We start from the raw sequence: 115,343 nt of genomic DNA, 5'->3' as shown, positions 1-115,343 counted from the left end.
CGGCTTTAAAAGCTTCAGCAAGTCTTTCACGATTTATCTCCTGTCGGAGTTCAACCTACGGGGAGTGCAAGCACTCCCCCAATTTATTCCAGCAACAGCGTCTTAGTTCTGTTCTAGCTCGATATTGATGCCCAGCGAGCGGATTTCTTTCAACAGTACGTTGAAGGATTCCGGCATTCCCGCTTCCATCTGCAAGTTGTTGTCGACAATGTTTTTATACATCTTCGTACGACCGTTCACGTCGTCCGACTTCACTGTCAACATTTCTTGCAAGGTATAAGCCGCACCATATGCTTCCAATGCCCAGACTTCCATCTCACCGAAGCGCTGACCACCGAACTGAGCTTTACCACCCAGTGGTTGTTGAGTAACCAAGCTGTACGAGCCAGTTGAACGTGCGTGCATCTTGTCGTCGACCAAGTGGTTCAATTTAAGCATGTACATGTAACCAACGGTTACCTCACGCTCAAATTTATCACCGGTACGACCGTCAAATAACGGAACTTGACCGGATTCAGGTAAGCCTGCCAGCTTTAACAATGCCTTAATTTCCGCTTCGACAGCACCATCAAATACTGGTGTAGCAGTCGGTAGACCGCCTTTCAAGTTACCGGCTAAACGCATCACTTCATCGTCAGAAAACTCACCAATATCGACTTTCTGGCGGCTTTCTCCCAAGTCATAGACTTGTTGCACGAAATCTCGTAGCTCTTTGATAGCTCGTTGCTGCTTCAGCATTTTTTCGATTTTACTACCAATACCGCGAGCAGCCATACCCAAGTGCGTTTCGAGGATCTGACCAATGTTCATCCGCGATGGAACACCCAACGGGTTCAAGACAATATCAACCGGGTTCCCTTCATCATCATGTGGCATATCTTCCACAGGAATGATGGTTGAAATAACACCTTTGTTACCGTGACGGCCGGCCAGTTTATCACCAGGCTGAATGCGCTTACGAACGGCCAGGTAAATTTTGACGATTTTAAGAACGCCAGGCGCTAAGTCATCACCCTGAGTGATTTTACGACGCTTAGTCTCAAACTTAGTATCGAAATCATCACGAATTTGTTGATACTGTTCGGCAATTTGTTCTAACTGAGCCTGCGCATCTTCGTTACCCAGGTCCTGAGTTAACCAGCTTGCGCGATCCAGACTAGCCAGTTTAGCTTCGTCAAAACCATTGCTTAACAATAAGTTACGGGCACGGTTATAAATACCTTCCTCAAGAATCTTAAACTCTTCCGTCAGGTCTTTTTTAACTTTAGCCAGTTGCATCTCTTCAATCGCTACGGCACGCTTATCTTTTTCCACGCCATCGCGAGTGAATACCTGTACGTCAATAACCGTACCGTTTACACCGTTTGGAACACGCAGAGAGCTGTCTTTAACATCAGACGCTTTCTCACCGAAAATAGCTCGCAAGAGTTTCTCTTCAGGGGTTAATTGTGTTTCACCTTTAGGAGTAACTTTACCGACCAGAATGTCGCCGCCGTTTACTTCTGCACCGACATAAACAACACCGGATTCATCCAGTTTGCCTAATGCAGATTCACCAACATTCGGTATATCCGCAGTAATTTCTTCTGCGCCTAACTTGGTATCGCGAGCAACACAGTTTAATTCCTGGATATGAATGGTTGTCATCCGATCTTGTTGCGCTACGCGCTCAGAAATCAGAATCGAATCCTCAAAGTTATAACCGTTCCATGGCATGAAAGCCACGCGCATATTCTGGCCCAATGCCAGTTCGCCTAAATCTGTTGACGGACCATCCGCTAAGACGTCGCCACGTGTCACAGGCTCGCCCGGATTAACGGTTGGTTTCTGATTAATACAGGTGTTCTGGTTGGAACGCGTATATTTAGTCAGGTTATAAATATCGATACCCGCTTCACCCGAAACCATCTCTTCTTCGTTAACCTTAACGACGATACGACTGGCATCTGCGAAATCGACAACACCACCACGCTTAGCCACGACAGTAACCCCAGAGTCAACAGCGATAGTGCGTTCGATACCAGTACCGACTAACGGCTTATCTGCCCGCAAGGTTGGTACGGCCTGACGTTGCATGTTCGAGCCCATCAGTGCCCGGTTAGCATCATCGTGTTCAAGGAACGGAATCATACTCGCTGCAATAGAAACGATTTGCTGGGGCGCAACGTCCATATACTGGACCTGCTCTTTACTCATTAGCGTAAATTCGTTTTTATGACGGCACGGCACTAAGTCTTCTGTTAATTCGCCTTTATCGTTTAGCCCTACGTTTGCCTGTGCAATAACATAGTTGCCTTCTTCGATAGCGGACAAATAATCAACATCGTCTGTAACCGAACCGTTTTCAATACGGCGGTAAGGCGTTTCTAAAAAGCCATATTCGTTGGTACGCGAAAACGTAGACAACGAATTGATCAGACCAATGTTTGGGCCTTCCGGCGTTTCGATTGGACACAGACGGCCATAGTGCGTTGGATGTACGTCGCGAACCTCGAAGCCTGCGCGTTCACGTGTCAAACCGCCCGGACCTAAAGCAGAAATACGACGCTTATGCGTTACTTCTGACAATGGGTTGTTCTGATCCATGAATTGTGACAGCTGGCTTGAACCAAAGAATTCTTTTACCGCTGCACTGATTGGCTTAGCATTAATTAGGTCTTGTGGCATGGTGTTATCTAAATCACCCAGCGACAAGCGTTCTTTAACTGCACGTTCAACACGAACCAGGCCGACACGGAATTGGTTCTCTGCCATCTCGCCAACCGAACGAATACGACGGTTACCCAAGTGATCGATATCATCCACTTCATCCAAGCCGTTACGGATTTCGATGAGTTTTTTCATGACATCAACGATGTCTTCACGGGATAGAGTGGTTTGGCCAGTTAGATCATCATGACCGATACGACGGTTAAACTTCATACGACCGACGGTCGATAAATCATAGCGATCTTCGCTGAAAAACAAATTATCAAATAAGGTTTCAGCAGCTTCACGTGTTGGCGGCTCGCCAGGACGCATCATTCGATAAATTTCGACTAAAGCTTCTAAGCGATTGGTGCTCGAATCAACGCGTAAGGTTTCGCTCATGTATGGGCCATGGTCCAGATCATTGACGAACAACGTTTCAATTTTCTTGATGCCAGCTTCACTTAATTCAGCGATAAGCTCGAGTGTCAGCACCTCGTTCGCATGACCAACCACTTCGCCTGTCTTCTTATTGGCGTAATCTTTCGCTAATACTTTTCCGACCATGTATTCTGCCGGCACTTCCATCTCTTTAATGCCCAGTTTCTCTAACTGGCGGATGTGACGTGCGGTAATACGCCGGCCTTTTTCGACAAGCACTTCGTCTTCGGCACCTTTAATATCAAACTTGGCGGTTTCGCCACGCAGACGTTCAGGCACTAACTGCATCTTAACTTTTGTCTTAAGGATCTCGAAGTACGTGGTGTCGAAGAACATATCAAGAATTTCTTCGGTGCTGTATTCCAGTGCACGAAGAATTATTGACGCCGGCAATTTACGACGCCGGTCGATACGTACAAAAACGTTGTCTTTAGGATCAAATTCAAAATCCAACCAAGAGCCACGGTAAGGAATAACACGCGCGTTATACAGGACTTTACCTGACGAGTGTGATTTACCCTTGTCGTGATCAAAGAATACACCAGGTGAACGGTGGAGCTGAGAAACGATAACTCGCTCTGTACCATTGATAACGAAAGTTCCGTTTTCTGTCATTAACGGAATTTCGCCCATGTACACTTCTTGTTCTTTGATGTCTTTAACTGTACCGGCAGCTGCTTCTTTATCAAACAGTACCAGACGCAGTTTCACACGCAATGGTGCTGAGTAGGTAATGCCGCGAATTTGACATTCTTCAACGTCAAACGCAGGTTCACCCATGTGATAACTGACGTACTGTAGTTCCGCAGTACCAGAATAACTGGCAATAGGAAAGACCGAACGAAAAGCCGCTTCCAGACCATTATTGGCCTCTGGATCGACTTCAATAAATTTCTTAAATGAATCAAGCTGCATAGACAGCAAATAAGGAACTTCTAAGACCTGAGGTCGTTTACCGAAATCCTTACGAATACGTTTTTTTTCTGAGTAGGAGTACGCCATGGGGTTCCTCAGCTAGCTGATTGATGACCCTAACCAACGAGTGGTTCGATGGTTAAAAACAGATGAATCTTTTATCTGTCGATCCCGTTGTTATTTTTTCGCTTATTCGTATCCAACCTCGGGCAAAATGATACAAGCGATACAGCGCAAAAGGGCTGGTGATTAATTAACCACCAGCCCAAGGCCTAAAAGGCCGTATGTCGTACAAAAGTGAAATTACTTAACTTCAACTTCCGCACCAGCTTCTTCAAGCTGCTTTTTCAGCTCTTCTGCTTCGTCTTTGCTTACACCTTCTTTAACTGCTACTGGTGCAGACTCAACCATAGCTTTAGCTTCTTTCAAGCCAAGGCCGGTTGCGCCGCGAACAGCTTTGATAGCGGAAACTTTGTTTGCGCCAGCTGCTTTCAGTACCACGTCAAATTCAGTTTGTTCTTCAGCTGCTGCTTCGCCGCCTGCTGCTGGAGCAGCTACTGCTACTGCTGCAGATGCGTCAACGCCGAATTTTTCTTCAGCTGCTTCGATCAATTCAACCAGTTCCATTACTGGCATTTCAGCGATCGCGTTTAAGATGTCGTCTTTAGTCAGAGCCATTACTCTAAACTCCTGGGTTTATAATTACAAAAAATGGTTAAAAAAACCAACGTATTATTTAGCGTCTTTAATTGCTGCCAACGTTCTAACAAACTTGCTAGGTACTTCGTTAACTGTCTTAACGAATTTGCTAACAGGTTCTTTGAAGGTGGCGAGCAATTTAGCCAATGCTTCGTCACGAGTCGGAAGTGAGGCAACTGCATCCAATTTTTCTGGACCCATCATGCCATTACCGATTGACAGAGCCGTCACTTGCAAGTTCTTGTTTTCTTTAGAGAAGTCTTGGAACAAACGAGCTGATGTGCCCGGTGCGTCCATTGAAAACCCGTAAACAAGAGGTCCTTTAAGTGCATCGCCCATGTCTTCAAACTGAGTACCCTCAAAAGCACGTTTTGCTAGTGTATTTCGCACAACTTTAACGAAAATACCCTGCTCGCGAGCTTTCTTGCGCAGTGCAGTCATATCGGCTACTTCGATGCCTCGATATTCAGCAACGGTGACGGCTAGCGCATTTGAAGCGACGTCGTTAACTTCTTTAACGATGGCTTTCTTTCCGGCTAAACCAATTGCCACTGATATCACCTCGTTTTCAATTTGGGACCGAAGCCCCTCGTTACAATTAGGTGGGATAAAACCCACCGCGTTGTCACGGTGATTCTCTACCCAGAGAGTCTGAGTCGGATATCACCATCTGCGTAGGAAATTAAGTGCCGCTACTCAATATTCTGAGATTTTCGCGGTACACCTACGGTCTTGGACGGGAGCCTTGTTTTGTTACGTTTTCGCAACGCCACGGCAGCTCCAACCCATAAACCATTACATTGTCCGTTCTAACTGTCGCAAATTAACCCGCTGCTACAGTTGCCTGGTCAATGCTAACACCCGCACCCATTGTCGTAGACAGGCTGATGCGTTTTAAATAAACACCTTTAGCCGATGAAGGCTTAGCCTTTTTAATGGCCGCCAACAGCGCTTCAAGGTTTTCTTTCAATTTATCGTTATCGAAATCTACGCGACCGATTGTTGCGTGAACAATACCATTTTTGTCATTACGATAGCGAACCTGACCAGCTTTTGCATTTTTAACGGCAGTTGCTACATCAGGAGTCACAGTACCAGTTTTCGGGTTAGGCATCAGGCCGCGCGGACCTAAGATTTGACCTAGTTGACCAACAACGCGCATTGCGTCGGGTGATGCGACAACGACGTCGAAGTTCATTTCACCTTTCTTAACCTGCTCTGCTAAGTCTTCCATACCAACGATATCCGCGCCCGCTTCCTTGGCTTTTTCTGCATTGTCACCTGAAGTGAATACAGCGACACGAACATCACGGCCGGTACCGTTTGGTAGTACAGTTGCACCACGAACGTTTTGGTCAGATTTACGAGCGTCAATGCCTAAGTTTAAGGCGACATCGACACTTTCGGTGAATTTCGCCGTTGCCAGCTCTTTCAATAGAGTTATAGCTTCATTCACATCGTAATCTCGGGCTTCAACTTTTTCTGCGATCAAACGAGCGCGTTTTGTTAATTTAGCCATTGATTAACCCTCCACGTTCAAGCCCATCGCGCGAGCAGAGCCGGCGATAGTGCGTACAGCTGCGTCCATGCTGGCAGCAGTCAAATCTGGTTCTTTTGTCTTCGCAATTTCTTCTAACTGCTCGCGAGTTACTGTACCAACTTTCTTGGTGTTTGGCTCGCCTGAACCACTTTTAATACCAGCCGCTTTCTTCAACAAGAAAGACGCAGGAGGCGTTTTAGTAATAAACGTGAATGAACGGTCTTCAAACACCGTAATTTCAACTGGAACCGGCGCGCCTTTTTCTAAGCTGTCGGTCTGTGCGTTGAATGCTTTACAGAATTCCATGATATTCACACCGTGCTGACCCAATGCAGGACCAACCGGCGGTGATGGGTTAGCTGAACCAGCAGCTACCTGTAATTTGATAATGGCCGATACTTTCTTCGCCATGATAATTACCTCTGTTGTGGGTTTAGCGCCTTGTAACTTTTCAGAGGAAAGTTACTCCAACGGCTTCCCGTTAAAAAAGGACACGAATTGTAATTGACTTCGCGCCATAGATCAATGATTGTCTTGCTGACTTTTCGATCAGGCTTTTTCTATCTGGCCAAATTCAAGTTCAACCGGGGTTGCGCGGCCGAAGATAGAAACCGATACAGTAACACGGTTCTTTTCGTAATCGACTTCTTCAACGGTACCGTTAAAGTCAGCAAAAGGTCCGTCGTTAACACGAACAACTTCACCAGGCTCAAACAAGGTTTTAGGTCTGGGCTTGTCTACAGAATCTTGTAAACGATCTAAGATAGCGTCAGCTTCTTTCTTCGAGATAGGTGTTGGCCGGTCGCTGCTGCCACCAATAAAGCCAAGTACACGAGGCACACTCTTGATTAAATGCCATGCGTCTTCATCCATGTCCATTTCGACCAGAACATAACCCGGGAAGAATTTGCGTTCGCTTTTGCGACGGACTCCGCCACGCATTTCGACAACTTCTTCTTTTGGCACCAGAATTTCACCGAATCTATCTTCCATGCTATGCATTTTAATATATTCTTTCAAAGATTCGGCAACCCGCGCCTCATAACCGGAAAAAGCTTGTACGACGTACCAACGTTTCTGTTCGCTCATAGTTAAAACTCCAGTCCGGTTAGGAAGCCAACGATGCGCACCAGGATGCCATCAAGGCCCCAAAGAATAAGTGCTACAACAACGGTCGCAATAACAACAATAAGCGTTGTCTGAGTCGCTTCCTGACGCGACGGCCAAACTACCTTTCGAACTTCGGTTCGGCTTTCTTTTGCAAACGACAGGAAAGTTCTTCCCTTAATGGTCGTACTGGCAAAGAAACCTGCTAAGGCAACTAAAATGACGACAGCAATTGCCCGGTATAAAACCGACAATTCTTCTGTGTAATAGTGATTACCGCCAATAGCAACAACTAAAAGGGCGATTGCGATTATCCATTTCAAACTGTTCAACGAACTGCTTTGCGTCTCGTTATTTGCGCTCATTCTTTAATCCTAGTTGCGACCGGTCTTCGCTTTGAATCAATAAAATCTGGCAGGGGCGGAGGGATTCGAACCCCCAACCGTCGGTTTTGGAGACCGCTGCTCTACCAATTGGAACTACGCCCCTAAATTATCCAACCTTGCAATTGGTGCAAGATTGGACGCGGTATTATACCTATTATGTTTTTTGACGCAAGCCTAGCAGGCGGCTATGTCCGCTATACCGCGCATAAAAAAGCCCGGCCGAAGCCAGGCTCTTAAAATCAATTCGACTGCTTTAGTCCATGATTTTTGATACAACGCCTGCACCTACGGTACGGCCACCCTCACGGATAGCGAAACGCAGACCTTCGTCCATTGCGATTGGAGCAATCAAATCTACAACGAATTTCAGGTTGTCGCCAGGCATAACCATTTCTACGCCTTCCGGCAATTCTACTGCGCCCGTTACGTCTGTTGTACGGAAATAGAACTGGGGACGATAGCCTTTAAAGAATGGCGTATGACGGCCACCTTCGTCTTTACCCAGTACGTAAACTTCCGCTTCGAACTTCGTATGCGGCGTGATTGTTTTTGGCTTCGCCAATACCTGTCCACGCTCTACGTCGTCACGCTTCGTGCCACGCAGCAACGCACCGATGTTCTCGCCGGCACGACCTTCGTCAAGCAGCTTACGGAACATCTCAACACCGGTAACGGTGGTCTTCGTCGTATCTTTCATACCAACGATTTCACACTCGTCGCCTGTACGCACGATACCGCGCTCTACACGACCCGTTACCACCGTACCACGACCTGAAATCGAGAATACGTCTTCTATTGGCATGATGAACGGCTTATCGATGTCACGCTCTGGCTCCGGAATGTAAGAATCCAGCGAGTCTGCAAGCTCGACAATTTTCTTCGCCCAGTCTTCGTCGCCTTCCAGCGCTTTCAGTGCTGAGCCCTGAACCACCGGCAGGTCGTCGCCCGGGAAGTCATATTCTGACAACAGCTCACGAACTTCCATTTCTACCAGCTCTAACAGCTCTTCATCGTCTACCATGTCACATTTGTTCATGAATACCACGATGTAAGGAACGCCGACCTGACGTGACAACAAGATGTGCTCACGTGTCTGTGGCATTGGGCCGTCGGTTGCTGCTACGACCAGAATAGCACCGTCCATCTGCGCCGCACCGGTGATCATGTTTTTAACATAGTCAGCGTGTCCCGGGCAGTCTACGTGCGCGTAGTGGCGGGTCGGCGTGTCATATTCAACGTGTGACGTTGAAATGGTGATACCACGCTCTTTCTCTTCCGGCGCGTTATCGATGGCTGCGAAGTCTTTCGCCGCACCACCATAAACTTTTGCCAAAACTGTTGTGATAGCAGCCGTCAGAGTTGTTTTACCGTGGTCAACGTGACCGATGGTGCCGACGTTTAAGTGCGGCTTCGAACGTTCAAATTTTTCTTTAGACATTGCAGCCTCTCTAATAAAATTCTTTCGGTGTGTTACCCAAGCGAAAAAGCATGACCGAGGTTTATTAGAGGCCTAAATTGAAATGGTGCTGATAGGCGGATTTGAACCGCCGACCTCACCCTTACCAAGGGTGCGCTCTACCAACTGAGCTATATCAGCACTGACGGAATTTGGAGCGGGTGGCGGGAATCGAACCCGCGTCATCAGCTTGGAAGGCTGAGGTAATAGCCACTATACGACACCCGCAAATTCACAATTTTGTGAGGCCACCTCAAAACCAGGGAAATTGCGTGGTGGAGGGGGCAGGATTCGAACCTGCGAAGGCTGAGCCGTCAGATTTACAGTCTGATCCCTTTGGCCACTCGGGAACCCCTCCCGCATTTTGCAATTAGAATTGGTGCCGGCACCAAGAGTCGAACTCGGGACCTACTGATTACAAGTCAGTTGCTCTACCAACTGAGCTATGCCGGCACCCCGGTTAGGTGGAGCGCATTCTATGGTACTAAATTTGATAGTGCAATAGGTGCGCGCATTTTTTTTAATTTTTTTGCTCTGACTGGTCAGTTTTTATCTATATCGAATAAAAACTGACCTTATTTTAGTAACATACACTATCGTCGCTTATTTCCCAAACGGGTGCCGCAAGATAATCGTTTCTTTACGATCAGGCCCGGTTGAAATGATATCTACCGGTACACCAGTTAATGCTTCGATACGAGCGATATAAGCCAAAGCTTGAGGTGGTAAATCATTGTGCTTTGATAGACCCACAGTGCTTTGCTGCCAGCCTGGCATCGTTTCGTAAATAGGCTCAACCAGTTGGTAATCTTCCGCTGATAGCGGAGGGTGCTCTATTACATTTCCGTCAGAAAGCTGATAACCGGTACAGATCTTTAATTCTTCAAGCCCGTCTAACACATCCAGTTTCGTTAAACAGAAGCCACTGATAGAATTAATTTGTACTGCTCGTCGCATAGCTACCGCGTCTATCCAGCCAGTGCGACGTTTACGCCCTGTGGTTGCACCAAACTCGTGACCTTTCTCACCTAAGTGCTGACCCACCTCACAATCGAGCTCGGTAGGGAATGGGCCACTGCCTACGCGGGTGGTATAGGCTTTCACAATACCTAATACGTAATCTATATAACGCGGCCCAAAACCGGCTCCGGTTGCAACGCCTCCGGCGGTCGTGTTTGAAGAAGTAACGTAGGGGTATGTGCCATGGTCGATATCCAACAGTGTGCCCTGAGCACCTTCAAACATAATTGAATCGGCATTTTTACGCGCTTTATCCAATAAAGCAGGCACGTCAGTTACCATTGGTTTTAATACTTGAGCAAACTCTTCACACTGTTTTAGTACAGTATCGAAATCTATGGCGTCAGCTTTGTAGTATTCCACTAAAAAGAAATTATGGTAATCAATCAGCTCTTTCAGTTTTTTAGCAAAGCGCTCCATATCAAATAAGTCACCAACGCGCAGACCCCGACGAGCCACTTTATCTTCATACGCAGGGCCAATACCACGCCCCGTTGTACCAATGGCCTCTTTACCGCGTGCACGTTCACGGGCCTGGTCAAGCGCAATATGGAAAGGCAGGATTAATGGGCAGGCTTTGCTAATTCTCAGGCGCTCAGCAACGGGTACATCACGTGCTTCCAGCATCGCCATTTCTTCCATCAGTGCTTCAGGCGATAGCACCACACCATTACCAATGATGCATTGAACATTTTTGCGCAAAATACCTGACGGAATTAAATGCAGAACGGTTTTTTCACCGTCAATAACCAATGTGTGCCCGGCATTATGACCTCCCTGATACCGCACGACCATTGTCGCTTTATCGGTTAACAGGTCAACAATTTTACCTTTGCCTTCATCACCCCATTGGGTGCCTAGAATTACAACGTTCTGACTCATGATTGCCCCGCATAAAAAAAATCGAAGCGATCTTACCTTTTATCGGGAGGTTTGTACATCGGAGGAAAGCGCCTGATGATCACATCAGACGCTCGATCTTAATTATTCTTCAATTTTTCCCATCATGTTTTGCAAGTAACGGAAAAAGTCACTGTTTGCATCCAGCACTAACATATCATTGCCGGTGCCAAAGGAACTGCTATAAGCTTCCATGCTACGAATGAATGCAAAGAATTCTGCGTCTTTTTGATACGCATCAGCGTAAATTTTCGCCGCTTTTGCATTACCTTCACCACGCAGTTCACGTGACTGACGCTTAGCATCAGCAAGCATTACCGTAATACGAGCATCAACATCAGCCCGGATGAACTCAGCTTGCTCGCGACCTTCAGAACGGTGCTCTGTTGCTACTGCGTTACGTTCTGCACGCATACGCTGGTAAATCGACTGACTGACTTCGTCTGGTAAGTTAATTTGCATAACACGAACATCGAGAACCTCAACACCTAAATCAGAGGCACTTTCTGAGCCCTGTATCAGAGCCTCGCGCATTAACTCATCACGCTCACCAGAGACAATATCTGAGATTGTGCGATTACCAAACTCACTGCGTAAGCCACTATTAATACGACGAGTCAGCAGTGCTTCAGCCTGCAGATAATTACCGCCGTTAGTACTTAGATAAAAACTTGAGAAATCGTTAATACGCCACATTACATAGGTATCAACAATCAAATCTTTCTTCTCACTAGTGATAAAACGATCAGGATCGCCGTCCAACGTCTGTAAACGAGCATCCAGTCTTTTCACTTGCTCTATAAAAGGAATCTTCAGGTGCAAGCCAGGTTCAAAGACCATTGCTTCACCGGTTTGTGCGTCCCGCTCTACTTTTCCGAACTGAATCAGGATAGCCCGTTCGCCTTCCTTAACCACATAAACAGAGGAAAGACCCAGAACGACCAGGACCACAACAATAATTGCGATTAGGTTTTTCATTAGTTTCGACCCCCACTGCGGTTACTGCTGCGCGTATTTTGCGACTGTGTTCCACTGTTTAAGGAATTGCCTGAAGCGTTTTCAGGAACACGCGCTGGAGAAAATGTATTCGTACTGCGACCTTGCTTTTCGAGAAGTTTTTCAAGTGGTAGATACATCATGTTATTACCACCGTCCACGTCAACCAGTACCTTAGGTGTTTTCGCATAAAGCTCCTGTAATGTATCCAGATAGATACGTTCACGTGTGACTTTCGGTGCATTTTGATACTGCGGCAGCAGTTCTTCGAAACGAGCAATTTCACCCTGGGCTTCCAGAATGATTTGTTCACGATAAGCTTGCGCTTCCTGCAGCATGCGGCGTACCTGACCGCGGGCCAAAGGCTCTACTTCGCGAGCATAAGCTTCAGCTTCACGAATAAAGCGTTCTTCATCTTCCTGTGCTGAAATAGCATCGTCAAATGCGTCTTTGACTGCTTCCGGAGGACGTGCTGGCAACAAGTTAATATCGACAATTTGCAAACCAACCGTGTAAGGATTCATTGTTTGTTCAAGCACTTCCAAAGTATTTGCTCTGACTTCTTCACGACCACGAGTCAACACTTCGTCCATGGTGGTGTGACCAACAACGTAACGTAAGGCACTGTCGGTCGCCCGCGACAATACGCCATCAGCGTTTTCTACGTTAAACAGATAAGAACGCGGGTCAACAACCCGATATTGAACGTCCAGTTCAACCCGAACCACGTTCTCATCCTGAGTCAGCATATAGCCATCGGTTGTATCCGAGCGAATATTATTGACGTCAACATCTTCTACCGAGTCAATAAACATCGGACGCCAGTGAAGTCCAGACTCAACTAAAGTATGGAACTGGCCAAAACGCAGAACAACGCCACGATCCGCTTCTTTTACTGTGTAGAAACCAGAAATGAACCAAACGATGATAGCAATAATCGCGATAATACCGACGCCTTTAGCCGGTATACCGGAGCTACCGCGAGAGCCGCCACCTTTTTTACCACCAAAACCGAATTTAGAAAGCAGTTTGCGAACTGCTTCATCGAGATCAGGCGGCCCTTGATCTTTGCCACCTTGATTTTTCCATGGGTCACGGTCATTATTATTACCGTTTCCCGGTTGATTCCAAGCCATTGAATGCTCCAAGTCTTTGATAAAACTGTTGCTAAAATATTATTGCTGGACGACCAAATCGTCCAGTTGATTGCCGTAGGCTTTATGTAAACGCTGCCAGTCTACCGATGACATGCGTACTTGCAATGCAAGTTCACCATTTTCATAAACATCTTCTGATGTTACGCAATCCCAGCGATATAATGTACCACGTAATTTACCCATTGAGTGCGGGATTTTCAGAGTCGACTCGACCATTTGAGGGCCAAGTATCTGCCTTAGAGCTTCCATCACTTCTTCTATACCACGACCTTGCTGGGCTGAAACCCAAACTCTTACTGGTGTTTGGTTGTCATCGTAGTCGATTCTCGGTTCAGCACCATCGACTTGATCTATTTTATTACAAATAGTCAATTGTGGTACTTCACCAGCGTCAATTTCTTCTAAAACCTCAGCAACCTGATCTATATTATTCTGCTGTTGGTCATCGCTGACATCAACCACATGCAATAATAAATCCGCTTCCTGGGTTTCTTGTAAGGTTGCCTTGAACGCTGCCACTAAATCGTGCGGTAAGTGACGGATAAAACCTACCGTATCGGCCAGTATAACGTCACCAATGTCTTCTACCGCTAGTTTGCGTAAGGTTGGATCCAGAGTAGCAAACAGCTGGTCTGCCGCATAAACATTGGCTTCAGTCAGAACATTAAATAGTGTTGATTTGCCCGCGTTGGTGTACCCAACCAGAGATACGGTGGGGATATCAGCTTTTTTACGAGCCCGACGTCCCTGCTCACGCTGCTTCCGGACTTTCTCCAGACGCTTTAAAATATTTTTAATTCGTCCGCGAATTAAGCGACGATCTGTCTCGAGCTGAGTTTCACCCGGTCCACGCAGACCAATACCACCTTTCTGTCTTTCCAGATGGGTCCAGCCTCGTACTAAGCGGGTGGATATATGTCGCAGTTGAGCTAATTCCACCTGCAATTTACCCTCATGAGTTCGGGCTCGCTGGGCAAAAATATCGAGAATCAAACCGGTACGGTCTAGCACCCGGCATTTACAAACAGCTTCCAGATTACGCTCTTGAGTTGGCGACAATGCGTGATTAAAAATAACAATGTTAGCGCCCAACAGCTTCACTTGTTCGGCAATTTCTTCTGCTTTACCACTACCCACAAAATATCGTGGAGTTGGGGAGCTGCGACTTGTCGTCATCACTCCCATGGTCTTTACGCCCGAAGAATCAGCTAAGAGTTGTAATTCTGAGAGATCTTCCCGATCAAGTTCTGCGGGCAAATCCACATGAACCAATATTGCGTTATCGCCACCTTCATACCTATCGAACAAGTTGCCCAGACCTCTCTTTAATCATTAATCTTCTAATTCAGCCATATCTTCGCCAGCTTGTTGCGGCAAATAATTTTGCGGGATACGCGCGGGTACAATTGTTGAAATTGCGTGCTTATAAACCATTTGGCTAACTGTGTTTTTTAATAAGACAACAAACTGGTCAAAAGACTCTATTTGTCCCTGCAATTTAATACCGTTAACTAAGTAAATAGATACTGGTATGCGCTCACGACGTAACGCATTTAAGAATGGGTCTTGTAAAGTTTGCCCCTTAGCCATCTTGGATTCCTTTTTATCGTTATTAATATCCAATGTGTAAACAGTAAGCTACAGCACTGCTAATTTTCAGTTACCTGTAAAGACACACTAGACCAGTAAAGAATTTTTGCAACAAAAAAACAGTAATAATTACTTGTTTAATTGACAATTGGATCTGTGGCCTCAATCGAGTAATTTCAATCCTTACTCTCAAATTTCTTTGCGGGCTGCTGTATTACCTCAAACACTTTCGCTTCCATATCTGACTCGCCCGTCGTCAGCCAATGAACATCAGGCCAGCTTCGTAGCCATGTCATCTGGCGTTTTGCTAATTGCCGGGTTGCGATAATGCCGCGCTCCCGCATTTCGTCATAGCTAAACTCTCCCGCCAGATACTGCCACATTTGTCGATAGCCCACACTGCGTATAGACGGAAGGTTGGGATGCAAATCCCGCCGCGCAAACAGTTCTTTGACTTCGTCCTCGAAAGGTTGCGCCAGCATCTGATCGAACCGTTGTTCAATACGCTCGTGTAAAACATGCCGTTCCGCCGGTGCCACCGCAAATTGATAAATGGGCTTATCCAACTGGCCGTGACGTTCTTTGGTAAGTTCCGTCAGACTTTTACCTGAAAGTTCATACACCTCTAAAGCACGTAATATACGTTGTGGATCGTTCGGATGAATACGTTCGGCACTGACCGGGTCAACTTGTTGCAGCTGATTGTGCAGTTTTGTTAACCCCTTTTCGTGCAGCTCGTCCGTCAACTTTTTGCGTACTTCTACATCCGACTCAGGCAAGTGAGAAAGACCTTCCAGCAAGGCTTTAAAATACAGCATGGTACCGCCAACCAACAACGGCACCTTGCCACGTTGCTGAATGTCCTCAATTAATGCCGAGGCATCTTTTTGAAAGTCTGCGGCCGAATAGGTTTCAGAGGGGTCACGAATGTCCAGTAAATGGTGAGGAACCTGAGCCTGCTCTGCTGCACTTGGTTTAGCCGTACCAATGTTCATGCCCCGGTAAATGAGCGCTGAATCGACCGAAATGATTTCGCAGTCCAGTTGTTCACACAGCGCTAACGATAACGCTGTTTTACCCGACGCTGTGGGCCCGTAAATAGCAATGACCGCATCTTTGCTATGCATTCGTTTCTCCCGGTAGCGGCAATTTTTGCAGTACACCCGGTGTTTCAGATAACTGCGAACGCCACTGAACAAGCCAGTGTTCAGCCTGGGTCAAGCTGTATGACTCAAGGCCGGAAAAGTGCGCCAGCCAGCTAGCCAGTTCTTTGCAATCAGCGCCTTCAGTCAGTAACTTCAATAATTCGGTAAAGCCACTCACCACATTACCCTGACGCAGCATTTCCGGCATTTGCTCAATAATGACCTGCCCACGCTGGCATTGATACACCACCCCGCACTGGTTAAGCTCCTGTTGCGGCCACTGGCTCGCCGGACTGGGTAAGTTCTCTAAATTGACAGAAACCGGCACTAACAACGGTTGTCCATTGAGCCCGCCCTCCAGCTGTTGAGTCAGCTTTTGGCTCACGCACTGGGTATGCACCTTAGCGAGGTTCAACCAGGCCAGGCTTTGTTCATTTCGGATGAGCGCATAAATGCCATTAAAAACGGTGAGTACCCGCCAGTTCTGCTCAGTATTTGGCTCTGTATTTTGTACCTGCGCAGCATTTGGCAGCAGCGACCCGGACGCTTTTCTTTCACCTAAAAAACTTGAGTCTGAAGCCCCTGAATATGAGCCTACTGATGAGATCGATGCCGGTGGCTGAGAGCCGTAATGATGCTGATGACTCACCGCCAACTGCGGGCTTTCTGATGAAACCAACTGCGCCAGCGCCTGCTCAATACGCGCCAGAATAAAGTCATGTACTTGCCGCTGGCGATGAAAGCGAACTTCGTGTTTTGCCGGATGCACATTCACATCCACTTGCTCAGCCGGCAATTCAAAATACAGCACAAAGGTTGGCACCCGCTCATTCGGCAAATACTTTTCATAGGCCTGGCGTACAGCATGCGACAAAAGCTTGTCACGCATCATACGGCCATTCACAAAGAAGTGCTGGATGTCACCCTGGTGCCGGCAATGCTCAGGAGGCACCAGCCATCCCTTTAAATGAAACTCGGCATCAACCGCATCGATAGTTGATGCCTGCCCGGCAAAGCCACTACCACAAATTTTAGCCAGTCGTTGCAGCTGCTGTTTTTCATTCAGCGCCGGCGGAAACAGTCGAACCGACTTACCGTTATGATTCAGCTGAAAACCAACCTCAAACCGGCTCAACGCAATGCGTTTTATAACGTCATCAATGTGACTGAATTCCGTTTTTTCTGTGCGTAAAAACTTACGTCTTGCCGGCGTGTTAAAAAACAAGTCCTGAATGTCAATCGTGGTGCCGTCAGGATGAGCCGCCGGTTCAATGTTAACCTGCATATCACGACCTTCAGCCCACGCTTGCCAGGCTTCTTCTTGCTCAGGTGGTTTTGATATTAAACGCAAGCGGGATACCGAACTGATACTGGCAAGGGCTTCACCGCGAAAGCCAAGGCTGCCAATATGCTCTAAATCGTCCAGGCTTTTTATTTTGCTGGTCGCATGGCGACTTAACGCCAGCGTCAGCTCTTGTTTAAAAATACCACTGCCGTTATCGCGGATTCTTATGCGCTTGCTGCCGCCCTGCTCTATATCCAGTACTAACTGGGTTGCGCCAGCATCCAATGCATTTTCGACTAACTCTTTAACCACCGAAGAAGGACGCTCGACCACTTCACCGGCAGCAATTTGATTGGCAAGTTCTATCGGTAACTGGTGAATGGTCATCAGCGACTCGGAATCGTGAGCTTTTGACCAATATTCAGCGTATTACTGGTCAGGCTGTTCTCAGACTTAATCGCTTTAACCGTGGTGTTGTAACGCTGAGCCAGCACTGATAAAGAATCGCCCGACTTCACCGTATAGGTAAAACTGCTTTGGTTCGCCAAATAAGTATTATCTATTGGGTTACTGACGAAATACCGGCGAATACCGTTATAAAGCGCCCGGGCCAATTTTTGCTGGTGGGCATTACTGGTTAGCAATTGTTCTTCCCGGGGGTTAGAAATAAACCCGGTTTCCACCAGCAAAGAAGGCTTATCAGGAGATTTCAATACCGCAAAACTTGCCGCCTGTGGAGTCTTTTTATGCATTTTTGTCACCACCGACATCTCGTCAATAATATGTTTCGCAGCCGCATAAGCACCAGCAATAGAGCTGTCCATTGACATGTCCAACAACGTCTCTGCCAAATAGGGTTCGTGCCCGTTCTTACTAAGAATATCGGTGACACCACCGAGTTGCTCCGACTGCTGTTCACGGTTCTCCAGCCAACGACCCACCTCGGATTCCGCCCGACGTTTTGATAACACCCAAACCGAACCACCGCTGGGCTGGGGAGTGCGAAACGCATCAGCGTGAATCGACACAAAAAAGTCAGCTTTAACATCCCAGGCCTTCTGTGGACGCTCATGAAGGCCTAAATAGTAGTCACCGGTACGAATCAAATAGGCCTGCATACCGGGGTCGTCATTAATCAGCTTAGCCAAGGCACGCGCAATACGAATAACGACATGCTTTTCAAAGGTGCCTCGCGGGCCGATAGAACCCGGATCATCACCGCCATGTCCGGCATCTATAGCCACGGTTATACGTCTGTCTTTCAATTCTGAAACCGATTTTGCCGGGCCGCTGCGTTCTATTGACTTACCGGGTAAATCAATGACTAAACGATCTTTGTACGACTCATTAGCGGGCAGGGTAAACAGGTTAGCGTCGCTTTTAGAATCCAGCTCAATAACAATGCGTGTGCTGCGTGCATTCTTAGGCGAACTGGTCCGTATTTTATCGACCAGCAGCGATTCTTTACCCAAGTTATCCAGGGGCGCTTTAAGTGAGGTATTATTAAAATCAATCACCAAACGATAAGGCTTTTGCTGATAAAGGGTAAAATACGAGTAATCTGGTGTATCAGACAGGTCGAAGACCACCCGCGTTTTCTCCGGAGATGGCCATACCCGTACGCTGTCTACACTGTTATCTGCCCATGCCCACAAAGGAACACAAGCAAACAGAAACACCCAAAATCGCTTCATCATAAGGTTCTAATTATTTTTTTCCCGGCTTCAGTTCGCGCACTGAACGTCATTTTACGTCCATTGCCAGCATACTCGATTTGGACCTCGATGTCCGCCCCGGGCAGCCAGCCAAAGCCTTTGTCGGGCCATTCTATAAAATTTAGCGTATCCTCGGCAAAATAATCCCGAATTCCCATGTATTCAAGTTCTTCCGGGTCGGCCAGCCGGTACAAATCAAAGTGGTGAATGCGCCACCCCTGCAACTGATAAGGCTCTACCAAAGTATAAGTCGGGCTTTTAACCGCACCCTCATGGCCTAAAGACTGAATAACACCGCGGCAAAACGCGGTTTTTCCTGCACCCAGTTCACCTTTCAGGTAGACCACCAACGGCGCTCGTAAAACGCTTGAAAATTTCTTCGCAAGCGCCAGCGTTTGCTCTTCATCGGCTAACTCACATTTATATACCTCAGTCATCGTCCCTTCCATATCCATTGACCAAACGCCGTATATAAGGCAACAAATCCGAGGCTATGGTTCCCCGCTCGCCGTTTTTTCCTGCCGCTTCGCCCGCCATGGCATGCCATAACGTGCCGGCGATTAATGCTTGCGCCGGAGCCATTCTTTGTGCCACTAAACCACTGATAAGCCCAGTCAGGAGATCCCCCATTCCGCCTGACGCCATTGCCGGGGATCCTCTGTCAATCAGGCAGTTACCACTGTCTGTCACCAGCAGTGAACCGGCCCCTTTCAGCAACACCTGAGCACCGTATTTTTCACGCAGCTGTGTTGTTGCCGCGAAACGGTCTGCCGCAATGTCATCGGTGGTGGTTTGCAATAATCTGGCGGCTTCTCCGGGGTGCGGCGTCAGCAATAGTTTTTGCGACTTGGTGGGGTTACTGGCCAGTAAATTCAGTCCATCCGCATCAATGACTTTCAATATGTCGGTTTTCATCACCTTTGAAAAAACATTCTGACTCCAGTCGCTCTGGCCCAACCCCGGCCCCAGCGCAACGACTGAGGCCTGGCTCAACAGAGGCTGCAGCGCCTCTACGTCACCAATGCCATGCACCATTGCTTCTGGCTGCGCTGCTGCAACAGTAGCTTGCACATCGGGGTGGCAGGCCACTGAAACTTTACCGGCGCCTGCGCGCAACGCCGATTGCATAGCCAGTATTACCGCCCCCGACATGCCTGGTTGCCCGCCAACAATCAACACATGCCCTTGCTCACCTTTGTGAGTGCAGCGCTCCCGGGCAGGCAGCCAGTCGCCGGGTGCGCCCGCGTCCAGCCGAAACCAGTCGGCGTCATTTTGCTGCTGAAAGCGCTTGCCAATGCCTAAATCTTCTAACACCAGCTCACCGGTGTGATCTTGCGCTTTACCGGTCAACAAACCGCGTTTTAGTGCCACCAGCGTGACGGTCAGATGAGCACGCACAGCCGCTCCGGGGACATGGCCGTTATCCGCATTCAGCCCCGAGGGTACATCAATTGAAATCACCGGTGTGGTACTGCCATTAACGCGCTGCACCCAGGTAACCGGCTCACCCTCAAGCGCCCGATTCAATCCAACACCGAATAGCGCATCAACCACGACATCAAAGTGCTCCGGCGCGCAGTCAGCTAAGCTTCTTTCGCTTCCACCCTGCGCCCGCCAGGCTGAGCGAGCCCGGTGCGCATCGGATTCTATCGGCTTTAGCAATTCAGTATCTGGCTTTAAGGCAAACACCTGTACCTGATAACCGGCTTCCTGAGCCAGCCGCGCGACAATATAACCGTCACCGCCGTTGTTGCCTTCACCGCAACACACGGCAATGCGTGCGGGAGCCGGAAAATGCTGCTTTAATTGTCGGAAAACAGCTTTGCCGGCAGCCGTCATTAACTGTGTCATGCTTATTGAACAGGCTTCAGCGGCTTTTTTTTCACCTTGCTGCACTTGCTCTACGCGATAGAGGCAATGGCTAAACTGGTTGTTATCGGTATTTGTCATAATGGCTTCCTGAATAGTTGGCTTAGTCTGGTTTAAACACACCAATGACCTGGTCAAACTGACGCTGGCTGCCACCACCTTGCTCTTTGGGCTCACTGAACCGGTGCTTACATTGCACACACTCAACTTGTTCGGTATCGTTTTCGACAAACAGCATGAGCGTATCCATGGCATCGCATTTAGGGCAAACAGCCCCGGCAATAAATCGTTTCTTTTCTCTAGCCACAACAGCTCCTGTGTTAGAATTGTGAGCAGAACAGTTCTATGATACCGCAGCTGAACAGCTGCACAAAATGAAGAGTAGTTTATGATCCGTGCTGAAGCTATCACCTTATTGCGTGGCGGTGATGTTTTATTTGAAGACAGCGACTTACACGTTTTCCCGGGACACCGTGTTGGCCTGGTCGGCCGCAATGGCTGTGGAAAGTCCTCTCTGTTTGCCTTATTAAGAGGCGAGCTCAGTGCTGACGGCGGCAATATTCATCTGCCCGCCAACTGGCACATAGCCAGCGTGGCACAAGACACGCCAGCGTTAGACAAGGCCGCCATTGATTACGTCATGGACGGTGATACCGAGTTTCGTCAGTTAGAAACACAATTGACCCAGGCGGAAGCTGACAATAACGGTGAAGCCATTGCCAATTGCCATGACAAACTTGCAGGCATCGGAGCCTACGACATTCAACCCAGAACCGCCAGTCTCATGGCCGGTCTTGGTTTTACTCAAGAGCAACTGCAACAGCCGGTAAAAGCGTTTTCCGGAGGCTGGCGCATGCGTCTTAACCTGGCACAAGTGTTGATAGCCCGCGCCGATTTAATGCTGTTGGATGAGCCCACCAACCATTTGGACGTTGATGCCATTTTCTGGCTGGAGAGCTGGCTCAAACAATATGACGGAACCCTGCTGCTCATTTCACACGACCGTGATTTTCTCGACTCTGTTACCACCGATATTATTCATATTGAACATAAAAAACTGAACAGCTACCGCGGTAACTATTCCCAGTTTGAGCACCAGCGTGCCGAACACATAGCACAGCAGCAAAGCGAATATGAAAAGTCACAAGTGATGCGCCAGCACTTGCAGGCCTACGTTGACCGCTTCCGTTATAAAGCCAGCAAAGCCAAACAGGCACAAAGCCGCTTAAAAGCTATTGAGAAGTTACCCAGTCAAGCACCGCTTCGGGCTGAAAGTGGTATCGACTTTCATTTTTTAACGCCGGATAAACTGCCCAACCCGCTACTCACTCTGCGCGATGCCAAAGCGGGTTATGGCGACACCACCATTCTGGAGCACATTAAACTGAACCTGGTACCTGGTACCCGACTGGGGCTACTTGGCCGAAACGGCGCCGGTAAATCGACCCTGATTAAACTGCTGGCCGGTGAGCTAGAGCCTATGGCCGGGGAAAGGTTGGTTAACCCGGGGCTGAGCATTGGCTATTTTGCTCAGCATCAGCTGGAAACGCTGGACTTGTCAGCTTCTGCCCTGTTGCATTTACAACGCATGGATAACCAGGCCAGTGAGCAAAAGCTGCGCGACTTTTTGGGCGGCTTTGGTTTTTCCGGTGATCAGGCAACGCGCTCGGTTGAGCCTATGTCCGGTGGTGAAAAAGCAAGGCTGGCATTAGCCCTTATTATTTATCAACGCCCGAATCTGTTGTTACTGGATGAGCCCACCAACCATCTGGATCTTGGCTTACGTGATGCTCTGGTCGCTGCTTTGCAGGAATACGAAGGCGCGTTAATTGTGGTCTCGCACGATCGCCATTTACTGCGCACTACCGTTGATGAATTTTGTCTGGTAGCCAACCGCAAAGCAGAAACTTTCGACGGCGATTTAGATGCTTATCATGACTGGCTGCAACAACAGGCCGCTAACGACAAACGCAGCGAAAAAAGTAGCGAGTCATCGGCCGGGAAGCAACGCGACGATCGCAAACAACAAAAAAGGCTGGAAGCCGAAGCGCGACAAAAAACCAAACCACTGCGTCAGCAAATAGAAAAAGCAGAGAATAGCATTCACACGCTGGAGCTGAAATTAGCTGAGCTTCACCAGCAGCTGAGTGACGGCAGTTTGTACGACGAGGCTAACAAAGCCAGGTTGCAGAAGTTGCTGGACCAACAGACGCAGGCACAAAAAGACCTGCAACATCAGGAAAACCTCTGGATGACGGCAGAAGAGGAACTCGAAGAATTAACGGAAAAGTTACAGCAAACGGAGGACAAATGATTATTCCGTGGCAGGAAGTTGATCAGGAAACGTTGGACAATTTACTGGAGTCCATTGTACTGCGAGAAGGAACCGATTACGGCAGTCAAGAGCTGAACTTCGATACAAAAGTCGAGCAGTTAAAGCAACAGCTGAAATCCGGCGCTGCCGTAATTGTCTACTCTGAATTGCACGAGAGCGTTGATGTTGTCGACAAAGACAGCGTTACCGGAAACGGGGCTGACGGGCAATAAATATCTCGTTCCAGGGAACACTTTGGTCACCCAGAACCAAAAAGTTGGGGTTTAACAAGCTAACGGTAAGGTTGTAGGTAATGGGCTCGAAGTTTTCATTCACAATACGCCCGCCGGCTTCTCCGACAATGACCTGACAAGCCGCCGTATCCCACTCCCCCGTTGGCCCCAGCCGTAAAAAGCAGTCGGCTTTGCCTTCGGCGATAAAACAGGCTTTTAATGAACAACTCCCGGTGGGCAGCGCCTGAATTTCACGTTTTGTCTGTAACCTATTAAACACGGGCTCTCTTGCCTGCTGCCGGCTGATTGCGATGGTGATAGGATCGGTTTGCGGATCATTAAATTTGTGCACCTGAATAGATTGGTGCTCCAGTGCATCCTGCTTGAATGCACCCGCGCCTTTTTCGGCGTAATACAAGGTTTCACCGACCGGCCAGAAAATAACGCCAATAACCGGTTCATTGTTTTCCACATAAGCAATATTGACGGCAAAGTCGCCGGAACGGGCAATAAACTCCTGAGTACCGTCTATCGGGTCAATAATGAAGTAAGCATTCCACTGACGACGCTCGTTATAGTTCTGGTGCTCGCTTTCTTCAGAAATAACTGGAATGCCCGGAAACGATTGCTTCAGACGGTCTTCAATCAGTTCGCTGGCGACAAGGTCAGCAGTGGTTACCGGTGAGTCATCGGTTTTTTCTGAGGTACTGTAGTCGCGCCGTTCATACATCGACAGAACGACACCACCGGCTTCTATCGCAATGTCTTTGAGTCGCTCCAGCATGTTTGCTGCCACTACCGCTCCCCGGCCTGATTGCGTAAAAACATTAACAACGCGGCGACACTCCGGGCTTCGGAAAAGTCCGGCTGAGCCAGCAAGTTATCAATATCGCCGATAGACCAGGTGACTTTTTCCAGCGGCTCGGGCTCATCGCCCGGCAAACTCTCGGGGTATAAATCGCGAGCAACGAACACGCTCATTTTGGCTGAAAAAAACTGAGGCGCTAAGCTCAATTCCATTAAAAACTCAAGTTCGTGACTACCGTACCCAACTTCTTCTTTCAGCTCTCGCTGAGCCGCTTGTTCCGGGGTTTCGCCCTGATCGATAAGCCCTTTGGGAAAGCCCAACTGATAATCGTGCAGACCCGCTGCATACTCGCGAATCAGTAATAAAGTGTCATCATCCATACACGGGACAATCATCACTGCGCCGCGACCACTGCCTTTCATACGCTCAAACTGGCGCTGCTCCCCATTACTGAACTTGAGGTCGACCGCTTCGACACGCATTAGGCGGCTTTGCGCGACAACGCGGCGGGATAAAATTTGCGGGGCTTGTTTTTCTTTACTCATACAACAGATCCAAGTCATTATCTCTCTTTACTATAACGACTCTGCGCACAGAAAACAGTGTCAATTTACGCTTTTCTTATACAGTGCTATTATTTGAAGCCTGTCCCCCCGTAGTGAAGCGAACAATATGACTGCAATACAGCCTGAAACCGAAACTGAATACGATGTGGTTATCATTGGTACTGGTCCCGGCGGCGAAGGCGCTGCCATGCAGTTGGCCAAAAATGGTTATAACGTAGCCATAGTAGAAAAGCACAAAGCCCCGGGCGGCGGTTGCACTCACTGGGGTACCATCCCTTCTAAAGCTTTACGACATTCGGTTAGCCGTTTAATTGAATACAATAATAACCCGTTATTTTCCGGGCCGGGCTGGCAAAGCGGCATTACGTTCAGCCACATACTGCATTACGCCGAGTCGGTTATTCGTAAGCAAGTGAAACTGCGCAGTTCGTTTTATGATCGCAATGGTGTGACGGTGTTATACGGCAGTGCCTCATTTTTAGATAAAAACCGAATTCGGGTGACTAAGCTGGATGGCTCTGTCGATGATTTGATAACAAAGCACGTGGTCCTTGCCACCGGGTCACGGCCTTATAACCCAAAAGATGTCGACTTTTTGCACCCCCGAATTTACGACTCCGACAAAGTTTTGTCGTTGTCTCACGAACCGAAAACTATTTTGATTTATGGTGCCGGTGTCGTTGGCAGCGAATATGCCAGTATATTCCGCGGTATGGGCGTAAAAGTCGACTTGGTTAATCAACGCGAACGGTTGTTGTCGTTCCTTGATGCAGAGATTTCCGATGCGCTGAGTTATCACTTACGCAACAGCGGTGTCGTTATTCGCCATAACGAAGAGTATGAGAGCATTACCGGCTACGAAGACAAAGTGGTTATGAAAACCAAGTCCGGTAAAACCATGACCGCTGACTGTATGCTATTTGCTAACGGTCGCTCGGGCAACGTTGAAGAACTTGACTGCGAAGCTGTCGGACTGGAGCCAAACTACCGCGGACAACTGGAAGTCGATGAAAACTATAAAACCGCAGTCGATAACATATACGCCGTAGGCGACATTATCGGTTACCCCAGTTTAGCCAGTGCCGCTTACGATCAAGGCCGTATATGCGCTACCGCGATTATTAACGGCAGCTGTGACGAAGAGTTAATCAGTGATATCCCCACCGGCATTTATACCATTCCGGAAATTAGCTCAGTCGGTAAAACCGAAGAAGAACTGACCGAAATGAAAGTGCCTTATGAAGTCGGTCGCGCTCAGTTCAAACACCTTGCCCGTGCGCAAATATCAGGCGCTGATGTCGGTTGTCTAAAACTGTTATTTCATCGTGAAACCCGCGAACTGCTGGGCCTTCATTGCTTCGGTGAGCGCGCTTCCGAAATCATACACATTGGTCAGGCCATTATGGAGCAGAAGAACGGTGGTAACACCATCGACTACTTCGTTAATACCACGTTTAACTATCCGACCATGGCCGAAGCCTACCGCGTAGCGGCGCTTAACGGTATTAATCGTTTGCTGCAGTAAGTTAAATTATTGCCGCTGCTGATACAGCGGCAACTCTATTCTGACGCATAAGCCGCCTTGCGGGCGGTTTTGCAGTTTGATGTTGCCATCGTGGCGGTCAACAATACGCTTAATAATCGCTAACCCGAGTCCGGAGCCTACGCCACCACGCGCTTTATCACCCTGAGTAAAAGGCTCAAATAAATTTTCCTGCTGCTTTTCGGGAATACCCGGCCCGTCATCGGCGACCCGGAACCAGACCCGCTTTTGTTTTTTATCGTGCCCTGAACTGATCACAACCCGGTGCTTGCCATAACGCTCGGCATTTTCCAACAAATTAATGAGTACCCGCTTCATTGATAACGGCCGCAACCAAACTCTCGGCAACAAACCTAACTCTAAATCGAACTGCTTCGTCCAGTTATCCGGCACATTCGCTACCGTTTGTTCAATCAACTCATTCAGCGACTCTCTACTACTGTGCTCTTGTTGGTCGAGGCGAACATAATCAATAAACTGATCGATGATATCGTTCATATCATCAATGTCTTCGACAATACCCTGTGCCAGGGATTCATCTTCCTGAGGCATCATTTCAGCGGCCAGACGAATACGGGTCAACGGTGTTCTCAAGTCATGAGAAACCCCGGCCATCAAAAGGTTACGGTCATTTTCCAGTTCTCGGATACCACGCGACATTTGGTTAAACGCTCGGGTTACAGCCATGATTTCACTTGCGCCTTTTTCAGCCAGTTGCTCAGGAAACTCGCCCCGCCCTACCCGACGAGCGGACTCTTCCAGCGCTTTTAATGGACGGTTCAGCCAATTAGCAAATAGCATTCCGCCAAGAACACTCAAAAGCCCAATCAGTACCAGGTACAACACTAATGGCGAAAACTGACCTTGCTGCATACTTTCCAACGGCACCCGTATCCAAAAATTCGGTGCCCGGGGTGTTTTAACCCACAAGTAAAACGCTTGTCCCTGCGCAATTCGTACCTTTGATTCGCCGCCCAGCATGTCGCTCATGTCGTCCGACAAATAACCATAATACGTCGAATTACCCAGCCCTTGCTGCGCCGCTTCAGCATCGTTGAACACCTCAATGCCGGTAGCCTCGGCGTAATGGGACATTAACTCCGGCTCAGTTCCGGCAAGATGCTGACGGGGGATAAACATGGTGCGGATATGTTTAGCCACCAGTTCATTAATTTGCTCAATGGAAGGTTTGACAACGTAATTACTGACCATCACGTAAGAAATCAACTGATTAATAAGCAAAACTAAAGCCAGCAGCGCAACCGTGCGGGCAAATGCTGACTTAGGAAAGAGTTTCATCAGGACTTCAGTTGACCGTCCGGTACAAATACATAACCTAAACCCCAGACCGTTTGTATATAACGGGGCTTGGTGGGATCGACTTCCAGCATACGCCGTAACCGTGACACCTGCACATCAATAGAGCGCTCCAGTGCACTGTAGTCACGGCCACGAGCCAGATGCATTAACTTGTCGCGGGAGAGCGGTTGCCGGGCATTGCTCACTAACGCTTTAAGTACCGCGAACTCGCCACTGGTTAAAGGCATGGGAGTCTCGTCACGAAACATCTCACGGGTTCCCAGGTTTAACCGGAACTCGCCAAAGGTAACCTCCTGATCTTCCTGCGACGGCGCGCCCGGAACCTCGGCTCCCCGGCGCCGCAATACGGCTCTGACCCTGGCTAACAGCTCGCGTGGATTAAAAGGCTTCGCCAAATAATCATCAGCGCCTAATTCCAGACCAATAATACGATCAACTTCGTCGCCTTTGGCGGTCAACATAATAATTGGCAGGTTGTTGCCCTGGCTACGCAAACGCTTGCAAATAGACAGTCCATCTTCGCCCGGCAGCATCAGGTCTAATACCAGCAGATTAAAGTTTTCCCGGTTCAACAAGCGATCCATTTGCTCTGAGTCTTGTGCAACCCGGACCTGAATATTTTGCTCTGTAAGATAGCGTTCCAGCAAGCTGCGTAGTCTTGCGTCGTCATCCACCACCAAAATTTTTAATGTTTCCTGCATCATCAGTTTTGTTTTCCAAGCTGCTACGCCTTAACCATAAAGATACACCGACTGGTGGTTTTATAGAAGTCGGCTTCTGTTAGCAAATGTTTCAGTATTGAGCCAATAGCTGATTAATTCTGGCCGGGCAAAGTAGTATCCCTGATAGCAAAAGCATCCCATTTGCTGAAGCTTGTTTAGGTGTGCTTCGGTTTCCACGCCCTCAGCAATAATGTCTAAATCCAGAATAGCAAAAAGGTTTCGCATGAGGGAAACACCCAAAACAAAGGCCCTTCCATTAAAGGGCCGCGCAACATATAGAAAAGTTGCGTGAAGAAGTGTTTTCGTTTTTTATTTCTATAATTTATTTCTTCCGAAGGTCCTGCAGAGCTTCATTCATTTTAAACAGAACTATCAGTAGTTCACACCAGATTCGGGCACCCACTGCACCAGCTACAGCATAAAATATTCCAATAAGGAAGCTGCTGAAAGTAAAGCCTTCGAACCCGGCAAACATTGTGCCGATTCCACCGATGACCGCAGCCAAAAGTAAAATCCAGTATACGAAGGTAATAATCTTCGGTGTCAGCATATTGTTGAAAAATAGTGCGTCTTTCATTTTTATCTCCTTGTTATATAAACGTAAACAGTTTTTATAGTAAGAAAAGAATAAGCCAACACAGTTTACGCAATGCCTGATATCCTTTTCAGAACAGCAACTATCGTTTTGATATTAATCGACTTAGATGCAGTTCACAATATCCGGCAACTACTGTTTACAAAAGAAAGGGATAAATCTCACAAGATTGACCTTTCATTCACCAATCAGAGTAACCATATAAGGAATATACATATTTTAATAAAAAGGAAACTCTATGAGCACTTATAAAGCCATTAACCTGATTAAACGCCCCCAGCCAGGCCCGGTCTCGGCCGACGTATTTGAAGTCGTGGAAAAGGAACTGCCTGAGGTCAGCTCGGGCGAAATGCTGATTAAACAGACTCAAATGTCGCTCGACCCTGCCATGTTCGGCTGGATGAGCCCGGACACTGAAAGTTACATTCCACCGGTTGAACTTGGCACCGTCATGCGCAGCTCGGGTGTCGGCGAGGTTATTGAAAGTAACCATCCTGACTTTAGCGTGGGTGATCGCGTTATGGGCATGATGGGTTGGCAAGAATATGCGCTGAGTAATGGCCAGGGCACTAACAAGGTGCAGGCCGAGGTGCCTGACGAGACCGTACTGTCGGTATTTGCTCTGCCTGGATTAACCGCTACCCAGGGGCTGTTCAATGTCGGCAAACCGCAGCAAGGCGAAACTCTGGTAGTTACAGGTGCCGCTGGTTCGGTAGGTTCTATCGTCGGACAACTGGCTAAAGCCGAAGGTCTTACCGTTATTGGTGTGGTCGGCAGCGACGAAAAAGCCAACTGGATAGTGAACGAGTTAGGGTTTGATGGTGCCATTAACTATAAAGGCGGCGATTTAGACGACCAGCTAACCAAACTGACCCCTGACGGCATCGACTTGTACTTTGAAAACACCGGCGGCCCCATTCAAAACCGGGTCATTGACCGCATGAACGCGCACGGTCGTGTAGTGGTTTGCGGCATGATAGCCGACTACGACAAGGCCGTGCCGAGTCCGGGGCCAAGCTGGGTACCTGTGATTAAAAAGCGCTTAACCATTCAGGGCTTCACCATGCCGGACCATTTTGACGAGGTTCCAAGCTTACTGGGTAAATTAACACCATATGTTCAAGCCGGAAAAATCCAGTATCGCTCGCATGTATTGGAAGGACTGGAGTCAGCCATTGAGGGATTGAACCTGTTCTTTAGCGGTGACAACAAAGGCAAACTAATAGTTAAGTTATAAACCGGGCTATTATAACCAACCTTTCTGATGGGCAATACGAGCTGCCTCAGTACGATTACTGGCATGCAGCTTATTAATTGCCTCGGAAAGGTAGTTACGCGCGGTACCTTCTGCAATAAAAAGTTGCTTAGCAATAGCTTGCGTACTTAATCCCTGCCCAGCCAAACGCAGTGCCTTACGCTCCTTTTCAGTTAACGGGTCGTGCTGGCCTAAAGCTTGTAATAAAAGCTCATTGCTGATGACTTGTTCGCCCCGGCTAACTCGCTGCAGTGAGGTGATCAATTCATTAATTGGCGCATCTTTGAGTAGAAACCCACGGACGCCCGCATCAATAGCCCGCTTAATATAGCCCGCACGATTAAAAGTAGTGATAATAACTGAGCGCATTTGAGGATTTTCTTGTCGTGCCCACTGTACGAGCTCTAAACCCGACATATAGGGCATTTCAATGTCGCTCAGTAGCACGTCATAATCGTGTTTTTGTAACTTTTCCTGAGCATCAAGGCCATCAACAGCTTCATCAACCTCGTAGTCAGACTCCAGTCGCAGTAAACTGGCTAAGGCCGTCCTTACCATAGCTTGATCTTCGGCTAAGAAAATTCTCATACGGATTGCTCCGTAAATTTGGGGAACTGTAGACCCACCCTACAACCTTTATTGGTTGATATTGCCATTGAACCGCCCAAGTTTTCTATTCTGCGTTCTACACCACTTAAACCATTACCTGCGCTAACAGTCTGGCAATTACCGTTATCTGTTACGTTTATAACGTAAATGTCGGAGCTTTCGTCAAAGTGAATGAGGCACTGCTCGCCATTGCTGTGGCGAATAATATTGGTTACCAATTCGGTTATCGCTAAGACTAATGCGGTTTCGCGCTGTTCATCAATAATAGGAGGTTTGCCGGTGATAAAAGTACGGAAACCTGCGTCTTTTAAGCGTTGCTCAAGCCGCCGTAACTCAAGCGATAACCCGCCATGCCTATAACCCGACACACTTTGCCGTACCTGAGACAGGCTTTCACGGGCGATATCACTGAGTTCGGCAAGCTGTACAGACGCTTCATCGTAACGTTGTTTCGCGAGCTGAGCCTGAGCAAGGTCAGACTTCAAAATAACGCTGGAAAGGGTATGGCCCAGAATATCGTGCAAGTCGCGTGCTATTCGCTCGCGCTCAACACTGGTTGCCAGGCGCTCTATCTCCTGCGCGTCACGTTGTTGTTCCTCAGCATGGCGTTGTCTAAGCCGCTCTACCCGACCAAAAACAGAAACCGTACCGACAATGGCAACGCCATAGGGCAAGAAGAGATCCCAGCGGGTACCCGGACCAAAATGAAAAACCGCTAAAGTTAGAACTAAGCCGCTAAAACCGGCAATAGCGACCTGCCAACTGTAGGCGAAAGCGATAAAAAAGCCGACATAGCTAAAAAGCGCAATAGACCCTGGGTTCATTGGAGTCACTGCACAAGCAATAAAATACATACCAAGAATTGGCCATAGCATTTGCTCGCGTGGCACAAAATAACAACGGTAATAAAAACCGACAAAAACAAACATTGCCACCACCATGATGACAATTTCCCGAACCGGATAAGGGAAAAGCACCATCGGCAAAATATAGAAGCCCAGGTTAAAAAGATAAATCCAGGCGTGCTTTTGTTCTCGCGTCAGTTGGCTGTGCGACATAGTTTCACGTAGTGCGAAATAGCACCGCTAATTGTTATTCAATGCTTTTATTATGGCTGCCCAGTCGGGAACGCACCAGTGACAAATGTCATTGTGAATCGGTGACATAAGCCACTGCCCGTCCGGATGACTGTTGGCTAAACTCGTTTCAACGATGAATCCACAGGAATTTATAATGGGTCAAATCAATCTCGACGTACAATTTTTGAGTAAAACCTACGGCTCTAAAACGGCGCTTACTGACGTCAGCCTTACCGCTTATGCCGGCGAGGTGCTTGCTGTACTCGGAAAAAATGGCGCCGGTAAAACCACCTTAATCAATAGTATTCTTGGTATGCACAATTACACGGCTAAGCATTTAGAAGTTCTGGGCACACCGCTTAGAAACCAACATCGACCACTAAACATACGCCAGCGTATTGGCGTTATGATGCAGCTTGGCACCCTGAACGCTAATTTAACAGTCGCTGAACAGTTGGCTCTGTTTTGCAGTTACTACCCCGCCGGTACTACCGGTGAATTACTACAAGAGCAGTTTGATTTAACCGCTATTGCGAAGCAGCGTTTCGGTAAACTCTCCGGAGGGCAGCGCCAGCAGGTACTCTTCGCTATTGCTGTCGCCGGTAACCCCGACTTACTGTTCCTTGATGAACCAACCGTCGGTATGGACGTTGAAGCGCGCCATGGGCTTTGGCAGCAGATTAAGCAGCGTCGACAACAAGGCTGCGCTTTAGTTTTGACCACGCATTACATTGAAGAAGCAGAACGCCTCGCCGATCGTGTCGCCATTCTGCGGGAAGGACGGATTATTGCACAAGGAACTGTCAGCGAGATTAAAGGCAACTATAGCTCTCTGGAATCTGCTTACTTACAACTTATTCGGGAGCCCGCTCATGCTTAATCGTGCTATTTACTTCAAAGAAAGTCGTTATGATTTGCTCAGCTTATGGCGCACGCCCGCATTCTTTTTGCCGGCCATGTTATTCCCACTCGTGTTTTACGTATTCTTCGGCATTGTTTTTAATTTCAGCGCCGCACAAGGCGAGTACATGTTGGTGTCCTACGCCTGCTTTGGCATGATGGGGCCTGCCTTGTTTAATTACGCCACGGCGGTTGCCAGCGACCGCGCGCATGGCTGGCTCACGCTCAAACGAGTTTCACCGATGCCGCTTTCAGCCTATGTGGTGGCCAAGTTCTTTAGCAGCCTGGTTTTTGCCGCGTGCATCGCGCTGCTGTTGTTTATTACTGCCGCTGTTTTTGCCGGAGTGCAGCTGTGGTTATGGCAATGGACCCTGTTATTCATCGTATTATTGATTGGTACCCTGCCGTTTGCCTTAATTGGCTTATTCATGGGGCTTTGTTTATCTGATAAAGCAGCACCGGCAGTGGTTAACCTGGTTTATTTACCGATGGCATTTCTATCAGGCCTATGGGTACCCATTCAGTTTTTACCTGACACGGTTAGCTACATCGCTTATGCGTTACCCTCATACCATTACGCTCAGCTTGCACACGCTGTTATCGGTACAAGCCTGGGGCAAAGCCTATGGCTACACCTGCTTTACTTAGTTGCGTTTTGTGGTGCGATGCTTGCCGTCATTTATTGGCGTTATCAGCGGCTTTCCCGATAAAAACAGAAAGGCCGACCCACTGGTCGAACTATAAGATTCGTTCGTTAACGGGCAGTGGCTGCGGCCGTGCCGAAACGCTGAATATTGCCCAGCCGGTTAAAAATGTTACTGCCCAGATATTACTGACTTATCTCAATAAATTCAGCCTTCAGCAAAGTCCTTAAATCTTCAGGGTTTAGCTCCATGTCCAGGCCTCTGCGTCCGGCACTGATAAATATCGAAGAATGGTCCCTCGCGGAGGCATCAATGACGGTTCTGAGACGCTTCTTTTGGCCAAGCGGGCTTACGCCGCCAAGAACATAACCCGTAGCGCGTTCCACATCACTTTTAACCGCCATGGTCGCTTTTTTTGCCTTTAACGCTTTAGCCATCAACTTTAAGCTCAACATTAATGAAACCGGAATAATAGCGACCGCCAGCTCTTTACCATCGAGGCTCACAACTAGCGTTTTGAATACTTGTTCCTCGGGAACGCCCAGTTTTTCAGCCGCTTCATGACCATAAGATTCACTCGCCGGTTCATGGCTATATTCATGCACCTTAAAAGAAACCTGGCTTTTTCTTGTAAAATCAATTGCTGGAGTCATTGCACTTTTTAACATCTGTGTTAATACTTGTTATAAGTTTACCTTATTTTCGGGATTAGCTTCTATGACCAAAGCAACGTTAATGATTCGTCAGCAAATCAACCTTGGGTCTGTGATAGTCTTGGTATTGGCTATGGCTGTCATTTTCGCCGTTGTAGAAATGAAGGTGAAACCTGAACTTATTTCTCAACAGAAACAACAGATATCGGTCAATCAAACCGCATTGTCCGACTTACTCACAGCTCGCCTGGGTCAAATCGAGCTACTGACAAGTACATTAGCCTTAGCCGCTGCGGAGCTTCCCAAAGAGGAAAGTTTATTTAAGCGGCTTTTCCCCTCTATTATCGATAACCACGGCGACTCAGCTATCTCCGGCGGCGGTATCTGGCCTGAACCAGGAGCCTTTACTGAAGGTGTCCAACGGCGCAGTTTTTTCTGGGCGCGTACTGACAGTGGCATAGAATATCTGGATGACTATAACGTCGCCGGCGGGTCCGGCTATCACAATGAAAGTTGGTATCAAGCGGGTGAAGGAGCCGCTGTTGATAGCTGCAGTTGGTCAGAAGCTTACATTGACCCCTTTACGAAGACCCCCATGGTTACTTGCACTGTTCCTATTCAGGAGAGCAACCGTTTCGCTGGGGTAGCCACAATAGACATGATGCTTGATGGTATCACTGAAATATTTGAACAATACGGAAAAGACAATGAAGGTTATGTCTTTGCGCTCGACTCAGCGGGCCAAATGATTAGCTTCCCGCAATCTTCCGTTCAGATAGTAAAAGGCGACGATTCCCTCATGACCGCCAGTGAACTGGCGAACAAAGCAACATGGCTAAAAGAGACTCTGAATACGGCAGTTAACCTTCAGGGTACGGAGACAATCGAGCTGGAAGAAGACGCTATTTTAGATGAAGCCGCACACGTTGACCTGATAAAACACCCACAAACGGGTTGGACCATTGGGCTGATTGTACCGAAAAACAAAATGACTGCGGTGGCTCAGGATATGGGGCTTTTCCTGATGCTGGCTATTGGCGCTCTGCTGCTGGCCGTTGGTATTCTTGCGGCGTTCTTTTTCCGTAACCTACTGGCTAAAATACAGCAAACAACCGAGCAAATTTTAGGACTCGCTAGCGGCGGCAATGCGCAAGCTCTGGAAGTTGGCACAATTAATGAGATAGGAGAATTGCGCCAGGCGGTTAATGCCTACGGCAATAAGCTAAAAGCCTTGCTGGACGAAATTCATAATGAATCCAATAGCCTGGTTTACGACGCCGACAAACTCAAAAACTTCAGCGATGAGTTTTTGAATAAAGCCAACAGTCTCAGCGATGAAAACCACACGCTGGCTGCGTCAACCGAAGAGCTGGGCGCCAGTTCTCAGGAGGTTGCTAACTTCGCTGATGAAACCAAAGCCACGGTGGAAAGTATTCATCAGGACGTACTAAATAGTGGTCAGGAAATGGCTCGTGCAACGGCAACCATGCAAACGTTGGCTAAAGCAATTGCCGATGCCCAACAGAACATTCTGAAACTGGATGAAAACAGTAAGCAGGCTAACGGCATGCTGAGCGCTATTCGCGATATTGCCGAGCAAACCAATCTGTTAGCGTTAAATGCCGCAATTGAAGCCGCCAGAGCCGGTGAGAGTGGTCGTGGCTTTGCGGTTGTCGCGGATGAAGTTCGCAACCTGGCCTCTAAAAGTCAAAGTTCTGCCGTAGAAATTGAAGCCATACTCAACCAGTTACAGCTGGGCTCTAAAGAGTCTGTTTCTTCCATGGAGCATGGACAAAGCCAGACTAACAATGCCGTTGAGTTAACTGAATCAACATCAGCACATCTGCAACAAGTGGTTGAAGCCTTCTCGCAAATAACTGAAAAAGCGACTCAGATAGCCGAAGCGTCCCGCGAGCAACAAAAAGTATCGGGCGAATTAAGTCAGTTTGTTAATCGACTGCAAGCGCTTACAGCCAGTAATGCCGATGATTCTAATCAATTGAGTCAAATGAGTGAAAAAATTGATGCCATTGCCAAACGGTTAAATGACATGAATTAGCATAAATGGCTCCTGAATGGTTGTTATCAAGCTGCAGTTAGTCGTCGTCGCATCGCTGGAACAGCATGAAGAGAACGCGTTACAGTTGCGCGATGCGACAGAGCGTTAACGCAACTGCAACAGACGCTTGCGCAACTGTTGATAATCTGCCGGAATACGCTCACTCAAACTGTCCTTTTTCTGGCAAGCCGCTAATACCCCCGGCAACTCAATGGTTTTACCCAGTATTTCTTCAACCGATTGCTTAAACTTGGCCGGATGTGCCGTACCTAAAAAAACACCCACCTCGTTGTCGGCTAAGTCACGCTCTAAGGCTGAGTAAGCAACCGCAGCGTGCGGCTCACTGACATAACCCAGTTTGTCCAGAGCCCGTAAAGCGGTCTCAGTATCGGCTTCTGTGACCGAATACGCATGAATGTCACTTCTGGCAATGAGTCCGCGCGTAAGCATCGCTTCTATTCTGGGCCAGTTATTTGGCTCGCTGATATCCATCGCATTAGATAACGTTGCCTGTGTCGGTTTGCCTTGCCAATACCCTTCATTCCAGTAGCGAGGAACCGTGTCGTTGCTGTTTGTAGCGGCTATTATACGTTTGAAAGGTAACCCCATTGCTTTCGCTATCAGACCCGCGCATAAATTGCCGAAGTTTCCGCTGGGAACCGAAAAGACAATCTGCTCGCGGCTATCCGGCGGACACTGCGCAACCGCTTCAAAGTAGTAACACACCTGCGCCAGCAAGCGACTGATATTGATTGAATTGGCCGAATTCACATGCAAAGCAGAAACCACTTCCTGGTCATCAAAAACCTGCTTAACCAGACTCTGACACTGGTCAAAATCGCCGTCAACGGCCAGTGTCAGGATATTATCACCCAGCGTAGAGAACTGCTTTTCCTGCAAGGCACTGACTTTGCCTTCGGGGTAAAGCACCACCACCTGTATTCCCGGCTGTTTATAAAACGCATCAGCCACAGCCGCTCCGGTATCACCCGAGGTAGCGGTAACAATGGTTGTTTTTTCAAGCTCGCGTGCCTGCTGTATCGCTTGTGCCATAAAGCGCGCGCCAAAGTCTTTGAACGCCAAAGTCGGACCATGAAATAATTCTAAGCAGTAAAGGTTGTTTTTGACTGACTGCAGCGGTGCCGCAAAGGTAAACGCCTGTTCAACCAGTTTGCCAATAACAGCGTCGCTGAGTTCGTCGCCTATCAATGCCTGCATAATACGTTGGCTGCGCTGTTGAAAAGGCATCGCGAGCAAATTGTCGACGGGCAGTTGAGGAAAACTCTGAGGGAAAAATAAGCCCTGCTGCTTACCTAAACCAATTTGCACCGCCTGTAAAAAACTGACACTTTGTTCAGCAACCTTAAGATTCGTTAAACGCATAATGACGACCCCGGTAATGATTCAATTTGACGCGCTCCAAGTTCGCTTACCTGACAAATATGCGTCATCGCATCCTGGTTCTTACTGTAATGCTGAGCCAGATAACTGGCACACAATTGCGCTTGCTGGTCATTGGTGCACACCGCAAACAGGGTTGGTCCGGCGCCTGAAATACCCACATGAGCAATATTATAAACAGCCAGATCTTTACGCAACTGAGGTAGCTCGGGCATTAACGCAATACGTGCGGGTTCTGCAACAACATCCTTTAAAGCAGCCAGAGCATCGGCTTCATCCCCCGTGTATAGTGCACTGATGAACCGGGCCAGTTCACCAGCAAAAGCGACGCTGTCTTTCAGCGTTAGCTGCTTTGGCATCACTTCCCGTGCGGCTTTCGTCGATATTCCTGTGCCAGGATAACTCACCACCAGACGCCAGTGTCTGAACCACGGCAACGCCCGGGTTTTAGCCGCGCTGTCCGGGATAATAAGCTGCAAACCACCGTGCAGCGACGGAACCACGTTGTCATAGTGCAAGCTACCGCTGACCGACCCTTCAACCTCAGCCATGAGCCGTAACAACTGCGTTTGGTTCAACGGGTGTTGAAAATAATCGTTAAACGCATACAAAGCCACCACCACCGAACAGGCGCTTGACCCTAAACCACTGCCAACCGGCAAACGTTTTTCAAGATGCAGCTCCAGTTCGGGCAAATTGAGTTCGGGTTTGACCTCAGCCACTTTGGCTTTAAAAAGACGATAGCCCTGTATAACCAGGTTATCGGTATCCGCTACGGGCAACTGATGCTGGTAGCGCCCACTGCAGGTCAGCGAGGTTTGTTCTGAATGACCTTTAATGTGCAAAATATCACCCAACCACTCACCCGATACCGGCTGCAACGCAACACCGATTAAATCAAAACCGACACTCAGATTGCCCGTAGATGCCGGCGCAAAGTAACTTTTCATCATGCTCTTGAGTTCCTTAGGCACTTTGCTGCCACGATAACGTCCGCATTAAATCGCTGAACACGCCCGCAGACGTGACTTTTGCGCCAGCACCATAACCCCGTAAAATAAAGGGTTTAGGCTGATAGTAATGGGTGTGGAATGACAACGCATTTTCGCCTTCTTTAACCTGAGCCAAGGGATGACTCTGAGGCAATGCTTTTATTTTTACCTGGCACTTTCCATCATTGATCTCTCCGACATAACGTAACACTTTATTGTCATCACGGGCACTTTGAACCCGCTCAGAAAAAGCGCTGTCGGCTGTCGGTAGCTTTTGCATAAACTCATCGACTGAACCTGAGGCATCAAAGTCTGCAGGTAATACCGATTCAATATCAATGTCACTCAGTTCAAGCTGTAAGCCAGCTTCCCGCGCCATGATCAAGAGCTTCCGCGCCACATCCATACCCGATAAATCATCTCTTGGATCAGGCTCTGTAAAGCCTTTTTCTTTGGCTTGCGCGGTAACTTCGGACAAGCTCAGTCCCTGCTCTAACAGACCGAAAATATAAGACAAGGAGCCCGATAAAATACCCTCAAAACCCACCAGCTCGTCACCGGCATTCAACAAGCCCTGTAAAGTATCTATTACCGGAAGCCCGGCGCCAACGGTCGTTTCGTATAAAAAACGTCGATTTTGAGACTGAGCCGCTTTACGCAGTTGTTGGTAATACTGCATGCTGCTGGTATTAGCTTTTTTATTCGGAGTGACCACATGAAAGCCTGCCGACAAAAAGTCGGCGTACTGCTCTGCAATGGCTTGTGAACTGGTGCAATCAATAACAACCGGGTTAATCAAATGCTGCCGTTTGACAAAATCACTGACCGATTGTAAAGAAAACGTATCAGTGGCCTGCGCCAGTTGCTCAGACCATTCGTTCAGCGCTATTCCGTCGCCACTCAACAAAAACCGACGACTGTTAGCAATACCATAAACGTTCAGCTTTACGTTACGTTTTTTTAAGAAGCTCTGCTGCACTTCAATTTGTCGCAACAATTCGCTTCCTACCGTTCCGCAACCCACCAAAAACACATCGATACTGGGAATATGAGTGAAGAAGTTTTCATGGCAAACGTTGACCACGTCCTGACACAGCGATTGTGACACCACCGCTGAAATAGAGCGCTCACTGCTATCCTGAGCAATAGCAGCAATATTCGCCCGAGCCTGAGCTAAAGACGCAAAAAACTTAGCGGCCAGTCCGCGTTGATTACGCATTCCATCACCCACCAGACTGACAATAGCCATATGCGGCGTTATTTCTATTGGCCGCAGCAAATTCGCGTTCAGCTCCAGCTCAAATTCACTCTGCAAGGCGAGCTGAACGGCTATTACATATTCTTCAGCAACACAAAAACTAATACTGAATTCGGACGACGACTGAGTGATTAGGTTTAACGAAATGGACGCCTTTGCCATGCTGGCGAATACCCGACTGGCCATACCAACAACCCCTTTTAAACCAGGGCCGGAAACCGTCACCAAAGCCAACCCCTGCAAACTGGAAATGCCTTTTATCAGTTGCTCCGGGTTACCGGCTCTATCAATGCGGGTTCCGGCTTCATCGGGCTGCAGGGTGTTTTTGATAAAACACGGGATCTGAAATTGCGCCAGCGGCCCTATGGTTTTTGGGTGCAGTACTTTTGCGCCAAAATAAGACAGCTCCATCGCTTCATCGTACGACAATGCGCCAATAAGCTGTGCATGCTTTACTTTTCTGGGGTCAGCACTGTACACGCCATTAACGTCAGTCCAAATTTCGCAGCATTCCGCCCGTAAAACAGCAGCAACAATAGCCGCCGAATAGTCTGACCCGTTGCGACCCAACAGCGTTACACGACCGTCTCTGTCACTGGCAACGAACCCAGCCATTAAATAAATTTGCGCAGATTGTTGCTCAACGAGGTGAGTAATTTGTTCGGCTGAAACCGCAAAATCCAGATCCGCCTGCAGGCAGCCCTTATCGGTACGAAAACATTGCTCAGAAGACAGCGTAGCAACATTCAAATGTTCAACTTGTAAAACCGAATTCAGCAATGCAATGCTAAAGCATTCTCCACAACTCATAATTTGTGCCTGAACAGGCTCAGGGCACTGCTTAATTAACTTCACTCCAGTCAGCAGACGATCAACCCGTTCAGCTTGCTGTTTCACAACGGTTTCTAAAGCGTCTTTGTGCGGCCCGTCCGGAAACGCATTCAGGAAACTCTGATACACCAATTGCCAGCGGGTAAACTCAGGCTGGTAGTTGTCTCCACAAGCCGCAAGTTGGGTCATTTTTACAAGACAATTGGTTACCCCCTGCGGAGCCGACAGAACCACAACCAACTGTGTCGTCTTACTTTTTTCTTTAATAATATGAGTAACTTGCTGCACACGTTGCCAGCTGGCTAACGACGACCCACCAAATTTAACGACCTGCATGTACCTGTCTCCTACTGTTCACTGCGTAAAAAAAAACCCCGGGCTGTTGGCCTCGGGGTTTTTATCCACACCACAACGGCCATCATTCGGGAGGAATAATGGTGGTCATGATTAGAGTCATTTCTTTTCGGTTCATATTCATAGGGGATATTCGTATCCTTTATTTAACCTCAGGTCAAGGTTTATACAAAAATACTTCATCAGTCCGTAAAATATAGCTAAATCTAATAGGTTGGTATAACAGGGTTTTCTATCACTGTCTGGGGATAACCTTTACACACTGACAAGTCTTGCCATGCTCAAACTACCTTGTATAACCACTCTTCCGTCAAATATTTATTTTCCACGAGTGCTTTGGCTGACGATAACTCTTGTGGCAAATAGTCACCAACCTGGGTTTGATAAGCTTGGGAAAATTGGTTCATAAAAGCATCAATAATGGCTGTTCTGGCTAAACCGGTTTGGCTACGCATAGGGTCAACTCGTTTGTTCGCACTGGTTATGCCCTTATCAGAGAGCTTTTCACGGCCAGTGCGTAATACCTGCTGCATCTTGTTGGCATCAATGTCGTAAGCAAGGGTTGCATGATGCACGACAACACCATTAGCAAAACGCTTTTGTGCTGCCCCACCTATTTTTCCTTGCGCAGAAGCTATGTCATTTAGTGGTTTGTAATACGCTTTGATACCAACTTCGGCTAACGCCTCCAACACCCAACCATCTAAAAACTCATAAGACTTTTCAATGCTCATGCCGTCAACTAATGAGGTAGGCACCGTTAATGAATATGTAATGCAATTACCCGGCTCCATAAACATAGCGCCGCCACCTGTCGCTCGCCGCACCACTTGTACGTTAGCCTCTTTGGCAGCAGCCATGTCCACTTCATTTTTTACCGACTGGAAAGAACCGATAACCACCACCGAATCATCCCAGTCCCAGAATCTGAGCGTTGGTCCACGCAAACCGTTAGCAACCGAATTTGCCAGCACTTCGTCTAAAGCGGCATGTTCTGCTGCGGGCAATGTCACTGGCGGAATAAGGGTAAATTGATGGTCCAGCCAGCTACTCGCCTTACCTAAGGCTCGTCGTACTGCAGTAGCAATAGCTTCCGCAGAAAACCCGAACATCATGACATCTTCATTGAGGGCGTCTTTAATTGCAGTAACCAGGGTTTGGTAACTGGAGCTTTCAGGTAGCCCGGTTAAAGCCTCGTTAATACAGGTTAACGCGGAGTCTGGCTCTAAGAAAAAGTCACCGGAAATACTGACTTCACTGAGGCAACCTTGCTGTAACTTAACATCAGCAACCACCAGCTTACCGCCTGGTACTTTATATTCTCCGTGCATTATTACCCCTGGCTAATTTAAACTAAAAGACAAATTCCGCTATATACCATACTCATGGTCAACTAATGGGCGCTGCGCAGTCAACAGTTACGCTCGGTCGCCGAATTCTGAAGCTGAATTCCAGGGTCGAATATTTCTAAGCTCATATTTCAGTTGTTCTTGCGCCACCTCAGTGTCATAAGCGACCTGAGCCCGCAACCAGTAACCATTAGATAAACCAAAAAAACGACACAGTCTAAGATCGGTATCAGCGGTAACAGAACGCTTACCTGCAATAATTTGCCCTATCCTCTGCGCTGGGACACTTATTTCCTTCGCCAAGCGATACTGAGAAATGCCCATCGGCTCGAGAAATTCCTCTTTTAGTAACTCACCGGGCGTTACAGCCGTTACTTTACGCATGAACTCCCCCCCCCCTAATGATAATCGATTATTTCGACGTCTTTCGCACCAGCGTTAGTCCATAGAAAGCACAACCGAAACTGCCGGTTAATACTCATGATAACGCCCCATTAATAACGCAAGGCGTTATTATCTCTATTTGATTAGCTGAGGTGTAATTTTCAAATTTTTTCTTCCAGTATCGCTCGTTGATAAAGCCCAAAACGCTCAACCTAAAAATCGCAGCACACCCATTACCGAACCATATACAAAAGAACCAATGGATTTTGATCGTCTTCGCTCAAGCAATTCAGGAATAACTAAGTGACCATTTTTCTCGAGCTTCGCGCGCCATATAATGAGGGACAAAACTTTGAGTCGGTATGTTTCGTCCGAAATGGTCACTTTTAATGTCAAAAACGGAATAAAAAAGAGCAGCCGACTGTAAATCACCTCATTGTTGGATGTAATGAGAAAGCGGCTTGTAAGGCGATCATAAGAGACCGTTATTTTCTGGCTTTCCAACTGATGAGTCTGTTGCTGCTTTCTTTTAAACATGAGTTACATGCTCACCTATAGTTACTTAATTGCTTCTGAATTTTTTAATTAATCGATACCACACCAAGCGTGGCACACTTTTAATTGCCAACCCCAAGTTTGCGCTTTTGCATATACGAAGCTAAAGCGGCAGCGTCCGCATGACCACTCTCGTTAAGTGCTGAAAAAACACCTTCCTGATCCGCCACTTTACGATGTTGCCCTAACTTTTCTTTGGCCTGAATTTCATCAACTAGTATTTTAAAACCGACAACAGCCTGGCGGAGTTTTGACTGATAGTCCGGCGGCATAACATCCTGGGCATCGAGAAGTTCAGGTTCGTATTTCTCAACCAGCGTATTCATAGCCTGCTCATTCTCCTTATCACTTAAGGAAATCACAGTCTATCCAATAACTTAATTAATTCGCTAACGACTAACTCAGGCTCATCGTCCTGAACAAAATGCCCACTCTTATTTGTCAAAACGGCCTTCCCTTGAGGAAACTGCTCAGCCCACTCGCGCTGATAGTGCCCCCAGAGTCGACGCCCTTCGCGACTCTGGAATACAGTTGGCGCCTCTTCCGGTACTTTAACGCCCGCTATCAAAGTTACCGGTATGTCACCAATTTCCGCAAACCCCGGGATTGTCGATTTATCCCATATGACATCCAGGAAGCACCACTTGCCCTCTCCCGCTGCGTAATCGTTTTGCTTAATTTCGTCAATTTCCTCTTGCCCATTGGCAGGATTCAGCTGAGTAACAATATCGACATCGCGAGGGATTGCCGGTTCAACCATGAGCATGGCTTTGACATCACCGGCATGAGTGGTCGCAAAATTACGCGCCGTTATTCCACCAAGAGAGTGTCCAACATAAACAATAGGCCTTTCGATTTTTAATTTGGCAAGCAGCTGATCAACCTCATCCACATAATCTGAAGCGCTTCGTTGTCCTTGGCAGGCGCCTGAGTTGCCTTCGCCTAAACGAGAGAATCGAACTGCGGTAATCTCCGCAGACAGGTCAGTCCATATTGAGTCCCAACCCGACATTCCGGATAACGCACCAGCATCAAATAACACGACAGTGTCGCCACCGCCTTTCATCTCATATTCGATAGAGCCGCCATTCACTTCCAGCATTTCTGACGCCGCTACGTGAAAAGTGAGTAGACTCAACAAAACAATACCGGCTAGTTTTAACACATTATTTCCTTATTTTAAGATTGCCAAGCCAAGGCTAAAACGGGAATTCAACAAAGGCTTCAAAGCCGAGAATATCACGCATTTCTCTATTATTTGGTATAATTCATTATCTTATAAAACAGTCATTAAACAAGGATGTCAGATGCAACTTCTGTCACGCAAAGCCGTTCCAGTTCTCATCGGAATAATAATTGTCGCTATTAGTGTAACGGCTCTTTTGCCCGAGAAAACAAAGTTTCTCCGTTTTGAAGCTAATGTCGGTAAAACCGAGCAATACCGTTTAGATATGCGTACGCGAATACTAGATATAAACAACCGGGACTGGCAAATATCAGACACAGCATCGCTGCATAGTATATTACATTACCGCGTAGATAAGACGGACTCTGATATTAATGTCCGAGTCGTTCCCCAGGCACTGACATTTTCGTTTAATGAGAGCGTTCAGTTCAGCAGCTCAAACCCTAAACGCAATTTGGAAAAACCGGTTAGAAAACTGATTTCGTCAGGATTCGACCAGACGATGAACCGGAAAACGGGAAGAACAACAGTAAGCGCAAAACAAGAGAACCGTGACCTTCATGAAGAAAGCAGACAACTGGTAGAGCAATTGCAGCAAGTTATCCTGTCTCCGGTTGTTAACTGGGCTCTGCCGATGGTTGAAGGGAAATCGGTGACTCTTAATAGTTTTCAAAATATCCCCTCGTTAGTTCTCAAAGTTGATAGCATTGATGAAAATAGCATTACTGTTGATATTACCAAAGAGACCAAAGCCCCGGCGGATGCCCTGCCAGTGATGGGTCACGACCCCAGCCTGAAGGTAAGGTGGTCAGAAGTTAACGGCCGTATGCGCATTAGCCGCGACGACGGCTGGATTGAAAACTTAGTACTGATTACAACTCAGAAAGCCGTCACAGGAAGCCCCTCCAAAGAAATTGATACGACACTCGTATTAAGGCGAAAAAGCGAACTGGTAGTTGGCTCCACGGATGACTTTCTGGCTCCTTTTGAAATGGCAACTTTCCTCGCTGAGAATAGCGGTTCATATGAGCTCTCTATGAGCTCTACTGGTGAGCCGCCAGATTTTGACTTTGTTGGTGACCCTGTTGCTCATACCGAAACGGCATTCGCCATTAACCCAAAGGACAACAGCTTAGAGCTGGAGCTTGATTTTGTTGGACCCAAGGACAAGGTTATGGGTGGATTAACCGCCATCAACTCCCTGACTCTAATGGACAAACAAGGCAATAAGCTCAATATTCCTATGATGCTTAGATCAATAGAGCCCAATTACTCTGGGGCCAGCGAGATGAACATTTACTTAGTTCCGCTTGGCTGGGAGAAAACTGACCTGAGCAACATATCCAGCATAACGGCAGTTATGGACTACATGCCTGCGGTAGAGCCTATTCCTGTCACGCTTCCGTTAGCCAAAGATGTTACTAGTATTCAACAAAAAAATGCGCAAGCGAGCGCAACCCCAACAGATGAAGGCTGGATTATTGCAACAAGATCCAGCGATCGCTCTTATTATATTCTTGATCAATACGCCGACTACCCGGGATCATCCGGACGCTGGAGTGACAAAGCTTTTCATGACTTAAAACCATCAACAGAGTTACAACTGCGCCGAGTAGACGCTCCCGAGGCCTGGTATCAGCAGTTTGTCATTAAAGGTAATAGCGACAAGTTTCCTTTAACATACTATCAGGAACCACCAGAGGCAGAAGTCAGACAAGTAAAGCTTCATTTTGCGAAAAAGCCGTTTTGATTTAACACGGCTTTACTTTACCTCAACGGACACCTGCAGCCTCGGCTTTATATATTTGAAGAAGCCGAGGCTGGCACAGTTACTCAAAGACGCTCTGCTCGCCTAGATTATTTGCTCACCAGACCAGAAGTTAAAACGGAAATACAATCAGGCTAATGAACATAGGAAATCTATCGCGACTATTTATTCGAGGCCGTATTTACGTTTTAGCGCTAGCAGCCTGTCGGTATCTAAATCTTCAACTTGAGAGTACTCAAGCAAAGTCTCGCCCTCGGGCCCCACGCTCACAGCAATGCTTTCTACAATAAACTCAAATCCCTTATCTGAACTGACATCCAGGGGGTTCCTGAAAATAGAAGACGACGGAGTTATGGCCCATGTAACTCGCTCAACACCGCCAGGTTCAAGCCCATTTGGCATAGGGTAAACAAACACTTGTTCGAAAAAAGGAAAAACGCTCGCTGAACTAAAAACAGTCACTAGCAGCTGCACAGAATATATGGCGCGTTCTGTACTGTTTTTAAAAGTAACATCAAATACTGGTACGCTATCTCCGGCATTATAAAAAATGTAGTCGTAAAACATGACGCCAAAGTTTTCAATCTCGTCATTTCTTTCTTGATTGCGACGAGTAAAGTCATAAGAGGGGGTAAACTCATAAAGCTCATGAGCCATTATTTCTATTTGTTTAAGCTCATTATTAATATCAATTTGAGCTTGCCGGGCCAGATTTTTTCTTTCAAGCCGTAAAAGCTCTTGTAGCTCGCGAACTCTCGTTGCCTCAGCAAATACTTCATCCGCTGTTTTTCCACTAAGCTCGGTGTGCATCTGCTCTGCAATACGTTGGAGTTCAGCATTTTCTAACGACGTGTTTTTTTGCTCCAAAACTTGATTAACCAGAAGCTTTAGGGCTTCATCAAACTCCGTTTTTCTCGACTCAGGAACGGTTTGTCGCACCTGCTGCGAAGATGACCTCAACCGCTCTTCCGTTGAATTATCGAGCTCAGGCTCAGGCTCAGGCTCAGAGCAACCCAGAATAGGTGATATTAACAAGACTATTAATACGAACCGAATCCACATAATGCTATTTTCCTTTTTTACAACGGGTTATGTTCTTTTGCACAGTACAGCGCAATTGAGGCCACGCAAGGCGACGGCTATTTACAGGGTATTTCAAAATCTACGTGGTAGTGCTCGTCATGCCTAACCCAGGAATGCTTTTTTGAAAACTCGACATACTGTGATAGATACTCGGAATATCGAGTTTTAAGCAAATTCGATTGCAACTCCGGGTCAAATATTACTCGCCATTGGCGTTTACAACGGGAACCATAAAGTCTACCGACAGCCCATTTTTATGGGTTTTATGTGGCTTAAACTGCCCCCGCCTTTGTATCCAGTTTCTGCGTGTTTATACACTTTTCCTGGTTGAGTCGTTTCCAGCTCTTTATAGGCTGCTATAATTATCTCTCTTACTTCAGAATGCACATAAGTTCTGCCCGCCAGTCTGGCTATTGTACTGTACCCCTCGAAATTTTCTCCGGACGCGGGAAGAAACGTTCATTTTCTCATTTCCAACCTTGAATCCACTTCTCTTCACTTTTAAGTTCAAGCCAATTGATTGAATATTCATTTCTCGAAAGCACGGATTCGATTATGCACGAAATTACAGAGCCGTCTTCATCATACTCAACCTCTGATACCAAAAAATGCTTCTCCCGATTGAGCGGCTCTACTGCAGTCCATTTACTATTACGCAGTTTGGCTGGATTAATTTGATTCATATTGACTCCGCAATAAACTGGATTTACTTATTTTTACCACTTTGGATTTCCGAGCTTTCACTAAAAAGTTTGCGGGACGACTCTTTTGTGAAGAGCGTTGTCGCTTCTCGTAAAATCTGGTTAGAACCCCAATACAGGTAGTTGCACTAAATGATCCGAGACTAACTTACCTCGTTTCCCCACTCTATTCACCGGTGGGTTTAACCGCTCAATTAGGTAATCTTCTAAGGCAGGGGCAAGATAGCCATAATCTGTTGGAAAGCCAATAGTTGCCAGTCGGTTTACGCCCAGCTCAGCCCATTTGGGTTGGGTAACATACCATTTATCATTACCCGACTTTTCTAATTTTAGTACGTGATTTTTAAGCCGAACACTTTAATTCCATATGTTCCAGTAAGTTTCAAAGAGTCGCCTTTTGTTTCATTAAACCAATCCGAATTTATACGGATATCATCACCTTCAGCGTGCTCAAATGCAGATCTAATGGCGGCGTCACAACCTCAGCTAACCGCTCGACCGTGGCAAATAAATCATCAACCCACTGTACCGCAGCATCCGTGTTGTCTTCTGCAATATACCGACGATATCCTCGACACGCTCCAACGCAAGCGGAGACCAAACTATCTTCATTGGGTCAGCCCGCCAGAACCCTGGCCTTCGCGTCTTCATGCGCAATACCATCGCCTGAGGCTATCTGTTCTTCCGCCTTGTAGACCTCTTCCAGTATTTCCAGACGTTCCTGCATCTTCTCGTACTCGTGAACATCCACCAATACAGCAACTCCACGGCCTCTTTGTGTTAACACCATAGGGCGGCGGGTTTCATGGATCTGCTTTACAAATGTGGCTACCCCTGCCCGAAATTCAGACAGCGGACGGATATCTTCATCTACACGAACCCTTGACATGGAATCACCTTAAGTACGCTTGCGTGTACATCAAGGAGTACAACGCTACCTGGCAGCAAGCAAGGTGTTCGAGGGGAGAAACATAACGCCGCAAGCAGCGTAGCGAATCCGCTGCTTTGTTTTGTTATAAATTTTTCTCATTTTCCTTGCTGTGCCAAACTCTCAAAATATAAATAATACCACTGGTGATTAAATACCGGACGGTGTAATCACCAATATATAGATCTCGGATTTTTTCAGGATCAGGCGCTTTTATAACCGGCAAGCCAATTTCAGGGAATTGCTTTAGTTTGAAAATTCCTTCTTGAAGATCAATTGCGATTCTTCGTGCGGCGTAAGGATTCTTAACCTCAACAAACTCGACAACCCGTTGAAGGTCTCTCATCGACTCCGGGGAATATTCAACCTCTATCATTTCGGTCGCTCTTTGCGCTCACCAGTGCCCCAGCTGTTTAACCAGGCATTCACATCTGCTTCAGCAATAGATTTACCTGCTTTAATAGACTCTAGAGCCTCCAGGGTGTCTGCCCACCGAGACTCCTCTACGGACTGCCTTGCCAAGAACTCTTTAACCGCTTGATTTATAAGGTAATTCTTACTTCTATCTAGCTTGCTAGCTAAAAATTCAAGTGGCTTATCTATGTCATCTGCTAGCCGAATACTTGTAATACTCATTGAAACGCCCTCCTGTACTCGCTTGTAATACATTTTAGTACATACGAGCATTCAAGACTAGAGTGATTTATAACGCCCGCCGTCACCGGTGACGAAACCGGAGTGAAGCAGAGGTTTTTGCATCCGGTGTATGGCCTGGTTACACTTCGCTTTGGTCAGTGGAGCTGACTAAAAATTTCCGGGTGTTGCTCAGCAATGCGCAGAAGTGCAATCGCTGGTCCCTGCGGCTCGCGCCGACCCTGTTCCCAGTCCTGAAGGGTTCGCACACTCACACCCATAAGACCGGCAAATGCTGACTGCGACATGTGCAGTTTCAGCCTGATCACTTTGGGCGGTGAAGGTTCTGAAAGTTCATGCGTCCGCAGGGACAATTTACCCTTCTTGAATTTCTTGATTTCATTGATACCGCCAAGGATCTCTGCCCCAAGGTTTCTGTCACCCATTTTTGATTGCCTCCGCTATTTGCTTGAGCGTGTGACCAGGAATACTAGCGCGCTCTGATACCACCGCTCTTTCCCGAACCCGCTGGTGCCTATCGAACTTTACGAACACCACCCGAACTTTTAATCAGCTCCCCGGCATCTGGCTTTTGCAGAAGGTAGGTTTGAAGCCCACGGTATTCCTCGTCCGTGAGGTAGTTCGGCAATAGCTTGGTGAACGTTGAGGTTTCGATGAATAGCATACACTTAACTATACGGCTCTGCCGTACGGGTATCAAGGGCTAATCAGTGAGGTGTAACGCCTTACTCACCGAAAAATTAGGAGCGCAGCGAGTAATTTTTCCGAGTGCAGCAACTTGTTAGCGACTATTCACACTAGGACTATCGCTTGGTCGGTACGGCTCCTCTTTTGGAAGGTGCGCTACGAACAACTTCAGATAAAATAGCGGCAAAAACCACTCCATACCAATTGGAGACGCAAGTCCGTACAAAGCCAGAAGAACACTCCCAGCGTACATTAACAGCGCAACCGGACGCTGAAGATACAGAGGGGACATGATGATCCCGAAACCTGCAATCAAGAGATATGCACCTGCAGCGGCTAGCCACACAAAGTCAAACCCGAGGAATACCCATGATACAAGTGCTAAATGCCCAAGGTGCAACGTAATGAAGCCGAAGTGCTGCGGAAAGCCTTGCCCATCACGGTGATACCATCGCTTCCCAGAAGAGGTCGCATTGGTGATGATGCCACCCACAATATCGAAAGCTAGTACCGCGCAAAGGACATACTGAGCGCTTGACCAAGTCTCTACTGTGTAAGCCGCATAAGCGACTGCAACCACCGCTGCCCCTAGCGGAAACACAAACTGAAGCACCAATTCCGCTGGCGTCGCACCGGGGCCTACGAACCGATCCAAAATACCCGCCAACCCAGCTCGGGGATTTGGTACCGACTGTTCAGTGCCCATTGATATCTCCTTGTATAGCTAACGCCGCGCTCTGCGGAAATTTGGGAGCGCTAGCGAGTAAATTTTCCGTAGCAGCGCCTTGTTAAACGTGCTTACATTAACACCATAAGACTTGGCTGCTTGTCACCCATTTTACTTGGCTCTACTTGATCAAACATAGTGTTAAAAACTTCAATCAAGCTATCATTCTGAGCTTTCTCATCATCTGAAAGCTGGCTAAAAACATCGTCAAAGTTCCTTTTGCAATCAGAGATATTTTCAGGTATCGGCAACACACCCTCGTCGATCTTTCCTTGTATTATCTCTATTTTCTCTTTCCAGAAATTCACATGATAATCACCGATCTTTTCTTGCTTTTTTAATTTCTCAAGTAACCGAATTGCTTTTTTCCCTTCTCCATTCTTAGTCAGCGCCAGTACAAGCTTGTCTAGAAGAAACATGTCATTATCTGAATCTCCACTCACAGACCCAAGATCAATGATCTCTTTAAGAACTCTTACTCTTATCGATGGTAAAAAGGTTGAAAATAACGTAGCTGTTACTTCTGTCTTTCGAATTCCATTATCTTTCATCAAGCCAATCAGAACAAAATCAAAAAGTGACAGCGATTTTTTGATAACGTTTTCAACAGACTCCGCTTCTATCGTTCGGCCTGATTGATAATGAGATGCCATATCACCAAACTGTTTAATCAGATTAAGAGAGTCAATTAGTCCATTTGAGTAATCTTCTTTTAGGATCTTTATTTTCTCACCCAACGAAAGTCTATTGAACTTTTCAGCACCCACCCTTGATTTTCCTTTTTCACTAAAGAACAGGTCAATCATCATTTCGGCATACCACCTTGCTGTGCTCGCCTTGGTTTCTGCAGATGTATTTTCTGAAGTCAGATCATACAATCGGTGCTGCCCAGCTCTTGGGATTAGATGTTCTTCCATTGATGCTCCATAGACGTTTAACGCCGCCAGCTCGCGCGGCTTTGTAGTGGAGGCGAAGCCGCAACGAAAAAAAGCCGTCGCTGTGCCTGGCATTGTTAAATGCCCAGCGGCTCCGGCACTAAACTTCCCTTCAAGTATAAAGGGTGAGCGGGCTCGCCAGCCCTATTGATTTTTAATGCGCACAGATTTGGAATCAATTCTTTTACCGCGGAAGACCGACCCAAATACGAACCATCGTTTCCCCATGCAGCTACGACAGCACCAGCCGTCTTTGCGATATCTACCAACCATTTGTCATTGTCAGGCCCTACTGGGTCTTTCGCACTCATCATATCCGCAGGGACTGTTGCCCTGAAAGCGAATAAGTTGACCATACAAACACCGCCATAACCCCAAGACTGAGCGAAAGAGATGCAACGGTTGATAGTGGGGTCATTCTGCACTTCATCGGCGGTTGATGGGTTCAAACCAATGATTGCGACATAAAGTTTTGCGTCATCCCATACGCGCCAAAGCACATATCGGTAGCTTCTACAAGCCGAAAACTTAGCATCTGTCTTCAAAGAAAACTCCTGGGCTGGCAATGGCATTTAACGCCGCGCTCTGCGGCAAATTTGTAGCGCAGCGGAAAACTTGTCCGACAGCAGCGCTTTGATACTCATTGAGCCTTCTCCCCAGTCTAGCCGGTTTGGCTAAACTGGAAGGCGACTAAACCCAAAAAAGGAGAAGACCCAATGAGATTTTATACTACACAACATCCGTACTATTGTGGAATTGATTTGCATGCCCGTTCTCTGTACGTATGCATCCTGGATGATGCTGGTGAAACCATCTTACACCGTGAAATCAAGGCATTACCAGAGCCATTGCTGGATTTATTAACACCCTATATCGGCAATATTGTTGTTGGTGTTGAGTGCATGCATTGCTGGTACTGAGTCAGCGACTTTTGTGCTGAACACGGTATCGATTTTATTCTCGGCCATGCGTTATACATGAAAGCGATACATGGCGGCAAAGCGAAGAATGATCGGATCGACTCTTATAAAATTGCTCACCTTATCCGTGGAGGAAATTTCCCAATGGCGTATGTTTATCCGCCAGAAATGCGCGCTGCTCGTGACTTACTACGCCGCCGCACACGGATAGTCCGCCATGGCGCTGATTTAAAAGCGCATGTAAAAAACACCACCAGTCAGTACAACTTACCGCCTAATAACCTGGATTTGAAATACCCGTGCGCTCGAGAAGCCATGCGTAACTGCTTTGAAGATGAGTTTGTGCAGCGCAATATTGATCTGGACTTAAACATCATCGCGTTTTATCGCCATGAACTCAGCGCTATCGAGTGCTTTATCGAAAAGCATGCCAAGCATCATAACGGCAGTGATTATCATATTCTCACCAGCTTCCCGGGCATTGGCCGCATTCTGGCTTTGACTATCCTGTACGAAGTTGGCGACATCAGTCGTTTTAATACCGTGCAGGACTTTGCATCCTACAGTCGGCTGATTAAGTGTAAAGCCGAATCAGCCGGCAAAACTTACGGTACCCAGGGCAACAAAATTGGTAATGCCCATCTGAAGTGGGCCTTCGGCGAGATTGCGGTGCTTTACCTGCGCGGCAATGATAAAGCGAAAGGATACTTGCTCAGACTGCAAAAGCGCATGAGCAAAGCCAAGGCTCTCTCGGCCCTGGCACATAAAGTGGGTCGTTGTGTGTACTACATGCTCAAAAATAAGAAGGTGTTCGATGAAAAACGTTTCTTAGCCGGTTAAGTCGCGGGGCAAGGTGAGCTGAACTTCTAACTGGGACACCATGGCTGATGCCTAATGAAGACTGAGTAACCCGTAGCAATACCCTGAATTCCGGCCTTCTGGCACACTGCCGTAACCAGAGCGCTTTGATTAGACACCTTGTCGCCGCGCATTACTATCAGCAAGATAGTTTGCACCTGTGCCGAGCCTGAAACTAACTGGCATTGAGCCCGTCACCTTGAATAGTGCCGGCAACAGGTTAACCGATGAATGTCTGGTGCCCCTGCTGTCAGCAAGGACGCTGAAATCAGCAGGCACTCATTGAGCATGAGTTAAGAGAGCCCCGATATGTGTTTGTTGCAGACTATTGCCTGGCAACTCTAATGACAGATGAAGCAACCTGTCTTGCTGATGGACAACTGACTGACCGTTCACACGGCCAGAAGGTTTGTTTTATCTATTGACCTCAGGGAGGCTCATATGTGTTATACGGAACTTGAACTAGCCTCACGCTGCCCTCATTCGGCCGAAAGCGGTCATTCACTAAATTTCCCAGAACATCATAATTCTGCGGATCACATTCGTTCCTATTGACTCTTAAGTGCAAAACTCATTATTAAATACGGTTTCAACGGTGACTTTATAACTTGATAATTTCACCTTCTCGCGCTAATTTTTTTCCCATAAGACTTTCCTTTACCTTAGTCACATCGGAAGTATAAATCACATGAGCGAGGCTATTCTTCGCACGAGTAGATGTGACATAAAATAATCGTCGGGTTCGATCCAAACCAGTTTCTTCACCTGCATTCCGTTTTTTTTGGCTTGCTTGAGAAAGCTCCTTCGCGCCAAAATACTGCTCGTAGGAAAATAAGAACCCGCCAGCTTCATCATCATCCATGACAACCATTACACGCTCGAATTCGTTACCCTTCACGCCTTGGTGGGTTTGAAAAATTGAGTTCTCATCGATGTAGTCTTTATAGTTTTTAATCTGGAAGAAACCAGTCTCTAAGGCTTCAGCCCAAGCAGCAATTTCGCTATCATCCCGCTCCCTAGGTTCTGGTTCATCCTCCGGGCCAGCTCCCGTTTGGCCTGACTCTGATTCAGTCTCTGCTTCTTCTAAATCCGCCACAAACGACTGCAATTTTTCTGGGATTCTAAGTAGCTTGTGCTCAGCAATTACTTCTAGAACTTCACGAAAGCTGACCTTATCATTTGAAACCACATCTCTAAATGCATGTTCCCCGGCTCGGGCAAGCGCGAGCGGATCGTCCTTGTTTGCATCAAGCACAATGGCTTCCAACAGCGGAGACTTGTTTTCTCTCAAGATATACATCAATTCGGCTCGTCTTTCCTTCCGGCTCGCCTCAGCCAAAGGAAAAACAATGCTAGAGAAGAATTTAAGTTCGGTATTTGCACCTTCAGCAATCCGATCTTTAATTTTGTCTGATCTTGAAAGCGTGTCCCAAAGCTCACCAAAGCCAAGTCGACGTCCAGCCATTTTATGTTCCAAAAGTAAGATAGCGGTTTCCTTGGATTGAGTATCTTTCCAGTCCGTGTCACCCGTAATTCCCGCCATAGTCTCACGAATTTTCTCTTCGACTTGGTCTTTGTCTGAAACACCGTGCGACAATAAAAAATATCGAACATAACCTTCCGCTGCTCCATCTCGGGCAAACTGGTTACGTTTATCATCCTCACTACGAACTTGATTCCCCAAACCAACGATGCGCCGTGCTGATCGATGATTCATTTTCTTGTCGAAAGTAGTCCAACCGCTGGGCTTAGTCTTACCCAGCTCAGGTTCTCCCCCGCCAAAGATACGCTGCATCGTATCTCCAAACAGGCCGATAACAACTTTATCCAATTTGGCTTTTTGCAGCTCAAAGAATGCACTAACTACGTCTTTATTAGTATCTTGGCTTTCGTCGATGAATATGAACGGGAATTTATTTACTATGACTTCCGCCATCATCGGTTTGGTGGTCAATAAATTAGAGAAAATCTTCAAAACATCCGCGTGCGAAAGGGCTTTTGGGGAGGAGTTCATGCCGTTTGGATCGTAATCGAATGAGCGAGGTTGCGCTAACCATTCCATTTTCTTAGTCAGGCGGGTGATATCCCTTTTTCGGGCATCGGATGCCTTGCCTGCACGGCCTTTATCTTCTTTTTCCTTGAGATCTTCTAAATCGGTGGGAATTTTTTCCAAGTACCACTTGCGAATTTCCTCATTGAAGCCGCCAATTGCATCCCAGCAAAAGCTATGAATCGTGGAAACCGCGAAGATCGGGTTTTGCTCGATTCTGTCCTTGATTTCATCTGCAGCGTTGTTAGTAAAGGTTACAACGGCAATTTGCTTTCCTCGCCGAGAAAAGTCGTCAGAGTGTTGATTTTTCAGGAAATCCAGAGCATTTTTTAGAGAGTAGGTTTTTCCTGATCCCGCCCCAGCGAAGGTAATAAAGCTTTTTCGTGACCCTATGCGCAGGCACGCCTTAATAGCTTCATCAACATCACTGTCATGATCTATGGGTTTGGTTTCCGCCAAGTAGAATTCTTCTGACATAACTTCCCCCCTATTCTTTTGGTGAAAGCTGAACTGCCAGCCATTTAAGGCCATCGCTCATGTATTCAGGGGGATTGAAGCTATTCGACTCTTTATCCGCGAGATGGAATAGGCAATCGAAGGCAAAGTCGCCCTTTTTTAAACCTTGCACATATTCATAAAGTGACTTTGACAACGACTTACTGCCATCTTCATGGGCCGATTTTGCAGTTTCGAGTTTGGGTTTCTTCTGAAAATACTCTTGGTCAAAATTAGCCAGAATCAAAGCATCTTCAAATGTTCGGGATAAAACCTCCTTCTCAGAAATCTGGGCCGGCTTCTGAAAAGCAATGTAAAGCGGCGCACCTTCGCTTGTTGTCATATGTTCCGTTTTCGGCAAATCTACTAACTCATCCAACGTTTCTTTCTGTGGATGCCAGATCTTCAAAGTATCATTGTTGCTCTTTTGATCAGAGTTTCTTTGCGGAAAACAAGACTTCCCGTTGTTATCAACAGAGTCAAGATCCGTCAGCACTAGAGTCGTGACCCCAAGCTTTTCGACTAACGCTCTGTATTTGTGCGTGTGAGCACCGTTCACCTCGAGCATCGAGATGTACCGATTAGATAAATCCGGGAAGCTATTGAAAATGAACTCTGGTACCAAAAGACGCTCTGCTTGCCCCTCGACGAATATAACGCCGTCGGCAAAGAAGATGTCACAATGAGTGAGCCTCAAGTGTTTACTTACAAACAAAAGCTCATCTTTCGCATTCGCAAAAAGCTCTGACATGTTTGCAATTGTTGTATGGTCCATTGCGATGAACGTATTTGCATCGTTCCGCCGGAAGTAACGTAAATTTTTGAAGTCAATATCATTAATAATATGACTGGAGTGGGTGCTAATCACGAGCTGTGTCTGGTATTCAGACTTATCTTTTTTGGTATTCTTGTCGCGCAAATCGGGATGATTCCGCAAAGTATCGTAAGCTTTCGATACAAAAACACGCTGAACTTGCGCGTGAAGATTAACTTCCGGTTCTTCAAGTAAGACCAGGTGAATTGGCTCAATCTGCTCTTCGACATTGTGTCCTGAAGAAGCCGATTTACCAACACGCATCCATTTGTCGCGGAATTCTAGAAGCCTAAAGGTCAGATAGATGAGATTCTGGTAGCCAAGCCCTAGGTAGCTTTCGGGAAGAAACTCTTCATCTTTTTTATCAAAACGGTATCGTACCGATGACGATTTTTGCAACGCATCCGTTCCGCTAATTTGCGCGGAAATTTCAACAGTTGGATTACCACCGATACCAGGATAACCCATACTTTTCAACTCTTCGAAAGGAGCCTCAAACTGATCGTTCAATCTTTTGGTGAAGTCATTTTCTAAATTTTGCTGTTGCCCCAAGACTTTGAGGTCGCCAGCCTCTGGGTAATCTTCTGGGTTCAAAATACGCTCATAATAGTCTCGAAGTAACTTGTTGAGCCGCTGCTTTTCTGAATATGGCCCTTTTTGATCTGCGTTATCTTCAGCACCTAGCCCCCGCTGCTCGGATATAACGTCTACTCGAATTAACTTTTTCAAAGCTTCATATTTTAGCGGCTGTAAAATTTCGTTCGAACTAGGCTCAGCCTCTTTGCTCAAAACGTAGTGCTTTTGCTTTATGAACTTACTGAAATTCCGGCCTTTCTCTAAGAAATCACAGAGATCTTTAGGCCATAGGCTTACCTCACCTTGATGCTTGGATACTACCACTCTCGTATCAACAAACTCACTAAATAGTTTGGAGACATCAATCACTTCATAATTTATGCGAACGGATAGAGCACCACCTTTCCACTCTAGGTCTGGTAGGATGTCACGAACCTTATATGCCTCACTCGCTTCCGCTGTTATCTCGATATCTAAACTAGGCAATAACCTGATAAGAGCATCAGATAGCTCCTGCATTTTCTCGATGGAGGGAAACTCTTCTTCGACTTCTTTACCCAGATTTTGGATGTGCTTCCAATTCTTCTTAGATATATCTCTAACCTTGAGATTTTCCGGACTTTTTAGAAATGTATGTAGAGCACCAATGCAAGACGTTTTCCCACTATTGTTAGCACCTACAAGAACCGCTGTTTTATCATCAAGCACTAAGCTTACATCGGCTAGCCGCCGGTAATTCTTTAAAGCGAAGGAAGTAATTTTCATGTATCAAGACCTTAAAAAACGGACCAAAGACAAGGGGACTTACATTTAATATTATTTTTTTTCTACTTTTCGACCAATGCCCGCTTACGGTGGAACACGCACACTAGAGCGATGCCGTATAACATTTGTATATTGTGCGTGCGCACTTTGGTCGTTCATTAAATTGCTGCTTTTTTTGCAACCCTTTAATAACTCGTTTTATTTTTCAAAAAAACCACCAAAAACAGACAAACCAATTCGAGCATGCTCATTTCTAATCTGGCGAGTGCGCAATATCTAACTTTTTGTTTTTATTATGTAGTTGACATTAAACGAGTTACATACGTAATACAACAATAAACTATGCAATATTGCTGACAAAAGTGAGCCGCAAGTTAGGCTAAAGTTAATGGCTAATTTCAAAGCTCAAGGATGAGAATTTATGCCTAGCCCATTTATTGAACAGCTGCGCGCTGATATGCGTTTACGTGGTTACAGAGCTTAAGAACAGAGAAGTCCTACTTAGGTTGGATTCGTCAGTACATTTATTTTCATAAAAAGCAGCATCCTAAAAAACTGGGTAGTAATGAAGTTCGAGAGTATCTAAGTTGGCTAGCTAACGAACGCCATGTCGCCATAAATACTCAGAAAACGGCGCTTAATGCTTTGGTCTATCTGTATCATAAAGCTCTTGGCAAAAAACTCGGCGATTTAAACTTCAATTTAGCAACCAAGCAGCGACAGTTACCTGTTGTTTTATCGCCCAGCGAAGTTATCGATATTTTGAGCCAATTAAACGGACGTAATCGCTTAGTTATCGAGTTGCTTTACGGTAGCGGTCTTAGAATGAGTGAGGCATTAAAGATACAAGCTGATGATAACAAAAAAGGTGTCGGCTCATCCTTACCTAGTGCGATTGATAATCTACCATTCTCCTCGCTGCCATTTCCTTCAGAGCCATAACCCAGTAAAATCATGGGTTATCTTTAACGCAGGCAATAACAAATCAGCGTATGAAAACCAATTTAATTACCCGTGGCGGTTACGATAAGTTGCAGCAGGAGCTTGAGCACCTTTGGCGGGTTGAACGCCGGGAAACGGTTGAAAAAGTGTCGTGGGCGGCGAGCCTCGGTGACCGGTCTGAGAACGCGGATTATAAATATAATAAGCAGAAGCTGCGTAAAATTGATGGCCGCATTCGCTACTTAACTAAGCGCTTGGAGCAGGTTAAAATCGTTTATTACTCACCGCAGCAGGACGGCAAGGTGTTCTTTGGTGCCTGGGTGGAAATTGAGGACGAGGACGCAAACCTTCGTGCCTTTCAAGTTGTCGGCCCGGATGAAATTTACGACCGTAAAGACGCGGTGTCTATTGACTCCCCTATGGCGCGAGCGTTGCTGAAAAAGCAGGTCGACGACGAGGCTGAGGTAACAACACCGCAGGGCACTAAAACCTGGTTCATTAATAAGATAAGTTACCAGCAGCCCGCGTAGTCAATTCGTGATAGCATTCGTCCCCATTATTTGCCGTAAAGTTTTCAAACTAAGAGATGTACTATGAGCCAGATACCGCAATTACTCGCTAATGAACTAAAGGTGGATGAGCGCCAAATTTCGTCCGTTATTCAATTGCTGGATGAAGGCTCAACGGTGCCTTTTATTGCGCGCTACCGTAAGGAAGTAACCGGTGGCTTAGACGACACGCAGTTGCGTCAGTTGCATCAGCGCCTGAACTATCTGCGCGAGCTGGATGACCGCCGCCAGGTGATACTGAAATCCATTGACGAGCAAGGCAAGCTGACTGACGAGCTGGCAAAGAGCATTAAAACTGCTGACTCGAAAACCGAGCTGGAAGATTTATACCTGCCTTACAAACCCAAGCGCCGCACCAAGGGGCAAATTGCCATTGAAGCAGGCATTGAGCCACTGGCCGATCTAATATGGCAAGACCCGAGTCAAAACCCCGAGCAGGCTGCTGCAGAGTATGTAGATGCCGACAAAGGTTTTGCTGATACCAAAGCGGTTTTAGACGGAGCCCGCGCTATTTTAATGGAACGCTTTGCCGAACAGGCCGAGCTTCTGAAACGTTTGCGTACGCATTTGTGGCAGAACGCGCACTTAACCAGCACCGTGGCGGCCGGTAAAGAAAAAGACGGCGCGAAATTCCGCGACTACTTTGCGTTTTCAGAGCTGTTTAAAACCATTCCGTCGCACCGCACACTGGCGTTGCTACGTGGCCGTAACGAAGGCTTTTTGCAGTTGTCGATGGACGCTGACCCGGGCAGTGAAGACAAAACGGCAGGCTCGCATTGTGAAGTCATTATTGCCGATTACTTAAACTTTGAGCATAAAGCCCGTGCTGCCGATGACTGGCTGCGTCAGGTGATTCAATGGACCTGGCGGGTAAAACTGTCGCTGCACATGGAAACCGAACTAATGGCGCGGGTGCGCGAACGTGCTGAAGAAGCGGCGATTCAAGTATTCGCCAGCAACTTAAAAGACTTGCTGATGGCGGCGCCCGCCGGTGCCAAAGCCACTATGGGCTTAGACCCGGGCGTTCGTACCGGTGTTAAAGTCGCAGTAGTGGATGAAACCGGTAAAGCGGTTGCCACCAACACGGTATTCCCGTTCCAGCCGCAAAACCAGATGGACAAAGCCATGCGCACGCTGGCAACGCTGTGTAAGCAATACAAAGTTGAGCTTATCAGTATTGGCAACGGCACTCACTCACGCGAGACCGACAAAATGGTCGGCGATATGCTGAAGCAACACAGCGAAATAAAAGCGACTAAGGTCATTGTGAGCGAAGCCGGTGCGTCGGTTTACTCAGCGTCTGAACTTGCTGCACAAGAATTTCCGGATATGGATGTATCTTTGCGTGGCGCGGTGTCTATTGCCCGCCGCTTACAGGATCCGCTGGCCGAACTGGTGAAGATCGAACCTAAGTCTATTGGCGTGGGCCAGTATCAGCACGATGTCAGCCAGTCGCAACTGGCGCAGAGCCTAAATGCGGTGGTCGAAGACTGCGTAAACGCGGTGGGTGTGGATGCCAATATGGCCTCTTCGGCGTTGTTGCAGCGTGTTTCGGGTCTATCCAAAACGCTGGCGAAGAACCTGGTTGAACATCGCGATACTAACGGTGCTTTTGCTAACCGTAAACAATTGTTAGATGTAGCTCGCATGGGGCCCAAAGCGTTTGAACAGGCGGCAGGCTTTTTACGCATTAGTAACGGCGAACAACCATTGGATGCTTCTTCGGTTCACCCGGAGGCCTATACCGTGGTTGAGCGTATTGCCAAAGAAAATTCCCTACCGGTACAGGAGCTAATTGGTAACCAGCAATTGATTAAAACCCTGAACGCCAAAGACTACACCGACGAACGTTTTGGTCTGCCCACGGTCACGGACATTTTAGCCGAACTGGAAAAACCGGGCCGTGACCCGCGTCCTGAATTCAAAATGGCAGAGTTTAAAGAAGGCGTGGAAAAGGTCAGTGATTTAAAACCGGGCATGTTGTTAGAGGGTGTAGTGACTAACGTGGCAAACTTTGGTGCCTTCATAGACGTTGGCGTGCATCAGGACGGTTTGGTTCATATTTCAGCACTGGCTGACAAGTTTGTCAGCGACCCGCGTGAAGTCGTCAAAGCCGGTGACATTGTTAAGGTCAAAGTGCTGGAAGTGGATATTGAGCGTAAGCGTATTGGTTTAACCATGCGTTTAAGCGATGAAATGCCAGCCAATACCGACAATAAGACGGCAGGCGATAAGCCAAAAGCAAAAACCAATAACGACTCTAAGAAGAAGCCTTCAGGCAATAATCGCAATGGTGGTCGTGCGCCTCAACCACAAAATTCAGCTATGGGTAGTGCTTTGGCAGATGCTCTCGCAAAAGCGAAAAAAGAGTAGATTGGAATAAAGAGAATTAAGCGGTAGCGCTGAAAGTGTCCACGGAAGGACGAACGCGCTTATCGTAAAACGAAGAAATCATTTCGCTGCGCTCAGCTGACGATAGGGTCTTTCTACCTTCTTCGGCAGGTGCTACAGCGCCTAATGACGCAGACTGGCTATCACCATCACCTTTTTTTTCACCTTCCAGGCTTTTATTAAACGGGGCATTAATACTGATATCGGGGTTTTGATTCTCGCTTTCTTCGCCGCCCTCAGCAGCCCCAACCTGTATTTCAGCCAATTCAGCTCTGGCCTGAGTGGCTTTATTCGTGGCTTCAGCCGCTATAGCACGGTCTGCCGCAGACGGTTGCGCTGGTGCCAGTGCGGCACGACGCACTACCTGCATTTTCTGAATAGTGGCCTGGGGGTCACCATTAACCGGGCTAACGTCAATCTGAACTTCACCACCTACGGCATAAGACTTGCCATCTGGCCCACGTTCGTAATCATAAGAAGGGGAACCGGCATACTGACCGCCAACCGCGGCATGCGCTTGCTCGTGTACACGAACTTCCTGATCACGGCTTTTCAGCTCATCAACTTTTTTAATTTCTTCTTCACTTAACCGCTGCTGATTTTTTTCCGCGTCATCGGTGACGTCTTTACCGGCCTGGTCGGTGGCGTTCTTTTTCTCAGTTTTACCGTCGGCTTTAGTGTCAGATTTACGATCTGCCTGGGTATCGGCTTTATTACTAGACTGATCAGATTTGGCAGGTTCATTCACCAGCGGCCGCTGCACATTATCTCGGCTCATCGACTCCGCAGGTAGTGCCGATGTTACAGGAATAGACGGTAACGCTGGTGAGATATTCATATTAGAACATTAAGCGTTGGTATCTATCATTGTACCCAATATCTCGTCGGCAGTTTCTACCGTCTGGGCATTGGCTTCGAAGTTAGTTTGTCCCTGGTTCAGAGACACCAGCGAATCGGTTGTGTTTGCAGCGGTTACGCTTTGACTGGTTTCTGCTGCCGCTTCCGTTGCAACTTCACCACCATTGATATTCGCGTTGTCTTGCTGCTGAACATCGTTACGACCCGATGTAGAAGCTGAAGCAATTTCCTGACTCGCTTGTGATACTTGCTGGTTTGCACGCTGCATACCCTGCAAGCCTGAGTTCATTGCTGCACCAATTTCCATCGTTTTCCTCCCACACACACAGTGTGTTACTACGAATGTAGAACTTAGTATCGGTCATAATTTAAACATGATCAAGTAATGACTCGTACCATTCGTCGCAATTATTACTTAACGCTAGGCATGTTGTTGAATTTGATTCAACAAGTCTCTCCACGAACGTTTCTGTGCTTCTAAACCAGCTTTCATTTCATCTACCTGCTGTTTAAGCACGTCAATGTCATGATTCACATGATCTTTTAGCGCTTTAGTTTTAATATCCAGCAGTTTTTTACGTGCCTGGTAATACGCTCTTAACTGTTGCCCAAGCTGTTCATAGTGTTCCTGAGCCCGGTTAAATAGCGACTCGGGTACCACTTTGGCTTTGTCTTGCGCCCTTTTTAACTGCATTTGCAGTTTCGCCCGCTCAACTTGGTAAGGCGAGCTGCGTTTCAGGTTTCGGGCCAGCCCCAGCCATTTACCGGCAACAATTAACCATTTGGTTGGATCAAACTGCCACCAGCGAATGCCATTACGATAATCGGCGGCAAAAATATGGTGGTAATTATGATAACCCTCACCAAAGGTCAAAAATGCCAGAACGCCGTTATCGCGCGCGGTGTTTTTGTCGGTATAAGGCTGTTTGCCCCAAATGTGCGCCAGCGAGTTAATAAAGAAAGTAGTATGGTGATTCAGTACCAAACGCAGTACCCCAATCACTAGCAAACCAGCCCAGGCATCACCCAGCATAAAGCCGGCTAAAATTGGCCAGCCGAAGTTCAGCGTCAGTGTCAGTGCGAGATAATGCTTATGCTGCCACATAACGATAGGGTCTTTCTGCAAGTCTTTTACGTTATCGTAGTCGGTATACCGACTTGCCTGATATTCCCGGATCATCCAGCCAATATGCGAGTACCAGAAACCGCGTTTAGCGGAATACGGGTCTTTGTCATTGTCATCCACGTGCTTATGATGCTCACGATGGTCAGAAGACCAGTGCAAGGCACTGTTTTGCAGGGCAACCGCACCACCAATGGCAAAAATAAAGCGAATAACAGGGTGTGCGTCGTAGGTGCGATGCGCCCACAAACGATGATACCCGGCGGTAATTGATAGCCCGGCGAAGCACGCCGTGCCTAACATAACCCACCAGAACGCGGCAGCAATACCCACGCTGTAAGCGTATAAAGGCACGCCAACAACGGCGACAATAAAGGTGATGGCAAAAACTAAGGTGTTTAACCAGATAATAGGGGGTTTTTCAGAGTTTTGTTGCATACATATAACCTAAACCAATCAAATAAAAGCAGGTAACAAGACAGCGTACACCTGTACGCTGAATGTACGTGGTTCGCGTGAAAATTACAAGCGGTAAAAGTGTAAAAAGCTGTGTTATCATTCTTGATACATAAGCAAATATGAATCAACCACTATGGCCGGAATTCGCGCAAAGCAAAAAGAGAAAACCCGACAAGCGTTAATTAACGCGGCAATGAACCAATTAAGCGCCGAAAACGGATTCTCCAGTTTAAGCCTGCGTGAAGTCGCCCGCGAAGCCGGTATTGCCCCCACCTCATTTTACCGACACTTTCGTGATATGGATGAGCTAGGACTCACTTTGGTGGATGAGTGCGGCTTATCTCTGCGTCAACTTTTGCGCCAGGCGCGACAGCGAATCGAGTCCGGGGGGTCTATTATCCGGGTCTCAATAGAAACCTTTATGCAGTTTGTAGCCGACAATACTGCTACTTTCCGGTTGTTGCTGCAGGAGCGTTCCGGTCGTTCACGCAGTTTCCGTTTAGCGGTAGTGCGCGAAATTGATCATTTTAAGGCCGAACTGGAAGACTATTTGGTCAACGAGCAGTCCTTTACCCGCGAGCTGGCCGAGCTACAATCTGACACCATTGCTAAGATTGTATTCAGCGCCGGGGCAGACTGCTTTGACGTTGACGAGGAAGCACGCGAAATAATTACCGAAAAAACCATTCAGCAAGTTCGCTTAGTTGCCAGGGGCGCCGAAGCAACTCGCCGATTACTAAAACGACAACCATAAAAAACAAAAACTGGAGACTACTATGCTTTTACGTGCTGTAAGCGGTATCGCATTAGCGGCATGGGCGGCAGATATAGACGCCCGCGACATGTCATTAATGGACACCGTAACCACCAAAGCCATTCGCTCTGCTCAATTGTCACCGGATGGTCAATTCACTGCGGTTATCCGCTCAATTCCCCGCACGCCTTACGAAGACGAGGATGGCTCTAACGACAGTGAGTTAGTGCTTATTAACGCCAAAGGTGAAGAAACCTCCTACCTGAGTAAGGATAAGAAGTTCAGCCGCGTCAGCTTTGGTCCGCAGAGCGAGTATCTTTACTTTACCGCTAAAGAAGAAGGCGATGACTATCAGGAGCTCTACCGTATACCAGTACGCGGCGGTGGTGTTCAGTCGGTTTTTGAATTTGACGGTAATATTGGTAGTTATGCACTAAGCGACAATGGCGAACAGCTGGTGTTCTTGTCTTCAGGCGCAAAAGACAGCGACAAAGAGAAGCTGGCAAAAAAAGGCTTTAAAGCTGAGGTTTACGAAGAAGACTTAACCTACACACAGGTTTACCACGTTTCTTTAAACAATGAGAATGCAGAAGCCACAGCGGTAACTACTGGCGACCAACACGCACTGTCGGTTGATTTTCACCCTAATAACAAGCAACTGTTAGTACGCACCGCGCCAACCTCGCTTATTGACGACAACTACATGAGCAGTCAGTACCAGTTAATCGGCCTGGATGGTGAAGTGGTCACGTCATTTAAAAGCGAAGGTAAGCTGGGGCGCGCTGAGTTTTCACCAGACGGGCGTTACTTAGCAATGATCCGCGCGGCAGATTACAATGACCCGTCAGCCGGCACCTTATTTGTTTATGACATCCGCGAGCAGGAGCACCGTAATGTTCTGCCCGACTACACCGGTGCTATCAAAGACTTTAGCTGGCGTACCGATGAAGAAATTATCTGGTTGGGTCACCGCGGCACCGAAACAGAAGTTCAGGCGTTAACCTTGAAGTTTTTAGAAAGCCGCAGCCTGTTAAAACTGGGCGAAGCCGTTTTCACCAGCCTGGACGGCGAAGCCGGTAAATCGGAATTTGTACTCACCGGTCACCGCCCAAGCCACCCAAGCGAAGCCTTTAAATACAGCAACGGTCAGCTGGAGCGTTTAACGGATTCAAACCCCTGGCTGGCAGACATTGATATGCCGCGTCAGGAAACCATTACCTACGAAGCCCGCGACGGTCTTAAGCTGGAGGGCATTGTTGTCTACCCAAATAACTATGAAGAAGGCCAAAGCTACCCGACAGTAATGGTGATTCACGGTGGTCCTGAGTCGCACTACAGCAACGGCTGGTTAGATCGCTATGCATCGCCGGTTAAACACGCTGCCGCTAATGGCTATGCGTTGTTCTTCCCAAATTACCGGGGCAGCACCGGTCGTGGTGTTGAGTTCTCTAAACTGGGTCAGAACGACTATGCCGGTAAAGAGTTTGACGACATTGTTGATGCCAAGAAACACTTGGTTGACATTGGCTTAGCCGACGAGTCTCTCGTGGGTATCACCGGTGGTTCCTACGGTGGTTATGCGTCAGCCTGGGGGGCAACCGCACAAACTGAGCATTTTGCGGCCAGCGTTATGTTCGTCGGTATCAGCGACAACTTATCAAAGTTTGGTACCACCGACATTGCTAAAGAAATGCATGCCGTTCACGCCCGCAGCTATCCGTGGGACAAGTGGGAATGGTACTTAGAACGCAGTCCGATTTACCACGCAGAAAAGGCGCGTACGCCTATTTTGATCATGCATGGTAAAGAAGACACTCGTGTTCACCCGTCGCAGTCAATGGAGCTTTATCGCTACCTGAAAACTCACGGCAACGTTCCGGTGCGTTTAGTGTTGTACCCCGGTGAAGGTCACGGTAACCGCAAGGTGGCCGCACAGCTGGATTACAGCATGCGTTTTATGCGCTGGATGAACACTTTCCTGGTAGAAAAAGCCGAGCAAAAACCATCGTTTGAGTTGCCGCACGCAGAACAGCTGAAGTAAGCGAGTCATCTAATATAAAAGGGCCGGAAAGCTATGATGCTGCCGGCCCTTTTTTGTTTTATTCTTTATTATTTGCCGGAAATAGCCTGCCAGATCTCTTTCCACCCCGGTTCTTTACCGTAGTATTGAATACCCATGGCAAATAACCGCCCTGCCACGCTGCGCATCCAGTAAACGAAAGCACCCAGCAAAACCAGACTCAACAACCATTCCCAGACAGCAACATCAGTTTGCAGCAAACGTGCGGGCATCATGGCAAACGAACTGACGGGTATAATGCTCATTACCGTAGCAACCGTTGAGTCCGGTTCTCCAATAACGCTAAAGCTTAAAAACACCGGCAACAACGGTACCAGCATTACGGTACTACGGGACGAATGGTTGGGGTCATCAATGGTTGCCGAAAAACCTGCCAGCATGGCGTTAATTAATACGATACCCAATAAAACAAAAATAAGACTCAGCAACGCCGTTCCAACGCCCCAGTCCAGACCTGAACCGCCGTTTTCTGAAAACGCCGCAATGACCAGGCTCACGCCTAAGATCATTAAACCAATAAACAGCATGGACTTAATGCTGTGTAGAGTAATACCGATAATTTTGCCATCCATCCATTGCGTGGGGCTCACAATGGTCAGCAATTGCTCGGTCACTCGCTGTTGCTTCTCCGCAGTAATGGACATCATCATCAAACCAAAACCGGTGAAAACCCCGACCATAATAACCACCAGTAGCATGCTGGCGGAACTGTCGTTAGCGTCATCAATAGAGGCGTCTTCGCTTTCTTCAATGGCAAAAGTGATCTCCGGTTTTTCGTCAATGACAGAACGCTCTTCAGGGGCTAAAGCCAACTGCTTAATACGCAAATCCTGCAATTGCTCCTGAAGCTTGCTACGCAGCTCCTGTTGCCAGGTTTGAGACTTTTTCACCCACACCCTTGCGGTTAACTCCGGCGTAATAACAATAAGTGTATCTAAGTCTTGCGGTAGCTGCGCTTTCCATTTCTCCACTTCCATGGTGCCGGCGCTGCGAAGGTTTAAATCTTTTGGTGCCTCAAATTCCCATGCCTGCGGCTTGCCTTGTTCGTAAAAAATAGCGCCTTGATATTCGTCGGACAGAACTTGGGTAATGGCACCCCAGCCAGCGCTTACGGCAAAAATCCCCACCAAAAGTGCCAATGACAGAAGCTCCTGTTTCCACTTAAAGAAACGCTTAAACTCCCACCATGAAATCGCTTTTAGCTGCTTTAAATACCCCGGGTTCGTCTGTTTCATGCCTGCGCCTCCCTGCTGGTTGTCTGACTGCTCACTTGCCGACGAATGGTATCCAGATATAAATCATGTAATCCGGGTTGAATCGGCGCAAAAGCTTTAATCGGTACCTGCTGTGCAAGCTGCGGCCACAACTGCTCAATTCTGGTGTCGGCACTAAAGGTTATTTCTACTTGTTGGTCATTTATTTTACGCATAGAGTCTATTTGCTCTGCTTCCTGCCAGTTTTCCAGCGCAAGCTGAGCATTGGTCGTTACCCGATAAACGGCCTTAGGTAAAAGCGTATCGCGTATTTCCTGTAAGCTACCCTGCGCTACCGCACGTCCTTTATCCATCAGCAACATGGTATCGGCTAAACGCTCAACCAGTTCCATTTGATGGGCACTTAATACCACGGTTTTCCCCCGCTCGCGCAGTTCATTCAATACTGATAGCACGTGCTCCTGGTTGACCGGATCTAATCCTGAAAAGGGCTCATCCAGAATCACCAGTTGTGGGTCATGCAGCAGTGTCGCAATTAGCTGCACTTTTTGCTGGTTGCCTTTAGACATTTGGCGCAATGGCTCGTCTTTACGGTCAGTCAGTTCAAACCGCTCCAGCCAGTTGTCAATATCGCCGCGTATGTCACTGAGCTTTAATCCGCGCAGGCTGGCAATATAGTTAAGGTTATCGAGAATGGAGCGATCCTGATACAAACCCCGGTCTTCCGGCAGATAAGCAAAATCGTGGTAGCTTAACTCAATACTGCTGCCGTTATTTTCGACCAGAATTTTGCCTTCATCAGGCTGGGTTAACCCGACCAGCATTCTCACTAATGAAGATTTACCGGCACCGTTAGGACCAAGCAGAGCCTGTATTTTACCGGGTTGAATATCCAGGGAAATGTCGTCAACCGCTGTTACGGTCCGGTAACGCTTAGAAACATTATTAACTGAAAGGCGCATGTTGTTTTTCTGTTATTGCTAAAGATACGCCCATATTAGAAATACAAAGGGCCCGTAACAAGTGTTACGAGCCCTTTAATTTGTTTCAAACTGTGACGTTACAGTTGCGGACCTGCCGCTACCAGCGCCTGACCGTTATCGGTATCGGTAAATTTCTCAAAGTTTGCGACAAAACGTTCGGCTAAGTCTTTCGCCCGAACATCCCATTCACCGGCATTTTCGTAAGTTTTACGTGGATCCAGAATGTTGCTGTCCTCAACACCCGACAGTTCGGTTGGCATTGCCAGATTAAAGTGAGGCAGTTGCACAAACTCAGCGTCTTCAATTGAGCCATCTAAAATAGCGTCGATGATTGCACGGGTCGCTTTAATCGAAATACGTTTACCCGTGCCGTTCCAGCCGGTATTGACCAGGTAAGCTTCTGCGCCAGCCGCTTCCATACGCTTCACTAATACTTCCGCATATTGGGTTGGATGCAAACTTAAAAAGGCCGCACCAAAACAGCTGGAGAAGGTTGGCGTTGGCTCGGTGACACCGCGCTCAGTACCCGCCAATTTAGCAGTAAATCCTGACAGGAAGTGATACTGCGCCTGCTCTTTAGTCAGCTTAGACACCGGAGGTAATACGCCAAAAGCATCCGCGGTTAAGAAAATGACCTTTTTCGCGTGGCCTGCCTTTGATACCGGCTTTACAATGTTTTCAATGTGGTGGATTGGATACGACACACGCGTATTTTCAGTTTTTGAGTTGTCGTCAAAGTCGACCCTGGCATTGTTATCAATTGCCACATTTTCTAACAAGGCATCACGGCGAATGGCGTTGTAAATGTCGGGTTCAGCTTCTTCGGACAGGTTAATGGTTTTTGCGTAGCAACCGCCTTCAAAGTTGAACACACCATCGTCGTCCCAACCATGTTCGTCGTCACCAATTAGGGCGCGTTTAGGGTCGGTAGACAAGGTTGTTTTACCGGTACCTGACAAGCCGAAGAAAATAGCGACGTCGCCTTCTTTGCCGACGTTAGCTGAGCAATGCATGGAAGCAATGCCTTTTAGCGGCAGAAAGTAGTTCATCATTGAGAACATACCCTTTTTCATTTCGCCGCCGTACCAGGTGCCGCCAATTAATTGAATTTTTTCAGTTAAGTTAAACGCCACAAAGTTTTCGGAATTCAGTTGCTGTTCCTGCCAGTCAGGATTGATGCATTTAGCACCATTCATAACCACAAAGTCTGGCTCAAAGGTTTCCAGCTCTTCTTCGCCTGGGCGAATAAACATATTTTTTACGAAATGTGCCTGCCATGCCACTTCGGTAATAAATCGAACGGCAAGGCGCGTGTCTTCGTTAGCACCGCAATAAGTGTCGACCACAAACAAGCGCTTTTTAGAAAGCTGTTCTGTGACTAAGCCTTTCAGTTCGTTCCAGGTTTCAGTCGATAATGGTTTGTTGTCGTTTTTGCCCTGATCAGCCCACCAGACGGTATCGCGGGTTGTGTCATCGCGAACAATGTATTTGTCTTTGGGGGAACGTCCGGTAAAAATTCCGGTATCGACAGCGACTGCGCCAAGGTCCGTTACCGTTCCTTTTTCATAACCTTGCAGGTCATCGCGAGTTTCCTCTTCAAACAGCAGGTCGTAGGACGGATTGTGGACTACTTCTTCGACATCGGTGATGCCGTAGCGGCTCAGATCCAGATTAGGCATGACGTAAGGCTCCTGAAATTACGGTCTTGTTCGTTATCGTTAACAAGTAGCAACACCGCGCGAAACATCCTATTTTACGGTTTGGTTACTGGCTAATTTTCAGGCCGCGAATGTTAGCTTGATTTCGCTAAAAAAGATAGAGCAAAATTTTGTCAGTCCGTTAGAATGCCTGCCTGACTTTTGGCAAGCAGCAGTGAGTATTTGAACAATTATGCGTGATTCCTTTCACAGCCGAATTGGCTTTATATTAGCAGCAGCAGGCTCGGCCGTTGGGCTGGGTAATATTTGGGGCTTTCCCACTCAGGTTGCAAACCACGGTGGCGGTGCTTTCTTGCTGGTGTACCTTTGCGTCATATTTATACTTGCTATTCCTGCGCTTTACAGTGAAATGCTGATTGGTCACAGTGCCCAGGCAAACCCGGTGCGCTCCTTAACGCAGCTGTCTGAAGGTCGTGCCCGCCCTATAGGTCGCTTAATGGGCTACCTGAATGTGCTGGGCTCTTGCTTAATGCTGAGCTTTTACCATGTGGTTGCCGGCTGGATGCTGGTTCACGCTCTGGGCTTTCTGGCCCGGGGCTTTGGCATTGAAACGGCTGCCGAATTCTTGCTTAATAGCTCGCTAACCCGCGATTTAATCTTTACCGTGGTATTTTTACTGGCTACGGCCTATGTCGTTTTTCAGGGAGTAGAGAAAGGGATAGAACGCTGGTCTAAGCGGCTGATGCCAACCTTAGTTGTTTTACTGGTAGCGCTGATTGTTTACATGCTGACCCTGCCCGGCGCCGACGACGGACTTAAAAAGTACTTAATACCCGACTTTAGCTTAATGACCGATACCAGCATTTTAGTCGCGGCAATGGGCCAGGCGTTTTTCTCGCTGTCGATTGGTTTGGGCGGCATGATGATTTACGGTTCCTACCTGAAACCCGGTGCTAATCTGGGGCGTTTGAGTTTATCGGTTGCAGCGCTGGATACCTTTATTGCCTTTTTAGCCGGCCTGCTGATTATTCCTGCTTTATACGCAGGCATTCACCTGGGTGTTAATGTCGGTGAGGGCTCTCAGCTCATTGGCGAGGGCCAGCTCATTTTTGCCGTATTGCCGGAGCTGTTTAACAGCATGGGTGTTACCGGCCCGTTTGTGGCTTTCGCGTTCTTTATACTGCTGAGTATTGCCGCACTCACCTCAACCATTGCTCAGGCAGAAGTGCCGGTATCCTACTGCATAGAGGAACGTAAACTGAATCGCCCGCTAGCAACCGCTTTATCATTGAGCGTTATTGCAACCTTTTCGCTGCTGCTGATTCTTTTCTTTGAGCCTTTGTTTGGCTGGGTGGTCACTGCGGTTACACAGTTCCAGTTGCCGTTATCGGGACTGTTCTATTTGCTGGTAGTTGGCTGGTTATGGCACCGCAGCAACCACTTAAAAGTCATTGCTGCGGGCAGTATCGGACTTACTTTATTACGTTGGCACATTCGCTATTTATGCCCGGTATTAATGAGCATCGTGTTTTATCACGTTGCTTTTAGTTAAGCCTGGGTTAGCTTTTACCCGAACGCTTGCCTAAAATTTTCTGTTCCAGTGCTGACGCCACCCGGGCGTCAGTAAAGCCACTGACGTCACCACTGTGCAGCGCCACTTCTTTCACCAGCGACGATGAAATAAACGAATTTTCTTCCGCTGGTGTCAGAAACACACTTTCTATATTTGGGTCTAATCGACGATTCATATTAGCCAGTTGGAATTCATATTCAAAGTCTGAAACTGCCCGTAGTCCACGAATCAAAACCGTTCCATCGTATTCATGCGCAAAGTCGACCAATAAGCCGGAAAAGCCAACCACAGTAACATTATTGAGCTTTTCAGTGACCTGCTGCGCTAACCGTACGCGCTCTTCCAGACTGAATAATGGTTTTTTGCTGGGACTTTCCGCTATACCCACCACAATTTCATTAAACAGAGTTGAAGCACGCTCAATTAAGTCGGCGTGGCCGTTGGTAATAGGATCAAAAGTTCCCGGATAAATTGCTCGGCGATGCATAGACTCTCCTGGGCCGTTATTCTTGAGCTTTTTATTTCATTAATTTCAATACCGTAAAGAGTACACGCAAGTGCACACCAAACAAAAGCCCGATATTCAAATTAAGGATGCGAGTTACGACTAACATCAGTAAACTAAAGGGTAACTTACGTTTTCAAATAGTGGAGTAAAATATGAGCTCAGCCTTTTATCAGCAAATGGCCGACCAACTGGCCGAAACGAAAGCCGAAGGCCTGTACAAAAAAGAACGTATTATCAGTTCCGACCAAAGCGCTGAAATTACCGTGAACGACCGCAAGGTACTCAACTTCTGCGCCAACAACTACTTAGGGCTGGCAAACCATCCTGATTTAATTAAAGCTGCAAAACAAGGGCTGGACGAACATGGTTTCGGTACCGCATCGGTACGCTTTATTTGTGGCACGCAGGATATTCATAAAACGCTGGAACAAAAGCTCAGCGAGTTTTTAGGCACGGAAGACACCATTTTGTATTCTTCGTGCTTTGACGCCAACGGCGGTTTATTTGAAACCTTAATGGGTCCGGAAGACGCCATTATCAGTGACGAGCTCAACCACGCCAGCATCATAGACGGTATTCGTTTAAGCAAAGCTAAGCGCTACCGTTATAAAAACAACAACTTAGAAGATTTAGAAGCGCAGTTAAAACAAGCTGACGCAGACGGCGCTCGCCACAAGTTAATCGCCACCGACGGCGTATTCTCCATGGACGGCGTTATTGCAGACTTAAAAGGCATTTGCGACTTAGCTGATAAATACAACGCGCTGGTCATGATGGACGACTGCCACGCAACCGGCTTCTTAGGCAAAAGTGGTAAAGGCACACACGAGTATTGTGATGTACTGGGTCGTGTCGACATTATTACCGGTACTTTGGGTAAAGCCCTGGGCGGCGCCTCCGGTGGCTATACTTCCGGCAAAAAAGAAGTTATTGACTGGTTACGCCAGCGTTCACGCCCGTACTTATTCTCTAACTCTGTGGCACCGACCATTGTACAGGCGTCTATCCGCGTACTGGAAATGCTGGCCGAGGGCGATAAATTACGCAACCAACTGTGGGAAAACGCCAGTTATTTCCGTGAGCAAATGACGAACGCAGGCTTTACCTTAAGCGGTGCCGATCATGCTATTATTCCGGTCATGGTTGGCGATGCGAAACTGGCCTCAGAGATGTCGGACCGCCTGTTAGAAGAAGATATTTATGTGATTGGCTTCTCTTTCCCTGTCGTTCCTAAGGGCAAAGCCCGCATCCGCACGCAGATGTCTGCGGCACACACACGCGAACAACTGGACCGCACCATTGAAGCCTTTACCCGCATTGGTAAAGAGCTGGGTGTGATTTAAGGAGTAAAGAATGAAAGCATTGGCTAAATTGCACTCAAAACCCGGCATTTGGATGACCGACGTTGAAAAGCCTGAGTGCGGCTATAACGACATACTGATTAAAATAAAAAAAACCGCCATTTGCGGTACTGATGTTCACATTTACAAATGGGACGACTGGTCACAAAAAACCATTCCGGTGCCGATGGTGGTAGGCCACGAATACGTGGGTGAAGTTGCCGCTATAGGTGACGGTGTTCGCGGCTTTGAAATTGGTGACCGGGTCTCCGGCGAAGGTCATATTACCTGCGGGCACTGTCGTAACTGCCGTGCCGGCCGTCGTCACTTGTGCCGCAACACCTACGGCGTAGGCGTTAACCGCCCGGGCGCTTTTGCAGAATACTTAGCACTACCGGCAGAAAATGCCTTTAAATTACCGGATGATGTGACCGACGAAATGGCCTCCATTTTTGACCCCTTTGGTAATGCTGTTCACACCGCTTTAGCTTTTGATCTGGTCGGTGAAGACGTGCTTATTACTGGCGCAGGCCCAATTGGTATTATGGCAGCGGCGGTCGCCCGTCACGTTGGCGCGCGCCATGTCGTCATAACCGACGTAAACGAATACCGCCTCGACTTAGCCCGCAAAATGGGCGTAACCCGTGCGGTTGATGTCAGCAAAGAAAACCTGTCTGACGTAATGACTGAGCTTGATATGAAAGAAGGTTTCGACGTTGGTCTGGAAATGTCTGGTGTTCCTTCAGCTTTCTCACAAATGCTGGAAGCTATGAACCACGGCGGCAACGTGGCTATGCTGGGTATTCCGCCGGAAAACATCGCTATTGACTGGAATCAGGTAATTTTCAAAGGGCTGGTCATTAAGGGCATTTATGGCCGTGAAATGTTTGAAACCTGGTACAAAATGGCCAGTTTGCTACAGTCAGGCCTGGATATTTCTCCAATTTTGACGCACGAAATGCCCATTGATGATTTTGAGAAAGGTTTTGAAACCATGGTTTCAGGCCAGTCAGGCAAAATCATACTGAACTGGGATTAACCAAAAAATGAGCAATTATCAACTGATGAAATTACCCACTGCTGTTGAGCACTGGCAAAATGGTGATGCGGTATTTGTTGATATTCGTGACCCGCAGTCTTTTGCTGCGGGGCATATTCCGGGTTCTCAACGTCTGGATAACAACAATTTGCCGCAGTTCCTGAACTCGGTTCAGAAAAATCAGAAAGTGGTTGTGGTTTGCTATCATGGAATTAGCAGTCAAGGTGCTGCCGATTACATTGCAAGTCAGGGGTTTACTGAGGTACACAGCATGGATGGCGGCTATACGGCCTGGTCTATGTCGTTTCCCGAACACACGTTGTCTGAAGACACAGAAAAGGAGTAACCCATGCGACGATTGCTCAGCAGCCGCGATTCCGACTGGATGCGTAAGCTTTATCAGTATTTACGCCAGCAAGGTATGCCAGTCAGCGTTACTGAACGCGGTGAGCAATTGGAGTTATGGTTATACCAGAGCAGCTATGAAGCCGCTGCTAAAACACTGATTCAACAGTTTAAAGATAACCCGGAGTTAGTCGCTGGGCCAGCACAAGAGAGGCCTGCCGCAACATCACATTCAACCCCTTTGTCTTTGAATTTACTGAAACAAAGTGGTTGGTTAACTCGCATTGTTGCGGTACTGACAGTGCTGGTATTTATGGCTGTTCAGGTGTCCCCCGAAACCATTCTGAATACGCTGAAAATTAGCCGCTACTTTGCCGCCCTGCCTTATGATCAACCCTGGCGCTTCATTACCCCTGTACTCATGCATTTTACGGCACTGCACCTGATATTTAACCTGTTTTGGTGGTGGTATCTGGGAGGGCGTATTGAACGTTCTCTGGGCACATCCTGGCTACTGGCACTACTGTTATTCTGCGGTATTACAGCAAATGTTATCCAGTATCTGTTTAACGGACCAAACTTTGGCGGTCTCTCAGGCGTGGTTTACGGTTTGCTCGGCTTTTGCTGGCTATACAGTTTTAATCGGCCGACCCCGCTCTATCTGCCACAGGGGCTGATTATTTTCATGTTGCTATGGCTGGTGGTTGGCTACACCGACATGCTGTGGGTCAATGTCGCTAATGAAGCCCACCTGGCAGGGTTACTTTCGGGCTGCCTTGCAGGCGTTGTCGTGCGCTGGCTAAATCCAAAGATACGACAACTTCACTGATAAAGATATTTAGTAAAAATAACATCGCGGATAACCGGGTTGCCAGTTTCCTGCTTCATCAATTCTTTGGCTCTTTCCACACACTTTAGGCGCAACTGATCGCGTCCGGTCATGGTTCTTACCTGCCGCTCGGTTGCCGTACTTAAAATTGAAACAAAGGCATTCCGCAACAAAGGCGCATGATGCTCTACCACACTAATGTAACTTGGATCCGGTACCATTACTTCAACAGCCACACGGATAAACCCGAGCCGATAGTCGTTACCCTCCTTCAGGTAATTAGTGGTGATGTCCGGCTCAAAACCATAGTAAGCAACGTCTTGTGCTGATGCGGCCGACACACTGCTAAACCACAGAAAAATACTCGCCAATACTGTTATCAGAAGTTTCATAGCCCACCCGGCCCAATTGCTGTTCAATTAAGTTCTCTCTGCTATCATAGCGACAGAGCTTAATAACGCCAATACAAATGATAACAGAGTTTTACCCGACCCCGGTTTTTCCCGTAAGCGAGACGCTGTGCTGGGTGCCGCCAAAACAACTTGCATTAACACCTGAGCAGGCCGACTGGCTGCTTTACGAGGGCTCTCTTACCCAACGCCTGAAACAAGTAGGTCAGCAATTTTCTGTTAAATTACTTGGCCAACAACAACTTGCTCCTCACGCAGAAGAGAGCGAACGACTCAAACACCATGGTCCGGTCGTGATTCGTGAAGTTCTACTATGCTGTAATGAAGTGCCCTGGGTTTTTGCCCGCAGCCTGTTTTTACCCAGTGCAGAAAGCTCAGGCACACTGAATTTACAGAAGCTGGGAAATGAGTCTTTGGGTGAGTCGTTGTTCGCGTGCAAAGATTTGTACTGCGGTCCTATTGAAGTTGCCACAGTGAATTCGGCGCATTCAGTCGCGCAGTTAAACCATCAGTGGTTTGATCAAAAACGACCATTGCTGGGCCGCCGACGAATGTTTTCAACCAGCGGCGAGCAACTGTTGGTCAGCGAAATATTTCTGGAGCCATCGTCGCTTTATCGTTAATTATTATAAAAGGAGTTACCATGCAAAGGTTAGCCGCTTTTTGGCAGTTAATGCGGGCCGACAAGCCCATTGGCACTTACTTGCTTGCCTGGCCAACTATCTGGGCGTTAATGATAGCAGGCGAAGGAGAGCCGCCACTGCGCATTGTGGTTATATTTTTGCTGGGTACCTTTATCATGCGCTCCGCCGGTTGTGTGATTAACGATTTCGCCGATCGAAACTTTGATGGTCATGTCCGCCGTACTAGTCAGCGGCCTATTCCGGCAGGGAAAATATCGGCCACAGAAGCAATCATCGGCTTTATTGCTTTGCTGTTAATTGCTTTTGCGCTGGTTATGCAGTTGAATACACAAACCGTGATGCTGAGCTTTTTGGCCGTTGGTGTCGCTGCGCTTTATCCGTTTTGTAAACGCTGGACCCATTTACCACAAATAGTGTTGGGTATCGCTTTTAGCTTCGGCATATTAATGGCCTTTACAGCACTGGCGTCTGAACAGTGGCTTATTGCCGGGTCGCTGTTTGTCGCTAATGTTATCTGGACCGTAGCCTACGATACCGAATACGCAATGGCTGACCGGGAGGATGATTTGCAATTAGGCCTTCAGAGCACCGCCATTTTATTTGGTCACTTTGACCGCCTGATCATAGGTATTTTACAGACAGTCACTTTAGCCTTGCTGGCGTGGGTACTTTATCTTATCGGCGCTGAATTCAAGGTTTGGCTGGCTCTGGTCGGTGTTTTCGGGTTATTTGCCTATCAGCATTGGTTGATACGCGAAAGAGAGCCCGGAAAGTGCTTCCGGGCGTTTCTGCATAATCACTACATTGGCATGGTTTTCGCCGTTGGCCTGGCCTTGCACTACTGGTTCTGATTACTTTTGCGTTTCTTCATTCTGGGCTGGAGCCGACTTGTCTTCAGCGGACTCTTTCAGTTGCTGAACAAACTGCTGCACTGACTGACGAATGGTTTGCAGTACCGGCCCGTCGATGAGCTCATCAACCTGATCGCTGAGCTCACCAACAGGTTGTGCGGCAATTTGCCGACCATCGTCGTTAATCTCGACAAAACCTTGCTGTTTTAAACTGGCAATGAGCGTCGACATCACTTTTTTATCGTAGAACTCCGGTGCGTCAATGCCATGAATTGAGCTTAAACGCTCAGCCAGGGTAATTGACTGCCTTTCCAGGTCGGCACGCATAATAGGCTGCGCCTGCTGCAGCAGCTCCAGCACAATACAGTAACGCTGCAAAGTTTCGCTGGCACTGTTAGCCAATAAGCGTAAGCGGAACCACTGCGCACTCTCGCGCTGTGCTATGGTGCAAATACCGTCTTCAAGCGTAATTAGATTTTGTCTGGCCAGCTCTTCTGCTAAGGCTTCCGTCCAGAGCGGTAAATCCTCAACGTCGTGGCTCAAATACAATTCAGCCTTTAAGGACGGATAAATTGCCTGTGTCCGCGCCGCAATTTCAGCCACACTGACTTTCTTCTTCGCCATAATAATGGAAGCGACAATACCCGGCACCACCATCATATGCAGAATATTATTGCGATAGTAGGTCATAGCGATAGCTGACATATGTTCCAGCGATACAACCTCACCCATAGTATCGCTGCTGACAGTAAACTTGTCGGTGCGCAACGCCTGTTGCCACAATTCCTCCGGAGTTTCTTCCGGGGTACTCGCCATGTTGCTGTAAGGAACTTCCCGCAAGACGCCCCGGTAAACATCCAACTGCGCCAATAGCTCTTCTTTCATTAACGCATGGTGTTCTGAGCTTAATAACGCCAGCGCGGTTAAATTAACACTATTAGCGGCAGCCGAATCGTTTATGCCCTGCATGACTTGCTCGGCTAAACCACTGACCACCGGATTTAACCATTTTGGACGCTCAGGTTCTTGCGCACCACGGGTGACAGACTCATGCCAATTAGGCGCGGCCTCGTCTAAATAATGTTTTAAATTTACCGGCTGACCAAATGTTACAAAGCCCTGACCAAAATTCCTGAGTTTGGCAACCGTTTTCAGAATCTGGAAAACCGATTCTTTTTCCTTATCTTTACCTTTAAGCTCCTTCAGGTAAGTAGCAACTTCCATAATGTGCTCGTAACCCAAATAGACCGGCACCAGCGATACCGGGCGTTGCTGGTCACGCAGCATGCCCTGCACTGTCATGGCCAACATACCGGTTTTAGGGGGTAATAAGCGTCCAGTTCTGGAACGTCCGCCCTCACTGAAATATTCTACCGGATAGCCTTTTTGAAACAGCCAGCACAAGTACTCACGAAATACCGCTGAATAAAGTTTGTTACCACGGAAGCTACGGCGAATAAAAAACGCGCCGCCACGACGGAAAATACCACCAATAGGGAAAAAGTTAAGGTTCACGCCTGCGGCAATGTGCGGCGGAACCAGACCTTCTTTATAAATGACATAGCTCAGCAGCAGATAATCCATGTGGCTGCGATGACAGGGCACATAAATAACTTCGTGGCCTTGCTGCGCCAATTGGCGAATAGTATCGCCGCCTTTTACATGAATGCCGTTATAAATTCGATTCCACATCCAGGTCATAAAGCGATCCAGCACCCGAATAAGCGTTGATTTATAATTCGCCGCTATTTCGTCAATATAAGACAAAGCGCGCTTACGGGCTGCTTCCTCACTAATCTTTTTACTTTTCGCTTCATCGCGTACTGCTTTTTTTAATGCCGGTGTATTAATTAACGCCGACATAAGTTCTTTTCTCTGGCTCAGTTTAGGCCCGGCCACCGCGTGCCGCATACGGACAAAATGAACCCGCGCTACTCGAGCCAGCTTATGCGCTATACGCATGTCAGTGCCGTGCTCGCGCGCCATAGTACCGAGGCTGACAGCACGCGAAAAACGCAGCAACACTTGTCGCCCGGAAAACATCACCAGCCAGAACTTGCGAAATTGCCCCGGATTATCCAGGTCACCAGTCATGGTATTACCGGCATGGGCCTCTTGCCCTGCCTGACGCCCCCAGAAAACGCCGGCCGGTATCAGTTGGACATCCAGCTCAGGCTTGTCTTTATGCAAGGTTAGCAACTGATGGAAATCTGAAACCGTCTGTTCCGAGACATCATTAGCCAATTCCTCAAGATACATAATTCGGCTATAGGATTTTCCATTTACCGCCAGGGGTTCAACGGGGTCCGGCAAGCCGCGTTTTAGCGCTGCCCGCTGTAAAATCGATAAATCCGCTTTCGAAGTCGAACGCATAACATAAACAACGGGTTTGCCGACTGTTGCCGAGTGTTCTTCTTCTGTACCGTCCCAAATTTCCTGAAAGCGCGTTAACCAGCGCAATGGATATTTAAAGATTGGGAAAAAACGGCTTATTCCTTTCATAAAGAGACCTCTGTTTTAAACAGCTTTACAGGATACCAACTTCGCTTAAAAATGTCGTTCAAGAAATCACTTGCGAAATGAATTTACCTGTATATACTCACAGTATCACTGTACAAATAAACAGGTACATTATGCGCCCGTTAACACCCAGACAATCTGAAATTCTTGAGCTTATTAAAGATAACCTGCACGCCACTGGCATGCCGCCTACGCGAGCCGAAATTGCCCATAAGCTTGGGTTCCGTTCAGCAAACTCTGCAGAAGAACACCTTAAAGCATTAGCCCGTAAAGGCGTTATTGAAATACTTCCCGGTATGTCGCGCGGCATCCGCCTTATCGGCGATGATTACGATATCGCCGAAGGTCTCCCTTTAATAGGGCAAGTTGCAGCGGGTGAGCCTTTATTAGCCGAACAGCATGTTGAAGGCCACTACAAAGTGGATGAATCTTTATTTCATCCTGCCGCCAGCTTTTTGCTTAACGTTAACGGCATGAGCATGAAAAATATTGGAATTTTAGACGGCGACTTACTTGCTGTACACAAAACAGAGCAGGCTCGTAACGGGCAAATAGTCGTTGCTCGCGTTGAAGACGAAGTCACTGTAAAGCGTTTTGAACAACGTGGAAAAACTGTTTTGCTTCATCCCGAAAATGAAGAATTCTCGACCATTACTGTCAACCTCGCCGACCAGGTTTTTGCGATTGAAGGACTGGCGGTAGGTGTGATCAGAAACGGAGCGACCTTATGAAAACTCAATACCAAAGCAAATTACATCACCCGGGTTTGTGGACTGCCGAAAATGCAGCACCATCGTTCCGGTTAAAGGCGCAAAATACTCAAAACGCGATTGATGTCGATAGCCTCTCTCCCGTTGTACAACAGGCTTTGCAGCAAAAGCCAAGTCAATGGGTAACGGTTATTGGCGGTGACAAAAATATGATTCAAGAACTTATTGCTTGTGGCGTTGCGGAATCTCAGATTCGCTGGTTAAGAAACAACTCAGCAGAGCGCTGCGAATGGGCGCTGGAACAGGCTTTGCTAGCAGGAACCAGTAGTATGGTTATCGGTTATCTCGACTCCGTTTCCAACCGAACCTGGCAGCGTGCCCGAATGGCCAGTAAATTAAGTGAAACACAATATTTTCTGTTTGATAAAAACACGCTGACATCCCACCTGCATTAATCCCACCTTGTTTGCGTGTTTTATCCCCCAAGGCTGCTTTTGCAGCCTTTTTTTAACAGATTAGTCTATTTTTTACTCATTTGTTGGATTTGATCTGGATTTTTGGTTGTAAATTCGTTACTAAAGGCATTACCCAATAATAAAAATAATATAATAACGACAACTACAACAAAGAGTCAGTAGAAAAAGTGATTTCTGGGGAGAAGCGGTTCTTTTTTCTACTTACCTCTTTGTTCTTCTAATTCAGGCTAGCAAAACTTGCTTTGCGGTCTCATTGAAGAATAAGAGGAGAAGCCACGTGAAAATGAAGCCTTTGTGGGTACTATTAACGCTAACGAGCCTACCGGCTGCAGCTCAGTCGCGTCTCAATATGACCCAGGGTGTCACAGAAATAAGCAACCAAGTGTACGACCTCCACATGATCATTTTTTATATCTGTTGTGTCATTGGTGTGATCGTATTTGGTCTCATGTTTATTTCGATAATACGGCACCGAAAGTCGAAAAATCCGAATCCTGCAAATTTCCACGAGAACGTCAAAGTTGAAATTGCCTGGACTATTGTTCCTCTGCTGATTCTTGCAGGTATGGCTGTACCGGCAACGACCACCTTGATTGCTATGGAAGACACCTCCGATGCCGATGTGACGGTTCAGGTGACCGGTTCACAATGGAAATGGCACTACAAATACTTTGAAAACGACGTTGAATATTACAGCCGTTTAGCCACGCAACGAGAACAAATCAATAATAAATTTGAGAAAGAAGAAAACTACTTGCTGGAAGTCGACCGGCCTCTGGTTATACCAACCGATAAAAAAGTACGCTTCCTGGTCACTTCAGATGACGTTATCCACAGTTGGTGGGTGCCGGACTTTGCCATTAAAAAAGACGCCAACCCCGGCTTTATCAATGAAATATGGACTAAGGTAGACGAGCCAGGCATCTATCGTGGGCAGTGCGCGGAACTTTGCGGTAAAGATCACGGTTTCATGCCTATCGTTGTTATCGCGAAAGAACCGGCTGAATACCAAAAATGGATTACCGAGAAAGAAGCAGAGCAACAGGCCGCGCAGGAGCGTGAGCAAGAGTTGCTTGCCATGGAAATGTCAAAAGACGAACTTATGGATCTCGGTGAAAAAGTTTACAACAGCACCTGTGCCGCTTGTCACCAGGCTAATGGGCAAGGCGTTAACGGCGTATTCCCGGCTCTTGCAGGGTCTGGCGTTGCCGCTGATTCTGAAGCCCAACATGAACACATCGACATTGTCGTTAACGGCGTTACCGGAACCGCTATGCAAGCGTTTGGAAGCCAGCTGTCAATGCGCGAATTAGCCGCGGTTATCACCTATGAGCGTAATGCCTGGGGTAACGATACCGGAGACCTGATTCAGGCCGCCGATATTAACGAAGTCATGAACCAATAAGGAGGCGGTGATGAGCACTGCAGTGGAAGATACCCATCACGACACACACCACGATCATAAGCCGTACGGTATTGGTCGCTGGCTGTTTACAACTAACCACAAAGACATTGGTTCAATGTACTTATGGTTAAGCTTTACCATGTTTTTAGTGGGCGGTGCCATGGCAATGGTTATCCGCGCTGAGCTTTTCCAACCGGGATTACAGCTGATAGAACCACAGTTTTTCAATCAAATGACCACTGTGCATGGCCTGGTTATGATTTTTGGTGCCGTTATGCCCGCTTTTACCGGCCTGGCTAACTGGATGATCCCCATGATGATCGGTGCCCCTGATATGGCGTTGCCGCGTATGAATAACTGGAGCTTCTGGATTTTACCCTTTGCTTTTCTCATTTTGTTGGGCTCTTTGTTTATGGAAGGCGGTGGGCCGGCATTCGGCTGGACAGCCTATGCCCCGCTTTCAACCACTTACAGCTCCGATTCAACCGCGCTGTTCGTGTTTTCAGTACACATTATGGGGATTTCATCCATCATGGGGGCTATTAATGTCATCGTCACTATTATGAACATGCGCGCCCCCGGCATGAGTTACATGAAAATGCCGCTATTTGCCTGGACATGGTTCATCACAGCTTTTCTGCTTATTGCGGTAATGCCTGTGCTAGCCGGAGCTGTCACCATGTTGCTGACGGACAAATATTTCGGCACCAGCTTCTTCGATGCAGCGGGCGGTGGCGACCCCGTTATGTACCAACATATATTTTGGTTCTTCGGTCACCCGGAAGTGTACATTATGATTCTGCCGTCCTTCGGTATTATTTCAGCCATTATTCCGGCTTTCGCACGAAAACCGCTGTTTGGTTACGCCTCCATGGTTTACGCCACAGCCGCCATAGCATTGCTCTCTTTCCTGGTATGGGCTCACCATATGTTTACTACGGGCATGCCAGTATTTGCTGAATTGTTCTTTATGTACTGTACGATGCTCATTGCGGTGCCAACCGGGGTTAAAATCTTTAACTGGGTGGCCACTATGTGGCGCGGTTCTATGACCTTTGAAACCCCCATGCTGTTCGCGCTAGCGTTTGTGATTCTGTTTACCATTGGCGGTTTCTCTGGCTTAATGCTGGCGATTATTCCCGCCGACTTCCAGTATCACGATACCTACTTTGTCGTAGCCCACTTCCATTATGTTCTGGTAACCGGTGCCATCTTCTCGATCATGGCAGCCGCTTATTACTGGCTACCTAAATGGACCGGTCACATGTACGACAGCACACTGGCGAAAACTCACTTCTGGACATCGCTTATTTCTGTAAACGTACTGTTCTTCCCAATGCACTTTGCGGGACTGGCCGGTATGCCGCGTCGTATTCCTGATTACGCGACGCAGTTTGCAGATATTAATCAGATAGCCAGTATTGGCGGTTTTGCCTTTGGCTTGTCACAACTGATTTTCCTTTGGGTTGTTATCAAGTGCGTTAAGGGCGGCGAAAAAGCGGCGGCTAAACCATGGGACGGAGCAGAAGGACTGGAATGGACAGTGCCCTCACCGGCGCCTTATCACACCTTCGAAAAACCGCCGAAAGTGGAGTAATGGCTTATGTCTGAGCAGCGTCCTGACAACAGCATTCTGGTTAAGCGACTGTTACTGACAGTCGCCGGGATGTTTGCCTTTGGCTTCGCGCTGGTACCACTTTACGATGTGTTTTGTGAAGTGACAGGCTTTAATGGCCGTACCAGCAACGAAGCCGCGGTTTATCAAGAGGTCGAAGTCGATGAATCGAGAACGGTAACGGTGCAGTTTATAACGCGCAATGCCAAAGGCATTCCGTGGAAATTTGAACCTTCAATCAAACAAGTAAAGGTTCACCCGGGCGAGGTCAAAGTGGTCAACTTTTTAGCGGACAACCCCACCTCATCCAATATGATTGCTCAGGCTATTCCATCGGTAGCGCCGGCTGAAGCCTCTCTTTACTTAAATAAAGTAGAATGTTTTTGCTTCAACCAACAACCGTTAGCCGCAGGCGCTGATACAGAAATGCCCATGCAGTTTTATCTGGACCCGGATATTCCGGATCATATTACGACATTTACCCTGTCATACACGCTGTACGATATGACAGCCAATACGTCGGCTGAAGCAATTGCTCAGCTGTTAAAAACAGAATAAGGAAACGACGTTATGGCAGAACAACAAAGTTACTATGTTCCTGCTTCCAGCCCATGGCCTATTGTCGGTGCGGTTGGGCTCGGCCTGATAGCCTGGGGTGCGGCGCACGCCATTATCGATATGAGCAAAGAGCAGGATGGTTACGGCAATACGGTGTTAATCGCGGGCTTAATTGTTATTGCGGTTATGATGTTTGGCTGGTTCCGTGACCAGATTAACGAGTCCATGAGCGGAAAATACAGTAGCCAGCTAGGCAACTCTTACAAGCAAGGTATGAGCTGGTTTATTTTTTCCGAAATAATGTTCTTTGCGGCTTTTTTTGGTGCCCTTTTCTACGCCCGGGTAATTGCCGTTCAATGGTTAGGTGGCGACAGTAACAATGCCATGACCAATGACGTTCTGTGGCCGGAATTTGTTGCTCAATGGCCGCTGGTGAAAACGCCTGGGGGCACTGAAACTCAGGCTATGGGCTGGTATGGTTTACCGGCTATTAATACCCTTATTTTATTGGTTAGTTCGGTTACCTGTCACTTTGCTCATACAGGGCTGGAACACGGCAAACGGAAACAACTGACAGCAATGCTGGGTATTACCATCATTCTGGGTTGTATCTTCCTCTACTTACAGGGTGCTGAGTATGTTCATGCTTACCAGGATCTAAACCTGACTCTTGATTCCGGTATTTACGGTAATACTTTCTATATGCTGACCGGATTCCACGGTATGCACGTCACCTTAGGAACGGTCATGTTGATTGTCATGTTCCTGCGGGTGTTAAAAGGTCACTTCACACCGAATAACCACTTCGCTTTTCAGGCGACCAGCTGGTATTGGCACTTTGTTGATGTAGTTTGGTTGTGCCTGTTCGTGGTGGTTTACATTCTGTAAGAAACGCCCCCCTTTAGTAGGGGCGTGGATTTAAAGGCAAAAAACCACTGACAGTCGCCGCTATCAGTATGACAAAGATAACGGCGGCTACTCCCACTCGCTTCCCCAGATAATGGGACATGGGTGGTTTGTCCGGGTCGTTCCGCAGCATATTGAACAATGCCCGGAACAGATTCACCACCATATAAACCAGTAGTAGTACAATAATGATTTTAAAAAAGACCAACATACGTTTTCCTCTTGTCGCTACCTTAGTCACTCTGCTGGCAATTGTGGTGTTGGTCAAGCTGGGTTTTTGGCAGCTTGAGCGCGCTGAGCAAAAGCGCAAGCTGTTTAACGATTACGAACAGCAGCAATTGAAAGGGGAAGCAACCGATCTGTCGCAGCTGGGGCCGGTATCGCCCGAATCCGCCCGCTTTCGTTACGTTAAAATGAACGGCGAGTTTGTTAAACAGCCGGTTTTTTTTCTCGATAATAAAATGACTAATGGAATTGTCGGTTATCAGGTTATTGCCTTGTTCCGTGCTGACGCCAGACCCGATAATTATATTCCGGTTAACATGGGTTGGTTACCCGCTCCGGCATCCAGGCAGGAACTCCCTGAAATAAGTATTACCGAGGGTCAGCATAGCCTGACCGGTTACCTGTACTTTCCTTCAAATAACAAATTCGTCAGTAACACCTACGAAACAGAGTTAGCAGAAAATCGAATACGGATACAAGAATTTCAGCCCAATGCAGTCGCTGAAAAACTCGATATTTCATTAACTGATTACACCTTTTTACTTGAGTCACCAGAAACCATAGGCTGGCAACGCGACTGGAAGCCTCAGGTAATGTCGCCGGTAAAACACCAGGGTTATGCCGTTCAATGGTTTTCGCTAGCCATTGCCTGCTTGGTAATTTTTGTATTTGCTGTTATAAAACTGAATAAACAACCAAAAAAAGAGGAGACCCGATGAGCTCCCTGAATCGCTCTCACCGTTCCATGATTATTGTTTTCCTTGCTTTTATCTTACCAGTACTGGCTGCGTGGCTTTTTTTATCGCAAAACTGGTATGAGGTGGGTACTAATAAAGGCACTCTATTGCAATCGCCTATCACTTTAAACACAGAAGCTAATCAACTTCCTGAGGGCTGGCAACTGGGCTATATAGCCCCACAAAACTGCGGGTCAACCTGTGAAAATACCTTATACGTTATGAATCAGGTGGATGTTGCTATTGGTAAAGACACCGATCGTCTGACACCGGTGGTTCTGCATCAAAGCGAGTCGATGCAGTCTGACTTTAATCATAGCGCGCCGCACATTACGCAAATGATCACACCGCAATTGATTGAACAACTTAGCGAACTTCCCGAAAACACCCTATTTATTGTCGACCCAATGCACAATGTCATGCTTTATTACCCAACTCACTCGGATAAAGAGAAAATGATAGCGGAAGGTAAAAACATACTGGCGGATCTTCGTAAACTGCTTAAGTTGTCCAGAATTGGGTAGGGAAATAGCATGCGTGTACTGGTAAAAATTAGTGTCTTTTTTGCTTTCGTTGTTATTGTTCTTGGCGCCTTTACTCGTCTTACGGAAGCGGGGCTGGGGTGTCCGGACTGGCCCGGTTGCTATGGGTTCCTGGGCGTTCCTTCACAAGCTGAGCACCTTCAACAAGCTGAGCTACGGTTCCCGGATGCTCCTGTGGAGCACACTAAAGCCTGGAACGAAATGGTGCACCGTTACTTTGCCGGTACCTTAGGTTTATTAATACTGGCCATTGCCATCATGGCCTGGGTGAAAAGCCGTCATTACAGCCATTACCCAACACCGGTTAAGTTACCCACATTGTTGCTTGGGCTGGTGATATTTCAGGCCGCGCTGGGAATGTGGACGGTCACCATGAATTTACAACCACTGATTGTGATGGGACATTTATTAGGCGGCTTTTCAGTAATATCTCTGCTTTATCTGCTCTCATTGCGGCTATCCTCGTTCCGGCTGGCCGGCGGTGACCCCGAATTAAGACACTATCGAGGTTTGGCTTTTTTTACCTTACTGGTTGTTATTGGACAAATTGCTTTAGGTGGCTGGGTCGCAGCCAATTACGCTGCGGTGGCCTGTACAGAGCTGCCCTTTTGCGAGGGCAACTGGACAGCTCAATTAGATTTGGCCGGTGCTTTTAGCGTACCCGAAGCCGACACTTATCAATATGGAGCACATGACTACAACGATCGCATGACCATGCATGTTATGCATCGAATAGGGGCTATTATCACCTTTTTAGTGGTTTGTGCTTTACTGTTTAAATGCTGGCGAAAAGCTAAGTCGCATTTTTTCCGCCGCTCATTAATTGTTATTGGCTTGTTATTGTCTTTGCAAATTTTGCTCGGTATTAGTAACGTAGTGTTTCAATTGCCGCTTTGGAATGCCGTAGCGCACAATGCTGTTGGAGCCTTGCTGCTGCTGTCTCTGGTTGGGTTGAATTACAACCTGTCCAGAAAAGCGTAGAGGAGTTGTTATTATGGAATCCGTTGCCACAAAAAATATAACAAAAACGCGCAACGCTCATTGGCGGCACTACCTGGAGCTGACTAAACCCCGTGTTGTCGCCCTGCTGTTGCTGACCGCAGTGGTTGGTATGTGTCTGGCCACCGAAGAGCTCGTATCGCTAAATGTTCTGGTGCCCGCTTTAATCGGCATTGGGTTAATGTCAGCCGCAGCTGCTGCTATTAATCATCTGGTTGATCGTCACATAGATGCCAAAATGGCTCGTACGCTCCGTCGCCCCTTGCCTCAGGGAAACTTGTCGCCAACCAAAGTGACAGTGTTTGCGGCCTCTATTGGCACTATTGGTTTCGTTACTTTATATGGCTGGGTTAACCCGTTAACCGCCTGGCTGACCTTTGCCAGTATGGTAGGGTATGCGGTTATCTACACAATGTTCCTGAAACGGGCAACCCCGCAGAACATCGTCATTGGTGGTTTAGCTGGAGCGGCTCCGCCACTTCTGGGCTGGACTGCGGTGACTAATGAAATTAACGCCCCCGCTATACTGCTGGTTATGATCGTTTTCACCTGGACGCCCCCCCATTTTTGGGCACTTGCGGTACACCGTGCGAAAGAATATGCGCGGGCAGAAGTTCCGATGTTACCGGTAACACATGGCATCGATTTCACCAAAACCTGTATTTTCTTATACACCATTTTGCTGACCGTGGTCTGCCTGATGCCTTTTTTAATCGGTATGACCGGCATGATCTATCTGGTGGGTGTGAGCGTGCTCAATGCCATTTTCCTGGCTTACGCCTGGAAACTAAAATACGCACCCAACAAGAAAACAGCTTTTAATATGTTTGCCTTTTCTATCTGGCATTTAATGTTGCTGTTTGTCATTTTATTGGTCGATCACTACGTCTGAATGGAGTAAGAAATGAGTCGTATCGTTACGCTGCTGGCTGCAGTTATTGCTCTTGTAGCCGGTTTTTCTGTTTATAATTTTTGGCCGGAAGAAAAACCGGACGCATTAATTTATGAACCGCCCCGGGCATTAAAGCCATTTACCTTAGAAAGTACAGCGCAAGGGGGTGTTGAAAACGATGCGCTCAAAGGCCAGTGGACCTTGCTCTTTACCGGCTATACCTTTTGTCCCGATATTTGCCCAACCACCCTATCTGACTTAAAAGGTATCGTGCCTGAGTTACAGGAAGAGGTATCCGAGCCGGTTAAAGTCTGGATGATTTCAGTGGACCCCAAGCGCGATGACATGGAACGCTTAACTCAGTATGTGAATTATTTTGGTGACAACTTTGTTGGTGTGCGGGCTGAACATAAAAACCTGTTTCCCTTTGTGCGAGACCTAGGTTTAATGTATTCCATTCCCGATGAAGATGAGGAAAATTATCTGGTTAACCACAGTGCGGCAATTATACTGGTCAACCCGAACGGTCATCGCAAAGCGATTTTTAATGCCGACTACCAGCGCGGTCAAATTCCGGTGGTCGACATGGAACAATTGGCAAAAGACTTTGCCATTATCGCCGATTAGTCAGGCCAGCGGCCTGACTCGTCGGGACGAATAAGCGCCACCGAATACCAATAATACCGAGATTCTGATGCGCTGGGCGCAGTACAGTTAATACGTGAGCGCCCAATATTAATATCCTGCTCTAAGGTCACACTAAACTGCGTTTTACTTTCCCATTTAGGTTTTAATACCGAACCACCCGCAAAGCATTGAAGCGCATCGGTGCGTATATCATCGAAAGTATCCACTTCTTCAAGCGTGATGCTAATAGTAGGCTTGGTATTATCATGCGCGACTAAAGGCTCTTGCGGTTGGTAAGCACTTACCGGCATTGCTTTTGAATTGAGCTTTGCCTTCAATGTATTCAGGTTAGCGTAAATACCCGATGCCGGGAAACGGGTAATCATCGTATCTTCGCTCCATTTAGACCAAGGCCCGGAGTGCTGAGCAAAAGCGAAGAAACCCCACTCATTCAACAGCTCCCGTAAGTCATTGTTGTATTCACCGTATGGATACGCAAAATACTTTTGCTGCTCGCCCAGGTTTTCATCAATGGCTTGCTGCGCAGTGACAACGTCATAACGCATGCGCTCCTGCCACTCTTCGTCGCTTTCGCCTTCCTGCTTACGAATAAGGTGTGCATGGGTCTGTCCATGGTTAGCAATGGTCGCGCCGTTCTTCTGAATCTCTTTAAGTTCTTCCCAGCCCATGTAGTGCCCGCTGTGCTTGCGCATTAATTCGGGGTTAACGAACACCGTGTAAGGCATTTCAAACTCTTTCAGAGCCGCTACAGCGTTTTCATAGACGTTCTGGTAGCCATCATCGAAGGTAATTACCACCGCTTTTTCGGGAAGTTCCCCGCCTTGCTCTATGGCATCGCGCGCGCTGGTAATATCAATGACATTAAAGTTATTGTCCTGCAAATACTGCAGGTGTTGGCGAAAAGTCTCCGGGTCGATGGAAGTCACTGCCGGGGTTGAACCGCTGACATGGTGATACTGCAAGACCACAACACTGTCAGCAGTGCCTGCCTGAGCTACTGGCGAACACCCCAACAACAAACCTGATGCAGCACTGACTGCTATTTTGTTCAACATCTTCACACTAACTCCTGATAAAGTATAAAAGCTGTCATTAACCGAATTCACTTAAGGAAAGTTATGCACAAGCTGTTTGGATTTTCGTTGTCCGATCACAGCCGCGTTTTCGCGATTGCTCTGCCAATGATTATTTCCAATATTGCTGCACCACTTCTCGGTCTGGTCGATACAGCCATCATAGGGCATTTGCCGAACGCTATCTACTTATCCGCCGTTGCCATAGGTGCCATGGTGGTCAGTTTTATTTATTTGCTGGCAGTGTTTTTGCGCATGGCCACAACCGGCTATATAGCCCAGTCTTATGGCGCCGACGACATAGATGCACAGCGCCAGCACTTTAATAACGGTATTCTTATTGCGCTCGGCTTAGGCGTCTTAATAGCTGTTGCCAGCCCCTGGATTAACGATTTAGCTATGTGGGTCGTAGCCCCCGGCACCGAGCTTGAAAGTTATGCCCGTGACTACATTGAAATACGCTTATGGTCGGCGCCGGCGTCACTGATGACCCTGGTCGCTTTGGGAGTATTGCTGGGCCGCCAGAACAGTCGCAAAGCCATGTTATTAGTGATTGTCACTAACGCCGTCAATGTGGTTATGGATGTGATACTGATTCTTGGTGTTGGCCTCAACGTAAAAGGCGCCGCCTGGGCTTCGTTAAGTGCCGAATGGGTAACTGCTATTATCGGTTTCTACTGGACAGCACGGGCTCTGGGCTGGCACTTAACGCACTGGCAGCTGAAGTTTCAACAAGTAAGACAGTTTTTAGGGGTTAACGGCAATATCTTTATACGCAGCCTGATACTGCAACTGTGTATGGCCACTATGACCGGCTATGCAACTCGTTATGGCAGTACCATGGTAGCGGTCAATGCCGTGTTAATGCAGTTTCTGATGCTGATATCGCTCGGGCTCGACGGCATTGCTTATTCTGTCGAAGCTCTGGCCGGCCAGGCCAAAGGTCAAAAGCGCTACGATAAAATCCGCTATTGGTGCAAAATTACCTTATTGTGGTCATCACTCTTTGCCGTTGTTTATGCGCTAGTTTTTGCATTAGCCGGTGGGGTTATTATTAGGCTTATCACCGATATTCCGGAAATTATCCGGGTTGCTGAAAACTACTTACCCTGGATAGTAGTATTGCCACTAATTGCCCACTGGAGCTACTGGTTTGACGGTGTATTCATTGGATTATCATTCAGTCGTGGTATGCGTAATACCATGATATTAAGCGCTTTGATTGGCTTCTTGCCTTTATGGTGGGTAGGATTGCCGCTGGAGAACCACGGGTTGTGGCTGGCTCTCAGCGGCTTTCTTCTAATGCGTGGTATTACCCAGGCATTTTGGCTCCGGTATTTTTCTGGAGCTGATTAACTGAAAATGACGATTAGTGGCTGTTGATCTTTGCTTTGTATTTTTCAATCAGCCCACATTGGTAGCCACATCATAGCGAAGGCTAAAGCCACCATCGAGTAATAATTCCTCTCGAGTTTCTCATATCTGGTCGCGATACTCCGATAATGCTTAATTCGGCCAAAAGCGTTCTCCACAAGATGACGATATTTATACAGACACCAGTCAATATCGTCATTGCCTGTCAAGCTATTGCTTTTTCTGAGAATAACAACATCTGCATTACGTTAACGAACAAAGCTTCTGAGTTTTTCGCTATCATAGCCTTTGTCGGCAATCATCGTTTCACTCGCGGGTGAGTTTAAAACCAGCGATTCTCCGTAAATAACATCGTGTTTTTGTCCGCACAAGATTTCGTAATACACCGGTAATCCGCCGCTGTCTACGACAAGGTGGATCTTGGTGGAATTACCACCCCGACTCTTACCGATTGATTAATCATGAGCCGTTACAGCGCCCGTACTCTGCTGATGAGCTCAGACAATACTGCCATCAATAAACAACCATTCGCTATCTGCCAGTTGGGACAGCGTACGAAAAAGACTGTGTAAAATTCCTTTCTTTGACCATAAATTGAAGCGACGATAAACGGCACTCCATTGACCAAAGTCGGACGGAAAATCTCTCCATGGGATCCCGGTTCACATCCAATAAAATACCCTCCACGGTTTTCTGTACTCTGGTTTGTTGTACGTGCGTCCGCTTCGATGGCGAGACACTCCCATGTTCCTTCATCCACCACATTCAAAGTTCTAAAGCGTTTACTGCAATACAACGTGTCATACATGAAATCCAACGCCCATTGATGATTTACCTGATCAAGCGCTTCCAGAATCCCGCCCGTGGCGACTTCTTCAATTCTGCATTGATGGCATCAATGACAGCAGGATCTGCTTTTCGCCAGTCTCACTCGGGGCGACAGAAGGTCGAACCGCCTATGTCAATAAACAGGCAAGCCTTTACGATACTCCACCCCGCACCAACCAATATGCTGAAGTACTTTCGTTTGTCTGCTGTCATCAACCCTTTTTTGCCATCAACTCCTTAATAGAATGATTTTCCAGACTTACATCGGCATACATCTTCTTGAGCTTGGCATTTTCATCTTCAAGCTCTTTCAGCCGTTTAACGTCAGAGGCCCCCATTCCACCGTATTTCGATTTTCAGTTGTAGTAGGTTGCGTTGCTGATACTGTGCTGACAGCACCCATCTTCAACCTTCATACCCGCATCGACTTCTCTTAACACAGCGATGATCTGCGATTCAGTAAAACGTGATTTTTTCATTGTCGTCTCCTGCATTAATCATTGCAGAAAACTCCAATTAAGTCTGTCTCAGTTTAGGCGAAGTGGACACATCCTAAACAGCATAGTAAGTGCAAAACATTCAACAGGTCTCTACTCAGCGAAAATTCGTTTTACTTATCCTTCGGATATCTATTTGATTGTTATAGTGGCAGTCAATTAAATGTTGACAACATGCTGGCTAGACAATACGATTCAAATGATAATAATTCTTATTTATTGCATAGATTGTCTTACATAAGGAAATAGATGAAACGCTTAGCTTCCGTTCTTTTGCTTGTAATCTTATTAGCGTCATTCATATCCCCAGCAAAGTCTTCTCAAGTGGGTTGGTTGCTCAAAGTTAACCCTAAAGAAACCGTAGGCCTTGTTCTAGAGCATTTAGCAGAAGATGCCTTCCTCTGGCATCAAGATATTGAACTTACCGGGTATTATTTGTCTGCATTCCCTAAAGTATTTGAAACAGGACTAAGACTGATTCTAACGTCCACTGGTCGTCTAAGTTATCGCTATTTAGGCTCATACTGGCATGAAAACGCTTGCTTGCATATTGATGCTTATCCAACAGACGCTTATGAATACCGTTTTAATGACCAATGCGACTGAAAATGGAAATTTTAATGAGTAAAAAAGTATCAATTATACTGATAACCATAGCTTCCTTTGCGGGCCTCTACCTGTTCACTAATATAGGATCGGAACACTCGGCCGAAAATGAGGATACGAACGCGGCGACAGAGGGTATAAATAGCAGCATTTCAAGCCAGCAAAGAGCAGGGCAAAAAGTGACCACCCGTTCGATGGTAAAAGGAGAGCAAAAATCGGCTCCTAAAGCCGTTAAACAAGAGATATTGGACGAATTCTCCACTTACCCCCCTCAACAAATAGCGGTAGAGTTATTTACTGATGTTCGAGTAAAAGGTAATAGTACAGCGTTACTGCTAGAGCTCATTCAAAAAGGCATCATTGGTGTTAACGAGTCACTGAAAGCTGGTGCTACTCACTATACGCCTTTATATGTAGCGTTAGCATCCGGAAATGACTTAACTGAGGCGGAGCTGCAACAGTTTTTCGATCTCGGTGCATTTGCTGGGGCATCAAAACCATGGTTGAGAGCGATGCCTGCGTTACACAGTAAGAAAACATTGCAATTATGGGCAGAACATTCAGGGGTTGGTCCTGAACATTATGACAATCTACTTCTGTATGCATTGATTAGAGGCAACCCTACGCTCGACGCGTTTATTCGGGAGAAAATACCGCATGAGGCGGATACTTCACACCACAACGATGAAGTAGTTGTTGCGGCGTACACTACAGTTGTGCAGGAAGTCAATGCTGACTTGATGGCCCGTATTTTAAACAGTGATAACCCACATAAAAAAGCAAATCTAATGAGCTATAAATCGCGATTACAACGACGGCTCGGGCAAATAGAGGTATTGATTAAACAAGATAGCCTGACTCCCGAGCAAAAAACAGAAATTAAAACTTCGCGTGAACAATATCAACGACTTATAGCTCAAGTGACTGAACGGATAGATACGCTTTAAATCATCGCCGTGATCGACCCTTTTTGGGATCCATCGACAATGAATATTAAGCAACTTTCCAAGATCAGTGCTATAAAAATAAAATCAGCTCTGCTTGCGGAGCTTAACCTACCTAATCGCTTTCATTGATTAAGGGACTAATTAATGTGTGAATTAATGGTAATTTTATCCTAGAGGCTGTTGATCTTTGGTTATTAATTGTTCAGCAGTACATTGGCAGCCAGTTCATCATGAACGCTGAGGCGACGGTACTGCTATAATTTCGAGCCAGCTTATCGTATTGCGTTGATATCGCACGATACTTTTTAATCTTCATAAAAGCGTTTTCAACAAGATGTCTATATCGATACAGACACCCGTCCATATCAGCGTTGCCTAATTGGTTATTTACTTTACGTGGAATATTGGCATCTGCTCCGCTTTCTTTTATATAATCTCTTAGAGACTCACTGTCGTAGCCTTTATCCGCACAGATGAGGCAAGCTTGAGGTGCATGGGCTATCAGGCTCTCGGCATGTACGATGTCATTTACCTGACCACCACAGCTCAAAATAAACAGGAAGCCCTCCGCTATCTACTGCCAAATGAATTTTCGTTGAGTTACCTGCCCGGCTCTTCCCGATAGACTCATTCATCTTACCTGCTGCACCAGTGCTATCCTGATATGCTTTAATTATACTGCCATCAATAAACAGAGATTCCGGATCGCCGTCCGACGCTAAGTTTTCAAATAATTTTTGCATAAGCCTTTTTGGGACCATAAATTAAATCGCCTGAATATCGTATTCCAAAGACCAAATTCCGAAGGTAAGTCTCGCCACTGTATACCGGTACGCATGCGATAGAGTATGCCTTCCAGCGTTTTTCGGTGCTCGTGCTTGTTGGAAACCCGTCCACTATCCTTTAATCGTTGTTTTAGGATTTCCCACGCTTCATTTGTTAACATCATTCTTGGCATAACAACGTTCCGGTTAGTTATTTTTGACGAAACAATTATACCTTGTTGCTATGCCGATTATTTATTAGACAACGATCAACAGCCTCTAGGAGAAACGGATGTTCTTGAGTGCGATTAGGTTAAAAATTAACAACTGTTTTCTGATTACTACGGTGATCTGCACCCCAAAGAACACGTTACAGAGATGTGATAAATTCTAATAGAGCTTTGCGTTCGCTATCGCTGAGTTCAAATGGAGTTAGTAAGTCCGTTGTCTGTGGGTAATGTTGGTTCGCGGATAAATTTTCCGGTCGGCGAGGACGAGCGCCTCCGTGTTCGTACATACGAACGACCCCTTCCAGCTGAGTAAATAAGCCATTATGCATCCATGGTTTACTCTTTAGTAAATGGCGCAACGATGGCGTGCGAAACGAGCCCATGTCTATATTGCGGCCCGTTACCTCAAAGCGGCCTAAATCTTCAAACTTACGTCCGAAATAATGCAGCCCTGTATTGTGAAATCGCTGATCCGAGAGAAGTGGTCCGTTATGACATTTCACGCAGCCTGCTTTAGTACGGAATAGGTGCAACCCCACTAATTGTTGATCAGACAGGCTGGCTCTTGCTTGCTTCCAGTCTCTTGAAGCGACTGCCAATAAAAAGCGATCCAACGGCTGCGTTGTGGGGTCATCCATGAGTGTGCGTTGGAACTCTGCTAAAGCCTTTGCCAACAGCGACCAATCAACGGAATCTGGTGTATCCTTAAACGGAATAAGAAGTGGCTGATAGTCATCGCTCTTACCGACCATTGTCACGATGATATTGGTTTCATGTGCCATTTCGACTGGGTCTCTTACGGGCATGGCCGCTTGTTCTTCTAGCGATGATGCGCGGCCATCCCAAAAAAAGGTTTTCCATAAATGTGTGTTGATTAATCCGGGCGCATTTCGCCGACCTTGCTGCTGATGCACTCCAATTGATACTTGGCGTGGGTCTGCGAATGCATTTTCTGAAAGATGACAGGAGGCACAGCTTACTTTGCCTGTGGTCGATAAGCGCGGGTCGTGGAATAGCTTCTCGCCAAGCTTGATTAAGTTATCGTTTAGTTGTGCGCGTAACGAAACTGGATCCGGGAGTGGCGCCAGATCGGCAGTTGCTTCTTCGGGCCGTTTAGGCCAAGCTGCTTGAGGCTGTAAATAACTTTTCCACAGCGCCTCAATGCGTTGTTGCTCGATGCTCTTGGCAGGTTGCGCGTGACAGATCATGCAACCAAAGATTGCCGCCCCCCATACCAAGGATTGAAGTAAACACTTTACCATGTGTACTCAACTCCGACCCAAAAACTCCTTCCCGTCTCGAGGCCTTGCTGATTATCTGCCACGGTATAGGTACGCTGACCTAACAGGTTATCTATCTCTAAATTTAACTCAAGTGCCTGGTTAAAAGCTTGTAATCGGTACTGCAAATTAGCACTTAATAACGTACGAGCAGGGCGCTTAGTATCCTGATACACAGGGTATGCCAACTCTAGGTCATCACACTGCGTGCATAGGGTGTCTAGCTCGGCAAAATACCATTGCCCAGTATTGACCGCACTGGTGTACTTACCTTGATAACTGACGTTTAGACTCGTCTTAACATCCTCAGTCCATTGGCTGTGAATCGATAAGTTAGCGCTTAATGGCCGACTGAAATCATCATTAAGACGCCCCAGGTCATCCAAGCTGATTAGCTTAAAACGATTATTGGTATTTTCAGACGATACATAAGCAACAATCTCGTCCTCCGGCACAGCATCTACATTACTATCGTAAGAGCTACTTGAGGTTAAATTTTCGCTATGGCTTGTATGGAACCAAAACTCATGTTGCCTCCAACGATACTGGTATGACAGTGTTAAGCGTTGGTATTCTCCGCTGCCTGCATTTGTGGTGGTAATATAAGTGATCCCATCATCAGCGCGGGTACTACCTCGAGCGAGCTGATCGTATTGCCAGCGCTTAACGCCTTTGATTGAAAATACGCCACCGAATAAACGTTGTTTAACCGCTAGGCTGAACTCATCGTTATAGGGTGTACTAACATCGTTAAATGAGTAACGAAAACGCTCGGCCTGTGCAGAGGTTTGCCAGTTGCCCACCACACCTTGTTCTAGTGGTCGGAACTGTGTCAGGTAAGGCCGGCGAGCTTCACGTAGTTTATAAGTAATTAAACTTGCTGCATAATAGCGGTTCAAACCAGCTATCAGTCGCGTATTACTAAATGGACGATAACCTAATTGCAGTCGCGGCGCGATATCGATGTTGGTCAAAAAGTCGTTGTAGTCTGCTCGCAACCCAAGCCGCATATCCCAATCTTGCCAGTGCAGTTGGTCGTCTACAAAAGCGCTGTATTCCTGCATTTGAACGTCAATGTTTTCGATAGGGTAGACTCGGCGATAACGGAAAAACTGACCGCGTTGATTGAGATTTTCTTGATAGGCTTTTAAATGTTCGGGATTAGATAAGTCGATGCTGCCACCCAACTGTTCAGCGAGTTGTTCGAGCGGGATCTCATATTGCTGTTCAACGCAGTCCAGCGTTTGTTTATCACAATTGAAGTTCGCATCTCTAAAGGGGGAGTTATAAACCACGGAAGTGTTCGGGCGCAGACGCTCAATATTAAGTAGGTTAGCGCTAATACCTAACGAGATATCGTGGCTGGCAGCAATAAAGTCAAAGGTATCTCGGGTCAAAGTGAGACTGGCGCTTGTATCCTGTTGTATTTTGTTTAGGTCGCCATAGCCCCCCTCAATACTGAGGGCCTGATTACCGACAAAGGTTCCCCAGTCTTTACCCGGAGCGCGAAACCACGGGCGGTATACGTTGGGCGCCTGGCGACTGTTGTCACTATTTGAATAACCGACTTGTAAATCACCCAGCCAATTTTGCCACTGTTTGTGCACGTTCACGCTTGTTAGGTATCCACCACCCTCTTGGCTATACCGAGAGTCTTTAACATCGGTGAGTACGTACTCACCCTCATACGGAGAATAACTGGCGCTGAGTGATAGTTCATCGAATATCGCGAACTCGGCAGGTGTGTAGCTGTATTTTATCAAAGTAGATAGTGATTCACGTTCAGTTTCGATAGGCTCGAACAAAGACACCTCACCAATTGTTGACGTGGTTTGATTAAATGATGCGTAGAATGAGTGCTCCTCATTTATCGGCATTGCCACACTCAAACCAAGCGTTTGCTTAGCAAAATTAGGCAACTCGACATCCTCTTTGGTTTCTGCTTGTTGCTCTAATTCTTCATTTGATAAGGCACCGCGGAAATCGTAATAAGTATATTCGTTCCAACTGCTTAACGAACGGCGGTAACTGAGCTTGATCTGCGGTTGTTGTAATTGATTAAGTGATCGGGATTCAACATCGACAACACCGCCATTAAAGCCGCCGTAGGAAGCCGGGATATTGCTATCAAACACCGTAACTTGCTGCACTAGCTCGCTATTGATAAATAGGTTTTGTGGATGGCCCTGGACGTCATTAACGGACGAGGGCGAGCGATAAGCGGCATTGGGGTCTATTCGGGAATTATTGCTTAACCCGTCATAGTAGAACCCGGTTTGCCATGGCTGAGCGCCCGATATTGATATCAATTGAGTGCGGATTTCTTTTTGCCTGTCGGCATTGAGGGCATTCTCAGAGAATTGTATGCCGGGTAAGAAAGTGAGCATATCGGTGATGTTGCCATTGCCTTGGCTACGAAAATCTAAAAAGTCGCGGCTTAAATCGTAACGTCCGCTCAGTGCCAAGGTTTCGGGAAACCAGCGGTAGCCGACTACTTCTATACGCTCATCCACCGCCTCGGCTTTTTCATCCTTTTCCTCTGTTAAGCTCTGTTGATTGGCGATGGCCGCAGGTGCGGCCATGATACAGATAAGACTTAAGGTCAGCTTTTTACTACCTAGCATGCTAACCCTCCTATTGTGGAGTTAATGGTTCAGGGTCTTCGGCATCGTTAATGCCGTCATTATCAGCATCTTCGTCAGCAAGAATTCCACTATCATTTATGGCGTCGCTGCTTGCTTTCTCTGCATAAAAGTTGGCAAGGCCATCATGATCGGTATCGACAGTTGCGATGATACTAGCAGGGAAGTCATCCTGAAGGGCTTGATACTGACTGATGAGTGCAAGCAAGATTTCGACTTCGGCAGCACCAAAGCTATCAAGCTGGGCGAGCTGGTCGCTCTTTGCGTATTGGCGATTCGCGGCGAGGGCGGCAATGACATCTTCTGCCGAACTTACTTGCGCGCTTGCTGGTAATGTATTGAATCGACTCACTAGCTCATCACTCAGCTTAGTTATATCGCTACTCAGTTGTTGATAAATACTCGCAAAATTGTTGAGGTTTGGATGACTCCGTAACTGTTCGGTAATCGATTGACGTTCAAACACGCTTCCGTCATCACCGTTGATTGTTTGCACCTGCTTCAGCACTGTCGCCAGTTGGTTGGTATTGCCTTCATCACGTATTGGGTATTGAGGGCCTTCAGCATTGGTCCAGCGCGCTACGACTGGATGCAGAACATCTAGGGAACGAGAAAAGTCACTTGCAGATGCGTAGGCTCTTGCGATGCGCAGACTCAATTGATCAAAATCTTCAGCCTGTTCATCATCTGTTAAGTCGAGCTCTGAAAGGTAAGTTGTGGCGCTTTGCAGCGTGCTGAGTTGATTGTCAGTCGCTCCAATAAACTGATACAAATCGGCCAGGTCGGTATAAGCTGCAACCTGATCGGCACGGGTTACGAGTACCCCATCAGGTTGGCTAAAGCCTTTTTCAGTCATGGTTTCGCAGGCCGATACGATGGTGTTATTGAGTGTCTCAGCATCGACTTCGCTTAACGTCAGTGCATTGGCATATTGCAGATATTTTAGGCAACCTCGAGTACTGAGCGTATAAAGCCGCGAGTTTTCTTCGGCTAAATAGGCATCGGTCTGCATTAGATTAATACCTTCAATTAACATCGCTTTAGCTGCTTGCTGATAATTAAGCTGAGCAAGAATACCTCCGGTATAGGGTACATTTGCGATGCGCCCAGAGAATGCTTCCTGGCGATCACGTAGATCATCGGGATAGGTTTGTTCTATGATTTCGATAGCTTGCGCAATGCTGTCAGCACTCTCATTGTTGTTGATGATTAACGCTAATGCTTCGGCTTCAGCAGCAGCATCTTGCGCGCGATTTTTACTCCAGCTTTCATCTGGAATAAGTGCTATGGGTAAGTTTTCTAGCTCTGGGTATAACAGCGCAAAGTAGCGTGCGCTTTCGACAAGAGGATAATCGTATTCCTGTAACGAGAACGCAGCGTTCGGTTTGGCTGAGTAACTGTATTGAGGATCATAGTCAGCGTTGGTATAGTAGGATAAAGTCCACGCTAACATGTCTTTAGCGGCTTCGAATTCGCCCAACATAAAGAAGTACTCGATTGCTAAGCTACCGTAAAGAGGGGCAAGTTGATACTTCATTTTACCTTCAAACTCACCAGAACTCTCTTCTTGATAACCTGTTTGACGCACGCTTGAAGATACGTTTGCAGCTGCGTTGAACGCCGCATCAAAATTGGCTTGGGTTCGGTTTTCAAAATAACGCTCCAGTAAAGAGTCTGCGTTATTGCGATAACTGGTAACTAAAAATCCAAACTCAGTGCTGTAGGGTTTGTCAATGCCGCCTAATTGATCGACAAGGGTGTCCATAAAACTTGTAACCTGGGCAACACCTTCACTATCTTTGGCATCATTAAAATCGTTGATCAGCCCTAAAAGGAATTGGCTATCGTCCGGACGTAGGTTATTCAGGCCGTTGTCAGCAATGTAGCTACGTTGTTGCTCAAAGCTACTGACTCGGTGCTCGTGTGCTTGCGAGGATTTACCAAAACGGTCGTACGTACGCGCTAATTCTTTGAAAGCCTCAGCTTTCCCCTGTTGTGACGTAATGTGTTGCTGGATGATTTCATCACTACGCTCGTTAAGATTTGCGGTTAAGTAGCCATTAGCAAGTGCGATGAATGATGGTTGCGCGGTTACTTCATCACTCACATTTTGTAGACGTTGCTCCGCCGCTTTTAAGTGAGAATGTTGTGAGCGGTAGTAATAGGCTGCTTTTTCCGTATTACTGCTGTACGCCGGTATGAGGTCAATGGTGATATCAACCTTTGTCGTGCCATCATCAGCGCTCAAAACAAAGTTTTCGGCGGGAAGTGAGAGGTCTTCAAGAGTATAAGTAAAGATACCGTCATTTCCCAGCGCAACAGTGCCTTTATTAGGTTGTGTTTTTACATTAACACTGACCTTATCACCATCAATGTCACTGATAGCGAGCTCACCTTCGTAGGTGGAGCTATCAATGATGCTGATCCGAGAGCTATTAACGGTAGGAGCGTCGTTGACTGGCGTCACAGTAAATTCAAATTTGTAGCGTGTATTGTCAGCTTCAACTGTCGCTGTATCTGCGCCATTAAAGTCTTGAGCAGGCGTGTAGGTCACAGTTTGGTCTGACACACTTAAGCTGCCATTACTCGCATCGTTGATGACAATAGCTGTGCTGTTGAATAAGACTTCACTCTGCCATTGGCTATCTTCTGCTAAGTTGGCGCTGACTTTTTCTGTAGCTATACCGTTATCACTGTTGCTTCCACCACAGGCGGTAAGTAGTAAAATACTGCTCGTGAGTAACGAGTACTTAAAAGTTCGCATTATTATTTCTCCACTAATTATGTCGATCAGATAATAATGCGAACTATTTCTATTTTCAAGTAAGTGTTTTAAGGTTCCCTTCTTTTACAATGATTAAAAAACGCCGGGCTCTGCCTCAGTCTTTATGCACCAAACGAGTTGCTAAGTTATGTTTTGACAGGCAGATCCCCCCCCTGTAGTGATAATAATTCTTATTAATATATGCTGAAAATTAGGTTGCTTTTGTCGCTCCTAAAAACTTTGTTGGGAGTATGAAGTTACTTATTGGTTTGGCCAGTATTGTTAACTATTTCCATACAAGTGGCGCCAAGATGCTGAACTTACATTGTTTGACTTCTCTGCTGTTCCGGATTTCTTTCAAAGGGGTTTAAAATTAATGCTTTCATCAGCAGAATTATTAAATCTTATCTACGCTCGAGAGGTTATGCATTGGTAATCATGTGTTTGGATGTGAATCTTATGAATAAAAAAATCGTGCTTGTTATTGCTTTGATAGTGATTGCTATAGGTATTTATCAGCTTAAAGCAGTCGATGCAGAGAACAATATTCGTTCAGAATCGATAAAGGCAAAAAATAACAATGCGTCCAAATCTGTTATAACCAAGCCAACACTCATAAGTTGGACATTAAGAAATAATCGGCACCAGACCCGGCGCCAAACGCCCGGTTTTCCTGTCTCTGTCCGGGTGCGCCCGTTTAGCGTATCGGGATAGATAATCCATTGCCCAGCACCATGTTTGTTTTAAATCAGCATGTTATCGTAAAAGCGTTCAGGACACGCGGATTGCTCGTCGTCTTTGCCCGAACAGCATAAAATCCACCCGCCGCACCAATTTCTCGCAAATACGACAGTTTGAAGTACCCTCTGTCTGCCAAAAATAGTTGGTTTTTCAACGTCTCTGCGTTCGGCAGGTAATCGTATTCTGCCTGACTATCAGCGCTCACTGATACGGTGCCCGGCTGACTGCGCAACATATCCCAGGTGACATGGACTTCTATCGCGGCAGGGCTGATTGTCGTGAAACGACCTTTAAAAACATCTCGCAAACCATTGTGTACGGCGAAAGAGCTGCCGTCCTGAACAACAATTTGTTCAAACTGTGTCAAATTCACCTCAGTTCCCAACACTTGTTGCTGCCAGTTTGCCATCGCCATCCGGACTAATCGTTTCATCATGACGACAAACTCAGGTTTACTGAGTTGGTTGTGGAATGGCTTGTACTGCACGTCACAGAAGGTCAGACTGGTGAAATAACGATGTAAGTCACTGATGGAATCAACGGTTTTATCACCTAATGCGGTAACTAACGACATCACCAGCTCAAACGGCCTTACCACCCGCTTCCGGGTACAAAACCCACTGCTTTGGCCAATATCATTAATTTTAAATTCATTCAGGACTTTCGTTATCGTCGCAAGCTCGGTATTATTTTTAGGCATGTCTTCAAATTTGACTCATGTTGTTTGTTTGGCGATAAACATCTGATCAAATTTGGAGCATGCATTCAAGCTTTATTTCCTTAAGATCCTACCTATGAGCCAACACTAGAATCTAAAGAAGATGAAAATACGGGTATTGATTATAAGGAAGCTTCTGAAGCGGAATCTGTATTTCCTGGTTTGGTCGACAAGTATATGGCTTATATACCCCAAAAAATCGCCAAAAACCTGTTTACAGATGGTCGTATCCGCGGTGATAGTACGGAACTACTGTTAAAGTTGGTAGAAAACGGCACTATTGGAATCAATGAATCGCTTAGGAGGGGAGCGACTCACTACACTCCTATTTTTGCCGCTCTGGTTTCGGGTAGCGAATTAACAGAGAGCCAATTTAAAAAGTTCATCGATCTTGGCGCTAACGTCGATGCTTCATTTGTAGGACTCATGGCTATGGCAAAAATCACCAATGATAAGGTTTTAGAGCAATGGAAAATTGAGGCGGGTGTAGGCTCAGAACATTATGAAGATCTTTTGATGCAAGGCTTAATCAATGGCAATCCCAACCTTATCTCAATGGTAAGAAAGGAGATCCCTCAAGCGACTAACTCTTATCGGATTAACAAAAAAAACATTAATCAAGTTTTTGCACATGTTACCGGCGCAGTTGACCATGAGAATATTGCCAAGCTTTTAAAAAGTAACGACAAGCGAGCTAACTTAATAGGTTATAAAAATCGTTTAAAACGTAGGCGTGGTCAAATTGATGTGCTCGCCAGAGAAGGCGAGCTAAGTAAGGAACAACTTAGAAAATTGAGCGACTCTCGTGACCAATATGAAAATTTGATAAAAAAGTAAATCCTGAATTCAGATAATAACCGCAACACTCATGTAATGGGATAGGTCGGAAGGAGGTCAGCTACCAACATGTGATAGTCTTACTTTTCGACCAAAAAAAGTGAGTTCCAACATGAGTTATCGGCAGCTGACCGAGGGACAACGATACCAGATTTCTGCGTTGCTCTCAGAAGAATTTTCACAACGAGAGATTGCAAAAAAGCTGAACATCGCGCCCTCGACTGTTCATCGGGAGTTGCGGCGTAACAACAATTTGTGTGGGTCTTATGACCCTCAACTGGCTCAGGAGCGCACGTTAAAACGGCGTTCAAAGCCAAAGCCCAAACGGGTTTGCGAGAATACCCGAAACGCCGTAGAGCTTATGCTCGAGATGGACTGGAGCCCGGAGCAGATATTAGCTATCTGTAAACGCTTAGGTTATCCAGTCAGTCACGAGTGGATTTACAATTATTTCCTGGCTGATTTTTACGGCGGTGGTGGTTTATTTACTCACCTTCGCCATCGGTTAAGACGCTATAAAAAGCGCCTGCATAAGCAACGAGGTCGCATTTTAGGCCGTCGCTCGATACACGACCGCCCAGCAATTATTGATGACCGGACACGCTATGGCGACTGGGAAATCGATACCGTTATCGGTAAACGCGGAACCGGAGCTATCGTTACGCTTTTAGAGCGTAAAAGCCGTTTTTATCTGGTGAAAAAAGTCACAAGCAAACAGGCTGATGCCGTTGCTGAAGCAACTATAGAAATGCTGCAGCCCTTTAAAGCTCTGGTGCACAGCATTACGGCGGATAATGGCCTGGAATTCGCTGATCATGAGCGCATAGCAAAATCGCTGGATACCGACGTTTATTTTGCAGATCCGTATGCTTCGTATCAGCGCGGCGCGAACGAAAATGCGAACGGGTTATTGCGTCAATACGTGCCAAAAGGCACTGACTTACGCTCGGTAACCAACAAGCTGATGGCTAAATATCAGCAGCGCTTGAATTTACGTCCCAGGAAAACCCTGGGCTTTATTCAGCCAGACATAATTTTTAAAGAGCAATTGCAACAGGCTATGAGCGAGTGTTGCAGTTATTAGTTGAATCTAGGGCGTGTTGATCTTTCCTGTACATATTTTGTTCAGCAATACATCGGTAGCCACATCAATGAAAATGCCAGTGACACCATACTGGCATAATTTCTCGCTAACTTTTCATACCTGGTTGATATTGAACGATAATGTTTTATTCGTGCGAACGCATTTTCAACTAAATGCCTATATTTATACAGGCACCAATCGACACTGCATTTGTCTATATCCTGGCCATAATTACGTTTGGGTATGACTGAAGTCCCTCCTTTGACTTCAACATATTTCCTCAATGCGTCACTATCGTATCCTTTGTCGCCTACGAAAATGTTTACTTCCCTCAAATGGTCTACCAGACTTTGAGCCCGAGCTATGTCATTTCTCTGGCCTTCTGATAGTTCAAAATAAATAGGAAGGCCGCCACTATCCACGGCTAAATGAATTTTTGTAGAGTTACCACCTCGGCTCTTTCCAATGCACTCATTATCCACGGTAGCCGCTCCGGTACTATGCTGATGAGCTTTAACAATAGAGCCGTCAGCAAAGACCCAATCGTAATCAGATAGTTTTGCTAACTCATTGAATAACATATTTAATAAACCTTTCTTCGACCACAAATTGAACCGGCGATAAACCGCGCTCCAATCACCAAATTCCGATGGCAAGTCACGCCACGGAATTCCGGTTCTCAGCCGGAATAATATCCCTTCAAACGTCATTCTGTGTTCTGGTTTATTGTAAATGCGGCCTGTGCTCTTCATTACTTGAAGTAGCTTTTTCCACCGCTTATCAGTTAGCATTAGTCTCGGCATGGTATTGAGTTGTTAGTTTATTTTTGGCGAAACAAATTATAACTCTTTACCATGCCGCTCAAAAACTAATCACGAAAGATCAACACGCCTTAGGAATAAGATATTAGAAACACTGTAGGTCGAACGAATTCAAGCAGTGTTCAAGATTTGATTCGATTCGGCAGAGCCGTCGAATTTCCGAGTCAGACTTTCTGTCGAGAGCTATTTTAATTTTCTCAACCGTTAGTGGCTGTTGATCTTTTCTGTGCATTTTTCAATCAGTCCCTTTATTGTTTTTATTCACGATTAAACGATCCATCGCTATTTTCATTCAGCATAATAGTCGCTTGAGCACCTGGCAACCGCTGCTCAATAGCGTTAATTAGCGACGCAGGCCAATCTTTTTGCTTGGCTACCGGCAGCAGTTGGCGATGTGTTTCATTCACGCCGATATCGCCAGCTTCTATTGCCTTTAACCAAGCCGTTGGGGTTATTAACGGGTTATGACTGGACATCGCCGAGGCGAGTAAATCACGGTCTAAACTATCTATCACATCATAGCCTTGCGCGACTAATTGTAGAGCCAATGCCGGCCGTTGATAGGCTGCGGCTAAGGTTGCAGGTGAATACCCCATATCGTGCGCTGACGCCGCGGGATCTAGTTGTAATAAAATGGTCACCAACGATGGTGAACGCACTAAGGCAACTTCCAACGCTTTATCGTTAAAACGCACGCCATGATTACTCAACTGCTGATAAGCTCGCACATCGTTAACACCATTGGCGGCAAATAAGTAATGTAGTCCCATACTTTGATCCGCGAGTAGATTTGCGTCGCTACTGATTTGTCCTTGCTGTAGCTGGTTAATCACCGCTTGCCAACCTTGCTGCTTAAGCAGTTGACGTGCCGCGATATAATCATCCCATTGAGGTTGTTTGGCATGTTGTAAGTTCATATAGCGACGGCAGCGTCGCAGTAGCTTATCAGCAGTTATCAACGACGTTGTTTCTGTCAGTACCTTTGGCTGAGAGCGTAAATGCTGACAAGCATTGATGACAGCCATATCCCTATCCATATCTCGCTGTAGCACTAACTCGTCGATTCGCTCGATAGATGAATTTAGAGAGCTGTGATCCTTATCAAACTCCTGCTTAGCGGCTTCCCGATGGAGCTCGACAATCTTATTTATATCATCATTTGCGGACTGTACTTTTGATTTTTGATCTGAGAAGCCGAAGAATACTAGACTAGCAATTACCACTAAGATGATGACACTGAAACTGAAGTAAAAAAATTTTCGCATTTAAAAGTATTCACCCAAATAAAAGCTATCATCTGAAACGGTATGGACTATGAACGCACCATTATATATTTCAGTATCAGATAGAAAACAAACAGACTCATCGTTAGGAACGCTGGCATCCTCACATCTATAATCATAGTAGCACTCGATTCGGTCAACCAGCCTTGGTTCTGTAGCTGCAGCTATTTCAACTTCTGACCTAATTGATAACTCTGGGTAATGAGTTAAAGCAAAAGTCGCATCGCGCGAAGAATCACAAATCCGGAACGATGCGTTAGCAGTTGTATGTACAAATAAAATTAGTATTGGAAAAAAGGTTTTAACTTTTAGCATAGAGCCTCATTTACATGTAAGTGATAATAATTATCATTATTTATCTGTAAGTAGGATATGTCAACGACAGGAATGATCTTCGACACTCGATTCTAATAAGAGAATCCTGGGATTAGTGTAAAATCGTCAACTTGCCGCTAATTACTTTTCCCCCAATTGTTATAGTTAAACAAGTTCGGTATGTGCTACTTTCTTGAGTCAACAATTCGATGGAGATATCCAGCAATGAACATATTGACTGCTGTCTTTATAAATATCACCACCTCGTTGAAAATGCTTTTGTTATCATGTGGCTGATTGAAAAATGTATAGAAAAAATCAACAGCCCTTAGTAGTAAGAATGCTCACCCGGTTCATGATCGGTAATGTCACGCACGCCTTTCACTTCTTCCGGGAAACGCTCAAGCAATTCCTTTTCAATGCCGTTTTTCAGGGTTACGTCTATCATACTGCAACCGTTACAGCCGCCACCAAATTGCAGAATAGCAACGCCGTCATCGGTAATTTCCGAAATCATTACCTGCCCGCCATGGCTGGCCAGCTGTGGATTAATTTCAGCTTGTATAACGTATTCTACCCGTTCAATTAAGGGGGCGTCATCAGCCACTTTACGCGCTTTAGCATTAGGCGCTTTAAGGGTTAACTGAGACCCCATTTCCTGCTCTTCAAAATCAATGGCGGCGTCTTCTAAAAACGGTGCACTGCCGGAGTCCACCACCGCATCAAAACCGTTAAACGGCAAACGCTCATCATCAGGTTCAACTGAATCTGGCGGACAATAAGAAACACCACACTCTGCATTGGCCATACCCGGATTTACCACAAATACACGAATACACGTGCCATCGGGCTGGTCGGCTAATAGCTTTTTAAAGTGGGACTGCGCTGCTTCTGAAATACGAATCATAAATACTGACCTCACGGCTTATACCTGAGTAAATTACTAAGGTATAGTGTAACTGAGATACCCCTCAGTTTCTAGTCGTGTTGGTTATAGACAACTGCCCACGCATCGACCGCTTTAGCGCCTTTTTTGTAAAGCGCATCAGCCGCGGCCATCATAGTGGCGCCGGTGCTCAGTACATCGTCAACAACAGCTACGGTGTAACCCGTAAAGTCCCGAAGTGCTAATTGACTGCGCTGACTGTTCTCCCATCGCAATGACTGCGACGCCATATGTTGCATAGGTACAGACCGTATCTTACGCAACCCGCCAGTGATATACGGCACCTGTAGCACGACTGACAAATAACGAGCCAATAAGGCGGTTTGATGAAAACCCCGCCGGCGCCAGGCTTGTTCGGTCATCGGCACGGCAACAATACAGTCAGGCAATGCTTGATTCCGGTAGCATCGCAGTAAATGGGCCGCCAGTTGATTCGCCAATAACGGCGCTAATTCCGATTTATTGCGAAACTTAAATAAGGTCACCAAATGCTGTACCTGAGGCTCCCACCGCAATGCACCATACCAATAGCGACATCGACGCTGCTCTTCCGGTAGATGTTGGTCGATATCAGACAGATGCTGACAGCAACGCGGATACCAGCGCGGCAATGCTTCGTCGCAATAAGGACAGAGACTGTCGGCGCCAGCGCTTGAACAACCACAACTCCAGCACTGACCTAACTCAAAAGCATTGGCGAGACTGCGTAAAAACGCTAGCATAACACCTCTTAATCAAAAACTCGGAACAGGTAGTATAGTGAGCCTTTCGATAACGTGCTGTGGCACAGGAACACCTTTTGTTGTACTCCATGGCTGGGGCATGAATGCCAATATCTGGCAGCCGGTAGTGCCTGCATTAAGTGAGCATTTTCAACTGCACTGTATCGACTTACCCGGCTTTGGCGATTCAACCTGGTCATCAAAAAGCGACGTATCGCTGGAGAGCTTTGTTGAGCAAATTTTGCCGGCCCTGCCTCAGCAGTTTCATTTGCTGGGCTGGTCTTTAGGTGGACTGGTTGCAACACAGATTGCGCTTGCTTATCCCGAACGGGTTTTGTCATTGAGCACGGTCGCATCATCACCACATTTTGCAGAAAATGACAACTGGTCAGGGATTAAACCGGATATTCTGGAACAGTTTCAACAGCAACTGGACAGTAACTTTAAAAAGACCATAGAGCGTTTCTTAGCCATTCAGGCTATGGGCAGCGAGGATGCCCGCGAACAAGTCAAACAAGTGAAGCAGCTCATCTTCGCTAAACCATTGCCGAATTCAAAGGTTCTCAAAGCCGCCTTAACTATTTTACAAACTGCGGATCTACGCCAGCAACTACCAAGCATTGAGGTGCCCTTTAATCGCTTCTACGGCCGCCTGGACAGCCTGGTTCCGGAGCGCGCCATTGATGACATTTCCGATCTGGCGCCCAATTCGCAAGTGGTGGTATTCAACAAAAGTTCGCACGCCCCGTTTATTTCAGAACCGGAGCGTTTTGTCAGTGAGTTGCTAAGCGCCGTTAAGCATTAAACTAACGCTGGCACCGGGTGCAGTACACAGTGCTACGCTGGCCCAGTCTAATTTCTTTTAAACGCTGGCTACAAACCATACACATTTTGCCGCCTCGTCCATACACCTGAAGCTTTTGAGCAAAATACCCGGGGTTACCATCAACCTGAGTAAAATCTTTTAAGGTGGTTCCGCCCAGTTCTATTGCGCTTGCCAGGGTTTCTTTTATCAGCGGAACCAATTTCTGGTAGCGCGCTTTACTGATTTTACCCGCCGCCCGTTTAGGGTTAATTCCCGCCTTAAACAAAGCTTCGTTCGCGTAAATATTGCCGACACCCACCACCACTTTATTGTCCATAATAAACGTTTTTATCGATTGAGTTCGGCCACGGGAGCGGTTAAATAAATAATCCAGACTGAACGCATCAGTTAAAGGCTCAGGACCCAGTTGTTTCAGCAGTTCGTGTTCGGCAGCATCGCTGTCACTATAAAGCAAGGCACCAAAACGGCGCGGGTCATTGAGTCGCAGTGTCTGGCCGTTATCAAACTCAATATCAATATGGTCGTGTTTATAGTGAGTTGTCTCCGCCGGAACCACTCGCAGCTTACCCGACATGCCTAAATGCAATATCAGGCAGCCATTACCAGTCTGCAGTAACAAATATTTTGAGCGTCTGCTGACCGAACGCAGCACATGCCCTTCTAATTGATGCACCGTTTCCGGCACCGGCCAGCGCAGGCGCTTATCATGAACCTTGACCGCTTTAATTGTGCGGCCCTCAATGTGGGGAGAGATGCCTAAACGGCTCACTTCAACTTCGGGTAACTCCGGCATAACGTCAAACTTCCTTAATGGCCCAGTAACTGACTGGCGGTAAATTCCTTCACTCGAAAATTCTGCTGCTGATTTGGCAGGCGAATCATTAATTCGGGTTCAGCATAAAGCTCAACACGCGCTTCCTCGCCCCCGGCAAAACGAAAATAAATTTCCGTAATTAAGTTTGCCTCCGCTTTATCGGTTGGTTCCATGGTCAATGCTAACCAGTTCTCGGCAACACTTTGAGCCGCTTTTTCCGACAAGCGACAAGGTGCCTGACACTGCCACTGCTGCTCGTTCAGTACCAATTTAAGCTGATCAATTTGTATAAATCTCAGGTTACTGTCATTGGGAATAAGACCAATAACGTCAGCCGATACAGTCTCTTCAGCAACACGACTTTCGGCTTCTTCCTTAACCGGTGGAGCAACGTACCAGAACACCACCATTATAATTAAGATGACGTACACTAAAACGTTATTCCACGCCTTACGGGTCATACTCAGTCCAAATATTTTCCGTTTTTCATTCACTTTCATTGGCTTGCGCTCTTTGTGCTAACGTATCGAATAATTTTCTTGTTGCCTTGCTTCTTGTTACTGGAGACAGAATACCCTATATTCTCGCGCGACAACAAAATACAGAGCTTTATTGCGTTATGCCGCTATCTGACATTATCGACAAAGTTGCCGGGCACGGCTACTGCATTATCGATGATTTTCTGCAGCCAGAACGCGCGCAGGCTCTTTATCAATACGCTCAGCAATTACCCGCGCAATACTGGAACCTGGCTGGAATAGGCCGCCAACAAAACCAGACCATTAATACCATGGTTCGCAACGACCGTATTTACTGGCTGAATCAGGAAGAGCCGCGTCACAAAGACTACCTCGACATTATGGATGAATTACGAAACGAGTTTAACCGTGAGCTATTCCTTGGCTTGTTCGATTACGAATGTCATCTGGCGCATTACCCCAACGGCGCGTTTTATAAGAAGCATCTGGATGCCTTTAAAGGCCGCAGCAACCGCATGCTAACGACCGTGTTTTACCTGAACCCGGAATGGCAACAAGGAGATAGTGGGCAATTGGTCATTTATGGTGACAAAGGACAGGTTCTGGAAACGGTACTGCCCAAACAAGGACGTTTAGTGGTGTTTTTAAGCGACCGCTTTGTGCATGAAGTGCAACGCTCAGAGCGTGAACGCTTCAGTATTACCGGCTGGTTCCGCATCAACGCCAGTATTTCCGGCATTATTGACCCACCACGTTAGTCGCCTATGAGTCGTTAGACAATGGCTGTCTTTATACATTGAGCAATTCACAAGCCGGAGAAAGCATTTGTTATCACTTTGAAATTACAGATAGAAGTAAAACAACCGCCTTATTGGTAGGGCAATCAACGGGAACAGACGTCAACCTCAGTATTCTTGAGCATAACCCCAATGATACCTTTACTACCATCGGTATCTCCACCAATACCGGTAATCAGGATGAAGCGGTTATAGCGCTGACTGAACCCGGTCACTATTACTGGTTTATGGAAGTGATTGACTCAGATGGCTCAGCCTTTGATTTTGGTGCGACAGTTGTGACAAATCTGGATGAACATGAATTCAATGACACTGTCGCAACGTCAACAATATTACCGGATAAGCAGAATACAATTGTCGGTAATATGGATAGCATCAACGATGTCGATTACTATCAGTTTACAGCGGTGAGAGGCCAAAACTTATCAGTTGTTTTAACAGATGATCTTAGTAATGAATATTTCTTCGAAATTTATAACAGCGGATGGGTGCCACTTCCAGTTAACACTTATCAGTCTATAACAGGACTTCAGGCTAATCAGCAAATCAATTTACGCGTCACACCAAATACCTCTCTACCAGCGAACCCCGAAAATAATTATACTTTAACGGTAGCTTCCATAGTGGCATCTTTTGATCATATCATTTCTGGTGAAAGCAATGTGACGCGCG

108 protein-coding genes, 5 tRNA genes and 6 pseudogenes (2 of these 119 running past the window's edge) are annotated in these 115,343 nt (G+C 47.0%); 41 read left to right on the top strand and 78 right to left on the bottom strand.

Annotated features, from left to right (window positions below; translation table 11 throughout):
* The 25 genes from rpoC to L8G48_RS04820 form a co-directional block, all read right to left on the bottom strand.
* Nucleotides 1–30, bottom strand: the start of a protein-coding gene (gene rpoC / locus L8G48_RS04940) for a DNA-directed RNA polymerase subunit beta' (RefSeq protein ID WP_248263495.1). Its footprint begins 4,206 nt before the window's first position; the window shows 30 of its 4,236 coding nt (coding positions 1–30); it begins with the start codon at nt 28–30; its stop codon lies off the left edge, out of view.
* A 72-nt stretch (nt 31–102) separates the two neighbouring features.
* A complete protein-coding gene (rpoB, locus tag L8G48_RS04935; protein WP_248263494.1) occupies nt 103–4,131 on the bottom strand; it encodes a DNA-directed RNA polymerase subunit beta in 4,029 nt (1,342 codons plus the stop codon).
* Between the two features lie 216 nt (nt 4,132–4,347).
* Nucleotides 4,348–4,722, bottom strand: a complete 375-nt coding sequence (rplL, locus tag L8G48_RS04930; RefSeq protein WP_126783193.1) for a 50S ribosomal protein L7/L12 — start codon at nt 4,720–4,722, stop codon at nt 4,348–4,350.
* A gap of 54 nt (nt 4,723–4,776) precedes the next feature.
* Nucleotides 4,777–5,295 carry a 50S ribosomal protein L10 gene (gene rplJ / locus L8G48_RS04925; protein ID WP_248263493.1) on the bottom strand — a complete coding sequence of 173 codons (519 nt, stop codon included), beginning with the start codon at nt 5,293–5,295 and terminating at the stop codon, nt 4,777–4,779.
* A 271-nt stretch (nt 5,296–5,566) separates the two neighbouring features.
* Complete coding sequence (gene rplA, locus L8G48_RS04920) at nt 5,567–6,262, bottom strand: 50S ribosomal protein L1 (protein ID WP_248263492.1); 696 nt, start codon at nt 6,260–6,262, stop codon at nt 5,567–5,569.
* A gap of 3 nt (nt 6,263–6,265) precedes the next feature.
* The gene (gene rplK, locus L8G48_RS04915) at nt 6,266–6,694 is read right to left on the bottom strand and encodes a 50S ribosomal protein L11 (protein ID WP_248263491.1); all 429 of its coding nucleotides are present in this window, start codon (nt 6,692–6,694) and stop codon (nt 6,266–6,268) included.
* A 138-nt stretch (nt 6,695–6,832) separates the two neighbouring features.
* Nucleotides 6,833–7,372 carry a transcription termination/antitermination protein NusG gene (nusG, locus tag L8G48_RS04910; protein WP_248263490.1) on the bottom strand — a complete coding sequence of 180 codons (540 nt, stop codon included), beginning with the start codon at nt 7,370–7,372 and terminating at the stop codon, nt 6,833–6,835.
* Nucleotides 7,373–7,374: 2 nt separating this feature from the next.
* Nucleotides 7,375–7,755 carry a preprotein translocase subunit SecE gene (secE, locus tag L8G48_RS04905; protein WP_248263489.1) on the bottom strand — a complete coding sequence of 127 codons (381 nt, stop codon included), beginning with the start codon at nt 7,753–7,755 and terminating at the stop codon, nt 7,375–7,377.
* A 47-nt stretch (nt 7,756–7,802) separates the two neighbouring features.
* Nucleotides 7,803–7,879: transfer RNA gene (locus tag L8G48_RS04900), tRNA-Trp, on the bottom strand.
* Nucleotides 7,880–8,029: 150 nt separating this feature from the next.
* Complete coding sequence (gene tuf, locus L8G48_RS04895; protein WP_248263488.1) at nt 8,030–9,214, bottom strand: elongation factor Tu; 1,185 nt, start codon at nt 9,212–9,214, stop codon at nt 8,030–8,032.
* An 83-nt stretch (nt 9,215–9,297) separates the two neighbouring features.
* A tRNA-Thr gene (locus tag L8G48_RS04890) sits at nt 9,298–9,373 on the bottom strand.
* Between the two features lie 12 nt (nt 9,374–9,385).
* Nucleotides 9,386–9,460: transfer RNA gene (locus tag L8G48_RS04885), tRNA-Gly, on the bottom strand.
* Nucleotides 9,461–9,505: 45 nt separating this feature from the next.
* Nucleotides 9,506–9,590, bottom strand: a tRNA-Tyr gene (locus tag L8G48_RS04880).
* A gap of 19 nt (nt 9,591–9,609) precedes the next feature.
* A tRNA-Thr gene (locus L8G48_RS04875) sits at nt 9,610–9,685 on the bottom strand.
* A 150-nt stretch (nt 9,686–9,835) separates the two neighbouring features.
* Entirely contained in the window at nt 9,836–11,134 is a 1,299-nt protein-coding gene (locus L8G48_RS04870; RefSeq protein WP_248263487.1) for an adenylosuccinate synthase, read from the bottom strand.
* 102 nt (nt 11,135–11,236) lie between these two features.
* Entirely contained in the window at nt 11,237–12,130 is an 894-nt protein-coding gene (gene hflC, locus L8G48_RS04865) for a protease modulator HflC (protein ID WP_248263486.1), read from the bottom strand.
* On the bottom strand, nt 12,130–13,284 hold the full coding sequence (gene hflK, locus L8G48_RS04860) for an FtsH protease activity modulator HflK (protein ID WP_248263485.1): 1,155 nt from the start codon (nt 13,282–13,284) through the stop codon (nt 12,130–12,132). The genes hflC and hflK overlap by 1 nt, the downstream gene beginning before the upstream one ends.
* A gap of 39 nt (nt 13,285–13,323) precedes the next feature.
* Entirely contained in the window at nt 13,324–14,613 is a 1,290-nt protein-coding gene (gene hflX / locus L8G48_RS04855; protein ID WP_248263484.1) for a ribosome rescue GTPase HflX, read from the bottom strand.
* 24 nt (nt 14,614–14,637) lie between these two features.
* Nucleotides 14,638–14,895, bottom strand: a complete 258-nt coding sequence (gene hfq, locus L8G48_RS04850; RefSeq protein WP_248263483.1) for an RNA chaperone Hfq — start codon at nt 14,893–14,895, stop codon at nt 14,638–14,640.
* Nucleotides 14,896–15,071: 176 nt separating this feature from the next.
* A complete protein-coding gene (miaA, locus tag L8G48_RS04845; protein WP_248263482.1) occupies nt 15,072–16,022 on the bottom strand; it encodes a tRNA (adenosine(37)-N6)-dimethylallyltransferase MiaA in 951 nt (316 codons plus the stop codon).
* Nucleotides 16,015–17,712 (bottom strand): DNA mismatch repair endonuclease MutL, encoded by a 1,698-nt coding sequence (gene mutL / locus L8G48_RS04840; protein WP_248263481.1) that lies wholly within the window; start codon nt 17,710–17,712, stop codon nt 16,015–16,017. The genes miaA and mutL overlap by 8 nt, the downstream gene beginning before the upstream one ends.
* Nucleotides 17,712–19,022, bottom strand: coding sequence for an N-acetylmuramoyl-L-alanine amidase (locus L8G48_RS04835; RefSeq protein ID WP_248263480.1), 1,311 nt, complete (start codon nt 19,020–19,022; stop codon nt 17,712–17,714). Before L8G48_RS04835 ends, mutL begins: the two co-directional genes overlap by 1 nt.
* The gene (gene tsaE / locus L8G48_RS04830; RefSeq protein ID WP_248263479.1) at nt 19,019–19,477 is read right to left on the bottom strand and encodes a tRNA (adenosine(37)-N6)-threonylcarbamoyltransferase complex ATPase subunit type 1 TsaE; all 459 of its coding nucleotides are present in this window, start codon (nt 19,475–19,477) and stop codon (nt 19,019–19,021) included. The genes L8G48_RS04835 and tsaE overlap by 4 nt, the downstream gene beginning before the upstream one ends.
* Complete coding sequence (locus tag L8G48_RS04825) at nt 19,470–20,990, bottom strand: NAD(P)H-hydrate dehydratase (RefSeq protein ID WP_248263478.1); 1,521 nt, start codon at nt 20,988–20,990, stop codon at nt 19,470–19,472. Before L8G48_RS04825 ends, tsaE begins: the two co-directional genes overlap by 8 nt.
* Nucleotides 20,991–21,012: 22 nt before the next feature.
* Entirely contained in the window at nt 21,013–21,216 is a 204-nt protein-coding gene (locus L8G48_RS04820) for a YheV family putative zinc ribbon protein (RefSeq protein ID WP_248263477.1), read from the bottom strand.
* Between the two features lie 81 nt (nt 21,217–21,297).
* On the opposite strand from L8G48_RS04820, the gene L8G48_RS04815 reads away from it, so the two are divergent.
* Complete coding sequence (locus L8G48_RS04815) at nt 21,298–23,223, top strand: ATP-binding cassette domain-containing protein (protein WP_248263476.1); 1,926 nt, start codon at nt 21,298–21,300, stop codon at nt 23,221–23,223.
* Nucleotides 23,220–23,456: a YheU family protein gene (locus L8G48_RS04810; protein WP_248263475.1), complete on the top strand. Its 237-nt coding sequence runs from the start codon at nt 23,220–23,222 to the stop codon at nt 23,454–23,456. Before L8G48_RS04815 ends, L8G48_RS04810 begins: the two co-directional genes overlap by 4 nt.
* On the opposite strand, the gene cysQ is transcribed toward L8G48_RS04810, so the two are convergent.
* Nucleotides 23,428–24,240, bottom strand: coding sequence for a 3'(2'),5'-bisphosphate nucleotidase CysQ (gene cysQ / locus L8G48_RS04805; protein ID WP_248263797.1), 813 nt, complete (start codon nt 24,238–24,240; stop codon nt 23,428–23,430). The genes L8G48_RS04810 and cysQ overlap by 29 nt on opposite strands.
* Before the next feature lie 11 nt (nt 24,241–24,251).
* On the bottom strand, nt 24,252–24,809 hold the full coding sequence (gene nudE / locus L8G48_RS04800) for an ADP compounds hydrolase NudE (RefSeq protein ID WP_248263474.1): 558 nt from the start codon (nt 24,807–24,809) through the stop codon (nt 24,252–24,254).
* A gap of 127 nt (nt 24,810–24,936) precedes the next feature.
* On the opposite strand from nudE, the gene sthA reads away from it, so the two are divergent.
* A complete protein-coding gene (gene sthA, locus L8G48_RS04795; RefSeq protein ID WP_248263473.1) occupies nt 24,937–26,355 on the top strand; it encodes a Si-specific NAD(P)(+) transhydrogenase in 1,419 nt (472 codons plus the stop codon).
* Between the two features lie 6 nt (nt 26,356–26,361).
* Here the strand turns inward: sthA and envZ are convergent, their stop codons facing one another.
* The 4 genes from envZ to L8G48_RS04775 form a co-directional block, all read right to left on the bottom strand.
* A complete protein-coding gene (gene envZ, locus L8G48_RS04790) occupies nt 26,362–27,672 on the bottom strand; it encodes a two-component system sensor histidine kinase EnvZ (protein ID WP_248263472.1) in 1,311 nt (436 codons plus the stop codon).
* On the bottom strand, nt 27,672–28,397 hold the full coding sequence (gene ompR, locus L8G48_RS04785; RefSeq protein ID WP_248263471.1) for an osmolarity response regulator transcription factor OmpR: 726 nt from the start codon (nt 28,395–28,397) through the stop codon (nt 27,672–27,674). The genes envZ and ompR overlap by 1 nt, the downstream gene beginning before the upstream one ends.
* A 57-nt stretch (nt 28,398–28,454) precedes the next feature.
* Nucleotides 28,455–28,640: an EAL domain-containing protein gene (locus L8G48_RS04780; RefSeq protein WP_248263470.1), complete on the bottom strand. Its 186-nt coding sequence runs from the start codon at nt 28,638–28,640 to the stop codon at nt 28,455–28,457.
* 97 nt (nt 28,641–28,737) lie between these two features.
* Nucleotides 28,738–28,992, bottom strand: coding sequence for a DUF4282 domain-containing protein (locus L8G48_RS04775; protein ID WP_248263469.1), 255 nt, complete (start codon nt 28,990–28,992; stop codon nt 28,738–28,740).
* A 256-nt stretch (nt 28,993–29,248) separates the two neighbouring features.
* Between L8G48_RS04775 and L8G48_RS04770 the strand changes: the two genes are divergently transcribed.
* On the top strand, nt 29,249–30,247 hold the full coding sequence (locus L8G48_RS04770) for an NADP-dependent oxidoreductase (protein WP_248263468.1): 999 nt from the start codon (nt 29,249–29,251) through the stop codon (nt 30,245–30,247).
* Nucleotides 30,248–30,256: 9 nt separating this feature from the next.
* Here L8G48_RS04770 and L8G48_RS04765 read toward each other — a convergent pair whose 3' ends face one another.
* Nucleotides 30,257–30,853 carry a response regulator transcription factor gene (locus L8G48_RS04765; protein ID WP_248263467.1) on the bottom strand — a complete coding sequence of 199 codons (597 nt, stop codon included), beginning with the start codon at nt 30,851–30,853 and terminating at the stop codon, nt 30,257–30,259.
* Nucleotides 30,850–31,932 (bottom strand): sensor histidine kinase, encoded by a 1,083-nt coding sequence (locus tag L8G48_RS04760; RefSeq protein WP_248263466.1) that lies wholly within the window; start codon nt 31,930–31,932, stop codon nt 30,850–30,852. The genes L8G48_RS04765 and L8G48_RS04760 overlap by 4 nt, the downstream gene beginning before the upstream one ends.
* A 175-nt stretch (nt 31,933–32,107) precedes the next feature.
* On the opposite strand from L8G48_RS04760, the gene L8G48_RS04755 reads away from it, so the two are divergent.
* Nucleotides 32,108–32,833, top strand: coding sequence for an ABC transporter ATP-binding protein (locus L8G48_RS04755; RefSeq protein ID WP_248263465.1), 726 nt, complete (start codon nt 32,108–32,110; stop codon nt 32,831–32,833).
* Nucleotides 32,826–33,563, top strand: coding sequence for an ABC transporter permease (locus L8G48_RS04750; RefSeq protein ID WP_248263464.1), 738 nt, complete (start codon nt 32,826–32,828; stop codon nt 33,561–33,563). The genes L8G48_RS04755 and L8G48_RS04750 overlap by 8 nt, the downstream gene beginning before the upstream one ends.
* A 119-nt stretch (nt 33,564–33,682) precedes the next feature.
* Here the strand turns inward: L8G48_RS04750 and ybaK are convergent, their stop codons facing one another.
* On the bottom strand, nt 33,683–34,150 hold the full coding sequence (gene ybaK / locus L8G48_RS04745) for a Cys-tRNA(Pro) deacylase (protein WP_248263796.1): 468 nt from the start codon (nt 34,148–34,150) through the stop codon (nt 33,683–33,685).
* A gap of 64 nt (nt 34,151–34,214) precedes the next feature.
* Between ybaK and L8G48_RS04740 the strand changes: the two genes are divergently transcribed.
* Nucleotides 34,215–36,209 carry a methyl-accepting chemotaxis protein gene (locus L8G48_RS04740; RefSeq protein ID WP_248263463.1) on the top strand — a complete coding sequence of 665 codons (1,995 nt, stop codon included), beginning with the start codon at nt 34,215–34,217 and terminating at the stop codon, nt 36,207–36,209.
* Nucleotides 36,210–36,314: 105 nt separating this feature from the next.
* On the opposite strand, the gene thrC is transcribed toward L8G48_RS04740, so the two are convergent.
* The 8 genes from thrC to L8G48_RS04700 all read right to left on the bottom strand — a co-directional run bounded on the left by thrC (nt 36,315) and on the right by L8G48_RS04700 (nt 44,498).
* Nucleotides 36,315–37,592 (bottom strand): threonine synthase, encoded by a 1,278-nt coding sequence (gene thrC / locus L8G48_RS04735; protein ID WP_248263462.1) that lies wholly within the window; start codon nt 37,590–37,592, stop codon nt 36,315–36,317.
* Entirely contained in the window at nt 37,583–38,563 is a 981-nt protein-coding gene (gene thrB / locus L8G48_RS04730) for a homoserine kinase (protein ID WP_248263461.1), read from the bottom strand. Before thrB ends, thrC begins: the two co-directional genes overlap by 10 nt.
* A 13-nt stretch (nt 38,564–38,576) precedes the next feature.
* Entirely contained in the window at nt 38,577–41,027 is a 2,451-nt protein-coding gene (gene thrA / locus L8G48_RS04725) for a bifunctional aspartate kinase/homoserine dehydrogenase I (RefSeq protein ID WP_248263460.1), read from the bottom strand.
* Nucleotides 41,028–41,326: 299 nt separating this feature from the next.
* Nucleotides 41,327–42,376 (bottom strand): lipoate-protein ligase LplAB, encoded by a 1,050-nt coding sequence (lplAB, locus tag L8G48_RS04720; RefSeq protein ID WP_248263459.1) that lies wholly within the window; start codon nt 42,374–42,376, stop codon nt 41,327–41,329.
* 87 nt (nt 42,377–42,463) lie between these two features.
* Nucleotides 42,464–42,778, bottom strand: coding sequence for a HigA family addiction module antitoxin (locus L8G48_RS04715; protein ID WP_248263458.1), 315 nt, complete (start codon nt 42,776–42,778; stop codon nt 42,464–42,466).
* A gap of 207 nt (nt 42,779–42,985) precedes the next feature.
* Nucleotides 42,986–43,315: a hypothetical protein gene (locus L8G48_RS04710; protein WP_248263457.1), complete on the bottom strand. Its 330-nt coding sequence runs from the start codon at nt 43,313–43,315 to the stop codon at nt 42,986–42,988.
* 80 nt (nt 43,316–43,395) lie between these two features.
* On the bottom strand, nt 43,396–43,659 hold the full coding sequence (locus L8G48_RS04705) for a hypothetical protein (protein WP_248263456.1): 264 nt from the start codon (nt 43,657–43,659) through the stop codon (nt 43,396–43,398).
* A 32-nt stretch (nt 43,660–43,691) separates the two neighbouring features.
* Complete coding sequence (locus tag L8G48_RS04700; protein WP_248263455.1) at nt 43,692–44,498, bottom strand: alpha/beta fold hydrolase; 807 nt, start codon at nt 44,496–44,498, stop codon at nt 43,692–43,694.
* Between the two features lie 142 nt (nt 44,499–44,640).
* Between L8G48_RS04700 and L8G48_RS04695 the strand changes: the two genes are divergently transcribed.
* Nucleotides 44,641–46,269 carry a hypothetical protein gene (locus L8G48_RS04695; protein WP_248263454.1) on the top strand — a complete coding sequence of 543 codons (1,629 nt, stop codon included), beginning with the start codon at nt 44,641–44,643 and terminating at the stop codon, nt 46,267–46,269.
* Between the two features lie 183 nt (nt 46,270–46,452).
* Here the strand turns inward: L8G48_RS04695 and L8G48_RS04690 are convergent, their stop codons facing one another.
* From L8G48_RS04690 to L8G48_RS04645, 9 genes are all read right to left on the bottom strand, one after another.
* On the bottom strand, nt 46,453–47,349 hold the full coding sequence (locus L8G48_RS04690) for a DUF6694 family lipoprotein (protein WP_248263453.1): 897 nt from the start codon (nt 47,347–47,349) through the stop codon (nt 46,453–46,455).
* Nucleotides 47,350–47,837: 488 nt separating this feature from the next.
* Complete coding sequence (locus L8G48_RS04685; protein ID WP_248263452.1) at nt 47,838–48,053, bottom strand: TIGR02450 family Trp-rich protein; 216 nt, start codon at nt 48,051–48,053, stop codon at nt 47,838–47,840.
* Between the two features lie 634 nt (nt 48,054–48,687).
* Complete coding sequence (locus L8G48_RS04680; RefSeq protein ID WP_248263451.1) at nt 48,688–48,960, bottom strand: type II toxin-antitoxin system Phd/YefM family antitoxin; 273 nt, start codon at nt 48,958–48,960, stop codon at nt 48,688–48,690.
* A 124-nt stretch (nt 48,961–49,084) separates the two neighbouring features.
* The gene (locus tag L8G48_RS04675; protein ID WP_248263450.1) at nt 49,085–49,375 is read right to left on the bottom strand and encodes a type II toxin-antitoxin system RelE/ParE family toxin; all 291 of its coding nucleotides are present in this window, start codon (nt 49,373–49,375) and stop codon (nt 49,085–49,087) included.
* Nucleotides 49,372–49,635 carry a CopG family ribbon-helix-helix protein gene (locus tag L8G48_RS04670; protein ID WP_025740074.1) on the bottom strand — a complete coding sequence of 88 codons (264 nt, stop codon included), beginning with the start codon at nt 49,633–49,635 and terminating at the stop codon, nt 49,372–49,374. The genes L8G48_RS04675 and L8G48_RS04670 overlap by 4 nt, the downstream gene beginning before the upstream one ends.
* A 155-nt stretch (nt 49,636–49,790) precedes the next feature.
* On the bottom strand, nt 49,791–50,078 hold the full coding sequence (locus L8G48_RS04665) for a helix-turn-helix domain-containing protein (RefSeq protein WP_248263449.1): 288 nt from the start codon (nt 50,076–50,078) through the stop codon (nt 49,791–49,793).
* A gap of 356 nt (nt 50,079–50,434) precedes the next feature.
* Complete coding sequence (locus L8G48_RS04655; protein ID WP_248263448.1) at nt 50,435–51,046, bottom strand: hypothetical protein; 612 nt, start codon at nt 51,044–51,046, stop codon at nt 50,435–50,437.
* Nucleotides 51,047–51,138: 92 nt separating this feature from the next.
* Nucleotides 51,139–52,077 carry a hypothetical protein gene (locus L8G48_RS04650; RefSeq protein WP_248263447.1) on the bottom strand — a complete coding sequence of 313 codons (939 nt, stop codon included), beginning with the start codon at nt 52,075–52,077 and terminating at the stop codon, nt 51,139–51,141.
* Nucleotides 52,078–52,079: 2 nt separating this feature from the next.
* Nucleotides 52,080–52,547: a DUF1643 domain-containing protein gene (locus tag L8G48_RS04645; RefSeq protein WP_248263446.1), complete on the bottom strand. Its 468-nt coding sequence runs from the start codon at nt 52,545–52,547 to the stop codon at nt 52,080–52,082.
* Nucleotides 52,548–52,718: 171 nt separating this feature from the next.
* Here L8G48_RS04645 and L8G48_RS04640 point away from each other — a divergent pair.
* Nucleotides 52,719–53,762, top strand: a pseudogene (locus tag L8G48_RS04640) (IS110 family RNA-guided transposase).
* 619 nt (nt 53,763–54,381) lie between these two features.
* Here L8G48_RS04640 and L8G48_RS04635 read toward each other — a convergent pair.
* A complete protein-coding gene (locus L8G48_RS04635) occupies nt 54,382–56,307 on the bottom strand; it encodes a UvrD-helicase domain-containing protein (protein ID WP_248263445.1) in 1,926 nt (641 codons plus the stop codon).
* Nucleotides 56,308–56,317: 10 nt separating this feature from the next.
* On the bottom strand, nt 56,318–58,480 hold the full coding sequence (locus tag L8G48_RS04630) for an ATP-dependent nuclease (protein ID WP_248263444.1): 2,163 nt from the start codon (nt 58,478–58,480) through the stop codon (nt 56,318–56,320).
* Nucleotides 58,481–58,990: 510 nt separating this feature from the next.
* Between L8G48_RS04630 and L8G48_RS04625 the strand changes: the two are divergent.
* From L8G48_RS04625 to L8G48_RS04610, 4 genes and pseudogenes are all read left to right on the top strand, one after another.
* A pseudogene (locus L8G48_RS04625) lies at nt 58,991–59,107 on the top strand (phage integrase N-terminal SAM-like domain-containing protein); the annotation flags it as partial.
* Nucleotides 59,108–59,125: 18 nt separating this feature from the next.
* The gene (locus tag L8G48_RS04620; protein ID WP_248263443.1) at nt 59,126–59,422 is read left to right on the top strand and encodes a site-specific integrase; all 297 of its coding nucleotides are present in this window, start codon (nt 59,126–59,128) and stop codon (nt 59,420–59,422) included.
* A gap of 50 nt (nt 59,423–59,472) precedes the next feature.
* A complete protein-coding gene (greB, locus tag L8G48_RS04615) occupies nt 59,473–59,952 on the top strand; it encodes a transcription elongation factor GreB (protein WP_248263442.1) in 480 nt (159 codons plus the stop codon).
* A gap of 63 nt (nt 59,953–60,015) precedes the next feature.
* A complete protein-coding gene (locus tag L8G48_RS04610) occupies nt 60,016–62,364 on the top strand; it encodes a Tex family protein (protein WP_248263441.1) in 2,349 nt (782 codons plus the stop codon).
* 16 nt (nt 62,365–62,380) lie between these two features.
* Here L8G48_RS04610 and L8G48_RS04605 read toward each other — a convergent pair whose 3' ends face one another.
* The 3 genes from L8G48_RS04605 to L8G48_RS04595 all read right to left on the bottom strand — a co-directional run bounded on the left by L8G48_RS04605 (nt 62,381) and on the right by L8G48_RS04595 (nt 64,801).
* Nucleotides 62,381–63,160 (bottom strand): putative metalloprotease CJM1_0395 family protein, encoded by a 780-nt coding sequence (locus L8G48_RS04605; RefSeq protein ID WP_248263440.1) that lies wholly within the window; start codon nt 63,158–63,160, stop codon nt 62,381–62,383.
* Between the two features lie 69 nt (nt 63,161–63,229).
* Nucleotides 63,230–63,547 (bottom strand): flagellar basal body rod C-terminal domain-containing protein, encoded by a 318-nt coding sequence (locus L8G48_RS04600; protein ID WP_248263439.1) that lies wholly within the window; start codon nt 63,545–63,547, stop codon nt 63,230–63,232.
* 114 nt (nt 63,548–63,661) lie between these two features.
* Complete coding sequence (locus L8G48_RS04595) at nt 63,662–64,801, bottom strand: fatty acid desaturase (protein ID WP_248263438.1); 1,140 nt, start codon at nt 64,799–64,801, stop codon at nt 63,662–63,664.
* Between the two features lie 154 nt (nt 64,802–64,955).
* Between L8G48_RS04595 and fabR the strand changes: the two genes are divergently transcribed.
* On the top strand, nt 64,956–65,576 hold the full coding sequence (gene fabR, locus L8G48_RS04590; protein WP_248263437.1) for an HTH-type transcriptional repressor FabR: 621 nt from the start codon (nt 64,956–64,958) through the stop codon (nt 65,574–65,576).
* A 22-nt stretch (nt 65,577–65,598) separates the two neighbouring features.
* The gene (locus tag L8G48_RS04585) at nt 65,599–67,617 is read left to right on the top strand and encodes a S9 family peptidase (RefSeq protein WP_248263436.1); all 2,019 of its coding nucleotides are present in this window, start codon (nt 65,599–65,601) and stop codon (nt 67,615–67,617) included.
* A 68-nt stretch (nt 67,618–67,685) separates the two neighbouring features.
* On the opposite strand, the gene L8G48_RS04580 is transcribed toward L8G48_RS04585, so the two are convergent.
* The 3 genes from L8G48_RS04580 to pckA form a co-directional block, all read right to left on the bottom strand.
* Complete coding sequence (locus L8G48_RS04580; RefSeq protein WP_248263435.1) at nt 67,686–68,891, bottom strand: ABC transporter permease; 1,206 nt, start codon at nt 68,889–68,891, stop codon at nt 67,686–67,688.
* Nucleotides 68,888–69,832 (bottom strand): ABC transporter ATP-binding protein, encoded by a 945-nt coding sequence (locus L8G48_RS04575; protein ID WP_248263434.1) that lies wholly within the window; start codon nt 69,830–69,832, stop codon nt 68,888–68,890. Before L8G48_RS04575 ends, L8G48_RS04580 begins: the two co-directional genes overlap by 4 nt.
* A gap of 98 nt (nt 69,833–69,930) precedes the next feature.
* Nucleotides 69,931–71,532 carry a phosphoenolpyruvate carboxykinase (ATP) gene (gene pckA, locus L8G48_RS04570; RefSeq protein WP_248263433.1) on the bottom strand — a complete coding sequence of 534 codons (1,602 nt, stop codon included), beginning with the start codon at nt 71,530–71,532 and terminating at the stop codon, nt 69,931–69,933.
* A 211-nt stretch (nt 71,533–71,743) separates the two neighbouring features.
* Between pckA and L8G48_RS04565 the strand changes: the two genes are divergently transcribed.
* The gene (locus tag L8G48_RS04565) at nt 71,744–73,063 is read left to right on the top strand and encodes a sodium-dependent transporter (RefSeq protein ID WP_248263432.1); all 1,320 of its coding nucleotides are present in this window, start codon (nt 71,744–71,746) and stop codon (nt 73,061–73,063) included.
* Between the two features lie 7 nt (nt 73,064–73,070).
* On the opposite strand, the gene coaD is transcribed toward L8G48_RS04565, so the two are convergent.
* Complete coding sequence (coaD, locus tag L8G48_RS04560; RefSeq protein ID WP_248263431.1) at nt 73,071–73,571, bottom strand: pantetheine-phosphate adenylyltransferase; 501 nt, start codon at nt 73,569–73,571, stop codon at nt 73,071–73,073.
* Nucleotides 73,572–73,744: 173 nt separating this feature from the next.
* Here coaD and L8G48_RS04555 point away from each other — a divergent pair, with 173 nt between their 5' ends.
* Genes L8G48_RS04555 through L8G48_RS04540 form a run of 4 tightly spaced genes read left to right on the top strand, consistent with a single transcriptional unit; the run spans nt 73,745 to nt 77,145 of the window.
* The gene (locus L8G48_RS04555; protein ID WP_248263430.1) at nt 73,745–74,935 is read left to right on the top strand and encodes a glycine C-acetyltransferase; all 1,191 of its coding nucleotides are present in this window, start codon (nt 73,745–73,747) and stop codon (nt 74,933–74,935) included.
* A 10-nt stretch (nt 74,936–74,945) separates the two neighbouring features.
* Nucleotides 74,946–75,971, top strand: coding sequence for an L-threonine 3-dehydrogenase (tdh, locus tag L8G48_RS04550; protein WP_248263429.1), 1,026 nt, complete (start codon nt 74,946–74,948; stop codon nt 75,969–75,971).
* 7 nt (nt 75,972–75,978) lie between these two features.
* A complete protein-coding gene (gene glpE, locus L8G48_RS04545; protein ID WP_248263428.1) occupies nt 75,979–76,317 on the top strand; it encodes a thiosulfate sulfurtransferase GlpE in 339 nt (112 codons plus the stop codon).
* 3 nt (nt 76,318–76,320) lie between these two features.
* On the top strand, nt 76,321–77,145 hold the full coding sequence (locus L8G48_RS04540; RefSeq protein ID WP_248263427.1) for a rhomboid family intramembrane serine protease: 825 nt from the start codon (nt 76,321–76,323) through the stop codon (nt 77,143–77,145).
* Here L8G48_RS04540 and L8G48_RS04535 read toward each other — a convergent pair.
* Nucleotides 77,139–77,537: a flagellar basal body-associated protein FliL gene (locus L8G48_RS04535; RefSeq protein ID WP_248263426.1), complete on the bottom strand. Its 399-nt coding sequence runs from the start codon at nt 77,535–77,537 to the stop codon at nt 77,139–77,141. The two genes, L8G48_RS04540 and L8G48_RS04535, sit on opposite strands and share 7 nt — an antisense overlap.
* A gap of 77 nt (nt 77,538–77,614) precedes the next feature.
* Here L8G48_RS04535 and L8G48_RS04530 point away from each other — a divergent pair, with 77 nt between their 5' ends.
* Nucleotides 77,615–78,178, top strand: a complete 564-nt coding sequence (locus L8G48_RS04530; RefSeq protein WP_248263425.1) for a chorismate--pyruvate lyase family protein — start codon at nt 77,615–77,617, stop codon at nt 78,176–78,178.
* Between the two features lie 20 nt (nt 78,179–78,198).
* The gene (gene ubiA / locus L8G48_RS04525; RefSeq protein WP_248263424.1) at nt 78,199–79,050 is read left to right on the top strand and encodes a 4-hydroxybenzoate octaprenyltransferase; all 852 of its coding nucleotides are present in this window, start codon (nt 78,199–78,201) and stop codon (nt 79,048–79,050) included.
* On the opposite strand, the gene plsB is transcribed toward ubiA, so the two are convergent.
* The gene (gene plsB, locus L8G48_RS04520) at nt 79,051–81,552 is read right to left on the bottom strand and encodes a glycerol-3-phosphate 1-O-acyltransferase PlsB (RefSeq protein WP_248263423.1); all 2,502 of its coding nucleotides are present in this window, start codon (nt 81,550–81,552) and stop codon (nt 79,051–79,053) included.
* 131 nt (nt 81,553–81,683) lie between these two features.
* Here plsB and lexA point away from each other — a divergent pair, with 131 nt between their 5' ends.
* The 6 genes from lexA to L8G48_RS04490 all read left to right on the top strand — a co-directional run bounded on the left by lexA (nt 81,684) and on the right by L8G48_RS04490 (nt 87,222).
* Nucleotides 81,684–82,301, top strand: a complete 618-nt coding sequence (gene lexA / locus L8G48_RS04515) for a transcriptional repressor LexA (protein WP_248263422.1) — start codon at nt 81,684–81,686, stop codon at nt 82,299–82,301.
* Nucleotides 82,298–82,735, top strand: coding sequence for an SOS-response cell division inhibitor (locus L8G48_RS04510; protein WP_248263421.1), 438 nt, complete (start codon nt 82,298–82,300; stop codon nt 82,733–82,735). Before lexA ends, L8G48_RS04510 begins: the two co-directional genes overlap by 4 nt.
* Before the next feature lie 304 nt (nt 82,736–83,039).
* Nucleotides 83,040–84,161, top strand: a complete 1,122-nt coding sequence (coxB, locus tag L8G48_RS04505) for a cytochrome c oxidase subunit II (RefSeq protein ID WP_248263795.1) — start codon at nt 83,040–83,042, stop codon at nt 84,159–84,161.
* 10 nt (nt 84,162–84,171) lie between these two features.
* Nucleotides 84,172–85,758 (top strand): cytochrome c oxidase subunit I, encoded by a 1,587-nt coding sequence (gene ctaD, locus L8G48_RS04500; protein ID WP_248263420.1) that lies wholly within the window; start codon nt 84,172–84,174, stop codon nt 85,756–85,758.
* Between the two features lie 6 nt (nt 85,759–85,764).
* Nucleotides 85,765–86,334, top strand: coding sequence for a cytochrome c oxidase assembly protein (locus tag L8G48_RS04495; RefSeq protein ID WP_248263419.1), 570 nt, complete (start codon nt 85,765–85,767; stop codon nt 86,332–86,334).
* Nucleotides 86,335–86,346: 12 nt separating this feature from the next.
* Nucleotides 86,347–87,222: a cytochrome c oxidase subunit 3 gene (locus L8G48_RS04490; protein WP_248263418.1), complete on the top strand. Its 876-nt coding sequence runs from the start codon at nt 86,347–86,349 to the stop codon at nt 87,220–87,222.
* Between the two features lie 13 nt (nt 87,223–87,235).
* Here L8G48_RS04490 and L8G48_RS04485 read toward each other — a convergent pair whose 3' ends face one another.
* Nucleotides 87,236–87,451, bottom strand: a complete 216-nt coding sequence (locus L8G48_RS04485; protein WP_248263417.1) for a DUF2909 domain-containing protein — start codon at nt 87,449–87,451, stop codon at nt 87,236–87,238.
* On the opposite strand from L8G48_RS04485, the gene L8G48_RS04480 reads away from it, so the two are divergent.
* From L8G48_RS04480 to L8G48_RS04460, 5 genes are read left to right on the top strand one after another with little or no spacing between them, the layout of a single operon-like run.
* Nucleotides 87,429–88,184: an SURF1 family protein gene (locus L8G48_RS04480; protein WP_248263416.1), complete on the top strand. Its 756-nt coding sequence runs from the start codon at nt 87,429–87,431 to the stop codon at nt 88,182–88,184. The genes L8G48_RS04485 and L8G48_RS04480 overlap by 23 nt on opposite strands.
* A complete protein-coding gene (locus L8G48_RS04475; protein WP_248263415.1) occupies nt 88,181–88,726 on the top strand; it encodes a redox-active disulfide-containing membrane protein in 546 nt (181 codons plus the stop codon). The genes L8G48_RS04480 and L8G48_RS04475 overlap by 4 nt, the downstream gene beginning before the upstream one ends.
* 9 nt (nt 88,727–88,735) lie before the next feature.
* Nucleotides 88,736–89,725, top strand: a complete 990-nt coding sequence (locus tag L8G48_RS04470) for a COX15/CtaA family protein (protein WP_248263414.1) — start codon at nt 88,736–88,738, stop codon at nt 89,723–89,725.
* Between the two features lie 13 nt (nt 89,726–89,738).
* The gene (cyoE, locus tag L8G48_RS04465; RefSeq protein ID WP_248263413.1) at nt 89,739–90,635 is read left to right on the top strand and encodes a heme o synthase; all 897 of its coding nucleotides are present in this window, start codon (nt 89,739–89,741) and stop codon (nt 90,633–90,635) included.
* 12 nt (nt 90,636–90,647) lie between these two features.
* Nucleotides 90,648–91,262: an SCO family protein gene (locus L8G48_RS04460; protein WP_248263412.1), complete on the top strand. Its 615-nt coding sequence runs from the start codon at nt 90,648–90,650 to the stop codon at nt 91,260–91,262.
* Here L8G48_RS04460 and L8G48_RS04455 read toward each other — a convergent pair.
* Entirely contained in the window at nt 91,259–92,338 is a 1,080-nt protein-coding gene (locus tag L8G48_RS04455; RefSeq protein ID WP_248263411.1) for a polysaccharide deacetylase family protein, read from the bottom strand. The genes L8G48_RS04460 and L8G48_RS04455 overlap by 4 nt on opposite strands.
* 63 nt (nt 92,339–92,401) lie before the next feature.
* On the opposite strand from L8G48_RS04455, the gene L8G48_RS04450 reads away from it, so the two are divergent.
* A complete protein-coding gene (locus L8G48_RS04450) occupies nt 92,402–93,712 on the top strand; it encodes an MATE family efflux transporter (protein ID WP_248263410.1) in 1,311 nt (436 codons plus the stop codon).
* Nucleotides 93,713–93,756: 44 nt separating this feature from the next.
* Here the strand turns inward: L8G48_RS04450 and L8G48_RS04445 are convergent.
* Nucleotides 93,757–94,476, bottom strand: a pseudogene (locus L8G48_RS04445) (IS5 family transposase).
* Nucleotides 94,449–95,037, bottom strand: a pseudogene (locus tag L8G48_RS04440) (transposase); the annotation flags it as partial. The pseudogenes L8G48_RS04445 and L8G48_RS04440, both read right to left, overlap by 28 nt.
* A gap of 267 nt (nt 95,038–95,304) precedes the next feature.
* Here L8G48_RS04440 and L8G48_RS04435 point away from each other — a divergent pair.
* Nucleotides 95,305–95,661, top strand: a complete 357-nt coding sequence (locus L8G48_RS04435) for a hypothetical protein (RefSeq protein ID WP_248263409.1) — start codon at nt 95,305–95,307, stop codon at nt 95,659–95,661.
* Between the two features lie 2 nt (nt 95,662–95,663).
* Entirely contained in the window at nt 95,664–96,608 is a 945-nt protein-coding gene (locus tag L8G48_RS04430) for a hypothetical protein (RefSeq protein ID WP_248263408.1), read from the top strand.
* Nucleotides 96,609–96,810: 202 nt separating this feature from the next.
* Here the strand turns inward: L8G48_RS04430 and L8G48_RS04425 are convergent.
* The 5 genes and pseudogenes from L8G48_RS04425 to L8G48_RS04405 form a co-directional block, all read right to left on the bottom strand.
* Nucleotides 96,811–97,566: pseudogene (locus tag L8G48_RS04425) on the bottom strand (IS5 family transposase).
* Nucleotides 97,567–97,742: 176 nt separating this feature from the next.
* Nucleotides 97,743–98,864: a cytochrome-c peroxidase gene (locus L8G48_RS04420; protein ID WP_248263407.1), complete on the bottom strand. Its 1,122-nt coding sequence runs from the start codon at nt 98,862–98,864 to the stop codon at nt 97,743–97,745.
* Nucleotides 98,858–101,506 (bottom strand): TonB-dependent receptor plug domain-containing protein, encoded by a 2,649-nt coding sequence (locus L8G48_RS04415; RefSeq protein WP_248263406.1) that lies wholly within the window; start codon nt 101,504–101,506, stop codon nt 98,858–98,860. The genes L8G48_RS04420 and L8G48_RS04415 overlap by 7 nt, the downstream gene beginning before the upstream one ends.
* A 10-nt stretch (nt 101,507–101,516) precedes the next feature.
* Nucleotides 101,517–104,288, bottom strand: a complete 2,772-nt coding sequence (locus L8G48_RS04410; protein ID WP_248263405.1) for an Ig-like domain-containing protein — start codon at nt 104,286–104,288, stop codon at nt 101,517–101,519.
* 763 nt (nt 104,289–105,051) lie between these two features.
* Nucleotides 105,052–105,729: pseudogene (locus L8G48_RS04405) on the bottom strand (IS4 family transposase); the annotation flags it as partial.
* A 195-nt stretch (nt 105,730–105,924) separates the two neighbouring features.
* Here L8G48_RS04405 and L8G48_RS04400 point away from each other — a divergent pair.
* Together L8G48_RS04400 and L8G48_RS04395 are read left to right on the top strand one after the other, a co-directional pair.
* Nucleotides 105,925–106,584 (top strand): hypothetical protein, encoded by a 660-nt coding sequence (locus L8G48_RS04400; protein ID WP_248263404.1) that lies wholly within the window; start codon nt 105,925–105,927, stop codon nt 106,582–106,584.
* A 112-nt stretch (nt 106,585–106,696) separates the two neighbouring features.
* Nucleotides 106,697–107,668, top strand: coding sequence for an IS30 family transposase (locus L8G48_RS04395; RefSeq protein ID WP_248263403.1), 972 nt, complete (start codon nt 106,697–106,699; stop codon nt 107,666–107,668).
* 41 nt (nt 107,669–107,709) lie between these two features.
* On the opposite strand, the gene L8G48_RS04390 is transcribed toward L8G48_RS04395, so the two are convergent.
* The 5 genes from L8G48_RS04390 to L8G48_RS04370 all read right to left on the bottom strand — a co-directional run bounded on the left by L8G48_RS04390 (nt 107,710) and on the right by L8G48_RS04370 (nt 111,755).
* On the bottom strand, nt 107,710–108,471 hold the full coding sequence (locus tag L8G48_RS04390) for an IS5 family transposase (RefSeq protein ID WP_248263402.1): 762 nt from the start codon (nt 108,469–108,471) through the stop codon (nt 107,710–107,712).
* Between the two features lie 275 nt (nt 108,472–108,746).
* Complete coding sequence (locus tag L8G48_RS04385; RefSeq protein ID WP_248263401.1) at nt 108,747–109,754, bottom strand: hypothetical protein; 1,008 nt, start codon at nt 109,752–109,754, stop codon at nt 108,747–108,749.
* Nucleotides 109,755–110,087 carry a hypothetical protein gene (locus L8G48_RS04380; protein ID WP_248263400.1) on the bottom strand — a complete coding sequence of 111 codons (333 nt, stop codon included), beginning with the start codon at nt 110,085–110,087 and terminating at the stop codon, nt 109,755–109,757.
* A 328-nt stretch (nt 110,088–110,415) separates the two neighbouring features.
* The gene (gene nfuA, locus L8G48_RS04375) at nt 110,416–110,994 is read right to left on the bottom strand and encodes a Fe-S biogenesis protein NfuA (protein WP_011233510.1); all 579 of its coding nucleotides are present in this window, start codon (nt 110,992–110,994) and stop codon (nt 110,416–110,418) included.
* Nucleotides 110,995–111,065: 71 nt separating this feature from the next.
* Nucleotides 111,066–111,755, bottom strand: a complete 690-nt coding sequence (locus L8G48_RS04370; protein WP_248263399.1) for a ComF family protein — start codon at nt 111,753–111,755, stop codon at nt 111,066–111,068.
* Nucleotides 111,756–111,792: 37 nt separating this feature from the next.
* Between L8G48_RS04370 and bioH the strand changes: the two genes are divergently transcribed.
* A complete protein-coding gene (gene bioH / locus L8G48_RS04365; RefSeq protein WP_248263398.1) occupies nt 111,793–112,560 on the top strand; it encodes a pimeloyl-ACP methyl ester esterase BioH in 768 nt (255 codons plus the stop codon).
* A 1-nt stretch (nt 112,561) separates the two neighbouring features.
* Here the strand turns inward: bioH and mutM are convergent, their stop codons facing one another.
* Nucleotides 112,562–113,374, bottom strand: coding sequence for a bifunctional DNA-formamidopyrimidine glycosylase/DNA-(apurinic or apyrimidinic site) lyase (gene mutM, locus L8G48_RS04360; protein ID WP_248263397.1), 813 nt, complete (start codon nt 113,372–113,374; stop codon nt 112,562–112,564).
* A gap of 14 nt (nt 113,375–113,388) precedes the next feature.
* Nucleotides 113,389–113,895: a hypothetical protein gene (locus L8G48_RS04355; RefSeq protein WP_248263396.1), complete on the bottom strand. Its 507-nt coding sequence runs from the start codon at nt 113,893–113,895 to the stop codon at nt 113,389–113,391.
* A gap of 119 nt (nt 113,896–114,014) precedes the next feature.
* Between L8G48_RS04355 and L8G48_RS04350 the strand changes: the two genes are divergently transcribed.
* Together L8G48_RS04350 and L8G48_RS04345 are read left to right on the top strand one after the other, a co-directional pair.
* Nucleotides 114,015–114,632 (top strand): 2OG-Fe(II) oxygenase, encoded by a 618-nt coding sequence (locus tag L8G48_RS04350; protein WP_248263395.1) that lies wholly within the window; start codon nt 114,015–114,017, stop codon nt 114,630–114,632.
* 38 nt (nt 114,633–114,670) lie between these two features.
* Nucleotides 114,671–115,343, top strand: partial view of a hypothetical protein gene (locus L8G48_RS04345; protein WP_248263394.1) — the 5' portion only. 449 nt of this gene lie beyond the right edge of the window; only the first 673 of its 1,122 coding nucleotides appear in the window; its start codon is at nt 114,671–114,673; its stop codon lies beyond the right edge, outside the window.

It is taken from the genome of Idiomarina aminovorans (genome assembly GCF_023155095.1).
Taxonomy (GTDB): Bacteria; Pseudomonadota; Gammaproteobacteria; order Enterobacterales; family Alteromonadaceae; genus Idiomarina; species Idiomarina aminovorans.
Note: the sequence above shows the minus strand (reverse complement) of the source record. Positions and strands in the feature narration are given on the sequence as shown.

Excerpts from the sequence above, each read along its gene's own strand:
- rpoB (WP_248263494.1), bottom strand. The coding sequence starts at position 4,131 with ATGGCGTACTCCTACTCAGAAAAAAAACGTATTCGTAAGGATTTCGGT.
- rplL (WP_126783193.1), bottom strand. The coding sequence starts at position 4,722 with ATGGCTCTGACTAAAGACGACATCTTAAACGCGATCGCTGAAATGCCA.
- rplA (WP_248263492.1), bottom strand. The coding sequence starts at position 6,262 with ATGGCTAAATTAACAAAACGCGCTCGTTTGATCGCAGAAAAAGTTGAA.
- rplK (WP_248263491.1), bottom strand. The coding sequence starts at position 6,694 with ATGGCGAAGAAAGTATCGGCCATTATCAAATTACAGGTAGCTGCTGGT.
- nusG (WP_248263490.1), bottom strand. The coding sequence starts at position 7,372 with ATGAGCGAACAGAAACGTTGGTACGTCGTACAAGCTTTTTCCGGTTAT.
- secE (WP_248263489.1), bottom strand. The coding sequence starts at position 7,755 with ATGAGCGCAAATAACGAGACGCAAAGCAGTTCGTTGAACAGTTTGAAA.
- tuf (WP_248263488.1), bottom strand. The coding sequence starts at position 9,214 with ATGTCTAAAGAAAAATTTGAACGTTCGAAGCCGCACTTAAACGTCGGC.
- L8G48_RS04870 (WP_248263487.1), bottom strand. The coding sequence starts at position 11,134 with ATGAGTCAGAACGTTGTAATTCTAGGCACCCAATGGGGTGATGAAGGC.
- hflC (WP_248263486.1), bottom strand. The coding sequence starts at position 12,130 with ATGAAAAACCTAATCGCAATTATTGTTGTGGTCCTGGTCGTTCTGGGT.
- hflK (WP_248263485.1), bottom strand. The coding sequence starts at position 13,284 with ATGGCTTGGAATCAACCGGGAAACGGTAATAATAATGACCGTGACCCA.
- hfq (WP_248263483.1), bottom strand. The coding sequence starts at position 14,895 with ATGGCTAAGGGGCAAACTTTACAAGACCCATTCTTAAATGCGTTACGT.
- miaA (WP_248263482.1), bottom strand. The coding sequence starts at position 16,022 with ATGCATAGCAAAGATGCGGTCATTGCTATTTACGGGCCCACAGCGTCG.
- mutL (WP_248263481.1), bottom strand. The coding sequence starts at position 17,712 with ATGACCATTCACCAGTTACCGATAGAACTTGCCAATCAAATTGCTGCC.
- L8G48_RS04835 (WP_248263480.1), bottom strand. The coding sequence starts at position 19,022 with ATGATGAAGCGATTTTGGGTGTTTCTGTTTGCTTGTGTTCCTTTGTGG.
- tsaE (WP_248263479.1), bottom strand. The coding sequence starts at position 19,477 with ATGACTGAGGTATATAAATGTGAGTTAGCCGATGAAGAGCAAACGCTG.
- L8G48_RS04825 (WP_248263478.1), bottom strand. The coding sequence starts at position 20,990 with ATGACAAATACCGATAACAACCAGTTTAGCCATTGCCTCTATCGCGTA.
- L8G48_RS04815 (WP_248263476.1), top strand. The coding sequence starts at position 21,298 with ATGATCCGTGCTGAAGCTATCACCTTATTGCGTGGCGGTGATGTTTTA.
- L8G48_RS04810 (WP_248263475.1), top strand. The coding sequence starts at position 23,220 with ATGATTATTCCGTGGCAGGAAGTTGATCAGGAAACGTTGGACAATTTA.
- cysQ (WP_248263797.1), bottom strand. The coding sequence starts at position 24,240 with ATGCTGGAGCGACTCAAAGACATTGCGATAGAAGCCGGTGGTGTCGTT.
- nudE (WP_248263474.1), bottom strand. The coding sequence starts at position 24,809 with ATGAGTAAAGAAAAACAAGCCCCGCAAATTTTATCCCGCCGCGTTGTC.
- sthA (WP_248263473.1), top strand. The coding sequence starts at position 24,937 with ATGACTGCAATACAGCCTGAAACCGAAACTGAATACGATGTGGTTATC.
- envZ (WP_248263472.1), bottom strand. The coding sequence starts at position 27,672 with ATGAAACTCTTTCCTAAGTCAGCATTTGCCCGCACGGTTGCGCTGCTG.
- ompR (WP_248263471.1), bottom strand. The coding sequence starts at position 28,397 with ATGATGCAGGAAACATTAAAAATTTTGGTGGTGGATGACGACGCAAGA.
- L8G48_RS04780 (WP_248263470.1), bottom strand. The coding sequence starts at position 28,640 with ATGCGAAACCTTTTTGCTATTCTGGATTTAGACATTATTGCTGAGGGC.
- L8G48_RS04775 (WP_248263469.1), bottom strand. The coding sequence starts at position 28,992 with ATGAAAGACGCACTATTTTTCAACAATATGCTGACACCGAAGATTATT.
- L8G48_RS04770 (WP_248263468.1), top strand. The coding sequence starts at position 29,249 with ATGAGCACTTATAAAGCCATTAACCTGATTAAACGCCCCCAGCCAGGC.
- L8G48_RS04765 (WP_248263467.1), bottom strand. The coding sequence starts at position 30,853 with ATGAGAATTTTCTTAGCCGAAGATCAAGCTATGGTAAGGACGGCCTTA.
- L8G48_RS04760 (WP_248263466.1), bottom strand. The coding sequence starts at position 31,932 with ATGTCGCACAGCCAACTGACGCGAGAACAAAAGCACGCCTGGATTTAT.
- L8G48_RS04755 (WP_248263465.1), top strand. The coding sequence starts at position 32,108 with ATGGGTCAAATCAATCTCGACGTACAATTTTTGAGTAAAACCTACGGC.
- L8G48_RS04750 (WP_248263464.1), top strand. The coding sequence starts at position 32,826 with ATGCTTAATCGTGCTATTTACTTCAAAGAAAGTCGTTATGATTTGCTC.
- ybaK (WP_248263796.1), bottom strand. The coding sequence starts at position 34,150 with ATGACTCCAGCAATTGATTTTACAAGAAAAAGCCAGGTTTCTTTTAAG.
- L8G48_RS04740 (WP_248263463.1), top strand. The coding sequence starts at position 34,215 with ATGACCAAAGCAACGTTAATGATTCGTCAGCAAATCAACCTTGGGTCT.
- thrC (WP_248263462.1), bottom strand. The coding sequence starts at position 37,592 with ATGCGTTTAACGAATCTTAAGGTTGCTGAACAAAGTGTCAGTTTTTTA.
- thrB (WP_248263461.1), bottom strand. The coding sequence starts at position 38,563 with ATGATGAAAAGTTACTTTGCGCCGGCATCTACGGGCAATCTGAGTGTC.
- thrA (WP_248263460.1), bottom strand. The coding sequence starts at position 41,027 with ATGCAGGTCGTTAAATTTGGTGGGTCGTCGTTAGCCAGCTGGCAACGT.
- lplAB (WP_248263459.1), bottom strand. The coding sequence starts at position 42,376 with ATGCACGGAGAATATAAAGTACCAGGCGGTAAGCTGGTGGTTGCTGAT.
- L8G48_RS04715 (WP_248263458.1), bottom strand. The coding sequence starts at position 42,778 with ATGCGTAAAGTAACGGCTGTAACGCCCGGTGAGTTACTAAAAGAGGAA.
- L8G48_RS04710 (WP_248263457.1), bottom strand. The coding sequence starts at position 43,315 with ATGTTTAAAAGAAAGCAGCAACAGACTCATCAGTTGGAAAGCCAGAAA.
- L8G48_RS04705 (WP_248263456.1), bottom strand. The coding sequence starts at position 43,659 with ATGAATACGCTGGTTGAGAAATACGAACCTGAACTTCTCGATGCCCAG.
- L8G48_RS04695 (WP_248263454.1), top strand. The coding sequence starts at position 44,641 with ATGCAACTTCTGTCACGCAAAGCCGTTCCAGTTCTCATCGGAATAATA.
- L8G48_RS04690 (WP_248263453.1), bottom strand. The coding sequence starts at position 47,349 with ATGTGGATTCGGTTCGTATTAATAGTCTTGTTAATATCACCTATTCTG.
- L8G48_RS04685 (WP_248263452.1), bottom strand. The coding sequence starts at position 48,053 with ATGAATCAAATTAATCCAGCCAAACTGCGTAATAGTAAATGGACTGCA.
- L8G48_RS04680 (WP_248263451.1), bottom strand. The coding sequence starts at position 48,960 with ATGTCAAGGGTTCGTGTAGATGAAGATATCCGTCCGCTGTCTGAATTT.
- L8G48_RS04675 (WP_248263450.1), bottom strand. The coding sequence starts at position 49,375 with ATGATAGAGGTTGAATATTCCCCGGAGTCGATGAGAGACCTTCAACGG.
- L8G48_RS04670 (WP_025740074.1), bottom strand. The coding sequence starts at position 49,635 with ATGAGTATTACAAGTATTCGGCTAGCAGATGACATAGATAAGCCACTT.
- L8G48_RS04665 (WP_248263449.1), bottom strand. The coding sequence starts at position 50,078 with ATGGGTGACAGAAACCTTGGGGCAGAGATCCTTGGCGGTATCAATGAA.
- L8G48_RS04655 (WP_248263448.1), bottom strand. The coding sequence starts at position 51,046 with ATGGGCACTGAACAGTCGGTACCAAATCCCCGAGCTGGGTTGGCGGGT.
- L8G48_RS04650 (WP_248263447.1), bottom strand. The coding sequence starts at position 52,077 with ATGCCAGGCACAGCGACGGCTTTTTTTCGTTGCGGCTTCGCCTCCACT.
- L8G48_RS04635 (WP_248263445.1), bottom strand. The coding sequence starts at position 56,307 with ATGTCAGAAGAATTCTACTTGGCGGAAACCAAACCCATAGATCATGAC.
- L8G48_RS04630 (WP_248263444.1), bottom strand. The coding sequence starts at position 58,480 with ATGAAAATTACTTCCTTCGCTTTAAAGAATTACCGGCGGCTAGCCGAT.
- greB (WP_248263442.1), top strand. The coding sequence starts at position 59,473 with ATGAAAACCAATTTAATTACCCGTGGCGGTTACGATAAGTTGCAGCAG.
- L8G48_RS04610 (WP_248263441.1), top strand. The coding sequence starts at position 60,016 with ATGAGCCAGATACCGCAATTACTCGCTAATGAACTAAAGGTGGATGAG.
- L8G48_RS04605 (WP_248263440.1), bottom strand. The coding sequence starts at position 63,160 with ATGAGCCGAGATAATGTGCAGCGGCCGCTGGTGAATGAACCTGCCAAA.
- L8G48_RS04600 (WP_248263439.1), bottom strand. The coding sequence starts at position 63,547 with ATGGAAATTGGTGCAGCAATGAACTCAGGCTTGCAGGGTATGCAGCGT.
- L8G48_RS04595 (WP_248263438.1), bottom strand. The coding sequence starts at position 64,801 with ATGCAACAAAACTCTGAAAAACCCCCTATTATCTGGTTAAACACCTTA.
- fabR (WP_248263437.1), top strand. The coding sequence starts at position 64,956 with ATGGCCGGAATTCGCGCAAAGCAAAAAGAGAAAACCCGACAAGCGTTA.
- L8G48_RS04585 (WP_248263436.1), top strand. The coding sequence starts at position 65,599 with ATGCTTTTACGTGCTGTAAGCGGTATCGCATTAGCGGCATGGGCGGCA.
- L8G48_RS04580 (WP_248263435.1), bottom strand. The coding sequence starts at position 68,891 with ATGAAACAGACGAACCCGGGGTATTTAAAGCAGCTAAAAGCGATTTCA.
- L8G48_RS04575 (WP_248263434.1), bottom strand. The coding sequence starts at position 69,832 with ATGCGCCTTTCAGTTAATAATGTTTCTAAGCGTTACCGGACCGTAACA.
- pckA (WP_248263433.1), bottom strand. The coding sequence starts at position 71,532 with ATGCCTAATCTGGATCTGAGCCGCTACGGCATCACCGATGTCGAAGAA.
- L8G48_RS04565 (WP_248263432.1), top strand. The coding sequence starts at position 71,744 with ATGCGTGATTCCTTTCACAGCCGAATTGGCTTTATATTAGCAGCAGCA.
- coaD (WP_248263431.1), bottom strand. The coding sequence starts at position 73,571 with ATGCATCGCCGAGCAATTTATCCGGGAACTTTTGATCCTATTACCAAC.
- L8G48_RS04555 (WP_248263430.1), top strand. The coding sequence starts at position 73,745 with ATGAGCTCAGCCTTTTATCAGCAAATGGCCGACCAACTGGCCGAAACG.
- tdh (WP_248263429.1), top strand. The coding sequence starts at position 74,946 with ATGAAAGCATTGGCTAAATTGCACTCAAAACCCGGCATTTGGATGACC.
- glpE (WP_248263428.1), top strand. The coding sequence starts at position 75,979 with ATGAGCAATTATCAACTGATGAAATTACCCACTGCTGTTGAGCACTGG.
- L8G48_RS04540 (WP_248263427.1), top strand. The coding sequence starts at position 76,321 with ATGCGACGATTGCTCAGCAGCCGCGATTCCGACTGGATGCGTAAGCTT.
- L8G48_RS04535 (WP_248263426.1), bottom strand. The coding sequence starts at position 77,537 with ATGAAACTTCTGATAACAGTATTGGCGAGTATTTTTCTGTGGTTTAGC.
- L8G48_RS04530 (WP_248263425.1), top strand. The coding sequence starts at position 77,615 with ATGATAACAGAGTTTTACCCGACCCCGGTTTTTCCCGTAAGCGAGACG.
- ubiA (WP_248263424.1), top strand. The coding sequence starts at position 78,199 with ATGCAAAGGTTAGCCGCTTTTTGGCAGTTAATGCGGGCCGACAAGCCC.
- plsB (WP_248263423.1), bottom strand. The coding sequence starts at position 81,552 with ATGAAAGGAATAAGCCGTTTTTTCCCAATCTTTAAATATCCATTGCGC.
- lexA (WP_248263422.1), top strand. The coding sequence starts at position 81,684 with ATGCGCCCGTTAACACCCAGACAATCTGAAATTCTTGAGCTTATTAAA.
- L8G48_RS04510 (WP_248263421.1), top strand. The coding sequence starts at position 82,298 with ATGAAAACTCAATACCAAAGCAAATTACATCACCCGGGTTTGTGGACT.
- coxB (WP_248263795.1), top strand. The coding sequence starts at position 83,040 with ATGAAGCCTTTGTGGGTACTATTAACGCTAACGAGCCTACCGGCTGCA.
- ctaD (WP_248263420.1), top strand. The coding sequence starts at position 84,172 with ATGAGCACTGCAGTGGAAGATACCCATCACGACACACACCACGATCAT.
- L8G48_RS04495 (WP_248263419.1), top strand. The coding sequence starts at position 85,765 with ATGTCTGAGCAGCGTCCTGACAACAGCATTCTGGTTAAGCGACTGTTA.
- L8G48_RS04490 (WP_248263418.1), top strand. The coding sequence starts at position 86,347 with ATGGCAGAACAACAAAGTTACTATGTTCCTGCTTCCAGCCCATGGCCT.
- L8G48_RS04480 (WP_248263416.1), top strand. The coding sequence starts at position 87,429 with ATGATTTTAAAAAAGACCAACATACGTTTTCCTCTTGTCGCTACCTTA.
- L8G48_RS04485 (WP_248263417.1), bottom strand. The coding sequence starts at position 87,451 with ATGTTGGTCTTTTTTAAAATCATTATTGTACTACTACTGGTTTATATG.
- L8G48_RS04475 (WP_248263415.1), top strand. The coding sequence starts at position 88,181 with ATGAGCTCCCTGAATCGCTCTCACCGTTCCATGATTATTGTTTTCCTT.
- L8G48_RS04470 (WP_248263414.1), top strand. The coding sequence starts at position 88,736 with ATGCGTGTACTGGTAAAAATTAGTGTCTTTTTTGCTTTCGTTGTTATT.
- cyoE (WP_248263413.1), top strand. The coding sequence starts at position 89,739 with ATGGAATCCGTTGCCACAAAAAATATAACAAAAACGCGCAACGCTCAT.
- L8G48_RS04460 (WP_248263412.1), top strand. The coding sequence starts at position 90,648 with ATGAGTCGTATCGTTACGCTGCTGGCTGCAGTTATTGCTCTTGTAGCC.
- L8G48_RS04455 (WP_248263411.1), bottom strand. The coding sequence starts at position 92,338 with ATGTTGAACAAAATAGCAGTCAGTGCTGCATCAGGTTTGTTGTTGGGG.
- L8G48_RS04450 (WP_248263410.1), top strand. The coding sequence starts at position 92,402 with ATGCACAAGCTGTTTGGATTTTCGTTGTCCGATCACAGCCGCGTTTTC.
- L8G48_RS04435 (WP_248263409.1), top strand. The coding sequence starts at position 95,305 with ATGAAACGCTTAGCTTCCGTTCTTTTGCTTGTAATCTTATTAGCGTCA.
- L8G48_RS04430 (WP_248263408.1), top strand. The coding sequence starts at position 95,664 with ATGGAAATTTTAATGAGTAAAAAAGTATCAATTATACTGATAACCATA.
- L8G48_RS04420 (WP_248263407.1), bottom strand. The coding sequence starts at position 98,864 with ATGGTAAAGTGTTTACTTCAATCCTTGGTATGGGGGGCGGCAATCTTT.
- L8G48_RS04415 (WP_248263406.1), bottom strand. The coding sequence starts at position 101,506 with ATGCTAGGTAGTAAAAAGCTGACCTTAAGTCTTATCTGTATCATGGCC.
- L8G48_RS04410 (WP_248263405.1), bottom strand. The coding sequence starts at position 104,288 with ATGCGAACTTTTAAGTACTCGTTACTCACGAGCAGTATTTTACTACTT.
- L8G48_RS04400 (WP_248263404.1), top strand. The coding sequence starts at position 105,925 with ATGGCTTATATACCCCAAAAAATCGCCAAAAACCTGTTTACAGATGGT.
- L8G48_RS04395 (WP_248263403.1), top strand. The coding sequence starts at position 106,697 with ATGAGTTATCGGCAGCTGACCGAGGGACAACGATACCAGATTTCTGCG.
- L8G48_RS04390 (WP_248263402.1), bottom strand. The coding sequence starts at position 108,471 with ATGCCGAGACTAATGCTAACTGATAAGCGGTGGAAAAAGCTACTTCAA.
- L8G48_RS04385 (WP_248263401.1), bottom strand. The coding sequence starts at position 109,754 with ATGCGAAAATTTTTTTACTTCAGTTTCAGTGTCATCATCTTAGTGGTA.
- L8G48_RS04380 (WP_248263400.1), bottom strand. The coding sequence starts at position 110,087 with ATGCTAAAAGTTAAAACCTTTTTTCCAATACTAATTTTATTTGTACAT.
- nfuA (WP_011233510.1), bottom strand. The coding sequence starts at position 110,994 with ATGATTCGTATTTCAGAAGCAGCGCAGTCCCACTTTAAAAAGCTATTA.
- L8G48_RS04370 (WP_248263399.1), bottom strand. The coding sequence starts at position 111,755 with ATGCTAGCGTTTTTACGCAGTCTCGCCAATGCTTTTGAGTTAGGTCAG.
- mutM (WP_248263397.1), bottom strand. The coding sequence starts at position 113,374 with ATGCCGGAGTTACCCGAAGTTGAAGTGAGCCGTTTAGGCATCTCTCCC.
- L8G48_RS04355 (WP_248263396.1), bottom strand. The coding sequence starts at position 113,895 with ATGAAAGTGAATGAAAAACGGAAAATATTTGGACTGAGTATGACCCGT.
- L8G48_RS04350 (WP_248263395.1), top strand. The coding sequence starts at position 114,015 with ATGCCGCTATCTGACATTATCGACAAAGTTGCCGGGCACGGCTACTGC.